General features: G+C 44.3%; 95 protein-coding genes and 1 tRNA gene (1 of these 96 running past the window's edge). 87 read left to right on the plus strand and 9 right to left on the minus strand.

The genetic code is table 11. The features are described from left to right. The 7 genes from NH462_RS07525 to purF form a co-directional block, all read left to right on the plus strand. Window positions 1-5,595 carry the 3' portion of a FimV/HubP family polar landmark protein gene (locus NH462_RS07525; protein ID WP_253105236.1) on the plus strand. It extends 261 nt beyond the left edge of the window, so 5,595 of the gene's 5,856 nt are visible here — the last part of the coding sequence; the start codon falls outside the window, past its left edge; the stop codon is at window positions 5,593-5,595. A gap of 142 nt (window positions 5,596-5,737) precedes the next feature. After that, on the plus strand, window positions 5,738-6,532 hold the full coding sequence (truA, locus tag NH462_RS07530; protein ID WP_253105237.1) for a tRNA pseudouridine(38-40) synthase TruA: 795 nt from the start codon (window positions 5,738-5,740) through the stop codon (window positions 6,530-6,532). Between the two features lie 134 nt (window positions 6,533-6,666). Then, window positions 6,667-7,542, plus strand: coding sequence for an acetyl-CoA carboxylase, carboxyltransferase subunit beta (accD, locus tag NH462_RS07535; protein ID WP_017218111.1), 876 nt, complete (start codon window positions 6,667-6,669; stop codon window positions 7,540-7,542). Window positions 7,543-7,568: 26 nt separating this feature from the next. Continuing rightward, window positions 7,569-8,825 (plus strand): bifunctional tetrahydrofolate synthase/dihydrofolate synthase, encoded by a 1,257-nt coding sequence (gene folC, locus NH462_RS07540; protein WP_253105239.1) that lies wholly within the window; start codon window positions 7,569-7,571, stop codon window positions 8,823-8,825. A 36-nt stretch (window positions 8,826-8,861) separates the two neighbouring features. After that, complete coding sequence (locus NH462_RS07545) at window positions 8,862-9,488, plus strand: SPOR domain-containing protein (protein ID WP_017218109.1); 627 nt, start codon at window positions 8,862-8,864, stop codon at window positions 9,486-9,488. A 61-nt stretch (window positions 9,489-9,549) separates the two neighbouring features. Beyond that, window positions 9,550-10,044, plus strand: a complete 495-nt coding sequence (locus NH462_RS07550) for a CvpA family protein (RefSeq protein WP_010369359.1) — start codon at window positions 9,550-9,552, stop codon at window positions 10,042-10,044. A gap of 18 nt (window positions 10,045-10,062) precedes the next feature. Beyond that, window positions 10,063-11,595 carry an amidophosphoribosyltransferase gene (purF, locus tag NH462_RS07555; RefSeq protein ID WP_253105241.1) on the plus strand — a complete coding sequence of 511 codons (1,533 nt, stop codon included), beginning with the start codon at window positions 10,063-10,065 and terminating at the stop codon, window positions 11,593-11,595. 85 nt (window positions 11,596-11,680) lie between these two features. On the opposite strand, the gene NH462_RS07560 is transcribed toward purF, so the two are convergent. Then, window positions 11,681-12,466, minus strand: a complete 786-nt coding sequence (locus NH462_RS07560) for a MipA/OmpV family protein (protein WP_010369355.1) — start codon at window positions 12,464-12,466, stop codon at window positions 11,681-11,683. 207 nt (window positions 12,467-12,673) lie between these two features. Then, window positions 12,674-15,439, minus strand: coding sequence for a two-component sensor histidine kinase BarA (gene barA, locus NH462_RS07565; protein ID WP_253105242.1), 2,766 nt, complete (start codon window positions 15,437-15,439; stop codon window positions 12,674-12,676). 78 nt (window positions 15,440-15,517) lie between these two features. Between barA and rlmD the strand changes: the two genes are divergently transcribed. The 5 genes from rlmD to eno all read left to right on the plus strand — a co-directional run bounded on the left by rlmD (window position 15,518) and on the right by eno (window position 23,218). Next, window positions 15,518-16,837 (plus strand): 23S rRNA (uracil(1939)-C(5))-methyltransferase RlmD, encoded by a 1,320-nt coding sequence (gene rlmD, locus NH462_RS07570; protein WP_010369351.1) that lies wholly within the window; start codon window positions 15,518-15,520, stop codon window positions 16,835-16,837. Between the two features lie 92 nt (window positions 16,838-16,929). Further along, the gene (relA, locus tag NH462_RS07575; protein ID WP_253105244.1) at window positions 16,930-19,083 is read left to right on the plus strand and encodes a GTP diphosphokinase; all 2,154 of its coding nucleotides are present in this window, start codon (window positions 16,930-16,932) and stop codon (window positions 19,081-19,083) included. Next, a complete protein-coding gene (mazG, locus tag NH462_RS07580; RefSeq protein ID WP_253105246.1) occupies window positions 19,067-19,891 on the plus strand; it encodes a nucleoside triphosphate pyrophosphohydrolase in 825 nt (274 codons plus the stop codon). Before relA ends, mazG begins: the two co-directional genes overlap by 17 nt. A gap of 157 nt (window positions 19,892-20,048) precedes the next feature. After that, complete coding sequence (locus NH462_RS07585) at window positions 20,049-21,683, plus strand: CTP synthase (protein WP_010369341.1); 1,635 nt, start codon at window positions 20,049-20,051, stop codon at window positions 21,681-21,683. A 242-nt stretch (window positions 21,684-21,925) separates the two neighbouring features. Further along, window positions 21,926-23,218: a phosphopyruvate hydratase gene (gene eno / locus NH462_RS07590; protein WP_010606280.1), complete on the plus strand. Its 1,293-nt coding sequence runs from the start codon at window positions 21,926-21,928 to the stop codon at window positions 23,216-23,218. Between the two features lie 57 nt (window positions 23,219-23,275). Here eno and NH462_RS07595 read toward each other — a convergent pair whose 3' ends face one another. Then, window positions 23,276-23,467: a hypothetical protein gene (locus tag NH462_RS07595; RefSeq protein WP_253105248.1), complete on the minus strand. Its 192-nt coding sequence runs from the start codon at window positions 23,465-23,467 to the stop codon at window positions 23,276-23,278. Window positions 23,468-23,568: 101 nt separating this feature from the next. After that, window positions 23,569-24,243: a DNA mismatch repair endonuclease MutH gene (mutH, locus tag NH462_RS07600; RefSeq protein WP_290442377.1), complete on the minus strand. Its 675-nt coding sequence runs from the start codon at window positions 24,241-24,243 to the stop codon at window positions 23,569-23,571. Window positions 24,244-24,682: 439 nt separating this feature from the next. Here mutH and rppH point away from each other — a divergent pair, with 439 nt between their 5' ends. The 16 genes from rppH to NH462_RS07680 all read left to right on the plus strand — a co-directional run bounded on the left by rppH (window position 24,683) and on the right by NH462_RS07680 (window position 39,700). Then, complete coding sequence (rppH, locus tag NH462_RS07605; RefSeq protein ID WP_010369331.1) at window positions 24,683-25,207, plus strand: RNA pyrophosphohydrolase; 525 nt, start codon at window positions 24,683-24,685, stop codon at window positions 25,205-25,207. Window positions 25,208-25,222: 15 nt separating this feature from the next. After that, window positions 25,223-27,511, plus strand: a complete 2,289-nt coding sequence (ptsP, locus tag NH462_RS07610; protein WP_017218101.1) for a phosphoenolpyruvate--protein phosphotransferase — start codon at window positions 25,223-25,225, stop codon at window positions 27,509-27,511. Window positions 27,512-27,558: 47 nt separating this feature from the next. Then, complete coding sequence (locus tag NH462_RS07615) at window positions 27,559-28,368, plus strand: sulfite exporter TauE/SafE family protein (RefSeq protein WP_253105249.1); 810 nt, start codon at window positions 27,559-27,561, stop codon at window positions 28,366-28,368. 9 nt (window positions 28,369-28,377) lie between these two features. Beyond that, window positions 28,378-29,190 (plus strand): prolipoprotein diacylglyceryl transferase, encoded by an 813-nt coding sequence (gene lgt, locus NH462_RS07620; RefSeq protein WP_017218100.1) that lies wholly within the window; start codon window positions 28,378-28,380, stop codon window positions 29,188-29,190. Window positions 29,191-29,203: 13 nt separating this feature from the next. Continuing rightward, window positions 29,204-30,037 (plus strand): thymidylate synthase, encoded by an 834-nt coding sequence (locus NH462_RS07625; RefSeq protein WP_010369327.1) that lies wholly within the window; start codon window positions 29,204-29,206, stop codon window positions 30,035-30,037. A gap of 8 nt (window positions 30,038-30,045) precedes the next feature. Then, the gene (gene galU / locus NH462_RS07630) at window positions 30,046-30,930 is read left to right on the plus strand and encodes a UTP--glucose-1-phosphate uridylyltransferase GalU (protein ID WP_010369326.1); all 885 of its coding nucleotides are present in this window, start codon (window positions 30,046-30,048) and stop codon (window positions 30,928-30,930) included. 101 nt (window positions 30,931-31,031) lie between these two features. Then, window positions 31,032-31,541, plus strand: a complete 510-nt coding sequence (locus NH462_RS07635) for a hypothetical protein (RefSeq protein WP_253105251.1) — start codon at window positions 31,032-31,034, stop codon at window positions 31,539-31,541. A 98-nt stretch (window positions 31,542-31,639) separates the two neighbouring features. After that, complete coding sequence (locus NH462_RS07640) at window positions 31,640-32,221, plus strand: DUF4402 domain-containing protein (protein ID WP_253105253.1); 582 nt, start codon at window positions 31,640-31,642, stop codon at window positions 32,219-32,221. Window positions 32,222-32,236: 15 nt separating this feature from the next. After that, entirely contained in the window at window positions 32,237-32,683 is a 447-nt protein-coding gene (locus NH462_RS07645) for a DUF4402 domain-containing protein (protein ID WP_130164505.1), read from the plus strand. 318 nt (window positions 32,684-33,001) lie between these two features. Then, window positions 33,002-33,784: a fimbria/pilus periplasmic chaperone gene (locus NH462_RS07650; RefSeq protein WP_010369319.1), complete on the plus strand. Its 783-nt coding sequence runs from the start codon at window positions 33,002-33,004 to the stop codon at window positions 33,782-33,784. A gap of 19 nt (window positions 33,785-33,803) precedes the next feature. Continuing rightward, window positions 33,804-36,746, plus strand: a complete 2,943-nt coding sequence (locus tag NH462_RS07655; RefSeq protein WP_253105256.1) for a hypothetical protein — start codon at window positions 33,804-33,806, stop codon at window positions 36,744-36,746. Further along, window positions 36,733-37,338 (plus strand): SPOR domain-containing protein, encoded by a 606-nt coding sequence (locus tag NH462_RS07660; RefSeq protein ID WP_010369314.1) that lies wholly within the window; start codon window positions 36,733-36,735, stop codon window positions 37,336-37,338. Before NH462_RS07655 ends, NH462_RS07660 begins: the two co-directional genes overlap by 14 nt. Window positions 37,339-37,392: 54 nt before the next feature. Further along, window positions 37,393-37,974, plus strand: coding sequence for a FlgO family outer membrane protein (locus NH462_RS07665; protein WP_010369312.1), 582 nt, complete (start codon window positions 37,393-37,395; stop codon window positions 37,972-37,974). Window positions 37,975-37,988: 14 nt separating this feature from the next. After that, complete coding sequence (locus NH462_RS07670) at window positions 37,989-38,642, plus strand: FlgO family outer membrane protein (protein WP_010369309.1); 654 nt, start codon at window positions 37,989-37,991, stop codon at window positions 38,640-38,642. Between the two features lie 10 nt (window positions 38,643-38,652). Further along, window positions 38,653-39,294: a FlgO family outer membrane protein gene (locus NH462_RS07675; protein ID WP_232288070.1), complete on the plus strand. Its 642-nt coding sequence runs from the start codon at window positions 38,653-38,655 to the stop codon at window positions 39,292-39,294. A 331-nt stretch (window positions 39,295-39,625) separates the two neighbouring features. Further along, window positions 39,626-39,700 (plus strand) — tRNA-Arg (locus tag NH462_RS07680). Window positions 39,701-39,810: 110 nt separating this feature from the next. Here NH462_RS07680 and NH462_RS07685 read toward each other — a convergent pair. Further along, on the minus strand, window positions 39,811-41,007 hold the full coding sequence (locus NH462_RS07685) for a flagellar assembly protein T N-terminal domain-containing protein (protein WP_045989518.1): 1,197 nt from the start codon (window positions 41,005-41,007) through the stop codon (window positions 39,811-39,813). 204 nt (window positions 41,008-41,211) lie between these two features. Here NH462_RS07685 and NH462_RS07690 point away from each other — a divergent pair, with 204 nt between their 5' ends. Continuing rightward, entirely contained in the window at window positions 41,212-41,688 is a 477-nt protein-coding gene (locus NH462_RS07690; protein WP_253105258.1) for a flagellar biosynthesis protein FlgP, read from the plus strand. Between the two features lie 74 nt (window positions 41,689-41,762). Here the strand turns inward: NH462_RS07690 and NH462_RS07695 are convergent, their stop codons facing one another. The 3 genes from NH462_RS07695 to flgA form a co-directional block, all read right to left on the minus strand. Further along, window positions 41,763-42,191, minus strand: coding sequence for a flagellar protein FlgN (locus NH462_RS07695; protein WP_010369300.1), 429 nt, complete (start codon window positions 42,189-42,191; stop codon window positions 41,763-41,765). Further along, complete coding sequence (gene flgM, locus NH462_RS07700) at window positions 42,184-42,507, minus strand: flagellar biosynthesis anti-sigma factor FlgM (protein ID WP_010369298.1); 324 nt, start codon at window positions 42,505-42,507, stop codon at window positions 42,184-42,186. The genes NH462_RS07695 and flgM overlap by 8 nt, the downstream gene beginning before the upstream one ends. A 72-nt stretch (window positions 42,508-42,579) precedes the next feature. Then, complete coding sequence (flgA, locus tag NH462_RS07705) at window positions 42,580-43,287, minus strand: flagellar basal body P-ring formation chaperone FlgA (protein WP_010369295.1); 708 nt, start codon at window positions 43,285-43,287, stop codon at window positions 42,580-42,582. 140 nt (window positions 43,288-43,427) lie between these two features. Between flgA and NH462_RS07710 the strand changes: the two genes are divergently transcribed. The 34 genes from NH462_RS07710 (at window position 43,428) to NH462_RS07875 (ending at window position 79,099) form a co-directional block, all read left to right on the plus strand. Further along, window positions 43,428-44,360: a chemotaxis protein CheV gene (locus tag NH462_RS07710; protein ID WP_010369293.1), complete on the plus strand. Its 933-nt coding sequence runs from the start codon at window positions 43,428-43,430 to the stop codon at window positions 44,358-44,360. Window positions 44,361-44,375: 15 nt separating this feature from the next. Continuing rightward, window positions 44,376-45,209, plus strand: coding sequence for a protein-glutamate O-methyltransferase CheR (locus NH462_RS07715; RefSeq protein WP_010369291.1), 834 nt, complete (start codon window positions 44,376-44,378; stop codon window positions 45,207-45,209). Window positions 45,210-45,489: 280 nt separating this feature from the next. Further along, window positions 45,490-45,900 carry a flagellar basal body rod protein FlgB gene (gene flgB, locus NH462_RS07720; RefSeq protein WP_045961732.1) on the plus strand — a complete coding sequence of 137 codons (411 nt, stop codon included), beginning with the start codon at window positions 45,490-45,492 and terminating at the stop codon, window positions 45,898-45,900. Between the two features lie 2 nt (window positions 45,901-45,902). After that, window positions 45,903-46,334, plus strand: a complete 432-nt coding sequence (flgC, locus tag NH462_RS07725) for a flagellar basal body rod protein FlgC (protein ID WP_010369286.1) — start codon at window positions 45,903-45,905, stop codon at window positions 46,332-46,334. A gap of 17 nt (window positions 46,335-46,351) precedes the next feature. Beyond that, complete coding sequence (locus NH462_RS07730; RefSeq protein ID WP_010369284.1) at window positions 46,352-47,035, plus strand: flagellar hook assembly protein FlgD; 684 nt, start codon at window positions 46,352-46,354, stop codon at window positions 47,033-47,035. A 41-nt stretch (window positions 47,036-47,076) separates the two neighbouring features. Beyond that, a complete protein-coding gene (flgE, locus tag NH462_RS07735) occupies window positions 47,077-48,477 on the plus strand; it encodes a flagellar hook protein FlgE (protein ID WP_102056455.1) in 1,401 nt (466 codons plus the stop codon). 123 nt (window positions 48,478-48,600) lie between these two features. Then, the gene (locus NH462_RS07740; RefSeq protein ID WP_253105260.1) at window positions 48,601-49,365 is read left to right on the plus strand and encodes a flagellar basal body rod protein FlgF; all 765 of its coding nucleotides are present in this window, start codon (window positions 48,601-48,603) and stop codon (window positions 49,363-49,365) included. A gap of 16 nt (window positions 49,366-49,381) precedes the next feature. Further along, window positions 49,382-50,170 (plus strand): flagellar basal-body rod protein FlgG, encoded by a 789-nt coding sequence (gene flgG, locus NH462_RS07745; RefSeq protein ID WP_010606305.1) that lies wholly within the window; start codon window positions 49,382-49,384, stop codon window positions 50,168-50,170. A 16-nt stretch (window positions 50,171-50,186) separates the two neighbouring features. Continuing rightward, complete coding sequence (gene flgH / locus NH462_RS07750; protein ID WP_010369278.1) at window positions 50,187-50,870, plus strand: flagellar basal body L-ring protein FlgH; 684 nt, start codon at window positions 50,187-50,189, stop codon at window positions 50,868-50,870. A 19-nt stretch (window positions 50,871-50,889) separates the two neighbouring features. Continuing rightward, window positions 50,890-51,990, plus strand: a complete 1,101-nt coding sequence (locus NH462_RS07755; RefSeq protein WP_010369273.1) for a flagellar basal body P-ring protein FlgI — start codon at window positions 50,890-50,892, stop codon at window positions 51,988-51,990. Between the two features lie 108 nt (window positions 51,991-52,098). Further along, window positions 52,099-53,073 (plus strand): flagellar assembly peptidoglycan hydrolase FlgJ, encoded by a 975-nt coding sequence (flgJ, locus tag NH462_RS07760; protein WP_017218085.1) that lies wholly within the window; start codon window positions 52,099-52,101, stop codon window positions 53,071-53,073. A gap of 1 nt (window position 53,074) precedes the next feature. After that, the gene (flgK, locus tag NH462_RS07765; protein ID WP_253105262.1) at window positions 53,075-55,087 is read left to right on the plus strand and encodes a flagellar hook-associated protein FlgK; all 2,013 of its coding nucleotides are present in this window, start codon (window positions 53,075-53,077) and stop codon (window positions 55,085-55,087) included. Window positions 55,088-55,089: 2 nt separating this feature from the next. Continuing rightward, a complete protein-coding gene (gene flgL / locus NH462_RS07770; protein WP_253105264.1) occupies window positions 55,090-56,325 on the plus strand; it encodes a flagellar hook-associated protein FlgL in 1,236 nt (411 codons plus the stop codon). A gap of 316 nt (window positions 56,326-56,641) precedes the next feature. Further along, complete coding sequence (locus NH462_RS07775; protein ID WP_253105266.1) at window positions 56,642-57,640, plus strand: flagellin; 999 nt, start codon at window positions 56,642-56,644, stop codon at window positions 57,638-57,640. Window positions 57,641-58,119: 479 nt separating this feature from the next. Beyond that, the gene (locus NH462_RS07780) at window positions 58,120-59,121 is read left to right on the plus strand and encodes a flagellin (protein ID WP_253105267.1); all 1,002 of its coding nucleotides are present in this window, start codon (window positions 58,120-58,122) and stop codon (window positions 59,119-59,121) included. A gap of 161 nt (window positions 59,122-59,282) precedes the next feature. After that, entirely contained in the window at window positions 59,283-60,281 is a 999-nt protein-coding gene (locus NH462_RS07785) for a flagellin (protein ID WP_253105269.1), read from the plus strand. Window positions 60,282-60,360: 79 nt separating this feature from the next. Then, on the plus strand, window positions 60,361-60,792 hold the full coding sequence (locus NH462_RS07790; RefSeq protein WP_253105271.1) for a flagellar protein FlaG: 432 nt from the start codon (window positions 60,361-60,363) through the stop codon (window positions 60,790-60,792). 23 nt (window positions 60,793-60,815) lie between these two features. Further along, window positions 60,816-62,228, plus strand: a complete 1,413-nt coding sequence (gene fliD / locus NH462_RS07795; protein ID WP_253105273.1) for a flagellar filament capping protein FliD — start codon at window positions 60,816-60,818, stop codon at window positions 62,226-62,228. Window positions 62,229-62,243: 15 nt separating this feature from the next. Next, on the plus strand, window positions 62,244-62,672 hold the full coding sequence (fliS, locus tag NH462_RS07800) for a flagellar export chaperone FliS (protein WP_253105275.1): 429 nt from the start codon (window positions 62,244-62,246) through the stop codon (window positions 62,670-62,672). Further along, complete coding sequence (locus NH462_RS07805) at window positions 62,653-62,949, plus strand: hypothetical protein (RefSeq protein WP_253105277.1); 297 nt, start codon at window positions 62,653-62,655, stop codon at window positions 62,947-62,949. The genes fliS and NH462_RS07805 overlap by 20 nt, the downstream gene beginning before the upstream one ends. A gap of 84 nt (window positions 62,950-63,033) precedes the next feature. Next, window positions 63,034-65,142, plus strand: a complete 2,109-nt coding sequence (locus NH462_RS07810) for a 6-hydroxymethylpterin diphosphokinase MptE-like protein (protein ID WP_253105279.1) — start codon at window positions 63,034-63,036, stop codon at window positions 65,140-65,142. Next, window positions 65,143-66,330, plus strand: a complete 1,188-nt coding sequence (locus NH462_RS07815) for a UDP-N-acetylglucosamine 4,6-dehydratase (protein WP_253105280.1) — start codon at window positions 65,143-65,145, stop codon at window positions 66,328-66,330. A gap of 5 nt (window positions 66,331-66,335) precedes the next feature. Continuing rightward, window positions 66,336-67,478 (plus strand): LegC family aminotransferase, encoded by a 1,143-nt coding sequence (locus tag NH462_RS07820; RefSeq protein WP_125720904.1) that lies wholly within the window; start codon window positions 66,336-66,338, stop codon window positions 67,476-67,478. 207 nt (window positions 67,479-67,685) lie between these two features. Continuing rightward, window positions 67,686-69,032, plus strand: a complete 1,347-nt coding sequence (locus tag NH462_RS07825) for an NAD(P)-binding protein (RefSeq protein ID WP_253105283.1) — start codon at window positions 67,686-67,688, stop codon at window positions 69,030-69,032. 132 nt (window positions 69,033-69,164) lie between these two features. After that, entirely contained in the window at window positions 69,165-70,355 is a 1,191-nt protein-coding gene (gene neuC / locus NH462_RS07830) for a UDP-N-acetylglucosamine 2-epimerase (protein ID WP_253105285.1), read from the plus strand. Then, the gene (neuB, locus tag NH462_RS07835; RefSeq protein ID WP_253105287.1) at window positions 70,355-71,383 is read left to right on the plus strand and encodes an N-acetylneuraminate synthase; all 1,029 of its coding nucleotides are present in this window, start codon (window positions 70,355-70,357) and stop codon (window positions 71,381-71,383) included. Before neuC ends, neuB begins: the two co-directional genes overlap by 1 nt. A gap of 12 nt (window positions 71,384-71,395) precedes the next feature. Then, window positions 71,396-72,385 carry a GNAT family N-acetyltransferase gene (locus NH462_RS07840; RefSeq protein WP_253105288.1) on the plus strand — a complete coding sequence of 330 codons (990 nt, stop codon included), beginning with the start codon at window positions 71,396-71,398 and terminating at the stop codon, window positions 72,383-72,385. 6 nt (window positions 72,386-72,391) lie between these two features. Then, complete coding sequence (locus NH462_RS07845; protein WP_253105289.1) at window positions 72,392-73,051, plus strand: class I SAM-dependent methyltransferase; 660 nt, start codon at window positions 72,392-72,394, stop codon at window positions 73,049-73,051. Between the two features lie 13 nt (window positions 73,052-73,064). Further along, the gene (locus NH462_RS07850; protein ID WP_253105290.1) at window positions 73,065-74,108 is read left to right on the plus strand and encodes a nucleotidyltransferase family protein; all 1,044 of its coding nucleotides are present in this window, start codon (window positions 73,065-73,067) and stop codon (window positions 74,106-74,108) included. Between the two features lie 8 nt (window positions 74,109-74,116). Further along, window positions 74,117-75,106: a Gfo/Idh/MocA family oxidoreductase gene (locus NH462_RS07855; protein ID WP_253105291.1), complete on the plus strand. Its 990-nt coding sequence runs from the start codon at window positions 74,117-74,119 to the stop codon at window positions 75,104-75,106. Then, complete coding sequence (locus NH462_RS07860) at window positions 75,099-75,800, plus strand: acylneuraminate cytidylyltransferase family protein (protein WP_253105292.1); 702 nt, start codon at window positions 75,099-75,101, stop codon at window positions 75,798-75,800. Before NH462_RS07855 ends, NH462_RS07860 begins: the two co-directional genes overlap by 8 nt. A 23-nt stretch (window positions 75,801-75,823) precedes the next feature. Then, on the plus strand, window positions 75,824-76,615 hold the full coding sequence (locus NH462_RS07865) for an SDR family oxidoreductase (protein WP_253105308.1): 792 nt from the start codon (window positions 75,824-75,826) through the stop codon (window positions 76,613-76,615). A 111-nt stretch (window positions 76,616-76,726) separates the two neighbouring features. Further along, entirely contained in the window at window positions 76,727-77,512 is a 786-nt protein-coding gene (locus NH462_RS07870) for a flagellin (protein ID WP_253105293.1), read from the plus strand. A 147-nt stretch (window positions 77,513-77,659) separates the two neighbouring features. Then, window positions 77,660-79,099 (plus strand): sigma-54 dependent transcriptional regulator, encoded by a 1,440-nt coding sequence (locus NH462_RS07875; RefSeq protein WP_253105294.1) that lies wholly within the window; start codon window positions 77,660-77,662, stop codon window positions 79,097-79,099. Between the two features lie 67 nt (window positions 79,100-79,166). Here NH462_RS07875 and NH462_RS07880 read toward each other — a convergent pair whose 3' ends face one another. Beyond that, window positions 79,167-79,766, minus strand: coding sequence for a DNA-3-methyladenine glycosylase I (locus tag NH462_RS07880; protein ID WP_253105296.1), 600 nt, complete (start codon window positions 79,764-79,766; stop codon window positions 79,167-79,169). Window positions 79,767-80,002: 236 nt separating this feature from the next. Here NH462_RS07880 and NH462_RS07885 point away from each other — a divergent pair, with 236 nt between their 5' ends. From NH462_RS07885 to NH462_RS08000, 24 genes are all read left to right on the plus strand, one after another. Then, the gene (locus tag NH462_RS07885; protein WP_095728221.1) at window positions 80,003-81,103 is read left to right on the plus strand and encodes an ATP-binding protein; all 1,101 of its coding nucleotides are present in this window, start codon (window positions 80,003-80,005) and stop codon (window positions 81,101-81,103) included. Further along, on the plus strand, window positions 81,100-82,479 hold the full coding sequence (locus tag NH462_RS07890; protein ID WP_253105298.1) for a sigma-54 dependent transcriptional regulator: 1,380 nt from the start codon (window positions 81,100-81,102) through the stop codon (window positions 82,477-82,479). Before NH462_RS07885 ends, NH462_RS07890 begins: the two co-directional genes overlap by 4 nt. A gap of 257 nt (window positions 82,480-82,736) precedes the next feature. Further along, complete coding sequence (gene fliE / locus NH462_RS07895; protein WP_010369155.1) at window positions 82,737-83,069, plus strand: flagellar hook-basal body complex protein FliE; 333 nt, start codon at window positions 82,737-82,739, stop codon at window positions 83,067-83,069. Between the two features lie 20 nt (window positions 83,070-83,089). Continuing rightward, the gene (fliF, locus tag NH462_RS07900) at window positions 83,090-84,808 is read left to right on the plus strand and encodes a flagellar basal-body MS-ring/collar protein FliF (protein WP_096040862.1); all 1,719 of its coding nucleotides are present in this window, start codon (window positions 83,090-83,092) and stop codon (window positions 84,806-84,808) included. Continuing rightward, window positions 84,801-85,841 carry a flagellar motor switch protein FliG gene (fliG, locus tag NH462_RS07905; RefSeq protein WP_010369151.1) on the plus strand — a complete coding sequence of 347 codons (1,041 nt, stop codon included), beginning with the start codon at window positions 84,801-84,803 and terminating at the stop codon, window positions 85,839-85,841. Before fliF ends, fliG begins: the two co-directional genes overlap by 8 nt. Window positions 85,842-85,844: 3 nt before the next feature. After that, the gene (gene fliH / locus NH462_RS07910; protein ID WP_010369149.1) at window positions 85,845-86,660 is read left to right on the plus strand and encodes a flagellar assembly protein FliH; all 816 of its coding nucleotides are present in this window, start codon (window positions 85,845-85,847) and stop codon (window positions 86,658-86,660) included. Window positions 86,661-86,732: 72 nt separating this feature from the next. After that, window positions 86,733-88,064: a flagellar protein export ATPase FliI gene (fliI, locus tag NH462_RS07915; RefSeq protein ID WP_010369147.1), complete on the plus strand. Its 1,332-nt coding sequence runs from the start codon at window positions 86,733-86,735 to the stop codon at window positions 88,062-88,064. Then, window positions 88,064-88,510, plus strand: coding sequence for a flagellar export protein FliJ (gene fliJ, locus NH462_RS07920; RefSeq protein ID WP_010369144.1), 447 nt, complete (start codon window positions 88,064-88,066; stop codon window positions 88,508-88,510). Before fliI ends, fliJ begins: the two co-directional genes overlap by 1 nt. A 142-nt stretch (window positions 88,511-88,652) precedes the next feature. Next, window positions 88,653-90,740 carry a flagellar hook-length control protein FliK gene (locus tag NH462_RS07925; RefSeq protein WP_253105299.1) on the plus strand — a complete coding sequence of 696 codons (2,088 nt, stop codon included), beginning with the start codon at window positions 88,653-88,655 and terminating at the stop codon, window positions 90,738-90,740. 43 nt (window positions 90,741-90,783) lie between these two features. Beyond that, window positions 90,784-91,308, plus strand: coding sequence for a flagellar basal body-associated protein FliL (gene fliL, locus NH462_RS07930; RefSeq protein ID WP_010369126.1), 525 nt, complete (start codon window positions 90,784-90,786; stop codon window positions 91,306-91,308). Window positions 91,309-91,318: 10 nt separating this feature from the next. Further along, the gene (gene fliM, locus NH462_RS07935; protein WP_010369125.1) at window positions 91,319-92,413 is read left to right on the plus strand and encodes a flagellar motor switch protein FliM; all 1,095 of its coding nucleotides are present in this window, start codon (window positions 91,319-91,321) and stop codon (window positions 92,411-92,413) included. A 72-nt stretch (window positions 92,414-92,485) separates the two neighbouring features. Continuing rightward, window positions 92,486-92,884: a flagellar motor switch protein FliN gene (gene fliN, locus NH462_RS07940; protein WP_010369124.1), complete on the plus strand. Its 399-nt coding sequence runs from the start codon at window positions 92,486-92,488 to the stop codon at window positions 92,882-92,884. Next, a complete protein-coding gene (fliO, locus tag NH462_RS07945; protein ID WP_253105301.1) occupies window positions 92,884-93,342 on the plus strand; it encodes a flagellar biosynthetic protein FliO in 459 nt (152 codons plus the stop codon). The genes fliN and fliO overlap by 1 nt, the downstream gene beginning before the upstream one ends. Then, window positions 93,335-94,072 (plus strand): flagellar type III secretion system pore protein FliP, encoded by a 738-nt coding sequence (fliP, locus tag NH462_RS07950; protein ID WP_010369122.1) that lies wholly within the window; start codon window positions 93,335-93,337, stop codon window positions 94,070-94,072. Before fliO ends, fliP begins: the two co-directional genes overlap by 8 nt. A 1-nt stretch (window position 94,073) precedes the next feature. Next, window positions 94,074-94,343 carry a flagellar biosynthesis protein FliQ gene (fliQ, locus tag NH462_RS07955; protein WP_039492511.1) on the plus strand — a complete coding sequence of 90 codons (270 nt, stop codon included), beginning with the start codon at window positions 94,074-94,076 and terminating at the stop codon, window positions 94,341-94,343. Between the two features lie 2 nt (window positions 94,344-94,345). Further along, window positions 94,346-95,125 carry a flagellar biosynthetic protein FliR gene (fliR, locus tag NH462_RS07960; protein ID WP_045989540.1) on the plus strand — a complete coding sequence of 260 codons (780 nt, stop codon included), beginning with the start codon at window positions 94,346-94,348 and terminating at the stop codon, window positions 95,123-95,125. Between the two features lie 9 nt (window positions 95,126-95,134). Continuing rightward, complete coding sequence (flhB, locus tag NH462_RS07965) at window positions 95,135-96,265, plus strand: flagellar biosynthesis protein FlhB (RefSeq protein ID WP_253105303.1); 1,131 nt, start codon at window positions 95,135-95,137, stop codon at window positions 96,263-96,265. Between the two features lie 83 nt (window positions 96,266-96,348). After that, a complete protein-coding gene (gene flhA / locus NH462_RS07970) occupies window positions 96,349-98,451 on the plus strand; it encodes a flagellar biosynthesis protein FlhA (RefSeq protein WP_010369109.1) in 2,103 nt (700 codons plus the stop codon). Window positions 98,452-98,470: 19 nt separating this feature from the next. Beyond that, window positions 98,471-99,946 (plus strand): flagellar biosynthesis protein FlhF, encoded by a 1,476-nt coding sequence (gene flhF / locus NH462_RS07975; protein WP_253105304.1) that lies wholly within the window; start codon window positions 98,471-98,473, stop codon window positions 99,944-99,946. Continuing rightward, window positions 99,939-100,799: a MinD/ParA family protein gene (locus NH462_RS07980; protein ID WP_010369106.1), complete on the plus strand. Its 861-nt coding sequence runs from the start codon at window positions 99,939-99,941 to the stop codon at window positions 100,797-100,799. The genes flhF and NH462_RS07980 overlap by 8 nt, the downstream gene beginning before the upstream one ends. Window positions 100,800-100,801: 2 nt before the next feature. After that, a complete protein-coding gene (locus tag NH462_RS07985) occupies window positions 100,802-101,536 on the plus strand; it encodes an RNA polymerase sigma factor FliA (RefSeq protein ID WP_010369105.1) in 735 nt (244 codons plus the stop codon). Between the two features lie 42 nt (window positions 101,537-101,578). Continuing rightward, on the plus strand, window positions 101,579-101,962 hold the full coding sequence (gene cheY / locus NH462_RS07990; RefSeq protein WP_010369104.1) for a chemotaxis response regulator CheY: 384 nt from the start codon (window positions 101,579-101,581) through the stop codon (window positions 101,960-101,962). A gap of 19 nt (window positions 101,963-101,981) precedes the next feature. Next, complete coding sequence (locus tag NH462_RS07995; protein WP_010369103.1) at window positions 101,982-102,758, plus strand: protein phosphatase CheZ; 777 nt, start codon at window positions 101,982-101,984, stop codon at window positions 102,756-102,758. Between the two features lie 13 nt (window positions 102,759-102,771). After that, the coding region (locus NH462_RS08000; RefSeq protein ID WP_253105305.1) for a chemotaxis protein CheA at window positions 102,772-104,571 on the plus strand (1,800 nt) is incomplete at its 3' end.

A 104,571-nucleotide genomic window follows, 5' to 3' on the forward strand; every position in this document is an offset into this window, starting at 1 on the left:
CATATGCAGGATGGGGCGTATTTACGTATTCCTACCATCAATGAAATTCGCAGTGTTAACCCTGAGTTGGCAAAGCAAAAGTCGGATCAAGATGACAAACTTTGGGAAATGAAGCGTAAGGGATTATTGAATCCAAATGCAATAAACGAAGCCGAAAAAAAGGTTACACAAGCTCGTAAAGTCGATGTAGAAGAAGCAAAAGAAGACCTGACTAATCAACTGCGCTCTTTAAAAATGGAACAGGACATGCGCCTGATGGACTTACAAAAAGAGTTCAAATCCTCGGTGCGTAATGTTGAAGAAATCCTATCCGAAAACAATAAATTAAAACAGCAGCTCGGCGCTATTTCTACTGAACTTCAAACGGTTCGTACCCAACTTGGTAAAGACAGCGAAATCCAGCAACAGCTCAAGGCTGTTATTGACTTGCAAAATGAAATGATTGATCAGCAGGCAGCTCAGGCAAAAGCGCAAGAAAGTAGCGAGTTAAGCACATTCTTTAGCTCACCAGCTGGCATTGCGTTACTTGCCACATTACCGGCACTACTGGCAATTGCTGGATTCGTTATGTTTCTACGCCGAAGAAATCAATCTCAAGCGTCGACAGATGACGACGATTTTCTTCCGCAAACACCATCTGTGGCTGCAGGCGCTGCGGCGGCGGGAGCTGCAACCGCTGCGACTGCATTTGACCCTGAGCCAGACCCACTTGATATCGGAATGGGCGACGATGAAGACGCACTGGGCGCAAGCGTACAGTTAGATGACGATATCTTACCTGAAGACGATGAAATTACCTTTGACTCACTTGATGACGACTTCGATGAAGGAAGTGATACGTTAGACCAAGATGAATTAGATAGCTTACTAAATGAAGATATTTCGTTTGATGATGATCATGATGAAGACTTTATGCAACAGAGCTTTGACGAGACTGGTGATGAAGTTTCGCTTGATGTTGATGATGGCCAAGATATTTTAAGTGACAGCGATCTTGATGATTTGTTCAATGAGTCTCAAGATGAAGAAATTGATGTTAGTGATGATGCCCTTGCAGCCCTGAGCGAGGAACTCGCTGATGAGCAAGCTGGTGCTGTTGCAAACGATGATGATATCGATTCAATTCTTGACGGTGCGCTAGATGAAGAGCCCGAATTTAGCGGCAATTTTGATAGTGAGAGCTTAGTCGATGCCGATGATATCGATGCGCTACTTGATGCCTCTCAAGATGCTGACGATGATGCATTGCCTGATTTTGAGGAACCAAGCACTGAGCTTGCGGGTGATGATATTGATGCCCTGTTAAATGAAGTGCAAGACGATACGTTAGCTGAAATTAACGAAGAGTCAGATATGCTCGACGGTGATGATATCGATGCTTTATTGGATGAAGCGCAGGAAGATACGTTGCCGGAATTAGAGGAAGAATCCGGTGATCTTGCTGGTGATGATATTGATGCTTTATTAGATGAAGCGCAGGAAGATACGTTACCGGAATTAGAAGAAGAGCCTAGTGATCTTGCTGATGACGATATTGATGCTTTATTGGATGAAGCACAGGACGATACGTTGCCGGAATTAGAAGACGAGTCCGATGATCTAGCTGGTGATGATATCGATGCTTTATTGGATGAAGCGCAAGAAGATACGTTGCCGGAACCGGAAGAAGAGTCCGATGATCTAGCTGGTGATGATATTGATGCTTTATTGGATGAAGCGCAAGAAGATACGTTGCCGGAACCGGAAGAAGAGTCCGATGATCTAGCTGGCGATGATATTGATGCTTTATTGGATGAAGCACAGGACGATACGTTGCCGGAATTAGAAGACGAGTCCGATGATCTAGCTGGTGATGATATCGATGCTTTATTGGATGAAGCGCAAGAAGATACGTTGCCGGAACCGGAAGAAGAGTCCGATGATCTAGCTGGCGATGATATTGATGCTTTATTGGATGAAGCGCAAGAAGATACGTTGCCGGAACCGGAAGAAGAGTCCGATGATCTAGCTGGCGATGATATTGATGCTTTATTAAGTGAAGCGCAGGAAGATAAGTGGCCGGATCTTGAAGAGGAAGGTAGTGAGTCTACAGAGGACGAGCTCGATGCATTAGTAGACGAAGTACCAGAAGACGCATTAGCAGAACTTGAAGAAGAAGTTGGTGAGCCTGCAGATGACAATCTAGATGAGTTACTAGACGAATCTGCAGAAGATACGTTGCCGGAGCTGGAAGAAGAATCTGATGAACTTGCCGATGACGAACTCGATGCATTAGTTGACGAAATACCAGAAGATGTTTTGCCAGAGCTGGAAGAAGAATCTGATGAACTTGCCGATGACGAACTCGATGCATTAGTTGACGAAACACCAGAAGATGTTTTGCCAGAGCTAGAAGAATCTGATGAATTGGCCGATGACGAGCTCGATGCATTAGTTAACGAAACACCAGAAGGTGTGTTGCCAGAGCTGGAAGAAGAATCTGATGAACTGGCCAATGACGAACTAGATGCATTAGTTGACGAAACACCCGAAGATGTTTTGTCAGAGCTGGAAGAAGAATCTGATGAACTTGCAAATGACGAACTAGATGCATTAGTTGACGAAACACCAGAAGATGTTTTGCCAGAGCTAGAAGAATCTGATGAACTGGAAAATGACGAACTAGATGCATTAGTTGACGAAATACCAGAAGATGTTTTGCCAGAGCTTGAAGAAGAATCTGATGAACTGGAAAATGACGAACTCGATACATTAGTTGACGAAACACCAGAAGATGTTTTGCCAGAGCTGGAAGAAGAATCTGATGAACTGGCCGATGACGATCTTGATGCATTACTAGACGAAGCGCCAGAAGGTGATTTGCCAGAGCTGGAAGAAGAATCTGACGAGCCTGAACTGGGGTCTGAACAGCATTTAGCAGAGTCTGAGCAAACGGAGTCAGGACACTTGTCTGGTATGTTGGATGAAGAGGATGCTATTCCTGAATCATCTGAAGAACCGGTGGAAGATACATTACAGTCCGATCTAGCCAATGAAGCAGATTTTAGTGATGAGAATGTTCAAGCTGACGACGACAGTGAATTTGAAGATCCTGATTTAAAAAGTGTTGATGAGCTATTACAGGAGCTTCAAGCCGAAGAACAGTTTGAGTTGGATGCTGAACTTGAAGACGACTTTTCGGATGAAGAAGTTGAAATTGAGCTGGGAGATGATCCACTTAATGACGAAGTGGATTTACTGGCAGAAGAAGAGTTTCTTGACGAAGAAGATCTGCAACCAAGCGCAGAGCTAGATAGTTACCCTGAGCTGGAACTTGGCGAAAAGCTTGAAACTACTGACTCGCAAAGCGAAACTGAAAAAGCACTATCAGAAGCATTATCCAATGACGCTCAATTTGATATAGAGGATGGGCTTGATGACGATCTTCTCGACGATGAAATCTCTGGCTTTGATGAAGATAATTTACCTGAATTTAGTGCGGATTTCGACGAAGATACCTTGCTTGAAGACGAGCCTGAAGCGCCGGTCGAAGCAGCAGAAAGTGATACACTTGAGTCTGAGCCTGAGCTTGCTGATGAGCCTCAAGCACCAGTCGAAGAAGCAGAAAGTGATACGTTTGAGTCTGAACCTGAGCTTGAAATCGAAGACGAGCTGCCAGAGATAACTGCAGATTTCGATGAAGAGGCTTTGCTTGAAGACGAATCTGAAGCGCCGGTCGAAGCAGCAGAAAGTGATACACTTGAGTCTGAGCCTGAGCTTGAAATCGAAGACGAGCTACCAGAGTTAACTGCGGATTTCGACGAAGAGACTTTGCTTGCTGATGAGCCTCAAGCACCAGTCGAAGAAGCAGAAAGTGATACGTTTGAGTCTGAACCTGAGCTTGAAATCGAAGACGAGCTGCCAGAGATAACTGCAGATTTCGATGAAGAGGCTTTGCTTGAAGACGAATCTGAAGCGCCGCTCGACAAAGCTGAAAGTGATGCGCTTGAGTCTGAACCTGAGCTTGAAATCGAAGATGAAGAGACTTTGCTTGCTGATGAGCCTGAAGCGCTAGTCGAAGAAGCAGAAAGGGATACGTTTGAGTCTGAACCTGCACTTGAAATCGAAGACGAGCTGCCAGAGTTAGCTGCAGATTTCGATGAAGAAACCTTGCTTGAAGACGAACCTGATGCGCCAGCCGAAGAAGCTGAGAGTGAAACGCTAGAGTCCGAGCCAGATCTGGAAATCGAAGACGAGCTGCCAGAATTAACTGCAGATTTTGATGAAGAGGCTTTGCTTGAAGACGAGCCTGAAGCGCAGGTCGAAGAAGCAGAAAGTGACACGTTTGAGTCTGAACCTGGGCTTGAAATCGAAGACGAGCTACCAGAGTTAACTGCGGATTTCGACGAAGAGACTTTGCTTGCTGATGAGCCTGAAGCGCCGCTCGACGAAGCTAAAAGCGATGCGCTTGAGTCTGAACCTGAACTGGAAGTTGAAGACGAGCTACCAGAGTTAACTGCGGATTTCGACGAAGAGACTTTGCTTGAAGACGAGCCTGAAGCGCCGGTCAAAGCAGCAGAAAGTGATACGTTTGAGTCTGAACCTGAACTGGAAGTTGAAGACGAGCTACCAGAGTTAACAGCAGACTTTGATGAAGAGACTTTGCTTGCTGATGAGCCTGAAGCACCAGTCGAAGAAGCTGAAAGTGATACGCTTGAGTCTGAACCTGCACTGGAAGTTGAAGACGAGTTACCAGAGTTAACAGCAGACTTTGATGAAGAGACTTTGCTTGCTGATGAGCCTGAAGCACCAGTCGAAGAAGCTGAGAGTGACACGCTAGAGTCCGAGCCAGATCTGGAAATCGAAGACGAGCTGCCAGAGTTAACTGCAGATTTTGATGAAGAGGCTTTGCTTGAAGACGAGCCTGAAGCGCAGGTTGAAGAAGCAGAAAGTGACACGTTTGAGTCTGAACCTGGGCTTGAAATCGAAGACGAGCTGCCTGAATTAAATGCAGATTTTGGCGAAGAGACTCTGTCTGAATTCAACGATGAAGATGACTTGAAAACTCTACTTTCTGAGCCACAAACAGAATCTGAATTACCAGAGGTCAATGAAGCCGAAATTGAAAAAGAATTTATGGCTGACTTCACCCAAGCAGACTTCGATGCTCTACTCAGCGAACTGGATGATCCCAGTGACTTTGACGCCGGAAATGCAGAAGATTTCGAAGTAGATTTCGATAGCTTGTTACAAGACGAATTGGTCGCAGGGGAAGCCCAAGCGCTACCAACGGATGCCGAAGGTACAGAAGATTACTTAGAAATTGAAGACTTACTTGAACAAAGCGACGACCTTGATGGCGATGTTGAACCTTACGTTGGCGCAAATATGGACGTTGGGCTTGGCGATTTTGAAGAGCTATTAGCGGGTGAAAATACCACGGATGTTGATTTAGAGGATGAAGGATTTGCCGCTAAATTAGATTTAGCGAAAGCTTACATCGAAATTCAAGATTATGATTCGGCGATATCAACGCTCAACGATGTTATTGAGAACGGCCCAGATTCAGTGCAAGCTGAGGCAAAGTCGCTTAAATCCAGTCTTACAGAGCCTTAATACTCACTTCAACGATACCAACCAAACAAAGTAATTGCCTTGTTTGGTCAGTATCATCATCTACTTCTTAGCTTAAGCGCTTTAATTCACATCGCCAATCGCATAAAATGTCGTTTTTGTTATGGGTTGCGATAGAAAAAGTATGCGAGTAGCGTTAGGCATTGAATATAATGGTGCAAATTATAGTGGTTGGCAGAGGCAAAATCATGTCAGCAGTGTCCAAGAAGAAATAGAAAAAGCGCTATCGAATATCTGTAATCATCCCGTTGAGATAACTTGCGCGGGGCGCACTGATGCGGGCGTTCATGCAACGGGTCAACTCGTGCATTTTGACACGGATTCTGCTCGCGATATGAGTGCCTTTACATTAGGAATGAACTCTCAGCTTCCTGACGACATTGCGGTACGATTTGCTAAAGAAGTCGACCCTGAGTTCCATGCTCGTTTTTCTGCGACAGCTCGTCGATACCGCTACGTTATTTATAATCACACCTACAGGCCGGGTATTTTACGCAGTGGCGTAACGCATTTTCACCACGAGCTTAATGTTGAAAGAATGAAAGCAGCATGCCCTGTGATGATAGGGGAGCAAGATTTTACGTCTTTCAGGGCAGTACATTGTCAGTCTAATACGCCGTTTCGTAATATCCATCACTTAGAGGTGAAACGCATTGGCAAATATATCGTCATTGATATTAAAGCAAACGCGTTTTTGCACCATATGGTGCGCAATATTACAGGTTGTTTACTTGATATTGGTGTCGGCAAGCAAGAGCCTGAGTGGATGGCGGAGCTGCTTGTTGCCAAAGACCGCACCTTAGCAAGTGCTACGGCAAAACCTAACGGATTGTATTTAGTTGATGTGGACTACCCTGAACAATGGCAAATAGAAAAGATGCCGCTTGGGCCATTATTTTTGCCTGAGGAATTAGTGTAACGGTCATATTTATGTAGTACCTTATACTCTTAAGACCAGTTTTTTATATCACCTATAGCTAAATCATGATTTAATTGGGAAAAGATGTCTGTCTTTGCTGACGGAACAGAATAAAGCACGATAGAGAGTTGCAAATGAGTTGGTTAGAAAAGATCTTACCTAAAACCACTAAATCTTCTGGTAAAAAAGAGATCCCAGAAGGGGTTTGGGCAAAGTGTACAGATTGTGATTCAATCCTATACAAAGCGGAATTAGAAAAGTCGTTAAACGTATGTCCGAAGTGTGATCATCACATGCGTATTACGGCACGTAAACGTCTTGAAAGTTTCTTAGATGATGCAGATCGTCAAGAGCTTGGCACAGAGCATGAGCCACAAGACGTATTAAAGTTTAAAGACTCTAAAAAATACTCGGATCGTATCGTTCAAGCACAAAAGGCAAGCGGTGAGAAAGACGCTTTAGTTGCAATGAAAGGTCGTGTAAAGGGTATTCCTGTTGCTGCTGTTGCTTTTGAATTCTCCTTTATGGGTGGCTCAATGGCGTCAGTTGTTGGTGCGAGATTTGTTGATGCAGTTAACGTTTGTTTAGAACATAACATGCCATTAATCTGTTTCTCTGCATCTGGTGGTGCACGTATGCAAGAAGCACTTATGTCATTGATGCAAATGGCAAAAACAAGTGCTGCATTGGCAAAAATGAGTGACAAAGGCTTGCCATTTATCTCAGTATTGACCGACCCAACAATGGGTGGTGTTTCAGCATCATTAGCGATGTTAGGTGATATCAACGTTGCAGAGCCAAAAGCACTTATCGGTTTTGCGGGTCCACGTGTTATCGAACAAACTGTACGTGAAACCTTACCAGATGGTTTCCAGCGCAGTGAGTTCTTATTAGAGCACGGTGCGATTGACATGATCGTCGACCGTCGTGAAATGCGTGATACGTTAGCGCGTATTTTGGCGAAGTTTATGGACTTGCCTTCCACTGAACAAGAGCATAGAGTAGCGTAAATTTTTCAAATTGAGCTACTCAACTTATGACGGTTAACCAGCCTAGCCAATCATCAAGCCTTGATGATTGGCTTTGTTATTTAGAAGCAATTCATCCAGCCACCATTGAAATGGGACTTGAGCGTGTAGCACAAGTTGCCGAGCAAGCCGGATTACTTGAGCCTTTCAGTAAAATTATTCTAATTGGTGGAACCAATGGTAAAGGCACAACAGCCAGGTGCTTGGAGTCGTTGTTGCTCGCACAAGGGTTTTCTGTTGGCACCTACGCTTCACCACATTTAGTACGCTACAACGAGCGTGTCCGAGTGAATGGGGCAGAGCTTGAAGATCAGTATCATATCGATGCATTTAAATTCCTCGATGACACCCGCAAAGACACTCAGCTGACCTATTTTGAGTTTGGTACGCTTGGCGCGTTAAGTATTTTCAAGCGCTGTAAGGTTGATTATATTTTGCTTGAGGTGGGTTTAGGCGGGCGGTTTGATGCGACAAATATAGTCTCGCCATTTGCCTCTGTTATCACGACTGTCGATTTAGATCATAAAGAGTATCTGGGTGATACCCGAGATCTGGTAGGCTATGACAAAGCTGGCATTTTCCGCAGTGGTAAGCCTGCAATCGTTGGTGATTTAAATATTCCACATACGGTTATAGACTATGGCGATGAAATTGCCGCAGATATGGTGTTATCAAAGCGCGATTTTTATTTTACCCCGCTAGGTTCTCAGTTTAGATGGCAATATCTTGATTTTGATTGGCACTTCGACAAACCAGCTATTCCAGCACAAAATGCTGCGACAGCGTTAACGGTATTAGCTAAACTAGAGTTGCTACCTAGCTATGATGTAGTGAAGACTTGTTTGGCAAATTTGCAAGTAGAAGGCCGCTTTCAGCAACTCAATAGCACGCCGCTGGTGTATACCGATGTTGCTCATAATCCAGAATCTGCAAGATATTTAGCAACTAAGTTACAAGAACTCAAGCAAAAAGGGTTTAAAATTCATGCCTTAGTCGCTATGCTTGCGGATAAAGACAAAGCCAGTGTGCTGAAAGAAGTCAGCCGATATGTAGATAGCTGGAGTTTAGCTTCACTTTCAGGGCCTCGTGGAGAGCGTGCGGAAAACCTTAAGCCATTGCTTGACTCTAGTTGCAATGTCACCTTATTCGATAGCGTTACAGCAGCACTTGATACTCAGCTCGATACATTTGCGAGCGAGCAGGTACTAGTGATATTTGGTTCGTTCTTTACCGTTGCTGAGGCAATGGAGTACTGGCGAAAATAGTTATAGATGATTTAATGTAAAGTAGAGAGTAAAGTTGTGAACTCAGTATTTATAAATCGCCTTGTTGGAACAAGTATCGTCGTCGTAGCTGCGGTGATCTTTATTCCTAATATCCTTGATGGTGAAAAGGTCCACTACAAGGAAGGATTTCAAGCGATCCCTGAAAGACCTGAGTTCAAAACCATTGATCTGCAAGAAAAAGTAGATGCGCAAGCCAAGCTTGCGCCTGAGTTGCCCTCAGAACCGCTGGAAGATATTGACGCCGATGATGCTAAGCTGGAAGGCACAGAAGAGGCAACGCTAGCCAATACGCAGCAATTAGATACGTCACCTACACAAGTTGAGGCGAAACCCGTCGTAACGACCGACAAAGTTGAGGTGGCAAAATTAACGCGTCCTGAGACTGCTAACTTTTCAAAAATGGCTTACGTTATTCAGCTTGGTAGCTTTTCACATAAGTCGAACGTCGATGCGCTGACGAAGAAGCTTGCAGATAATGGCTTTAAAACCTTTACTAAACCCGTTAAAACGCCCAATGGTACACTGACAAAAGTGTTTGTCGGACCAGATTTAAATAAAGCTGAACTTGAAGCTAAGTTACCAGAATTAAAGAAATTAACTAAGTTAAATGGTCGTTTGACGCAATTTGAAGTGACAAAATGATCTGGCATTTAGATGCCAAACCTTTTAGAATGCGCCCCACATTAACGACTTATTGGTTACTATGATCTGGGTTGATTACGCCATTCTTGGTATTGTTGGTTTATCGACTATCTTTGGCTTGCTTCGAGGCTTTGTCAAAGAAGCGATGTCACTTGTCGTATGGATCGGCGCTTTTTTCATCTCTAGTATTTTTTACCAATATCTCGCAACCTTCCTAACATTCATTTCAGAACCCCTTTTAAGAAATGCAGCCGCAATAGCCATACTCTTTTTTGCGACCTTGATGTTAGGTGGGCTTGTTAATTATGTCTTGAGTGAACTGGTTCAAAGAACTGGGCTCTCAGGCACCGATAGGATCTTTGGGATTGTATTCGGTGGACTTCGAGGTGTGTTGGTCGTTAGCGCCTTACTCTTTTTCCTTGATGCGTTTACCAGTGCACCAGACACGCAGTGGTGGAAAACATCAAACTTAATTCCTGAATTTGGCTTTGTGATAGAGTGGTTTTTCTCCTATCTTGAACATAACTCGAGCTTTTTAGATTCAGTAAACCGTTAATCGGCGAGGAAATTTTTAATGTGTGGTATCGTTGGGATAGTCGGAACATCTCCTGTTAATCAGGCGATTTATGACGGCTTAACTGTTTTGCAACACCGCGGCCAAGATGCGGCTGGCATTATTACCATTGACAACAATACGTTTAGCTTACGAAAAGCAAACGGCCTAGTGAAAGACGTATTTCATACAAGACACATGAAACGCCTACAGGGCAACATTGGTCTTGGTCATGTACGTTATCCTACTGCTGGTTCTTCAAGCTCAGCAGAAGCTCAACCTTTCTACGTAAACTCTCCATTTGGTATTGCCCTTGCGCACAACGGCAACTTAACCAATGCAGAAAAATTAAAAGAGCGTTTGTTTACTCAAGCGCGTCGCCACGTTAATACTACGTCTGATTCTGAGATCCTGCTGAACATCTTAGCTCACGAGCTTGGCAAAACAGACAAGATGAAATTAGACGCGGAAGACATGTTTACGGCAGTAACTGAGGTTGTGTCTATTGTTTCTGGTGGTTACGCGAGTATCGCGATGATCATCGGCCATGGTATTTTGGCATTTAGAGACCCTCACGGTATTCGTCCGCTTGTTTTCGGTAAGAAAGAAACTGAGCGTGGCATGGAATACATGTTCGCTTCAGAGAGTGTTGCATTGGCAACCGATGGCTTTGAGTTTGTGCGAGATGTTGCACCTGGTGAAGCTATTTACGTAACCGAAAAAGGTGAGTTTTTCTCTCAGATCTGTGCAGCTAAAACGATGCTTGCACCTTGTATCTTCGAGTTTGTATATTTTGCCCGTCCAGATTCAAACATTGATAAAATGTCTGTTTATGCAACTCGCGTGAATATGGGTACCAAGCTCGGTGAGAAAATCGCAACTGAGTGGGGCGATAAAGATATCGACGTGGTTATCCCAATTCCTGAAACATCATGTGATATCGCACTTGAAATTGCTTCCGTGCTAGGGCTTCCTTATCGCCAAGGGTTTGTTAAGAACCGTTATATTGGCCGTACTTTTATTATGCCAGGCCAAGAGCTGCGTAAGAAGTCTGTACGTCGTAAACTTAACGCAATTGACAGAGAGTTTGCTGGTAAGAACGTGCTACTTGTCGACGATTCGATTGTACGAGGCACTACATCAGCGCAAATCGTTGAGATGGCGCGTGAAGCGGGTGCGAAAAATGTGTACTTTGCATCAGCAGCACCAGAGGTAAGATTCCCGAACGTATATGGTATCGATATGCCTTCTGCATCAGAGCTAATCGCTCATGGTCGTGAAGTGGAAGATATCAATGCGAGTATTGGCTCGGACGGTTTGGTCTACCAATCACTAAGTGATTTGATTGCAGCCGTTGGTCAAGAAAACCCAGAGATAGGTCGCTTTGAGACTTCGGTATTTGATGGTCAATACATCACAGGTGATGTTGACCAAAACTACCTCAATCACATTGATGAATTGCGAAACGATTCGGCAAAGTCTAATCGTGAAGCTGCGATGTCTGCAAGCCTTGAGTTACATAATCAAGAAGCAGAAAGCGCCGAAAGCGATTAAGCTAGTTGATGATGTGAATAAGCATTATGATAAAAACCCAAGTTTAACTTGGGTTTTTTTATTTAATTTTAACTCAGGCAACAGCCTAAAATTGATAGACTAGGCCAACATAAGCGAGGTCACTGGTGTCTCTGTCTAGCAAAGGACTATTGGCGATAGCATCATCGAGCTTAGTTCGTGTTATCCCACCAACCAAACTGAGTTGTGTTTTTAACTGATAATGTGCGGTAAACCCTGCCGAATAATTCACGGCGTCATCAGCAGTTAAATAGCCCACTCGACCACGGCTTATATCGATGTTTTTCCCGCTTACCCCGTAAATATAATTGACGTAATCAGATTGCTGCCACTCTACGTTACCTACTGCCGAGATTTTAAATCCTCGACCATCGTTGTACAGTGGGATTGATACCGAAAAAGTAGCCGTGGTTGAATCTGAATTATCGGAAATATCACTGTGACCAGCGAGCGTAAACCACAAATAGGTGACGCCATAGTTAACGGTAACATCGCCATCCGGTGCGTCATACCCTTCAAAAACCTCGTCCTCAGATTTCGCATCTCGGAACACGCCGTCATAGCCGTCTTGACGATAGCCCAATCCGGAGTAGACAGATAAATCCTCGGTAATAGGGAAGCGATAGCCAATTAAGCTGTCTTTGTTGATAAACCAGTTTCCTTTTTGGATATCGATAATGGGAATTGAGATCAGCTCACTTTCAATGCCTTTCCATGGCAAATCTGCAGCGGCAGCTCCTCCTCCTAGACGAACTTGCCATTCGTCAGATGACGTTTCAATGGCGTGGCTACAAGAAGCAAAAGCGAGAGTGAAGATGGCAGCAGAGGTAAGTGCTGACTTGATGAGATACATACAGAATTCCTTTCGTAAGTTAAAGGTTGCGAGAATTTAGAATGTAAGAAGTTTGTTACAAGACTTGGAAAAGTGCTGTTAGAAAGTGTAATAAATTGTCGGGAAGCGTTGTCTGGTGTGCTAGGAGTCATTTGCCACACTCTTCTATTCGCTATTTCTATGGTTGTTTGCATAAAAGTAGCGAATAGAAGAGTGTGAACATAAAGGTCAGTTGGATTGTGTGGGCTCGGAATCAGAAAGCAATAAAGTGAGTCCATCAACCAGCTCAAATAGCTCAGGCTCGATATCACTGAGTGGTTTTTCTTGTTTTAATCCTGTTTCAATGGTTTCGGCCAATTTCTTCAGGGTTGGCACGCCAGTGTAACAACATGCCCCGTGAAACTTATGCACTACTTTGAGCAACGTTGGGAGATCCTCTGCGTCTTGTGCAGACTCCAACTGCTGCAACGTTTCGGGCACGCTAGAAAGCAGCATGTTAAGCATCTCCAATGCTAAATCAGGTTTATTACCCGCGCGCTGTAACGCTAATCCCCAATCTAACATTTGGCTATTAAATGGCGGCACACTGTGCTGATGACTCTCGATATTTTTTTGTCTCGCGACTGGTGAAGATGCGCTATGGTCGCAAATAATTTGTTTGAGCATATCTTCATCTATGGGTTTAGTCATATAGTTACTAAAACCATCTTTAAGCAATTGCTCTTTTTCGCCCGCAAGCGCATGTGCGGTGACGGCGATGATAGGGGTATCCTCATTTAAGGACGAATCTCTTATGCTTCTACAGGCGCTTATACCATCCATTATGGGCATTTGAATATCCATAAATATCAGGTCGTATTTCCTTGATTTACATAAACTGACTGCTTGAGCGCCGTTATGTGCGGTATCTATTGCCTCTACCTGCTCATCTAACAAAGTACAGATCAACTTCAAGTTAGCATCGTTATCGTCTGCAACGAGCACTTTAAGTGGTAAACTGGTAGCTTCGATTTCATTGGCACTCATGTCTGGGTGGTCTAAACGATAAGGTGCTGCAAGCATTTCGCAGAGTTTTCTGTGATTAAGCGGTTTGCTTAAACAAGCGTCAGCACCACTGCCAATAAGCGCCTCACGCATATTATGAGACACTGTATTAACCATCAAGTATAAGTAGTCTGCGGAGCCGCGAGCTTGCTTGATGTAACTCTTAACCGTCTGCATTTGATCGACGCTTGCCATAGAGCCGATTAGACAGATATCGTAATTAAAATCCTGCGCCAAGGCTGTATCAAACTCTTCTTCGGTGAGGCAGCGTGTTACTTGCATGTCCCATGCTTGTAGCTGAGCCATAACAGCATGATGAGTATGCTCTTGCGGTTCAAAGTAAAGCACGCGCTTATTTTCCAGCGGCTTGCTTGGTAAATCGTCGTTGTAGAGACGGTTTGGCAGGGCAAAGACGGCATTAAATGAGAAACATGTACCATTTCCAGGTGCTGAGTTCAGAGTGATACGGCCATTCATCGCCTCAACAATGTGCTTAGTGATGATAAGACCTAGGCCGGTGCCGCCAAATTTACGGGTGATACTGGTATCGGCTTGAGCAAACGGTGTAAATAGCGCGTCTTGTTTATCCTGCGCAATACCAACTCCTGTATCGCTGACAGACACTAACAAGGAGGACTGAGATTCATCCATCAAGCGATGGTTAATATCCACTTTGACTGAGCCTTTTTCCGTGAACTTGATGGCATTACTAATTAGATTGGTCAATACCTGCTTAAATCGCGTTGGGTCGCCAATTAAGTTGTCGGGCACCTGGCGATTAACAGAAATCGAAAATTCTAGCTGTTTGTCGTGGGCGCTTGGCGCTAATAAGGTCATGACCTCATTAACGGCGTCGCGTAATTCAAACTGGATATTCTCCAGCTCCATAGCACCGGCTTCTAGTTTTGAGAAATCCAAGATGTCACTAATGATGGTAAGCAGGCTATTTGCAGATAGCTCTATGGTATCTAAATAATCTTTTTGGTGTTTATTTAATGGTGTTTTATAAAGTTGACGAGTAAAGCCTATGACCCCATTGAGCGGCGTTCTAAGTTCATGACTCATTTTAGCCAAGAAATCCGATTTTACGCGGTTAGCGTCTTGTGCTTCTTTTTTGGCAATATTGAGCTGAATATTCTGCGTTTCATACTGCTCTAGGGTTTCGCGATAATCACTAGTTGCCTGATCAATGTGCTTTTGCATTTCGTCTTTTTGATTGGCCATCTTTCTGCCAATAACAATCAAGCCTTGGCGCAACAGCTCAAACTCACCCCGCATCGGCTCATTGATAGCGATGTCTTGTTTACCTTCGTTGAGCTTGTCTGTGGCTAAAATCAAACTGGCAATCGGTTTGGTCAGCATACGTGATAATCGCATGGCCAACATAACACTAAGTAAAAAGGAGAAAATAATAACAATAGCACTCAAGATCAGCGCGCGCTGCTGCGATATCAACGCTTGGTCTTTACTGATCTCTACAACTAAAATCGCGAGCGTAGCTGGTTCTGCACTGTGCCAATCGGTTTTTTTGGCTAAATGGTTTTTAACTGGTGAATAAAACACAAAGGTATTTTTTAGTGCAGTAACTTCGGTGGTTTGTAGCTTTTGCACTTCACCAAAATAATGTAATTTGTCGAATTCACTATGATAATTACTGGTAAGAATAAGCTGATTTTGGTTATCAAACAGCGCGATACTTTTTACCAGTGGTGCGTGTTTATTGTGTGCTTGGCTTAAAATGCGGTGTAAATGCGCTTTATCTTGTTTTTCTATTGGGTATTCTACTGACATGGCCAGAGAATCTGCAATGCGATTTCCCTGACTTATCAGAATTTCCTCAAGCTCTACGTAGCGATTTATAGTAAAATAACCACCAAGTAGCAAGCCAACCAAAAGAGTTGGCAAAAGAGTGAGTAGTAAAATACTGTCACGCAGGTTTAATTTTGTCATAGGGTCAAAAAAGTGCAGAGAAATCTGTAACTAAGATTATCTTTTACCGACGTGATAAGCAAACAAATGAGGAACCCAATGGCACAGATTTTTCGTGCTAAGAAAGCTGCTAAGCCGTCAAAGCAAATAGAATTAAACATAGAGTCAATGGATCATCAGGGGCGAGGTGTTGCTCGTCACGAAGGTAAGGTCTGTTTTGTGGCAGGTGCCTTGACTGGCGAGCGAGTGAGAGCACAGGTTGTACAGGCCAAGTCTAAACTGTTGGAAGCGAAGATGACCAAAGTACTTAATACCTCTAAAGAGCGTGTTAAGCCGTTTTGCCCGCATTACCAGCAGTGTGGTGGTTGTAGCTTGCAGCATCAAAGTGTTGATGGTCAGCTCAATGAAAAGCAACATGCAGTTGAAAAACTTTTTGCGCGTTTTGCTAACATTAAACACTTACCTTGGCAAGCACCGATCACTTCTATGCCGCTTCATTATCGCCGAGCAGCTCGTTTGGCATGTATTTATGATAAACAAAGCAAAAGCGTGAAGTTAGGCTTTAGAGCTAGTCAGTCGAAGCAGATTATCGAAATAGCGCAGTGTGACGTATTGGTGTCGCCTTTTGATCGTATTGTTAATACGCTAAATGCGCTTGCACAGTCGCTAAGTGAGTTTAGGCTGATCAGTCATATTCAGCTTTGTCAGGCCGACAACCATAATTATGTGTTGTGTCGTCATACAAAGCCACTGTCCGCTTCGACTCGCGAAACGTTACAAAACGAGCTAGAAAATTGCCAGGTCCTGTTTGACGATGGCGAGACGCCAGTTGTGTATTCCCCGATGCCGTACTATCACCTTGGTGAATTTGGTTTAACACTTGAATTTAAATTGAACAACTTTATTCAAGTGAATCAATCAGTAAATGAAGCAATGCTGCGCCAAGCGACAGACTGGCTACAGCTGAGTAACGATGAAAGTGTCCTCGATCTTTTCTGTGGGGTGGGAAATTTCTCATTGGTGCTCGCAAAACAAGCAAAAAATGTGATTGGGGTAGAAGGTGAAGCGCAATCGGTTGCAATGGCTCAGCAAAATGCGCAAACTAATCAAATCAGTAATGTTCAGTTTCACTGTTTTGATCTAACCCAGTCGATTACAGAGGCTGCTTGGTTCGACGCAAATCTGGATGTGTTGGTACTGGACCCATCAAGGCCTGGTGCACTTGAGGTTCTGCAGCAATTACCGTTGACGCAGTTTACCCGTATTTTATACGTGTCATGCGATCCTGTGACACTGGCGCGCGATGCTTTGGTAATAGCGCAGGCAGGCTTTGAATTAGAAAAGCTTGGCTTAATGAATATGTTTGTTCACACGGGACATATCGAAACCATGGCGCTGTTTAAAAAACAGTGTAAATAACCTGAGCTTTGAGGCCGTTATTGCCCGAGCATTAGGTTAAATAATTTACCCGAAAATGAGGCGGGTAAGTAATTTTAAGGAGGTATCAAAACATGGTTGCTACTCGGCAGTCGCATCAAACCACTTTGCCACTAGAGTTTGATGCGCGACTCACTATCTTAAACTTGTCTGAGGATCAAAGAGAATGGCTGCAAAAGGCCTATGAACTTTGTCCCGTGGATGAGTCAACGGAACATCTCAATAATGCCATCGAAATGGTAGAGATCCTTGCAGACTTAAATTTTGATAGCGAATCCTTAGCAACCGCGTTTTTAACTCCTTATTTTGTCGCTGGAAAGTTGTCCCTTGAGCAAGTAGAGGAAGCGCTTGGCAAAAACATCTCGCTGCTTTTAAGAGGGGTGGAAAACATGGACACCATTAGCACTTTGGCACACCAAAGCTCGGGTAAGGTACAAGTCGATAATATCCGCCGTATGTTACTCGCTATGGTGGAAGATGTGCGTGCTGTAGTGATTAAACTTGCTGAGCAAATCTGCCATTTGCGTGCGGTTAAGAAAGCATCGGAAGAAGAAAGAGTTGTTGCTGCAAAAGCCGCAGCAAATATTTTTGCGCCACTTGCGAATCGGTTGGGGATTGGTCAATTAAAATGGGAACTTGAAGATCTCTCGTTCCGTTATTTACATCCGGATACGTATAAGTCTATTGCCAAGAAGCTTTCTGATAAACGCCTAGACCGCGAAGCTTATATGGAAAATATGGTTAATTCGGTGGCACAAAAACTTGCGGATGCAGGCATTAAAGCGCAGGTCTACGGTCGCCCTAAACATATTTACAGCATTTATAAAAAAATGGCGCAGAAAAGCTATGAATTCGAACAGTTGTTCGACATTCGCGCGATGCGAGTGGTGGTAGATGAAATTCAAGATTGCTACGCCGCTTTGGGTATTGTGCACACCAGTTGGCGACATTTAAACAAAGAGTTTGACGACTATATTGCTACGCCTAAGCAAAACGGCTATCAGTCTATCCACACCGTGGTATTTGGTCCTGAGGGCAAAACGGTAGAAATCCAAATTCGCACCGAGGCCATGCATCGAGATGCAGAGCTTGGAGTAGCGGCACATTGGATGTACAAAGAAGGTGCATTGCCGGGCAGAAACTCAGGATACGAGCAAAAAATTAGCTGGCTACGCAAACTGTTGCAGTGGCAAGAAGAAGTGGTAGATGGTAGTGAAATAGCTGATGAGCTAAAGAATCAGGTTGTCGAGGACCGCGTTTATGTATTCACGCCCAAGGGCGATATCTTTGATTTGCCGTTAGGCTCGACGCCGCTCGACTTTGCATACTACATTCATTCCAATGTTGGACATCGCTGCATTGGTGCAAAAGTGTTTGGTAAAATAGTGCCTTTCACTTACACATTGCGCACCGGCGATCAGGTAGAAATTCTTACCCAGAAAAATGCTTCGCCAAGTCGAGATTGGTTAAACCCGTCGCTGGGATATATTCATTCTTCAAGAGCGCGCAGTAAGATCCATCACTGGTTTAAGCAGCAAGATAGAGACAAAAATCTTCAAGCGGGTAAGGAAATTTTAGATAGTCATCTGCAAAAACTAGATATTACCTATAAAGATTTAGAACCCGCGATTGACCGCTTTAACTTTAAAGAGCTCGACGATTTAATGGTGGCGATTGGTGCCGGTGATATTCGTATCAACCAATTCCTGAACTACGTTCAAGATAAACCTGAGGATACACCTAAGTTAAAAATCTCCTCGCCAAAACACACTAAAGGCGACAAAAACGCAGTGGTGGTTGATGGGGTTGGCAGCTTGATGAGTCATATGGCGAAATGCTGTGAGCCTGTACCGGGCGATGAAATTGTGGGTTACATCACGCAAGGGCGAGGTATTGCTGTGCATCGCTCTGATTGTGAGTCATTTGCTCATATTACGGATGTACATCCAGAGCGTGAGATTGCGGTCAGTTGGTCAGATGATGTTAAAGCGTCGTACGCCATTACATTAAAAATTGAAGCGCACGACCGTCAAGGGCTGATCCGAGACATTAGCTCTGTGCTTGCCAATGAAAAAGTCAATGTGCTCAATATGAACGTACAAACACAAGACGATAAAAACGTAGCAGTATTTATGATGAAGGTAGAGGTGGATGACCTTTCTGCTATGCATCGTTTGCTGACTAAATTGATGCAAATCGAAGGTGTTTTTGATGCTAAACGACTCTAAGCCTTCTACAGCAATTGGGATAGAGCAGCTGCTAGAGATTATGTCGCAGCTGCGCGACCCAAGCACTGGATGCGACTGGGATAAGAAGCAAACCTTTAAAACCGTTGTCCCTCATACGTTAGAAGAAGCACACGAAGTTGCCGATGCTATCGAGCAAGGCGACTTTGCTCACTTAAAAGAAGAGTTGGGAGACTTGCTGTTCCAAGTGATTTTTTATGCTCAGCTTGGAAAAGAGCAGGGGTTGTTTGATTTTGCTGACATAGTGCAAACTCTCAATGACAAATTAGTGAGACGTCACCCTCATGTATTTGAAAAGCAGGAAAGTTTAAGCGAAGCAGAGCTTGAGCAGCAATGGCACGCCATTAAACAGCAAGAAAAACAGGCACAAAAACAAGGGGCGTTCGCGGCGGATATTCCAAGCAGCTTGCCTGCATTATCAAAAGCCTACAAAATTCAAAAGCAAGCAGCCAAACTCGGATTTGACTGGCCAAGTTACCACGGCGCGTGGGATAAAGTACAAGAGGAAGTCGCAGAGGTGAGCGAGGCGCTGCAAGTTGATCCACTCTCTGAACATACGGCGGAAGAGGTGGGCGACTTGTTGTTTGCAACTGTAAATGTGAGCCGACATATAAAACGAGATCCGGAGCAGCTGCTACGTCAAGCCAACGAGAAATTTAGAAATCGCTTTGTGCAAGTCGAAGCCGTTTTGAATGAGTCCTCACTATCACTTAAAGATGCGAGCTTGGAGGAGATGGATGGTGCTTGGGAGACAGTGAAACGTCGTCACCGCAGTAAAAACAGAGACTGATTTTACGGTTTGTTCGTTACTTAAAACGACCTCCTGATAAAATATATTACCGTGCTAAGTCATTTTTAGCTGGAATGACTTAGGTGCTTTTGCTATACTATCGCCCCGTCTTGATTCTTATTTAAATTCCAATTTTCCTGAAATTTCTAGGGTTCGCATGAGTACAAAATTTATCTTCGTAACGGGCGGAGTAGTATCCTCCTTGGGTAAAGGTATTGCAGCTGCTTCTTTAGCCGCTATTTTAGAAGCACGTGGCTTGAAAGTAACGATTCTAAAGCTGGATCCTTACATCAATGTTGACCCTGGGACCATGAGCCCTATCCAACACGGTGAAGTATTCGTAACCGAAGACGGCGCGGAAACCGACCTTGATCTTGGTCACTACGAGCGTTTTATTCGCACTAAAATGACCAAGCGTAACAACTTTACACAAGGCCGTGTATTTGAAGACGTGTTGCGCAAAGAGCGCAGAGGTGAGTACTTAGGTGCCACTATTCAGGTTATTCCTCACATCACAAATGACATCAAGCGTCGCGTGCTTGAAGGCGCGGAAGGCCATGATGTTGCTATCGTAGAGATTGGTGGCACGGTTGGTGATATCGAGTCACAACCTTTCCTAGAAGCAATTCGTCAGCTAGGCACAGAGCTTGGTCGTGAGAGCGCTTTGTTTATGCATTTGACGCTAGTGCCTTTCTTAGGCCCTGCGGGTGAAGTGAAAACTAAGCCAACTCAGCACTCAGTGAAAGAGCTTCGTTCAATCGGTATTCAACCTGATATTTTGATCTGTCGTTCAGATCGTAAACTACCAGCGAACGAGCGCGCAAAGATTGCACTATTCACTAACGTGGAAGAAAAAGCAGTTATCTCACTACAAGACGTAGACAGTATTTATAAGATCCCTGCGCTATTGAAGTCGCAAGAGCTTGATAACATCATTTGTCGTCGTTTCTACCTTGAACGTCCGGAAGCGGATTTATCTGAGTGGGAACAAGTACTTTATCAAGAGTCAAATCCTACTGGTGAAGTGACAATTGGTATGGTTGGTAAATACATCGAATTACCGGACGCATATAAATCAGTTAACGAAGCATTGAAGCATGCTGGTTTGAAAAACCGTTTAACGGTGAATATTGAATATGTTGACTCTCAAGATATCGAGAGCAAAGGCACTGAGTTACTTGAGCACCTTGATGCTATCTTAGTACCTGGTGGCTTTGGTAACCGTGGCGTTGAAGGTAAGATTTTAGCTGCAAAGTATGCACGTGAAAACAAAGTACCATACCTAGGTATTTGTTTAGGGATGCAAGTTGCGCTAATCGAGTATGCACGTAACGTTGCAGGTCTTACTGGTGCTAACTCAACTGAATTTGATCTTGAAAGCCCACACCCAGTGGTTGGTCTGATCACTGAGTGGTTAGATGCAGATGGTAAGATTGAAGTACGTGACCACGATTCTGATCTTGGTGGCACAATGCGTCTTGGTGCACAGCTTTGCCACTTAAAAGAGGGCTCTAAGGTGCGTGAAGTATACGGTAATGCCGAAATCGTTGAGCGTCACCGTCACCGCTATGAAGTAAACAACAACTATGTTGCTGAGCTTGAAAAAGCGGGTCTGCAATTTACTGGTCTGTCAGAAGACAAGAAACTAGTTGAGATTATCGAGAATAAAGATCACCCTTGGTTTATCGCGGCTCAGTTCCACCCTGAGTTCACGTCAACGCCTCGTGATGGTCACCCATTATTTGAAGGTTTTGTTGCGGCGGCATACAGCCACCAAAAAGCATCTTCGTAATAAGAAAAAGCCGTGCTCTTGCACGGCTTTTTTGTTGCAGAAGGTTTTGCAATAGGCGCTAAGTGTAGTGTTTATCGCCAAACTTTTTCTTATCTGCCGGCGCGTCAATGTGATACGTGTAAATTCTTCACTTTGCGAAGCAACAGAGATAAGGCAAACTTTAAAGCGGGTTTATTGACCCTGAATTCGCCTGCGACAGAAGCAGTGCAACACACACCACTTTGGGAATAAGAGGAATCAAGATGTCAAAAATCGTTAGAGTGATTGGCCGTGAAGTTATGGACTCACGCGGTAACCCAACAGTAGAAGCGGACGTACACCTAGAGTCTGGTGCATGGGGCCGTGCATGTGCGCCATCAGGTGCATCTACGGGTACCCGTGAAGCACTAGAGCTACGTGACGGTGATAAGTCTCGTTACTTAGGTAAAGGTGTATTAACAGCGGTAAACTACGTAAATAACGAAATCGCGGCAGCACTTGAAGGTCAAAACGCGCTAGAGCAACGTGCAATCGACCAAATCATGTTGGACTTAGACGGCACTGAAAACAAAGAAAAACTAGGTGCGAATGCCATCCTTGCGGTATCTCTAGCAACAGCAAAAGCAGCTGCACAAGACAAAGGCGTGGCGCTATACGAGCATATCGCAGACATCAACGGTACAGCAGGTCAGTACTCAATGCCAGTTCCGATGATGAACATTATCAATGGTGGTGAGCACGCGGATAACAACGTTGATATTCAAGAGTTTATGGTTCAGCCTGTTGGCGCAAAGAGCTTCCGTGAAGCACTACGTATGGGTGCTGAAATCTTCCATAGCCTGAAAAACGTACTTAAGTCACGTGGCCTGAACACTGCAGTTGGTGATGAAGGTGGTTTTGCTCCAGACCTTAAATCAAATGAAGAAGCGCTAGAAGTAATTGTTGAAGCAGTTGCAGCTGCTGGCTACGAAATGAACAAAGACGTAACACTAGCACTTGACTGTGCAGCGTCTGAGTTTTATGTCGATGGCAAGTATGACCTAAAGGGCGAAGGTAAAACATTTGACTCGGAAGGTTTTGCAGGCTTCTTGGCCGATCTTGCCGCACGTTACCCAATTGTATCAATCGAAGATGGCTTAGACGAAAGTGACTGGGCTGGCTGGAAAGTCCTAACAGATAAAATCGGCGATAAAGTTCAGCTAGTGGGTGATGATCTTTTTGTTACTAACACTAAGATCTTAAAGCGTGGTATTGAAGAAAGCATTGGTAACTCAATCTTGATTAAATTTAACCAGATTGGTTCACTGTCTGAAACGCTTGATGCTATTAAAATGGCGCAAGATGCTGGCTTTACTGCCGTTATTTCACACCGCTCTGGTGAAACTGAAGACGCTACCATTGCTGATTTAGCAGTGGCGACAGCGGCAGGTCAAATTAAGACAGGTTCACTTTGTCGTTCGGATCGTGTAGCTAAGTACAACCAGTTACTACGTATTGAAGAAGCGCTAGGTGAAAAAGCGGTATACAAAGGCCGTAGTGAAATCAAAGGTCAGTAATTAGCATTACTTGATGTATTGTGAAAACGCCAGTTTAGTTACTGGCGTTTTTTATTGCTAGCGGTCGTCACCCCAAATTTCACAATTTGCTTGGCCATTTCTAAATGTCCAACAGACTTGAAGTGAATTACAAGCATCACCCATCGTTGCTGCTCCATTACCTCCAGCAACAGCTGGTGTCATCTTAGTCACAAGTATTTTGTTCACACTAAGTTCTTTAATCGATTTTTTGTTAAACTTTAATTTCATTGTCGTCTCCTTCTATAAAAAATATAAATGTTAACCAAATCCATACAAGATGTTGGTTGTGTTACATTTGTACTTTTTGTACAAAAAGTCAACAGGCGTTTTTAAGCACCAAACTCTTGCGCTAATATCGATTGAGTGAAATTGATTTTCAAATAAAAACCTCTTGGCAAAGTCTGCACTATTTTACCGTTAGGCCCTATGGCGTCGGTGAGCGCTTTGGCATTTGCCGCCTTTGGCCTTATCTGCATGACTTCTCCAAGATGCCCTGAGATTTGCTCTACATGACCCGTAGCGATTAACTCAATTTGTTCTTCCCAGTCCCTTCGTAACAACTGTTCTTGATGCGCGTCCGGCCGCCATAAGAAGCCGTGTCCAATAACCCTATCTATTAAAGGAATTTCTCGTTCGGCTAATATGGGTAGCCAAAGAACATGAGCTAATTTCTTTTTAACACTCGACGCTTCCCACGTTAATCCTGTTAACTGAGTCAGCGGTACGACAGAAACATAGGTGGTCTCTAGCGGTTTGCCTTGATAGCCTATTGGCAAAGTCTTGAGTTCAACGCCAATATGCTCAAAATCAGGCACAGGCTTTGAGCCCGCGGTAGCACCTAAGGCTGCTTCTATGAGTTGTCCTACCCAGCCTTTTTCTTTGAGCAAGTCTTGTGGTGTTTTAAACGAGAGCTGCTGAGCGAGTTCACCCAATGTTAAACCGGCTATGTTTTCAACACGCTGCATAAGCTCGCCCACAGAGCGTGGTGGTGTAACTGATGGCAAGCGATACTCCTGAGTCTATCTCCTAAAAACACGATTATAAAAGAAATCATGTGGTGAAGTAAGTTGGTTATTTTGCACTCAACTTAAGTGTGGTTTGTTATTTCAACATATGGTTAAAGTAATAACTTTATTATCTATATGATAAATATGAAGTTATTTTTATTTTGCTACAGTCAGAGCGGCTTGGAAATCTTATGGCTTTGGATAAATACAAGACTATAAACATAATTATCCACAGAATATGTGGAAAACCTGAGGTTTGAAGTGTGTAATTGTGGATTTGTTCGTAATTTGAACTGAAAAACACTTAGTTATGCACAAGTTGTGGGTAACTTGAGAGTATGCTGAGATAATTTAGGTATAGAATGGAATTAAATTTGCCGTGGCGCGGGAGTTGTGGAACAATCATTAAAAATCGACTTATAAATGAGGCACTAAGGTGATTGATGCCGAAGGGTTTCGTGCCAATGTCGGAATAGTGATTTGTAATAATCAGGGGCAGGTTTTTTGGGCCCGTCGTTACGGACAACACTCTTGGCAATTTCCTCAAGGCGGAATAGATCAAGGGGAAACACCTGAGCAAACGATGTATCGTGAACTTCATGAAGAAGTTGGACTTAGGCCAGAAGATGTTGAAATAGTAGCAAGTTCTAAACATTGGTTACGTTACAAACTACCAAAAAGGTTAATTAGACGAGATTCAAGCCCAGTTTGTATCGGGCAAAAGCAGAAATGGTTTTTATTGAAACTTAGGTGTAAAGATGAAGATGTAGACTTATTACGTACGCATCACCCTGAGTTCGATGATTGGCGCTGGGTCAGCTATTGGTATCCAGTACGTCAAGTTGTATCGTTTAAACGTGATGTCTATCGTCGAGTGATGAAGGAATTCGCTCCGTTTGCGATGCCATTTGGTAAACGTGAACAGCAAGGGCAGAAGGATTTCTGGCGCACAAAACGATAAAAATAGGAGCAGCAGGTGTTAGCAACGTTGAGATCGATTGCTGAGTCAGTGGCGCAGCAAAGTGACCTACAAAGCGCGTTAAATTGCTTTGTTACTATGGTCAAAGATGCCATGCACACTGAATGCTGCTCAGTTTATTTTGCCGATTACAGTCAAGATAACTTTATCCTGATGGCAACGGATGGCTTAAACCCTGAAGCAATCGGAAAATTCCGAATGGGATTTACCGAAGGCCTTGTCGGTCTTGTTGCCCAGCGTGAAGAGCCAATTAACGTTGCCCACGCCCAATCACACCCAAGATTCAAACTGTCACCTGAGGTCAATGAAGAAGGCTACAATGCTTTCTTATCAGTGCCCGTTGTACACCAGCGTAAAGTGCTTGGAGTTATTGTGGTGCAGCAAAAGATTGCTCGTGTATTTAGCCATGATGAAGAGTCCTTTCTTATTACGCTTTCAGCGCAATTGGCTTCACAGCTTGCCAACACCGAGATCCAAACTTTACTTCAACAAGATGCAAGCAGTCACAGAACCTCAGTGTTAAAAGGGGTATCGAGTGCACCAGGTATTGCCTTAGGCGATGGTTATGTGGTGTTACCCCATATTGATTTTGCGAGTATTGAACCGCAGCATAGTGACAATATTCAGCAGCAAATTCAGCTGTTTCATCAAGCGGTGGCCGCGACTCGGCAAGAGTTCCATATTTTAGCCAAAACCCTGAGTGATGATATTCCAAAAGAAGCGGTAGCTGTGTTTGAGGTTTACCAACAACTTTTGGATGCCAAGAGTTTAGGTAAACAAGTGGAGTCTGAAATACAACAAGGCTGGAACGCAAAAACCGCGCTAAAACTTGTTATCGAAAAGCTAGTGGCTCAGTTTGATATGATGAGCGACCCTTATATCAAAGAGCGTGCGATTGATGTTAATGATATTGGCCTGCGCGTGCTCCAGCATTTAGTCTCAACTGAGCAAGCTGTTAAACACTATCCAGATAATACGATTCTAATCGCCCATACATTGACCCCAACTATGTTAGCGCAAGTACCAAAAGAAAAGCTCAAAGGGGTAGTCAGTGTGCATGGCTCGGCCAACTCTCATGCTTCCATTCTCACTCGCGCGATGGGCGTCCCCGCTATTTGGGGCATAGAAGACATTCCATTATTACAGTTTGATGGTAAGTCTATGATCATGGATGCGTATTCTGGACGGCTTTATATTTCGCCCTCGCAAATGTTGGTCAATGAGTACGTTGAAATTAAACGTAAAGACAACATTCTGCATGATAAGTTTGAGGCGGAACATGATTTGCCGCCCATTACACTCGATGGTGAGCGTATAAATTTACTCTTAAATGCTGGGCTTGATCTATCGACCGAGACATTAAGCGCCAGTTATTGTGATGGCGTTGGTCTTTATCGTACTGAGTCTTGGTTTATGCAAAAAGGCCAATTCCCAACACAATCGGAGCAAGAAGTCTGGTATCGTGAGGTGCTATCACGTTATCACCCTGAGCCTGTAGTAATGCGGACTTTAGATATCGGTGGCGACAAAATTCTAGATTATTTTGATATCAAAGAAGAAAACCCATTTTTAGGGTGGCGAGGCATTCGTGTATCGTTGGATCATCCCGAGCTTTTTTTGGATCAAATCAAAGCGATGATCAAAGCAAACGCGGGTCTTGGCAACTTACAGATCATGTTGCCTATGGTGGGCCATAGTGAGGAAATAGATGAAGCGATGGCACTCATTGAGCAGGCTTGTTTTGAGCTGCAAGATGAATGGGCTGATCCTTTTTATACCATCGACCGGCCAGAAATCGGCGTAATGCTTGAAGTACCGTCTAGCGTGTACTTGTTACCTGAGTGGTCGAAAAAAATCGATTTTTGCTCTGTGGGCAGTAACGATTTGACGCAGTATTTATTAGCAGTGGATAGAACCAACGCACAAGTGGCGGATCTTTTTGACCCTTATCATCCCAGTGTATTGCGAGTGTTAAACCAGATTGCACAGCAGTGTGAATTACACGAGCTGCCTTTTAGCCTGTGTGGAGAATTAGGCGGTGAGCCTGAGGGAGCAATCTTGCTTATTGCAATGGGGTATCGCCGTTTGAGCATGAATATTTCATCACTGAACAAAGTAAAATGGGTGTTACGTAGACTGAGAGTAACGGATATGGAAGCTTTACTTGAAAATTGTTTAGCACAGCCGTCATCCAAGCAAGTGCGCCGAATTATTAAAGAATTTATGATAGAACATCATTTTGCAGAATTACTCTATACCAGCCACCAAGCAAAGGGTGCTTCTTAAAGCTATTTACGCTACCATTACGGCGCTATAAGAATAAGAGCTTGTTGATGGAAACTATTATACTCATCGTTGTACTTTGCGCTTTGCTTGGCTGTGCAGTTGGCTTTTTGGCAGGTCTGCTTGGTATCGGCGGCGGGCTGCTGATAGTCCCTATTTTATCTGTTATCTTGACCAAATTTAATGTTATACCCACAGATCAAGTGGTGTTGGTTGCCATTGCGACGTCTCTCGCCTCCATTATTTTCACTTCGACATCTTCAGCTAAAGCGCATCATAAAAATGACAATGTTCCATGGCACATTGCTCCATGGGTGATGTTAGGTGTGGCAGTCGGCGCGTTGGGCAGTGGTTTTGCCGCAGTGATGTTGCCTGAAAAACTCGTCAGAATTATTTTTGTGGTTAGTGTTGTGGGCATTGCATTGAAAATGGCGTGGAGCTCCAGAAGACCGCCACAATCAACCAGAGTTATACCACAAGGACCGATACTTGCGATGCTAACCTCGGTAACGGGGGCGCTGTCTGCAATGATTGGTATCGGCGGGGGAGCATTAATCGTCCCACTCCTGACATTTTTCTCTGTTGATATGAAAAAAGCGATAGGATGTGCGTCTGCCAGTGGTATCGTTATCGCTATCTTTGGCTCCTTTGGCTATATCGCCTCTGGCAGCCAACATGTGGATATTGAACATGGATTTTTAGGTTTTGTCTATTTACCGGCTTTGTTTGGTATAGTGGCAACTTCATGGTTTATGGCGCCTATTGGTGCTAAAGCTACGCACCACTTACCAGTCACAACGATTAAGAAAGTGTTTGCGGCGTTACTCATTATTATCGCTGGCAATATGTTAATGAATTAAGGAAAGGCTATGGCTTTGCAGTTTCCACAGATAGACCCTGTGATTTTCTCCATCGGACCGTTAAGTGTTCGTTGGTATGGATTAATGTATTTGATCGGCTTTATGTTCGCCATGTGGTGGGCAGGGAAAGAAGCAAAAAAACCAAACTCTGGTTGGAATAAAGACCAAGTTGGCGACCTAGTTTTTTACTGTATGCTCGGCGTGATCTTGGGCGGGCGAATTGGTTACGTGTTGTTTTATCAATTCTCTCATTTTATTGAAAACCCGCTTTATTTATTTAGGGTGGACCAAGGCGGTATGTCTTTCCATGGCGGTGCATTGGGCGTTATCACGGCGATTATCGTGTATGCGCTTAAAAACAAACGTTCGATTTTATCGGTAGGCGACTTTGTCGTTCCTATGGTGCCTGTTGGGCTTTTTGCCGGTCGTATCGGTAACTTCATTAATGGCGAATTATGGGGTCGCGTAACGGATGTTCCTTGGGCATTTATTTTCCCAACGGGCGGACCACAGCCGCGCCACCCATCACAACTTTATGAAGCGTTTTTTGAAGGGTTGGTATTGTTTGTGATGTTGGTATGGTTTAGGAAAAAACCGCGCCCAGCGGGCAGTGTAGCTGGTCTATTTTTAGCCGGTTACGGTGTGTTCCGCTTCTCAATCGAGTATTTCCGTGAACCAGATGCACATATTGGCTTATATGGTGGCTTTATTTCTCAAGGTCAGATCTTATCCCTCCCTATGGTGATTGCAGGCGCTATCCTTATGGTGTGGGCATATAAGCGAGAAGGTAGCAACCCATCTACCGGGCAAGTTAAAAGTTAAAGAGTAGCGAACAATGAAGCAATATTTAGAACTGATGCGCCATGTGCGTGATAATGGCACAAAAAAAGAAGACCGCACGGGCACTGGCACTGTGAGTGTTTTTGGATACCAGATGCGCTTCAACTTGCAAGAAGGCTTCCCACTTGTAACGACGAAAAAGTGTCATCTACGCTCGATTATTCACGAGCTACTTTGGTTCTTGCAAGGCGATACTAACATCAAATACTTAAAGGAAAATGGCGTTAGCATTTGGGATGGCTGGGCAACGGATGAAGGGGACTTAGGGCCAGTTTATGGCAGCCAGTGGCGCTCTTGGACTGGGCCAAATGGTGAAGTGATAGATCAAATCAAAGATGTTGTAGAGCAAATCAAAACCAACCCTGACTCTCGCCGTCTGATTGTGAGTGCTTGGAACCCTGCGCTTTTGCCTGATACTAACTATTCACCCAAAGAAAACGCAGCGATGGGCAAACAAGCGTTGCCACCTTGCCACACGTTATTCCAATTTTATGTACTAGATGGCAAGCTTTCTTGTCAGCTTTATCAGCGCAGTGCGGATATTTTCTTAGGTGTGCCCTTTAATATCGCAAGTTATGCGCTGTTAACGATGATGATTGCACAAGTTTGTGACTTAGAAGTGGGGGATTTCGTACATACTTTCGGCGATGCCCATTTATACCTAAACCATATGGAACAAGTTGAAGAGCAGCTAAGCCGAGCGCCGTTTGCGAAGCCACAAATGCAGATCAACCCTCAAGTAAAAGACATATTTGGTTTTAAGTTTGAGGACTTTGAGTTGGTGAACTACGAATGTCACCCGCATATAAAGGCACCGGTCGCGATTTAGGAGCATTTATGAAAGCCGTTATTCCAGTGGCGGGTCTTGGCACTCGCATGTTACCCGCGACGAAGGCCATTCCCAAAGAAATGCTGCCAATTGTCGATAAACCTTTGATCCAGTATGTAGTAGATGAAGCAGCTGCGGCTGGCGTCAAAGAAATTGTACTGGTAACTCATTCAAGTAAAAACTCAATTGAAAATCACTTCGATAAGAGCTTTGAGCTGGAAGCGACACTGGAAAAGCGGGTTAAGCGTCAACTGCTAGAAGAAGTACAATCTATATGCCCCAAAGGTGTTACGCTGATCCATGTGCGTCAAGGTGAGGCTCGTGGCCTTGGTCATGCCATCAACTGCGCTGCACCTGTGATTGGCGATGAGCCCTTTGTTGTTATGCTGCCCGATGTATTGGTTGATGACGCTGCATGCGATCTAACAAAAGATAATCTTGCTGATATGATCGCGCGTTTTAAAACGTCAGGTAATAGCCAAGTGATGGTAGAAGCGGTAGCGCCTGAACTCGTCTCTCAGTTTGGTATTGTGGACTTGGGAGGAGCAGCACTCGCGCAAGGAGAGTCAGGCGCCATGCAGTCTATTGTCGAAAAGCCTGAACTGCAAAGTGCACCTTCAAACTTAGCCGTTGTTGGTCGTTACGTACTTAACAAATCTATTTGGCCACTTTTGGCAAAAACACCGCTAGGCGCTGGTGGCGAAATTCAACTGACTGATGCTATTGCTATGTTGATGGAGCAAGAGCAAGTCGATGCATACTCGTTACGAGGAAAGAGTCATGATTGCGGGAGTAAAATCGGCTATTTAAAAGCGATAGTTGAGCATGCGATGAGAAGAGACGAGTATTCAACTGAGCTTGCTTCTCTTATCGATTCAATTGCTAAAAGGTAATTACATAAAGTTAAATGTACCGATATTTGCGGTAAAAGCATTTGGTTATTTACCGCGATTTATGTACCATAGGTGAAAATGGATTTTTGTTATAACTTATTGTGTATATTCGTTTTTTTAAATTTTTACTACTCGGCTCTTTAATCACCTTAGGTGGCTGTAGTCATTCATCTAAAGAGCCTTCGCTGTTAAGTGAGCAGCAGCTCAAAAGTATTGAGCGATTGAGCTCATTAGAGCAGGATCTCTCAAACCTGCTGACTTTGTTAGAGTCTCAAGCTAGCGTCGATAATATCCAAGCAACATCGAATCCTGACGTAGAGATTAAGCGTTATTCCGCGAGTAAACAAAAGGCGAATCAAACGACTGGAATTCAACTTAAGTTGTTTCCCCTATCTATCAATTCCATGCCTCAAGTTGAGCAGCATCAAGCGCTATTAGCGGCAGTAAAGCGAAAGTTTCCAAGTATATTCTCTGAGGCAGAATTGCAAATTCAAGCGTTTGAAATGCGAAATTGGGCAACAGTTTCTGGATTAAGAACAACTCAAGAAGCAAAAGTCTACTGTAGACTATTTTCTATCCAAAGCATTGATTGTAGAAGATTAATGCTTTAATTTTTACTAAAGTTTTCCCATTTGGGAACGATAAACAATAAGTCACCAAAAAACGGTATTGCGGTGATGATAAAAATGACCTCTAAAGGAATTTAAAGATGAAAACACTGATTAAATCTGCGCTTATTGCAAGCTCTATTTCCGCTGCTTTACTTACTTCTTCAGCAATTGCTAAGGATACTGCTCGTCTTGAAGTTAAAGTAGAAGTTAAAAACTTATTTTCAGCTGAAGCCGGTGATCCGCTTGATTTCGGTATCATTCGAGTGCAGGGCGATGCAGCGGATGTCGCCACTATAAAGATTGAGGCGGATCCAACATTGACCGATCCTGAAATCAAGAATACTGGTGATGCAATAATAAACCTTATTAGTACAGGTGGAGCTGGCTCTATCAATATCACCGATGCCGCGCCAAATACTGAGTTAACGATTACGGTTCCAGCCGCAACTACGGTTGATAGCGTAGGTAATGCCTCTTTTGATTTAAAGGATTTTGAGTTTTATGTGGTGAGCGGTGCTCAGCCTAACAGTGAAGTGACAAACAACAAGTTTAGGGTTGATGAAAATGGTGCCGCAACGCTTTCCGTTGGTGCGACATTAAGTACGAAAGCACTTTCTGGAACAGATACGTATGGCGGTGGTGTATACACCAGTAAAGTTGATATCGAAATCGCTTACTAAAACATGTGGCGTTACATGGTACTGGCATTGCTTTTTGCCAGTCACTTGGCCAAAGCTCAAGATATATCGGTCGTTAAGAAATTGAGCTTTGGCACTATTGCGATTATTGACCAAAATAGCGCAGGCACAGTGACGATAGAACCTAATGTTAGACCACAAACCTCAAGCAATATTCTATTCGTAGAGTTTGGTCATGCGGCAGAAATCCTCTTGACCGATTTTCCTCATAATCGCCAAATTAGCGTCCAATCTACCGTTTACAACGACTGGTTTGGCTATTGGAATCTTGGTGCATCCGATGCCTTCCAATTGACTGAGTTGTATCACGAGAAGGCTATTTACACTGATAGTGTTGGGTCTGGTGAGTTTAAGGTCGGGGGGCAATTGCGCTTTGCTGGCAACGGTAAATCGCTATCGGATGGGGTGCAAACCTTGAACGTTGAAATAACTTTGTCTTACTAGGGCCTGTTGACCTTTGCTGTTTGATTTTTGTTCCCCTGAGTGGGTTTTGGTCGCGGCGCTCGACTTGCCGCCTAGTAATCTAAGCAAAAGTTGAGCAACAATGAACAAAGCGCACTCAGGGGAACCCAAAGGGCAGCGCTTGATTGGCATTTCTTCTGTGTTGCCCCACAAGGATGTGGGGTAAGGTGACTTTGCAGGAGCACAAAGTCTTTATCGCCAGACTTACATAGAATAACTATGCTACGCAGGCTCCGCCTTGTATAAATGGCAATTAAACTGCTGCAAAAACAAACTTGAAAGATAAACAGGCCCTACATTATGAATAAATTAATATTAACGCTGCTTTTGTTTTGTTGCTGTAAAGTAAGCGCCAATCTAATGATCACCCCAACACGGGTTGCTTTCGAAGAGCGTCAGAGAATTGAGAGGGTTACAATCATTAATAATGGTGATGTGACCAAATCTTATCGACTTGAATTTCAAGAGAAGCTAGCACTTAAAGAAGGTGGTTATGCCAACTTTTCCGAGCAAAAAATGAACCCTATGGCTGCAAGCCATTTCATCCGTATTTCACCTAGGCAAGTAACACTGGGACCTGGTGAGCGTCAGGTAATAAAGCTGGCTGTGCGCAGAAAGGCGAATATGGAACAAGGAGAGTATCGCTCACATTTGCTTTTTAGGGAGCTGCCGAATAATAAAGGCAAGCTGCAAGAAGGTATCAATATTGACGTGCTGATGAGCTATAGCATTCCGGTGATGCTACGAGTTGGCGATGCGAACCCGCAAGTACAGCTTGAGGATGTCATTGTAAGCAACGCAAAAAATGGTCGTCAGGCAATTACGGTACTACTTAATCGAACTGGGAAATATAGTAGCTTTGGCGAATTATCCGCTTATTGGCAGGGGAAAAATGACGTTAAACCTGTGCGGATCGGAGTATTAAATAAGTTTGCCGTATATCCAGAGCTTAATCAAAGGAGTGTAGAATTCTCGATAGACCCTGCAATCAAGCTCGGGCCATCAGGCAAGGTCTTAATCAAGTATGTGGGTGATGAGGAGTACACTGACCGCACCTTTGTAGATGATTCGGTATCTTTGTAGTTTAGGGTAAGCGAACGTAATGAGAGCCCCCGCTATTTGGCGCACGTTACTAATAGGCATACTATGCTATCAACCTGCTATGGCATCGCAGGTTGATACTTTGCAACAGCTATTTGAACGGGTTGAACGAGTGAAAGCAAAACTTGCGATACAGCAAAGTGAGCGGGTGGTCTCTCGGGTTGATGTTGGTACGGAACTGTTTTTATCCGCCTATAAAGGGAATTTATATTTAGGTGAAGTGATCGCGGTGACGTCGGAACAAGGCGTCAATGTGGAACTCTTGAGCTTGTTTTCAGCTTTGGGGTTTGTGGTATCAGAAGATGTGTCAGGAACTTTTGATGGCTGGTTCTTCACACCTGAAAACACTTTTAGTCTTAATGCCAAAGCGCTTTTAGTTGAGAGCAAAGGACAGCGAACGCAATTGAGTAATAGGGAGATCCAGGTTATCAATGGTGAGGTATTTCTCGCCGATTATATCGTTGCGACCTTATTCGATGTGAGCCTGTTTACCGATATACAGGATTTATCTCTTACGGTTAAAAGTAGGCAAGTTCTGCCAATAGAAGCGCAGCAACAGCGATTAGGAAGAGAGGTTGTTAGCTTTGACCGCAATGCCAGCGCAACATTACCGTGGCGGTCAAGTCCTTATCAAAGCATCGGTAAACCAGTGTTGGATGCTCAGATAAATGCGCAGCTGACTGAAGACATTAGCCAGATGTCTTATTCCCTTATTGGCTCGCAAGACATCGCCTATTGGCAAGCTCAGTACTTTATTGCTGGTAGAGAAGGGGATGTGATTAATCGTTCGCGATTATCCCTCAACCGTGCTTCTAAAAAAGCCGATGTTTTACCGTTTGGCAACTTTACCAAGGTATCGCTCGGTGATGTCCAGAGTGTTCAAGTTGGAGTTGATGCGCTAAATGAAGAAGGGCGAGGAGTGAGCTTCAGTAACGCGCCGTTAGATAGGCGTACGAACCGTCAGCGCATTGTCATCTCAGGTCCTGTTCAGGTAGGGTGGGACGTAGAGCTTTATCGAAATGGATTGCTAATAGGACAAGAAAATAATGTCCAATCTGGGCGCTATGAGTTTGAAAATATTGATTTACTATTTGGTGAAAATACCTTTGAACTGGTGATGTATGGAGGCCAAGGTCAAGTATCAAAAGAAGTGCAGACCTATTATGTTGAACAGAGCACCGTAAATGAAGGTGAAGGCTTTTTTGCCGTATCAATTACTGAGACGGGCAAAAGTATACTGGGCGACAAGACTGCGGAATCAGGAGCATCAAGCTGGCAAGTAAATGGTCGATTTGACTACGGTCTTACTAAAAACTTTGCGGTGTATGCAGGTGTGCAGCATCGTCAAGGTGTGAAAAATAGCGCCTCGGAACAGTACTTTTCTACAGGGTTTAACACCAATATTAATAAACGACTATTACTGGATGTTGACTATAGTAAGAGCGAAGCGAACCAACGTCTATCTGCAAATACTCGAACCCGTCTATTTGGCCAGCAGGTAGGTGCTAAATTTGAGCTAAAGGAAGATTTAGAACGGGATGAAAATGCGACCGAGATAAAATTAACGGCGGCGGGAGATGGGCCTCTTTTTGATGCCGCTAAGATTTACTATCGTGCTGAATACTTTCAGCTTAATAGAGCTAATATAGATACCACCGAGCAAGCGTCGCTACTGTTTAGTACGGGTAATTATTGGGGCACTTTCAGTAACCAATTTGTGTGGCAAGAGCAGACAAATCAAGCCAGCGATGTGAGTGGCTACTTGCGCTGGCAGCGCAGGGTGTTTGGGATATATAGTCGCTTTACTACTTGGTATGACATAAAACCTTCTAATGAAATTACATCCGCAGAGCTAGAGTTGAGCAAAGAACTAAGTCCTGAGCTTGATCTTGGCATTACCTTATACAAAGACTTTGCTGCCGATTACTATAAAACCGAACTTGGATTGAGCTGGAGCCATGAGAAGTTTAGGTTGTTAACAGACTTGCAATACGATAACGATGATAACTGGCAAGTAGGCCTCTCTGGACAAGTAAGTATCGGAGCGGGCGAATCCATAGATCAGGTTTTTTTAACTGGCAAACGCTTGTCGCAGTTTGGCTCTTTGATGGTTCGTGCTTTTATCGACCAAAATAATAACGGCTATCTTGACGATGGGGAGTTACCGCTGAAGGGGGTAACTATAAAAGCATTACAAAACTTTGCACAAGGTAAAACTGACGACGATGGTGTGGCTCTATTACCCGCAATGGTTAATTACAAACGAACAGATATTATTGTTGACAAAGAAACGATCCCCGAACCCTTTTTAATTCCCGCTAACGATGGCTTTTCATTCACTCCAAGACCCGGTCATATTGAATATGTTGAAATACCATTTGTAAACTCGTCGGAAGTTGAAGGTATTGTTGAAATCAATGAGGGTACTGAGCGCCGACCTGCAGGGTTCACCACCGTGAGTTTACTTGATGAAACGGGTAACGAAGTCGCGCGCACTCAGACGGCATATGACGGCTACTATGTATTTACTGGTTTGAAGCCTGGGACTTACCGTACAGCGATAAGTGATGCGAAAAGGCTCGCGGTAGCCAGTACTCAACAGATAGAAGTGGAGTTAAGTGCAGAGGGAGACTTACTGCTTGATGTAAATCACGAACTACAACGACAGCGCGCAACCACGCAAGAGTTTGCTGTAGCTGGACGCTTCAAGACATTAACGATATTAAAAGTGTATGCGGCGATTTTGGCTAAGCGTTATCCCGCGTTATTAAGCGGTGGTTTTGGGTATGCGCAAAAAGAAGGCGACGCCACTTATTTACTTATATTAAGAGATGACGCCACACAAAATGCGGCAAATATTTGCCAAAATCTACTTCCCTTCAAAGTTTCTTGCACAGTGGAAGCCTTAACTATTTATGAAAGAGAAAACAATGCAATCAATTAAGTGGCACCTCATTATGCTCAGTTTCGTTGCGTTAAGTGGTTGCCAAGCAACTGCGAGCAAGAGTCAACTTGACTCATTACAAATGAAGAAGCAGATATCTTTATTGGAACAGCAGGTAAGCACCTTACAACAAGAAGTAGAGCAGCTCAGAGCGCTAAAACAGCAGGTTGCTAGGTTTGAAGAAGTGCAGGAAGATTTAGATGTTATTGCGATGCAGCTATCAAATTCGCTTGCAAAGCAAAAGGATGCTGAGCTTTTAGCAGAGCAACCCGAGCAAGTGATAGAGCAAAAAACAAAGCCCACCGAGAAACAAGAACAGCCTGTAGAGATAGCTGAATTTGCAATTCAATTGGCCTCTACAACGGAATATACCAAGCTTAGGCAAACCTACGAGCAACTCAAGGATAAGTTACCGCAAGACTTTGCAACAAGCGAAGTGAATATCGAGCAAATAGATATTCAAAATACCAAATATTATCGACTCAAATTAGGTGCATTTACAGATAAGGCCTCTGCATACAAAGGTTGTCAGCAGCTTAAGCGTGCAGGTTTAAGCTGTTTGGTTAGCCATTACACCAGTCATCGACTTTAAAACTTGGTGCGTATTTTGCATTTTATCCAATAAGTTTATCGTGGGCTTGGTGAAATGAAATATCTAGCACTCATAGTGATTATGTTGTTGGCGGGGTGTACAAACAGCCAACAGGTCGGCAAAAGAGAAGCGACCCAGCAGCAAGAAATCTTACCTGACTTAGATGGGTTTGGCGCTCAGTTAGCCGCGGAACTTGGGCAGTATGTACGGCCGTTCAAGCCGAATTCAACGCTTGCTGTGACGAGTTTTTTTAAGGCTAATCAGCTGGATGATACCGTTGCTGGGCAAGGTTCAGGCTTGAGCGTGGCCTTGCAAGAATCCCTCATGACCCATTTAAGTCAAATGGGGGCAGATGTCGTGGAATATCGACTCAGAAACGCTTTATCTTTACAAAGTTCTGCCGATAGTATGTTAAGTCGAGAATTGAATGTGCTGAATCAGCGCCAGAAAATTGACCTCGTGGTGGTTGGGACAATCGTAGAAAGTCGAGATACCTATTTGGTCAATGCGCGGCTGGTTGATACGTTACATAATCGAGCCGTCTCAGCCGCATCAATCAGCATACCTAAAGCTGTGATGTGGGGTACGGAGCGTGTCACAAATCGTGACGGTCAGATTATACGAAGCCAATATTAGTGGAGATGAAAGTAATGAAAAAAGTATTAAGTTTGGTTTTGCCGCTTTCATTGATGGTTGGCTGTGCTCAGAGTCACTTTTTTGCGGTGGATAATGCTCAGGCTGAGCCCGTGCGTAATGGCTTTGAAAAATCTTCGATGTATCAAAGTAACCCAAACGGTATGAAGCAATTTTCTGTTTCTCAGCAAATGGCTGGTAAAAATGTCACTCACTATGTCCAGTCTATAATGCAAGACATGGTTGCAAACTTGAAACACGTGAATGAGAAAACACCGGTAGCAGTGACAAGCTTTGTATTTTTAGATAAAGAATTTGATAAAGGTTCCTTGCTGGGTAACCAGTTGGCTGAAAGCTTTATCCATGAGCTTCATGCATTTGGGATCCCTGTTGTGGACTTTAAAACAACAGACTATATCCGGGTGACACCTGAAGGCGATTTTATTTTTAGTCGTGACTTTTTAGAGCTATCTGACGACCACCCTTTTTTGTACGTGCTAGGTGGTACTTTGGTGAATCATCAGGGCGGAGTTATGGTTAATGCCAGAGTGGTTGGGCTTAGAAGTAAAAGTGTCGTGGGTTCTGCTCAAGGGTTTTTACCGCAAAACGTAGTTAACGCCCTACAAGATGGTGCGGCATACGATGGCATTCGTATAGAGCGTGCGAACTAATTCGGAGGCGATGATGAAAAATGTAGTGCTATTCGCGACGACACTCGCATTACTCGGTGGTTGCGAAGTGACAAATCAGGCGACTCCTGAATCTACAGAAACGCAGCAATCCGATATGGAAATATTATATGCCATGATGGAAGAGCAAGAGCGTAATGAAGATTCACAAGCGGCGATATCGCAAGATATTGGCTTCGTTAGCTATCGTCATCGCAAAGAAATTGCTAACTACGCCAATCAAATTGCGTTGGAGCTGTCAGATACGGTGTTAGGGCAAAAGCCCGAGTCGATAGCGGTAGCTAGTTTTGTTAACTTTAATGAATCATTAAGGGATACAAACCAGCTAGGAAACCAATTGGCTGAGTCTTTAATGCATCAAATGCAAAAGCTGGGTTATCAAGCATTAGACTTTAAAGCATTGGGGAAAATTGAAGTGACATCTAGTGGTGATTTGACTTTTTCGCGTAATGCAAGTCGCTTGAAAAACACTCAATCTCCCAGTCATTTGCTCACAGGCACTATGGTTTACCGTCCACGAGGCGTGGAGGTGAACGCAAGGTTGTTAGAGTTTAATACTAACTTAGTGATCGCAAGCACGGTGGTGACTATCCCGTATTTTATCCTTGATGATCAGGCAACCGCTTCAAGGTAGTACTTCAAATAGCGTTTTTTAGAAGAAAATACCGTTTAGGTTTTATTAAACGAAGAACTATCCTACTTCTTATTCACACCTCAAGCGAAGTAACTGATAGCGCAGTAGTGGGTCTTAACTGCTGCGTATTCACCTACTGAACCACCTCATTTATTAGCGCGAATAAATTGACTATTAATCTTTAAAAGTTCATTAAGATCAGTATACTAAAGCGAAGTCACTGAGATGCAGTACAACAGAGAATCGACAACTCTCGACTTCATTGGTATTAAGTACCGCAGATCCCGCTAGTGAAGGTCAAAAAAGCGATTGTTATCTGACTTTAGAGATTGTCCCCATAGTTTAATGGATAAAACAAGGCCCTCCTAAGGCTTAGATGTAGGTTCGATTCCTACTGGGGACGCCATTGGTATTCATTTCTGCGTGGAATGACCAAAGTAAATGGGTGGTGGAAGCATGATGCAGAGGGTATAAAGTCATCGAAAATCTTGCCTTTTGCTACAGGAATGCTCTGCCTTACAATTCAAACTCATTTTCATTTTCTATTTGAATTTCAACCAAATCGTTAATTTGCACATTGTGAAGTGGGCGATTGCTGATATTTACCGCAATGGCGTTTTGCGCATTCACTTGGATAACTTGCAGTTTATTGATGGTTTTAATTTGATGCATAAACACTTTACCATCGACATTAGTCAGCGGATTGCTATGCGCTACGTTAAGGATCTGGCCATTCTCTAAGCCATGCATGCGGCCCAAATTAATAACGACTTGTTCATCATCGATATGTAGGATTTTGCCATTGGTAGGTAAGCAGGCGACCGCTGCGTTTAAATCAGTTGCGATTTGTGTCAGCGTGGTTTGGATCTCATCAGCATAATCTGTCTGCCAAAAGCGCTCACTGTACACATCAATTAATTTGGTTTTCTTAAACGGCCACACGCCTTGAGTGGCATATTGTTTTTGCCACACCCTTTCATGAGAAAGTGCATCAAACAGCGCAAAGTCTACCTTGAAGCTTCTTAAGTATTTATCACTTTGCCAAAATGCGAGGTCACTATTAAGTTTATCGACACTAGCAACATCAGTAATTTGACTCAGCAGTACAAATTGGCTGTTGGTATTTGCTGTAATGGTCTCGATTAGCTGTTCATTATAATCAAAACGCTGACTGAAAAAGCGGCTAACATCTATGGTCTGTGCAAAATAGGGAACGGGTTCTAAGCTCGACTTTTGTTCGGTCATTGTTTGATATAGGCGCTCGCTCACGGCTTTATTTATGTCAAAAATTTGACCTAAAGTTGCTTGATGTTTATTTTTTAGCTGGCTTTGTGTGACTGCAACCTGTTTATTGTAAGCACTCGTTGGGCACTGAGCACTCTGTGGGGTAATATCGATATGCAATGTTACTTGCCATGAGTCACCGACTTTTGCTTCAGCAATCACGTTGGCGCTCTGGATTTCAGCATTTGAGCGGATCTTAAGTTGATCTTGGGTGAGCACACCATCGGTGACGGTTTGTACACTACTCACCGAAGCGCCAGAAAACAGCAATGCTTGTGTAATGGCGTCATTTACGGCCTTTCTTTTTGCTTTTTGATGATCGCCATTTTTAACGTCAGCCATGCCGGTAACTTCAAACCATTCGGCATAAGCAGGATTAGTTAAGGTGATACACAACAATGATAGACTGGTCGCGAATTGCTTTTTCATGTTTAAATGCCCAGATCAAAAACTACCCTTTAACTCAGCAATACCTGTGCCAAATTTTGGCAAGGTTCGTGCATAATCATATTTTATGAAAGTTAATTTTATTTATTGCCAATACTCGATGAAACCACAACAACCCTTGCAAGACCAAGATGCTGGGGAAGCGTTAAATTTTGATTGGTATTAATTGTAGCGGAGTGTAGTGAAATGCGTATCACTAATTCTATCAGTGCAGTTGTTATGGTTTGTTTGCTAGCGGGACTCAGTGGCTGTTCAAGCCTCGTTGACAAGCACATTGAATATGAAACGGTGCAACCGGAAACTTTTCCTGTTTTACGTGCTGTGGGGTACGCGCCTTTGAGTGCTCAGCCGGGTAAAACTGCGGGTGAGAAGCAGCTAATGGCTATTAAAGTCTCAAAATTAGAAGCGTATCGTGAATTGGCCGAGCAACTGTATGGCCAGAATTTGACATCTACTATTACGGTAAAAGGGGCGGTTGCGCAAAACGACGGCCTTAAGAGCCAAGTAAATGGACTCGTTCGAGGGGCTAAGGTGCTGAAAAGTTACGCTGTTGGTGATACTTACACGACGGAATTAGAGCTTGATATGAAACGCGTTTATGATTTGTATATTACTCAAGTCAAGCCGCAGAAAATTAAGAAGATATCTTATAGTTTTAAGTAAGCACTCATCACATGTCGCTTACTTAATATGCTGCATTTCGGTTGTTCTTCAATACTGAAATATGATTGGCGTGGCTACGCCTTTAGGTTACGTACTAACTCACTGTCGCTACTTTTAACACTACCATCCTGACCATATGTAATCGAAGTTGGTGCGCCAATTAAGATCCCTTTTAATTCACGTGTGCTTACATTCGCCTGATGAGCAGTTTTAGCATTGATTTCATTTTTGGTTTGGCATTCACTGAGTAGTGCTCGCACTTTAGTAACGAGCGGGGCTACTTCATTGTGTTCAAAGACGTGAGACTCTGTTTTTGACAATTCATTGTCGAGCTTTTGCAGTTTTGAAATGAGAGTTAGCTTTTCACGAGCGATTTCTTTTAAGTTGTCGCCACGCCGAGATGCAAGCTCGTCAAGCTCACGCGCCAGAAGCTGGGTCATCGCTTCTAGCGTTGAGATTTGTTCAGAAAGTTTGTGGTGGCAAAGCCGAACCAAATCATCCATATATTTCGAACTCAAATGCAGCTATGTTTTTGGCGAGTTTTTCCGCGTCAACTTGGTACTTGCCTTCTGCAATCGCTTTTTTCAATTCTTCGACTTTCTTGTCGTCAAAGCCTGATGATTGCTGCGCTTTTTCGTTGACTGTTTTCAGCTGTTGCGCTTGTGGAGTCAGACTGACTGAATCCGCAGCTGCTTTTGGTGTAGCTGGTGATTTAACTGATGCGCTGTTGGCATCATTTCTTTGCAATTCAGCTTTCTGTTGCTTAACATTATTAGCAACGGATGTAGACTGATTCTGACCGTTAACTTGATTAACCATGATTGTAGACCCAATAAAATTATACTCTCAGCCTTGTTATCGGCGTTTAATAGTATTACTTTAGCAAATTTTTTATAAATTCACCTCTACTGTTTCCACTTCTATTACTCTAGCACGTAAGGTTTTGCCAGAGCGAGAGTTTTTAATATTAATCAGTTCACCACGGTTGCCATCTTGCTGCGCTTCTCCTTGAGTTTTGATCACGAGTCCACCTGATTTAGCAATAATCGTCACAGTATCGCCTTTGCAGACCATGCAGATATGGGCTTGAGTAAAGGCTTGGCCTTCTCTTATATTACGTTTGCTGCGACTACCTATTAGTATCGACTTATCTTCAACATAAGAAACTCTGCGAAAACGTTTTGGCTGATACTCTATTTTTACATCTTCATCTTGAATAACACGGCCTTTTTCTAACATGGTTGCGCTAACTAATATGGGGAAGAGGTGATCGATACGTACGTGGACGTATTGAGTCCAGCTGAGGGTATCGTTGCATCTAATTTGAACTGTCACTTGAGTATCAAAAGGCGGAGCCATCGCTGTACTATATTGCAACGGCGATTGACAATCCCGTGCTGGAATTCTTGAATCAAGTGGTATCGCAGTCAGTGACAGCTGACTATCGGGATCCTGCTCTACATTCGGTTCAACAAATTCTATAGCGCTTTGTTCTAAAGTTTTGTTGTCATATTGCTGACAATAACCATAATCAACGCCTATAAAATAAGCGAACAAACAAAAAAACTGAATGTAATGGGTTTTTTTTAACAAACTCATGATGTTTCGACTATGCTTATGGGGTGAAACAAGGTATAAAGATTCTGCTTTAATAACTGCACCTAATCAAGGGTGGTAAACCATATCAGAGTCGAAGCAAAGATCGTTCCGATTAGCGGTTTATACAGTAGGAGATTGAAATGGCAGGTATTTTAGACTCGGTTAACCAACGTACACAGCTGGTTGGACAAAACCGTCTCGAGCTATTACTTTTTCGACTTCAAGGTCGACAGCGCTTCGGCATTAATGTTTTCAAAGTCCGAGAAGTGCTTCAATGTCCAGCATTGACAAGCATGCCCAAGTCAAACCCGCTTATCCGAGGGGTTGCTCATATTCGAGGCCAAACTATATCCGTAATTGATATGTCACTTGCGGTAGGTGGACCTCCTATTCAAGATATTCGTAACTGTTTTATTGTGATTGCAGAATACAACCGTTCAGTCCAAGGTTTTCTAGTCAGTGCAGTAGAACGCATTGTGAATATGAACTGGGAAAAAATAATGCCCCCACCATCTGGGGCAGGTCGTTATTCCTATTTGACAGCGGTTACAGAAATTGAAAACGAGCTAGTTGAAATATTAGACGTAGAAAAGATCCTCAATGAAATTTGCCCAATCAACACAGAAGTCAGTGCTGATATTGTCTCTGATGGTGAAATGCAAAAAGATTTAGGCGAACGTATTGTATTTATCGCTGATGACTCCGCGGTTGCTCGTAATCAGGTCAAACGTGCATTGGAGCCATTAGGTGTTCAGACTGAGCTGGCAAAGAACGGCAAAGAAGCACTTATCAGGCTTCGCGAAATTGCGGAAATGGACTGTCAAAATAATGTCACCGAGCGAGTTGGGCTATTGATTTCTGACGTTGAAATGCCAGAAATGGATGGTTATACGCTAACGGCTGAAATAAAAGCTGATCCAAAATTAGCGCCATTGCATGTGATACTCCATACTTCACTGAGTGGTGTATTTAATCAGGCCATGATTCAGAAAGTGGGCGCTGATGATTTTATTGCTAAGTTTAACCCAGATGAATTAGCTTCAGCGGTTAAAAAATGGGTTCATTGTGATTAAAGCTGGTGGTAGCACTTGGAAAATAAGCATTTAGAGCAAAAAGAGTACGATCAATTTAGAACCTTTTTGGAGCAACAGTGCGGTATTGTACTGGGTGACAATAAATTGTACTTGGTCAAAAGCCGACTCGCTCCTCTGATGGCTCGCTTTGGTGTGGAAACACTTTCGTCCTTAGTAGCTAAAACACTCAGTCCCCATGAGCGGCAATTGCGTGCCGCTGTGGTGGATGCGATGACAACGAATGAAACACTTTGGTTTAGGGATACTTATCCGTTCGAGCTAATTAAATCGAAAATCTTACCAGAGTTTAAAGACTTGAGACGTCCAGTTAAGATTTGGTCGGCGGCAAGCTCATCAGGACAAGAGCCATATTCAATCGCGATGTCTGCGAGTGAGTATGTGAGTAAAAGCCCAGGTGCGCTGAAAATGGGTGTGCAGATCGTCGGTACCGACATTTCTAACACCATGCTGGATATGTGTAAGAATGCGGAATATGACGCGCTAGCGTTGGCGCGAGGATTGTCGCCTGAGCGCAGAAAGAAGTTTTTTATGGATAGCGGTAATGGAATGGCTAAGGTAGTTGAACCTATCCGTAAAATGGTCAGCTTTAGGCATTTAAACTTGCTAGATTCTTACGCGTTGATGGGGAAGTTTGATGTTATTTTCTGCCGTAACGTCCTGATCTATTTTTCACCTGAAGTGAAAGCCAAAATCATTTCGCAATTTGCTCAGTCGTTAAATCCCAATGGTTATTTGTTTTTAGGTGCGTCGGAATCGATGGCGGGGTTGAGTGACGACTTTAATATGATCCGTTGTAATCCTGGGATTATCTATCAGAAAAAGACTTAATACTCACATATAGCGGCAGGGACGTTCGCTATAATTAGGTATTGAATATTTGTACTCAGTCGCAGTTCCAGTGTCTATACTAATTAACCTTGGGTTTTCTAAGTTCAACCGCTGACTCTTCAGACGCTTCCTCTTATTTATTTCACTCCTCAATATTGGCTCAAGTTTAATTATTCCAAAAATACAATGTAACACATTGAAAATTAATGAATAAATTTGACTTTAAAACTGGCCTAAAGATTGCTTTATCATACCTGAGTCAATTTTTTGGAGTCAGATAATGGCAATTAGTTTCGATAAAGCGTTGGGTATACATCAGCATACGATGCTGCTGCGCTCACAGCGCGCTGAAATTCTAGCAAGCAATATCGCAAACGCAGACACTCCAGGATACAAAGCTAAAGATATTGACTTTGCTAGTGCTTTAAAAGCGGCAAAGACAATGCAAAGAAGCGGCAATGATATGGTTAGAACAGATGCAAAACACCTCACTGGTGGTACCAAAATGAGTAATTCATCTGAGCTATATCGTTCGCCAAATCAAGCAGATACAGGTGATGGTAACTCAGTTGATATACAAGTGGAACGAAACTTGTATGTACAGAATGCATTAGAGTACCAAGCCAGTTTGCAATTTCTTGGTGGTAAGTTCAGTGGTCTTAAGAAGGCACTCGGCGGACAAGGGGCATAATTATGAGTTTATATAACGTTTTCGATATTGCGGGTTCAGGAATGAGCGCACAGAATGTGCGACTTAACACCACCGCAAGTAATATCTCGAACGCAAACTCAGTGAGCTCTAGTCAGGATACTGTGTATCGCGCTAGACACCCTGTATTTGCCGCTGAACTTTCCAAAGCTGCAGCTTCCCAGAATAATGTTGCGGGATCTTCAGTTGGAGTAAAAGTCTTAGGTGTGGTTGAGAGCGACAAGCCGCTTCAAGTTGAGTACAACCCAAACCACCCAAGTGCTGACGCAAATGGCTACATTTATAAACCGAATGTGAATGTGGTAGAGGAGATGGCAAACATGATTTCTGCTTCTCGCTCTTACCAAACCAATGTTCAAGTTGCAGACGCTGCAAAGCAAATGCTTAGTAAAACATTGCAACTAGGCCAGCGCTAAATTGGGAGTAACAGCTGATGAGTAATAATGTAAATGCCACTTCTTCAACGGGTGTAGATTCACTCTACTGGGATAGGCAAAAACAGGCCGAGGAGAAAAAGCCCAGAGATGAGCTATCGCAAGAAGATTTCTTCTCGCTGCTTACTCAACAGCTCTCTTTCCAAGATCCAAGTAAGCCTGCGGACAACGATCAAATGATCGCGCAGATGACAAGTTTTACTATGGCCGAGGGGATCTCAAAGTTAAATGAAAACTTTGACTCGTTGGCTGCATCAATGACTTCTAACTCGGCGCTTCAAGCATCAACGCTGATTGGTAAAAAAGCATTACTCGAATCAACGACGTTAGAACATGGCGACGATGCACTTACCAAAGGCTCGGTGATTGTACAGGAACCAGTTCAGAATCTATCAGTGGGTATCTATGATGAATCTGGAGCGCTTGTTAAGACGCTTGAGTTTGGCGAACAAAGTGTGGGCGCAGTGCGATTCGATTGGGATGGTAAGAATAAAGATGGCGAGATGATGCCCCCTGGTGAATACACTATAAAAGCGGAAGGCATGATTGAAGGTGAATATCAGACTTTACCTTCGGCCACATTTAGAAATATAGACAGTGTTAATGTTAATGGTGCTAACGGCATCGTCATTAATACCAAAGAAGGCGCGGTGCGCTTAACTGATATTGCTGAAATAGCATAGTAGTTTTAAAGAATTAACCTTAAGAACTTAGAGGTGAGAGTATGAGTTTCAATATAGCACTGACAGGTATTGCCGCCGCGCAAAAAGACTTGGACGTAACAGCAAATAACATTGCTAACGTGAATACGACGGGTTTTAAAGAATCTCGCGCAGAATTTGCTGATGTTTACGCGTCTTCGGTTTTTAGCTCTGGCAAAACGAAAAATGGTGATGGTGTACAAACTACCATGGTAGCGCAGCAGTTTCACCAAGGTTCATTAAAGTTCACGCAGAATTCGCTAGACTTGGCGATTGAGGGCGAAGGCTATTTTGCCATGTCAAACTCGCTTCAGTCACAAGATTTCACCTATTCTCGAGCGGGTGCATTTAAGCTCAACAAAGACAACTTTATCGTGAATGCTAAGGGTGATTACTTGCAAGGCTTTCCAGTCGATCCATCTACAGGTGATACCACGTCTTTGAGTTTAAGCACAACATCACCCGTTCAAATTCCAGATGCATCAGGTTCTCCTCGTGCAACATCGCAAATCTATACCTCGTTTAACCTAGATGCGACTGCGCAACCACCTACGATTGCTTTTGATCCTGAGCAACGTGCCTCATATAATTCAAGAACAGCAATTACGGTATATGACTCGTTGGGTGAATCACATACATTGCAGTTATTCTTCAGAAAAACAGCGGATAATGAGTGGTCTACTTACGCAACAATGGACGATAAGCCTTTTAACCATAATGCGCAGCAAATTGATCCAGCAGCAACACCACCTGTTCCTTATACGCCAGTTAGTGTGTTCCGTTTCGATGCTAGCGGTATTCCATCTCAGACGGCTGCCGATCCTTCAGCTACGCCGCTTGTTTTTAACAACAATACTGGCTCGACATTTAACCCCTTAAGTCTTGCAGGACCTCAAGATGCAGTTGACCCAACTATCGGTATGTCAAACTTGCTTGATAACGGTGCAACTTTTCCGAATGATATTGTTGTTAACTGGCGTGATGAAGCAAATACTGCTCAAAAGCTACCAACGCAATATTCATCAGGTCGATTTGAAGTCAAAGCATTGGAACAAGATGGTGCGACCGTTGGCCGTTTAGCAGGTATTGATATTGGTACTGATGGTAAAGTTGTGGCTTCATATACTAACGGCGACTCAACGTTCTTAGGGCAAGTCGCGCTAGTACGCTTCCCGAATTCTCAAGGCCTTCAGGCGATTGGTAATACTGAGTGGAAGAAGAGCCTATCTTCTGGTGAGCCACTTGCAGGCGAGCCAAACACAGGTACTCTCGGTGGTATTAGTTCATCTGCGTTAGAGCAATCGAACGTCAACCTCACAAACGAGTTAGTTGACCTTATCAGCGCCCAACGTAACTTCCAAGCGAACTCTCGAGCGCTTGAGGTTAACTCAACATTACAACAAAATATATTACAGATCCGATAATATATTATGCCCTCCAAAGGCTGCTACAAAGGCAGCCTTTTTTATGTCCGTCAAAAACATCTCCTCACTTTGGCACTGTGCTTGCATTAACTAGACTAAGTTTGAATTTTATAGGTCATCGTCATGGATAAAATGGTGTATATCGCAATGTCAGGCGCTAAGCAAAGCTTACGTGGTGTGGCACTTAAGGCGAACAACCTTGCTAATGCCAATACGACTGGCTTCAAAGCTGATTTTGCTCAAGCGCGCTCAATGCAGGCGTTTGGTGAAGGGCTACCTACACGGGTTTTTGCTATGCAAGAACGCCCAGGGACCAATATGACCGGTGGCGCAATCGTTGAAACTGGCCGTGAGCTTGATATTGCAGTAGATGATAAGTCGTGGATCAGCGTCGTTGACGCCTCGGGCGAAGAAGCTTACACCAAAGTCGGCACGCTTAACATTCGTAATGACGGTGCGTTAGTCACAGCTCACGGGCGTCAACTTATTGGCGAAGGTGGGCCTATTGTCTTACCTATTCCCGTTGATAAAGTGGTATTTAGTGACGATGGCTCAATTCAAGTGCGTCCACAAGGTGCCCCCGCTAACTTTCTTGAGGTGGTTGATAGGCTGAAAATTATTGAAGCAGATAATAGTAAGCTACAAAAAGGCAATGACGGCCTGTATAGACCAAAAGAAGATAAGCTAGAAGATGGGATCTGTGGCTTTTGTGAAATATCTCCAACTGTAAAAGTAATGAGTGGCTTCTTAGAGATGTCCAACGTCAATCCCGTTCATGAGATGGTGGATATGATCAACCATCAAAGACAATTTGAAATGCAAATTAAGCTGATGAAAACAGCTGAAGAAATAGATGAGCGACACACTTCGCTCCTACGCATAGTTTAAGAGTGAGGTAGAGATTATGAATCCGGCATTATGGATAAGTAAAACAGGCTTAGATGCTCAGCAAACTGATATTTCAGTTATTTCGAACAACTTGGCGAACGCCAGTACCGTCGGCTACAAAAAGAGTCGGGCGATATTCGAAGACTTGCTGTATCAAAACATCAATCAACCAGGTGGCCGCAGCTCTCAAGATACAGAACTACCATCAGGCCTAATGCTTGGTGCAGGTGCCAAAGTGGTCGCTAACCAAAAGAATTTTTCTCAAGGTAATATGTTAAGTACCGAAAACTCTTTGGATTGGATGATTCAAGGTCCGGGCTTTTTTGAGATTCAGATGCCAGATGGCACAACCGCGTATTCAAGAAACGGTCAATTCACGACGGATGAAGAGGGGCGGATAGTTACCTCTGGTGCGGGTTTTCCTGTGTTACCTGAGATGAATGTGCCCGACGATGCACAGTCAATCACTATCTCTCAAGATGGCGAAGTATCAGTGCGCGTTGCTGGACAAGCTGAAAACGTTGTCATTGGGCAATTGACGATCAGTGACTTTATTAACCCATCAGGTCTTGAACCGATTGGACAAAACTTGTACACGGAAACTGCGGTAAGTGGTGCACCAGTGCAAGGTAATCCAAGTGTTGAAGGGCTAGGTAAGATTGTGCAAGGCGCACTTGAGACGTCAAACGTTAATGTGACCGAAGAGCTTGTAAATCTAATCGAAACACAGCGCGTGTATGAGATGAACTCAAAAGTGATTTCAACGGTAGATCAGATGCTGAGCTACATTAATCAACAGTTGTAATTGGGTAGGGGGTATTATGCGTGCATTATATTTAGCCATCGTAACGGTCGCTGCATTATCTGGATGTAGTACAACACAAAATAAAAATGTGGTGCGTGACGATCCGTATTATGCACCTATCTATCCCGAGGATAATCAAGCCCAAATGGTAGCAACAGGATCATTGTTTAATACGCAGTTTTCCAATGATCTTTATGCTGACAAAAAGGCGTTAAGAGTCGGTGATATTATTACCATCGTACTCAGAGAAACGACTCAGGCTACCAAAGCTGCGAATTCTCAACTTGATAAATCTAGTGATGCTAGTCTCGATCCGATTATTGGTCTTGGTGGCAATGCCATCAATATTGGTAAGGAAGCGATACAATTTGGAGCAAGTTCAAGCTCTTCATTCTCTGGTGATTCTCAAGCCAATCAGTCAAACAGCCTATTTGGTAATATTTCAGTAAACGTCACCCGAGTACTTCCAAACGGCAATTTAGTGATCCGCGGCGAAAAGTGGTTAACTCTCAATACTGGCGAGGAATTTATTCGCTTAGAAGGATTAGTAAGACCTCAGGATGTAACGGCAGATAACACTGTTGAGTCCAATCGAGTGGCAAACGCTAGAATTCAATACTCAGGTAAAGGCGACCAACAAGAAGTGCAAAGTGCAGGTTGGTTAACGAGTTTCTTTATGAGCGCGCTGATGCCGTTTTAAGGTGCTGAAAATGAACAATATGCTTAAGAATATTTTGCTTATCGGTGCGGCCATTACGTTGGTTAGTTTTTCTTCTTTGGCTTCTGCTGAGCGAGTTAAAGACGTCAGTATGGTTGAAGGTGTTCGTTCAAACCAACTGGTTGGCTACGGCCTAGTTGTAGGCTTGCCTGGTACCGGTGAGCAAACCAGATTTACCGAGCAAAGCTTTAAAGCGATGTTGAATAGCTTTGGGATCACGATGCCCGCAAGCTTAAAGCCAAAAATTAAAAATGTTGCAGCTGTTGCGGTTCATGCTGACTTACCACCTTTTGTTAAACCCGGTCAAACCATTGACGTTACTGTTTCATCTATTGGTAGTGCTGGTAGTTTACGAGGTGGTACTTTACTTCAGACCTTTCTAAAAGGGGTCGATGGTAACGTATATGCAATCGCGCAAGGTAGCTTGATTGTTGGTGGTTTGGGCGCTGATGGTGCCGACGGGAGTCGAGTTGTGATCAACACCCCGACAGTAGGTCGGGTGGCAAACGGCGCGACAGTGGAGCGAGCAGTTCCAAGCCCGTTTACTCAGGGTGATTACATTACCTTTAACTTGAATAGACCAGATTTTACTACCGCAAAACGCTTGGCCGATACTATCAATGGCCTTGTTGGACCAAATAGTGCAAAACCTATGGATGCAGCATCAGTTCGAGTAATTGCACCAAGAGATCCGTCTCAGCGCGTTGCATATTTATCTACGCTAGAGAATCTTGAATTCAAACCAGCGGATACCGCTGCGAAGATCATCGTTAACTCGCGCACTGGCACTATCGTTATCGGCAAAAATGTCAAGTTGCAGCCTGCGGCAATTACTCATGGCGGCCTTACCGTAACAATTGCTGAGCAGCAAAATGTGTCACAACCTAATGCGCTGGCGAATGGCGAAACAACAGTGACGCAACAAAGTATTATTGATGTAAACCAGGATGATTCTCGAGCGTTTGTGTTTGACCCCGGCGTGAGCCTTGATGACTTGGTTAGGGCAATCAACCAAGTTGGCGCAGCACCTGGCGATTTAATGGCGATCCTTGAAGCGCTAAAAGAAGCGGGCGCAATAAATGGTCAATTAGTCGTCATTTGATGTTCCATTATTAATCAACTAGTTAGCCCTACAATTGTGGGGCTTTTTTTTGGCTCGGATTTTGCATTTCTATTTGTATAGTTATTAACGTCAAACAGTGCTGAGTGTATGAACACCGACCAATTGAAAAATCAAAGCTTTTTTGACCTAGGAAACCTTGATTCGATCCGTAAAGAGGCGCTTAAAGGTGCTGGCGATCAAGGTGCCTCAGATCAGGCATTGAAGAAGGCGGCACAACAGTTTGAGTCTATTTTTACGCAAATGTTGTTACAAAGCATGCGTAAAGCGAATGAGGCGCTAGAGGATAAAGACAGTCCATTTAACTCTAGCGGTGTCAAATTTTTTGAAGAAATGCATGATCAGCAACTTTCGATGCACTTATCTGAGCAGGGCAGCTTAGGACTTGCAGATCTGATTGTGCAGCAATTGTCTCCTAATTCTGAAAAGTATAAGCCTGCCTCAGTAATGAGAGCTGACGGCGATATTTCCTTTAAAAGACAGGCGACAACGAGTGAAAGTATGAATAAGCCTGAACCGCAGGCTGTCAATGTGAAGGCAGATACCTCAAGCGATGAACAAACAGGCTTTGGTTCTCCGGAGGAATTCGTCGACAGAATTTGGGAATACGCTCAAACAGCTGCGAAAAAGTTAGGCTTGAACCCTGCGGTAATGGTTGCACAGGCTGCACTGGAAACCGGTTGGGGTAAACACATCATCAGCAAAAAAGATGGTAGTAGCAGTTTTAATCTATTCAATATCAAAGCGGATAGCCGCTGGAGTGGTGAAAGCGCCAGAAAATCGACACTTGAATTTGAGCAAGGGTTACCGGTGCAAAAGCAAGCCGATTTCCGTGCTTATAAGTCGCTTGAACAAAGCTTTGATGATTATGTCAGTTTCCTAAAAGGCAATCCGAGATACGAGCAAGCCTTAAATAAGGCTGGTGATAGTCATGCTTATTTAAGTGAGCTTCAAAATGCAGGCTACGCGACCGATCCGAATTATGCCAACAAAATTAAGTCAGTTCTAAAGCGTATTGATGTATCCGATTTCTTATCCGGTGCGCTAACAAAGGGAGTCAGATGAGATGTCATTTGATCTATTAAATATTGGTGCGGCAGGGGTTAGGGCTAACTCTGAGTTACTACAAACCACCAGTAAAAACATCGCTAACCTAAATACCAAAGGGTATATCCGTGAACGGACTGAACACGGAACTATGATAGGTGGGATGGTTGGCCGCGGTGAAACCGTGCGTTTACTCAACCAATTTGCGCAGCAGCAGTTAAATCGTGATATTTCTAATCAGTCTTACTATGAGCAGTTTGTCACTGAGGCAAGCCGCGTTGACACGTTGTTTGCACAAGACTCAAACAGTCTGAGCAAGAGCATCAACTCGATGTTTAATAATTTACAAAGCGCGATTAACTTGCCTTCATCGACAACTAACCGCTCTTTATTTATGACAGGCGCTCAAGGCCTAGTCGATCAAATGGATAGATTGTCAGGTATTGTTGTTGATCAAAACAGTATTGTGAACGAGCAATTGGATATTTTCTCAGAAGAAGCTAACAACCTTGTTCAAAAAATCAGCGAGTTAAATAAACAAGTAGCGAGTAAATCAGCACTCAATTTGAACAATGTCGATCACAGTGTACTTAACGAGCGAGATCAAGCTATCAAGGAACTCGCTGAACTTGTAGATATAGAAACACTCGATGGTGAAAATGGCGAGAAGCTCGTATTTTTAGGCACTGGGGATGCACTTGTGATGCAAGGTGGAGCCTTCAATTTATTCGCGATGAAAGGCAACCCAGATCCTAACCATAAAGAACTAATCCTAGATATTAAAGATAAAAATGTTGTGCAGCTCGAGTTAGATAGCGGCAGCTTGAAAGGCAAAATCGGTGGGTTACTGGCGTTTAGAGATGAAGTGTTGATCCCGGCACAAAACCAACTAGGTCAAATTGGCCTCGCATTGGCAGATGCTTTTAATCAGCAAAATAGATTGGGAATGGACTTAGATGGCAACATAGGTGGAGATATATTTAAAATACCTACCGTGGGTGGCTTTGCTTACAGCGAAAATACAGGCACCGCAGCGCTTACGGCAACACTTGAGCCTGGGCGCGGCAATGAGTTGCCAGCTACCGATTTCCAAGTTACTTATACCAGTGCAACAACCGTTGAAATAACAGCTGTAGATGCCAAAGGCAATCCTATCGGTACTCCGACGACTGGTAATATTGCAGGTGGAGTCATCACGGGAACGGGCGATTATTTTGGCTTACAAATGAACGTAACGGGTAGTGGTGCAACAGGTGATAGATTTCTTGTGAAATTAAATCAACAGGCTGCAACTGGGTTGGAGCTTGCAACTCAAAGACCAGAAGCACTCGCATTAGCGTCGCCAATTCGTACTGAAAAATCAGCAGACAATAATGGTACGGCAACCATTTCAGCGGGAGTCGTCACTGATACCGATCCAGCGACTAGTGCGTTTACTGCAGGAACGCCGCCAACGTTGAATGATGGTCCTTATACTTTGACTAAAACAGCAAATGCTAACGAATATACGTTAACCAGTAATTCAGGTACAACGCATACCTTTACGGCTCCTGCCGATGGTAAAGATATTCTTTCTGGGGTGGGAGCCGCGCCTGTACCTTTTGATAATCTTGGCTTCACTTTCGATATCGAGGGTACACCGAATACCGGTGATAGTTTTGAGATTAGTTTTAACACTGGTGGCTTTGATGACAATCGTAATGGTGCTGCGCTCGATGGTCTGAAATCATCGGATTTAGTTAGACAAAATGTAGAGTCTACAGGTAGTACCGAAAGCCATAAAACCTTTAATGAAGCATATGCTGATATTGTCACAGGTGTTGGGGTTATTACCAATCAAGCGAAAACCAATGGCGCGGCATTTGAAGCGCTGGCTAATCAGTCAAGTGCATGGTTTGAGTCTCTATCGGGCGTAAACCTAGATGAAGAGGCGGCCAACTTGTTACGTTTTCAACAGTCTTACTCGGCTTCGGCGCAAGTCATTTCGGCAGCAAGAACTGTGTTCGATACCTTATTAAGTGCAGCGAGGTAATTATGCGTTTATCTCAAAATCAAATTTTTAATTCTAATCTTAATTCTATTTTGCGTAATCAGCAGGACGTGAATAAAGCAACACAGCAGCTGAACACGCAAAAGCGGGTATTGAGTGCTTCTGATGATGCTTCAGCGACTGCAAGAGCCATGCTTTTTGATGACAGGATCCAAGCAAACGATCAGTTTACCAAGAACCTGACTATGTTGTCTTCGAGATTAGATACTCAAGAATCAGTACTAGAAAATATTAAAACGGCCATTGATAGCGCTTATGCGAAGTCGATACAGGCAGGTAACGGTGGGTTATCTGACGTTGACCGTGAAGCGATTGCTGATGAGCTAGAGTCCATCCAAGATACTATTTTGGATTTAATGAACTCAAAAAGTGAGGATGGTAAGTTTATATTTTCCGGCTACCAAGATAATACTCAAACCTACAGCTTTGATTCTGCCACTGGAAAGTACGTATATAACGGTGACCAAGGACAGCATAAAATAAAAGTTTCTGAAGGGGTTGAAATACGCTCAAGTGATAACGGTTTTGATGTATTTGAAAGTGCAGAGAAGCGACTGAATATTACGTCAAATACAGGTGTGGTTTCTGGTGGAATTACTTCTGCATCGGTTTATGTAGATGAGCAAGCTGTGTTTGATAAGTTTCATAAAGCAAATTACAACGCCGATCCAAGTGCGCCTGCAGGTGCAAACACCTTTGACTTAGTAGTCACAGCGGGTACGCCAAATACTTACCAGCTTGAGCAGGGGGGTACGGTTATTTCAACTGGTACTGCAGAAGGCGGAACTATTAAAGTCGCAGGTATGGAGTTTGACTTCGCTGGTGCTGCGCCGGGCCAAATAAGCTTTGATTTAGAAAAGCCCCAGAAGGAAAATATTCTAAATACGTTAGAATCTATGATTACGTCATTGAGAGACCCCAGTATTACGGGCGATGATTACAAACAGGTACTGGCTGATGGCATTACTGGACTTGACAATGCCAAAATCAAGATATCGCAAGGACAAGCAGGGCTTGGTGGCAGGTTAAATGCTGCTAAGCTTGTGTCTGATGCAAATTCAGACTTGGACATTGATAATAAGGCAAATAAAGCGGCTCTGATTGAGGTCGACTTCTACTCTGCGATTTCAGAGCTAACCAAGCATGAAACTGCGCTGCAGGCATCTCAGGCAACATTTGGCCGCCTAACGAACCTTTCTCTATTAGAGTATATTCGTTAAAAGACGGCCTTTACGGGCCGTTTACTCTCACACCGCTCTAAACTCAATTCTTCCTCGTAACAATCTGAATAATAATAGATTTTCATTCACTTCTCTGATCGTAACCTAGGTGCGTCAAAACTTTGCCATATCTGTTAGAGCAATAATAAAAGCATATAGAAATCATGACGATAATTTTTTTAAAAAAAAATACTAAAGGAAATTTTTTGCCGACCGATAACTTAATTAACCAAGCCGGAGAGTGAAAAACATTCAAAGGTTGGAAAAGAATCTAAGTTTGAGAGTGAAAGACTCGATTTAAAGTGGGAGAACCATCATGGCACTTTATGTAAATACTAACGTAAGTTCATTGAACGCACAAAGACAATTAATGCAATCTGGTAATTCACTAGATACATCATTCAAACGTCTATCATCAGGTTTTCGTATCAACAGCGCTGCTGATGATGCTGCAGGCCTACAGATTTCTGACCGTTTGAGTTCACAAATCAATGGTCTAAACCAAGGTAACCGAAACGCGAACGACGGCATCTCTTTAGCACAAACTGCTGAAGGTGCAATGGAAGAAGTAACGTCTATGTTCCAGCGTGTCAGAACATTGGCACAACAGGCTTCTAACGGTTCTAACACAGATGAAGACCGTCTGGCAATTCAAGAAGAGATCCGTTCATTGATGGGTGAGGTGAATCGGGTTGCTTCTGATACTACTTTCGGTGGTCAGAATTTGCTGGATGGTACTTATGAAGCAAGCTTCCAGGTTGGTGCTGATGCGGTACAGACTATTGGATTCACAATGAAAGAGGTGGGCGGTACGGCTGCAGGAAACTCACTCACTGCTAACGGTGGCTTTACGCTTTCGGGTATCGCAGGAGCTGCTTCGACCGTAGTTGGTAAAGCGTTGCATGGAGCTCCATCTGTGGGTATTATCGGAACGGCGCAGCAGGCAACGCTGTCGGCGTTAGATTCAGCTTACACAGCTTCAAACACGTTTGCGTCGGTATTCACTGAAACAGGTATCAGTGTATCGACTCAGGTAGGTGCACAACAAGTTATGGCAGGTATGGATGCGCTGATTGCGGTTGTTGACAAAAAGCGTGCTGAGTTAGGTGCGGTCCAAAATCGCTTTCAGTCAACCATTCGTAACCAGTCTAATATTTCTGAAAATTTGTCAGCTGCGAAATCTCGGATTAAAGACACCGACTTTGCACAGGAAACTGCAAACTTAACTAAAATGCAAATCCTTCAACAGGCAAGTCAAACAATCCTAAGTCAGGCTAACCAACGTCCTCAAGCGGCTTTAAGTCTTCTTGGATAATTCTAGTGAGGTATAAAGTGGGTGCCTAGGCCGATTGGGGTACTTGCCTAGGCACCGAATCGGATGATAAAGCGGAGGAGCTTAAAATCCAATTGCGTTCACAAAACATATGAACATGTTTATCAAAGCACAATACGTGCCAGTATTGCGCTAGTAAAATGACACTCACTCTTAAACTTTATAAAAGAGGCGAAAGCCTCTTTTATATCTCCTATATCTCCATCCTTTCTTATCTATATAATATCCTCTTCGTTTTGAAAGATATTTGTATGAAGCTAGCTAAAGCTAGTTCTAGAATAAAATCCGAACATCTTTAAAAGTTGGAGCGGTAATTGCATCTACTTTGTCAGAGAACAAAATTTGGCGTCAAAGTGGCAATTGGTTGCCTTTAGTAGGTTTTAGACCCGATGCATAAGTGCCGCTTTGTCATTTAACTATCTATCAAATAGATATTTGATTTGGCAAATAGAGAGTGAATTATGGCTTTATATGTAAATACCAACGTGAGTTCATTAAATGCGCAACGTAACCTTATGAACTCAGGTAATGACTTAGATACATCGTTCAAACGTTTATCTTCAGGTCTACGTATCAATAGTGCGGCGGACGATGCTGCGGGATTGCAAATTTCGGACCGATTACAGTCACAGATATTGGGTTTGACACAAGGCAACCGTAACGCTAATGATGGAATATCATTAGCACAGACCGCAGAGGGAGCTATGGAAGAAATCACTTCTATGTTTCAGCGTGTCCGAACATTGGCACAACAAGCTGCTAACGGTTCTAATACAGACGAAGACCGCCTCGCGCTTCAAGAAGAGATTAGACAGCTGGGAGCGGAGGTAAATCGGGTCGCTAGCGATACCACATTTGGTGGCCAGAATCTACTGGACGGTACGTATGAGGCAAGTTTCCAAGTTGGTGCTGATGCCGTTCAGGCTATAGGCTTTACAATGAGAGAAGTCGGCGGGACAGCAGCTGGTAACTCACTCACTGCAAATGGTGGTTTTACACTCTCAGGTATTGCCGGGGTTGCGTCAACAGTAAGTGGAAAAGCACTGCATGGTGCACCATCAGTGGGTATTATCGGCACCGCACAGCAGGCAACGCTGTCGGCGTTAGATTCAGCTTACACGGCATCAAATACGTTTGCTTCGGTATTCACTGAAACAGGTATCAGTGTATCCACACAAGTTGGTGCACAGCAGGTAATGGCAGGTATGGACGCACTCATAGCGGTTGTGGACAAAAAGCGGGCTGAATTGGGTGCAGTGCAGAATCGTTTTCAATCAACTATCCGTAACCAATCGAACATTTCTGAAAACTTGAGTGCAGCAAAGTCGCGGATTAAGGATGCAGATTTTGCAATGGAAACAGCGAAGCTTACGAAAAACCAGATTTTACAACAGGCTAGCCAGACAATACTAGGTCAAGCTAACCAGAGGCCGCAGGCTGCACTGAGCTTACTACAGGGCTAAATTTAACCCTTTATGAAGTTTTTTGAAAATTAAGCTAAAGCTTTCTATTTATCAGTCGATAGGAGAGTTAGAGAACTATAATTTTAGGACTCTAACTCATCGAAGTGAGAGGGTAGGGGTACCCCGGAACTTCGAAAATAATTGATAAAGCGGAGGCTATTATGGCTTTATATGTAAATACTAATGCGAGCTCTTTGAACGCTCAAAGACAGTTGATGAATTCAGGCAACTCACTCGATACATCTTTCAAGAGGTTATCTTCAGGTTTTAGGATAAACAGCGCTTCTGATGATGCGGCTGGTATGCAGATATCAAATCGTTTGACTGGCCAAATAAATGGTCTGGATCAAGGTATTCGAAATGCTAATGACGGTATTTCACTTGCACAAACCGCAGAAGGTGCGCTGGATGAGGTAACCTCAATGTTTCAGCGGGTCAGGACCTTAGCTCAGCAAGCATCAAACGGAAGCAATACGGATGAAGACCGTCTAGCAATTCAGGAAGAAATCCGCTCTTTGGTGGGTGAAGTGAACAGAGTCGCATCCGATACTACCTTTGGTGGTCAAAACCTATTAGATGGTAGTTACGAGGCTAGTTTTCAGGTTGGTGCTGATGCTGCCCAAACGATTGGGTTTAGTATGAGAGAGGTGGGTGGAACAGCCGCAGGAAACTCACTTACTGCAAATGGTGGTTTTACACTCTCAGGTATTGCTGGAGCTGCATCAACAGTTACTGGTAAAGCGCTACATGGCGCACCATCAGTGGGTATTATTGGAACAGCTCAACAAGCAACGCTTTCAGCGCTAGACTCTGCTTACACGGCATCAAATACGTTTGCTTCGGTATTCACTGAAACAGGTATCAGTGTATCCACACAAGTTGGTGCACAGCAGGTATTGGCTGGTATGGACGCACTCATTGCAGTTGTGGACAAAAAGCGGGCTGAATTGGGTGCAGTGCAGAATCGTTTTCAATCAACTATCCGTAACCAATCGAACATCTCTGAGAACCTGAGTGCAGCACGTTCGCGTATCAAGGATACTGACTTCGCACAAGAAACCGCTAATCTGACCAAGATGCAAATCTTGCAACAGGCGAGTAGTTCTATTTTGAGTCAGGCTAATCAGCGTCCTCAGGTGGCTCTATCGCTACTGGGATAAGCCGGTAGGGTCAGGTCCAGACTTCTCGTCAGACTTGGCCTATACTAAAGGAAGTTAGATTTCAAGTGAGGTTTTTCGTATGAATGATCTAGCTTTATCACAGCAAAATGGTAGCTTCTCTTCTGCTTCTCGGACGGAACTGGTAAATAACACGGAAGGTCGCAAGTTTACAGACTCTCAGCGTCCTGTAGAACATGCGACTAAAGTGGAAGTGCAGGAACAGAAGCAAACGAGCGTAAACCAGCAGTTGGCTGAAGCGCAACAGGCACAAAGTGTTGATGTTAAAGCCAGTCTGGATAAGTTAAATGAAATTATTCCCGTCACTTCAACAAACTTGTCATTTGAGTTTGATGAATCGGGAGACCCGCCGTTTATTCGGGTTATTGACAAAGACAGTGACGAGGTGATCCGCGAGATCCCATCTGAAGACATCAGGGAAATTGCTAAAGCTCTGGATGACTTTGCCGATACCATAAAGGGTAAAGGGTTGATTTTTGATCACACTGCTTAATAAGCAGGTACTGGAGTATAGTTATGCCACTCATTACATCAGCAGGTATTGGTTCTGGCCTTGATCTGGAAAGCATTATTAGTGCGACCGTCAGCGCCGAAAGAAATCCAAAACTGCAGCGATTGCTGGAAAAAGAAGACTCTCTGAAAGTCGAACTTTCGTCTATTGGTGAAGTGAAGTCGGCGTTATCTAAATTACAGGATACGTTCGAAAAGCTGGCAGATATAAAGAACTTTGGTAAGCGTACTGCCAGCATTACTCAACCTAGTGGTGGGGACTTAATTTCAGCAACACCCACATCCAGTACTTCTACCGGCTCATTTAAGATAGAAGTACAGCAACTTGCACAGGGCAGTCGCGCCGTATCGGGCGACGGCCTGTTTACTTCTGCTGACGATGTCGTTTCTGCATCAGGCGGAACACTGACCTTTGAAGCTGGGGCTGACAAGTCCTTTACTCTGGATGTCACCGCAGGCATGACCTTGTCTGAGCTGCGTGATGCTATCAATGATGCTGATACAAATTTTGGTGTGACTGCCAATATTGTCAATACTGGTATTAATGGTGTGGGCAGTAAGTTGGTGCTTACATCGAATGTTACAGGTGCGGGCAATGATCTCAAGGTCACGAACGACAATGCTGAGCTGGATAATGTGTCTACCGATGCCAATGGTGGTGGCGGTGGTGGTATGGCCATCGACCCGGCTAATGATGCTGCTCAGGACGCCATTATTGTTGTTGATGGCATAACCATCAACAACAGCTCAAATACATTCAAAGATGCAGTAGAAGATTTGACGATTAAGGCGGTGCGTGAGAGCGAGGCTGGGGAAACAGCCAAACTTAACGTAGATGTTGACCGTGAAAGTGTCAACAAGTTAGTGGATGAGCTAATCACTAATTACAACAACTTGATCGGCCAGATCGGTTTGCAAACGCGGGTAGGTAAACCGCTCAATGGTGACGCCAGTATGCGTTCACTGAGTGCGCAACTAATTAATACATTGGGGGCAACCCTCACTGATGCTGGTCCGTTCGAAACGATTTTTGATATGGGGATCGGTGTTAAGAAAGATGGCTACCTGGAAAAGTCGTCACTGGTACGCAGCCTGAATGAAGCCATGGATGAAAATTTTGACGATATTGGCAAGGCTTTTGCTGGTGAAAATGGTATCGCAAAGCAGATGGAGTCCTTGCTCGAGGAGTATGTCAAGCCAAAGGGGCTGCTGAAAGAAAGAGAAAACAATCTTAATGAGCAGATAAAAGACATCGATGCAGACAAAATTGACTTAAATGAAAGAATGGTTGAACTGGAAGCAGGATTGAGAAAAAAGTACGCTGGGTTGGACGTGTTGCTTGCTCAAATGCAACAAACTCAGACTTATCTGGGATCTCAGCTGGCCAGTCTACCAGGCTTTACCAGTTCTAAATCGTAAATAGAGAGTGTTGCCATGTATAATGCAAAAGTAAAAAATTATCAAAAAGAGGCGCTAAAAACGCGCGTAGCAGGTGCTGACCGCTACGAAATTATTCAAATGCTGATGGCCGGAGCACTAGAAAAAATGGTGCTTGGAAAAGTTGCGATTGAGAAAAAGCATTTTGAAGCAAAAGCTGAACATATCTCGAAAGCGTCAGCTATCATTGAAGCCCTCCGAGCATCTTTGGACTTCGAAGTCGGTGGCGAAGTGACAGAAAACCTATATGCACTGTATAGCTACATGCTGGATCGCTTGGTAGATGCGGCCATGAAAAACGATGCATCGATTGTCGATGAAGTGTCGGGTTTGCTCAAAGAGATTAAATCGGCGTGGGATGCCATTCCTGTTGATGTTCGCATGGAAACACTGAATCAGCAGTCCAGTGAGTCAAGTTATGGTTGATATTGATGGCTTGTTTGTAAAGCTAGACGACGCAACAAAAGCTATTGAACAAGAAGAATATGGCAAGGCTCAGGAAGGGATTGTAGCAATTTCTGAGCTATTACACGCTATTGAGCAGCATGAATGGGTTGAGCACCAGGAAAATATGGTGCGTTTTGAACAAGCCTTTCGCACTGTGCTTACTCAAGTTGCACAAGCGAAAGAGCAGACCAAGGAGCAGTTAGGTACTTTTCGGCGTAATACCGGAAAGTTAAAAGCCTATAGGGCCAACCTTTAGAAAATTTTGTTTTCTATCATTTAGTTGGCATTTTACTTGCTGGCATGTATGCTAATTTAAGTAAGTAATAGACAGGCTCACAACATGACCTCAGATGATAACCTCGATCTTCAACAAATGTTGAAGGCTGCAGAAGAGAAGTTGCTCGCGACACAACAGCAAAAAGAGCGTGAGCAGATCTTTGCCGAACAGGCTAATCCCCGTTTCGAGCGCAATCTGGCCGCATTTCGTAAATATTACCCAGAAATTGCCAACAGTATAGAACGCTTTCAGACCCGCGAAGATTTTTGTATCCATGTCACGCAGTCCGGCCACGGCAACTTCTTTCCAAGTGGCAAGGAAGTGCCCTTGTATGGTGACGATCCCATTGCTCAGGCAAAAGAGCAGGTCGCACATTATACCGAGCATGCTAACTTTGGCAGGACAGATTACTTTGAGGCAACGCCCTGGCAAAGCACAGATAAACGTGTTCATGTACGTTATATGGTCAAACTGGTTGAAATACTCTCCAGTATTAAGCGCACCGGTGGCAAACGGCTAGATTCATTACCCGAGGTGTTTCCCAGCGCCATTGTGTTTGGCATAGGACTGGGGTATCACCTGACGGAGCTGCTGCAGCGTCATAAATTTGACTATCTTTTCATTTGTGAGCCAGACCTTGAACTCTTTTTTGCCAGTCTATTTTGTATTGACTGGGATGAAATCATTACCACCATTGATGAGCAAGGTGGGTGTTTGTTTTTGCATCTGGGTATAGATTATCAGGATTTTTTCAACGAAATTTTTAAAGTCGCTGAAGACATTGGTATTTTCTCTATCATTAACAGCTTTTGTTATCAGCATTATCCGTCTGATGAAATCACCAACCTGATTAAAGCCTTTTTTGATAATTATTATCAGTTACATCAAGGGTTTGGGTTCTACAATGATGCAATCACCGGCCTTGCACACGCTGTGCTCAATGCGGAGCAGGGCGCGAGCTTCTTGTTTCCACGTATCAAAGGAAAGGAGTTGGCTCAGCAAATTCCGGTATTTGTAGTTGGTAATGGTCCGTCATTAGATGAATCCATTGAACTACTCAGGGCACACCAGGATGATGCGATTATCATTGCGGGTGGCACCGCGTTTCAAAGTCTGATGAAAGCGGGCATTAAACCTGATTTTCATGTACTGGTAGAACGCACGCAGGCAACCTACGATGTCTTACTGCATATAGAACCTGAAGAGGGATATGGAGACACCAATTTACTGGCTGTCGATGTTATGCATCCGGATGTTCCTAAACTCTATAAATGGACGGGGATCGGCCTTAAAGGCCCTGAAGCTGCTTCCGCATTTTTAACCATGGAAACGCTTAAGCGCTACGGACTAAGCGTGACCTCATTGCCTGCCTGTGGCCCCTTGGTGTCAAACACCGCAGCGGCCTATGCCGTATCCATGGGCTTTGAAGATATCTATTTGATTGGTGTCGACAATGGCTATACGCAAAAAGGCAGTACGCACTCTAAACTCAGTATTTACAACGATGAGCAGCTGAAATCCAGTTTTAAGCCTATGGCTGGTGCGACCATAAAACTGGAGGGTAACTTTGGTGATGATGTGCTTGCAACACCCTTATTGGCGCTATCTAAAGCAATGTTAGACAGACTGGCCCACAGCGTGCCTGGGTGTCGTATTTATAATGTCGGAGAAGGTGCGAAGATCCGTAATGCTATTGCTCTGCGTGAAGAGCAAGTTTTAATCGCTAAGTCTTCTTTGGATAAACATCAGACTGTTGAAGCACTTAAGCAAGCACACTTTCAGCCGATCGACTTGCAGGATGCAGAGAAAAGCATGGCAATTGAAGAGTATCAAGAGCTGTGTGATTACCTCATTGAAATAGGCGAACGTCCGTTCTCAACAAAAGAAGAAGCCAATGAGCTGCTTAAAGCACAACAAAGAGTGGTGTACGCTTATCGTAAATCTGTACACCCTCACTTCTTTCACTTGATAAAAGGCACGTTGCTGTATTTCCACTGTCCGTTGATGACTATGATGTACTTTTTTGAAAACGAAAAGGAAACCATGGCGCACTTTAAACGCGGCTTTGCAATCTGGTTAGAGTTCCTCAAAGAGATCAGAGAGGACTTTGCCCTGAATTGGCATACCAAGTGTGATTTCACCTTGCCTAAGTACCGTAACGAAGATAAATAAATGGATACTTTACACCTGATTGGCCGCTCCAGCGGCCTGCTTGACGAAGATATATCGACACATCACGAAGCGCTCAGTAACCTGGTTCGCCAGTCAAGATTCTTGGTGCTGGGCGGAGCGGGCACAATTGGCCAGGCGGTGAGCAAAGAAATATTTAAACGCCAGCCAAAACTACTGCATATTGTTGATATTAGTGAAAACAACTTAGTGGAATTGGTGCGTGATATTCGTTCTTCGTTAGGGTATATCGAGGGTGAATTTAAAACCTTCACATTGGATATTGGTTCACTAGAGTTTGCGGCGTTTCTGTCTGCACAGTCAGATTACGACTATGTACTGAATCTCTCTGCATTAAAGCATGTACGTAGCGAGAAAGATCCTTTCACGCTTATGAGAATGATAGAGACCAATATCTTTAACTCGCAGAAGACCCATGCGCAGTCCATTCAAAAGAATGCGAAAAAGTATTTCAGCGTCTCTACTGATAAAGCGGCTAATCCTGTGAATATGATGGGGGCGAGTAAGCGGATTATGGAGCTGTTTTTGATGCGTGGCAGTGCGAAACTGCCAGTGTCGATGGCGCGCTTTGCCAATGTGGCTTTCAGTGACGGCTCCTTATTACATGGGTTTGACATGCGACTTAGGAAACGTCAGCCGATCGTCGCACCCGAAGACATTAAACGTTACTTTATAACACCGGAAGAATCGGGGCAGTTGTGCTTGTTATCTTGCTTGCTGGGTCACAACCTCGATATCTTTTTCCCAAAACTAAGGGATGAGCTACACCTGCAAACCTTTTCTGATATTGCCCAGCGCTATCTGGCATATTATGGCTATGAGCCTTACCTGTGTGACTCAGAGGAGCAAGCCAGAGCGCTGATGTCAGAGTTGCCAAAGGCGGGCAAGTGGCCATGTTTATTCAGTGAATCAAATACCTCTGGGGAGAAACCCCAGGAAGAATTTTTCACTGAGCAGGAAACCCTGGACTTAGCGCGCTTCACTAATCTTGGCGTGATAAAGCAACAAGCTTGCTTTGATGAGGCGAAATTAGATGCTTTTGCAACTGCAGTCAGCGATCTGCGACAATCCGGACGATGGACAAAAGCGCAACTGGTCACATTATTTGAACAATTATTGCCAGAATTTGCCCATCTGGAGTTAGGGCGCTCACTGGAAGATAAAATGTAATGTCGATTTCAAAAGAGCTGATAGCGCACATCCGCGCATACTATGAAACCAATGGCGTGATACCGCTACATCAACCTACCTTTGACCATCTCGAAAAGCAAAAGGTAATGGAGACAATTGAATCAAGCTTTGTTTCCAGTGTAGGGCAGTATGTCGATGCGTTTGAGCGGCAGCTTGCAGACTATTGTGGCGCCAGGCAGGCTATTGCGACGGTTAATGGTAGTGCAGCGCTGCATACAGCGCTTTATATGGCAGGCGTGCAACCAGGCGATCTGGTGATTACCCAGGCGCTTACCTTTGTGGCGACCTGTAACGTGATCCACCATCTGCAAGCTTCACCGTTATTCATAGATGTTAATCGTACCAGCCTGGGCTTATGCCCAGAGGCCATGGCAGACTATTTAACCCAGCATGCATTTTTGGATAGCGACGGCCACTGTCGTCATCGACAGACGAAACAGATCATTCGAGCTGTGGTGCCAATGCATACCTTTGGTCACCCCGTTCAGCTTAATGAGCTGGCGGCGCTGTGTGAACAGTGGAATCTGGTATTGGTTGAAGATGCGGCAGAGAGCCTCGGTTCCTGGTATAAAGGCCAACATACAGGCACCTTTGGTTGCCTTGCGGCGCTGAGTTTTAATGGCAACAAAATCATCACCACAGGTGGAGGCGGCGCTTTATTGTGTAATAGTGGTGAGATGGGGAGCCGCGCTAAACACCTGACCACGACTGCGAAGGTACCTCACCCATATGAGTATTATCACGATGAACCCGGATTCAACTTTCGGATGCCTAACCTCAATGCGGCGTTAGGATGTGCACAACTTAGCAAGTTGGATGCATTTCTAGCACAAAAAAGAGCATTGGCTGCGCGCTATGAAGCTTTTTTCCATGCGACTGATTATGAGTTTGTTACAGAGCCAAGCTATGCGCGCTCCAATTACTGGCTAAATGCTGTTATTTGTCCGTCCAGCGAGGAAAAAGAGGCGCTATTACGCTCGACCAACGCAGAGAAAGTATTAACTCGGCCTGTATGGCAATTGATGAATCGGTTGCCTATGTATCAAGGTTCATTAAGTGGTCCATTGACGGTGAGTGAGTGGTTGAGCGATCGCCTGGTCAACTTGCCGAGCACACCGGTACTGTAGAGCCGTTGTGTTTGGGAAGCGACTGTTTAAGTCTATTGTTATTCACAAGTCTTTGACAGGTATCAAGTTGCTTAAATGTGACTTAAGTTCTAATGGACTGGTTAAGATCATTACGAAAGGCTGTGAACAGTGATTTAAGGATTGGCTTGTGAAATGCATACCTTTGACATGACTTAGATGTGCTGTATTGCGACGTTAGGTGAACAGATGAAAGATAGTTACGACGATATTGTAGTAGGGGCTGGCATTGCCGGTATTGTGGCGGGCCTGGTAAAAGCGCAGCAGGGGCGTAAGGTACTGCTAGTCGACAATGCAACTGCGGCTGGTGGCCTGATGCGCTCGTTTCATACCCCACAAGGGCATACATTTGACTATGGCACCCACCTGCTGTGTGAATTGGGTGATGAAGCGCTGGACAACTTACTGTTTGCAGAAGTAAGAGAAGGCGCGTGGATTGAATTTGATGGGCTCCAGTGTGGACATTTTGTGCATGGTCAGTTAGGGGAGGTATCTCCCGTTGTCGATGCCGCAGTTTTGCCAGAGGCCGATTATTTTCGGGGTCTTTATGAACTTACTGAAGCCACAGCATCACGCAAAGCGCACTATGCCAGCCTGGCTGAGCAGTTGCATTGCCAGTTTGGCAAAACAATCAGTGAACAACTCATGATCCCCGCTGCAGAAAAGCTATTCTTCCAGTGCGCCAGTCATTTGACCCCAGATTCGCATCTGCTATTCGGGCTGGCGCGAGTGCAGGGATACAGTGCGCAAGCTGTACGAATGCTTAAACAGTTACCTTTGCTGGATGAGGTATTGGCATTTCGTTCTTTTCACGAGGGCAAAACGGGCCAGGCGCGGTTTTACCCCGAGTCAGGCGGTGTTGGTGCCTGGGTTGATATTCTGTTGGATAAGTTTGTTTCTTTGGGTGGTACTTTGTCTTTGGGAACTCAGATCTCAGACATTGAGTATCAGGAAGGGCAGATCTCCGCTTTGACCATTGGCGATCAACGCGTTGCCACACAGCTCGTGACCTGGACTGTCCCCTTGTTTGGTTTACTCAAGTTGCTACCGGTCACACTGAGCAAACCGGCCGAGCCGCTATTGTTTTTAGACTCTTATCTGATCCACCTGATAGTTGACCGTCCCCCATCGACGGCAATGCATTATTATTGCAACTATGATCCGCAATATAGTCATTTCAGGACGACGCTGTATTCAAATATGCAGGGCCATGGAGATGCGGATGGCTACAGGGCAACGGTTGAGTTGTTTAGAGCTGCGGGCTCGTCTCAATCGGCACCGGATGAACAGGCGATCTTAGATGAACTTAAGGCCTGCGGCGTTTTTCTATCGGATAGCGAATTACGTTTTGCCACCACAGATTTTATCCCAAACAGCTTTCCTGTTCCGACACATGCATTCCGTGCGCTGCAAAAAGAACAACTGGAGACAGTCAAGTCTGCGGTGAGCAACATTCAGCTTTTTGGTAAAGCGCGTGGCGACATCTTTTTTATGAACGACGTGATCCTGGATGTTTATAAGCATGCCCAGAGATAAAGACAAGGTGCTTTTAGGCGTGAATAGTCGCGGTTTGCTTAATTCACGCCTGATTCGGTTTGCATTTTTTTGGTCTTAGCACAAATCTGTTAGAATAGATAAATAACTAAAAAAATTGGATTTATGTAAGCCATGAAAATCAAGCCGCCAACGCAGCTTCCGACAATCATGCTGATCACCAGCTCCCGAGCCGAGTTTGGCGTACTTTACTGGTTGATAAAAGCGTTACACGCATCTGAACACTTCAATTTTGAGTTGGTTGTAACGGGTAATCACCTGGTGCCCGAGCAGGGTTATACGCTCAACGAAATTGAAGATGAGGCAATCGAGATCACTGAGTGTGTCGATATTATGCTTGCCGGCAGCAGTCGCTGTGCGAAGGCAAAATCATCGGCTCTGGGCATGATGAGCTTTGCAGATGTGTTCGCGCGTCGCGAACCGGATCTGGTAATGGTCATGGGTGACCGATATGAACTACTGGGCATAGTGTCGGCAGCTGCGCTGATGTCTATTCCGGTGTCTCACTTCTCCGGTGGTGAAATCACCGAAGGGGTTATTGATGACACTGTTCGCCATACCCTGACCAAAATGTCGCAACTACACTTTGTTTCGAACGAATCGCACCGCAACCGGGTGATCCAGTTAGGCGAGCCGCCCTCAACGGTGTTTAATGTTGGTGAGCCGGGGTTAGAAAATATACGCCGTTGCAGTACTTTGTCACAAACAGAGCTGGCAGAAAGCCTTGATTTTTCATTAGACAGCCCCTTCATTCTCTTTACTTTTCACCCAGTGCCTAAAGATGGTGCGCTGACAGGTGAACAGCAATTGACCGAGGTCTTATCTGCGCTCGATGCGCTGATGGCGACTTACAAGGTCATCATTACATTTCCAAACAATGATGAGGCCGGAGCAGCCTTTATTCCTTTGCTCAGTGCGTTCAGGCAACAACATAGCGAGCGCGTATGTTTAATTGCATCACTAGGGTTTAAACGTTATCTGTCAGCACTTAAACATTGTGCGATGGTGTTCGGAAATTCTTCAAGTGGGCTGATAGAGGCGCCATCATTTGGTAAACCCACCATCAATATTGGTAACCGGCAAGCGGGCCGCACACGCGGTGTTAATGTTATTGACGTTGAGGTCGATAAAAAAGCCATACTAAATGCAGTAGATAAGGCATCAGATCCACAGTTTCTGACGCAACTGAGCCGTGAGGTGAACCCTTATGGGGATGGTCACACGGTCGATAAAGTCCTTGAAGTATTGAAAAAAGTACAGTGGCCGATTAACTGCCGAAAAAAATTTTATGATATAGGTGCATAATGCAATACGAGTCCGTTTTTATCATCGCCGAGGTGGGCGTCAATCACAATGGCAGCCTTGAATTAGCAAAAAAGCTGATCGACGTGGCTGTTGAAGCCGGCGCTGATGCTGTCAAATTCCAGACTTTTATTACCGAAGAAGAGCTGGTGAAAAGCACGCCCAAAGCGGCTTATCAGCAACAAACCACCTGTGCTGAAGAAACACAGTTCGAGATGGTTAAAAAGCTTGAGCTGAATAAACAGCAGCACATTGAACTGATCCAATATTGCCAACAGCACGATATTGAGTTTATGTCTTCTCCGTTTGACTTGGTTAGCGTCAATTTATTGAATGAGCTGGATGTGAAGCGGATCAAGATCCCTTCGGGAGAGATCACCAATGTTCCGTTCCTCAGAGCAATAGCCGCTCTAAACAAGCCGGTCATTTTATCTACCGGAATGGCCTATCTGGCAGAGGTTGAATTTGCGCTCTCTCACCTTAAAGCTGGTGGACTGGATGAGCAGCAAATTGCGATATTGCATTGTACGTCCGAATACCCGGCAGCAATGGAACTGGTCAACCTTAATGCAATGACAACATTAAAACAACAGTTTGGTCTGCCAGTGGGGTATTCAGATCATACGCTCGGCGCTGAAGTCGCGCTGGCCAGTGTGGCACTGGGGGGGAAGATAATTGAAAAACACATCACTTTAGATAAGTCCATGCCCGGACCGGATCATGCTGCATCATCTGAGCCTGCACAGTTTAAAGAAATGGTCAGGCAAATCCGAAATGTTGAGGTGGCACTTGGCAGCGACATAAAACAGCCGACGGCGCCAGAGCTGGCGACAAAGGATGTGGTGAGAAAAAAAATCGTCGCGAGACACAGCATTCGACAAGGTGAGCAACTCACTGCTGAAAACCTAACAACCAAACGCTCGCCAGAGGGGGTGGGGGCAGAGCATTGGTTTGAGGTAATAGGCGGTATTGCAAGCCAGGATTATGACCCTGATATGCCGGTCGAGATCGGCTCACATAACCTGAGCTGAGCCGCTGCCGTCATGTTTGTTGATTTAAGCACCGCACAAGCCTGGTTTGATACGCTAGATCAGGATAAGCAATATCCAACAGCCTCACCCGAGTATATTCAGCTAGAGGCGATGCAATCCCGCGCTCGTACTGCGGTGTTTTACTTATGTATTGGGCAGGCTGAGTTTTACTATCTGGCCGGGTATCTCACACAGAGTGAGCAAGGCTTGATTGACTTTGAAACGCCCCGGGGATACGGCGGTGCGATCACCAATGTCACGGATCCTAAAAAACTGGCTCACTTGAACCAGGCGTGCATCAGTGCCTTTGCAAAGCGGGGCGCACTATGTGGCTTTATCCGCACAATTCCGGCATGGCAAAATCATCGACAGATGTCGGGAGACAGTTGGTTTGACAGGCGCACTGTGGCGATTGACTTAACCGTACCAGATCTTTTGGCCAGCTATCAGACCAGATCAAGAACGGCTATCCGTAAGTCACGCAAGGAGCATGTTTGTGTAAAACAAGCCACGTCTTTGCAGGAGTGGTTAGCGTTTTTTGAACTTTACCAAAGGCGTATGTCAGAGCTAAATGCTACACAGGAGTACCTATATGACAGGGATTACTTTACAGCCTTGTCAGGTTCAGCGCTGGCGAAACTGTATTTGGCATACCGGGATGACCAGGTACTGGCGGGATGTATTGTATTGCAGGCTGGATCTTTTGCGGAATATCACTTATCGGCATCCACAAAAGATGGTATGAAATATGCCTGTACTCAGGCATGTGTTCATTTTGCGGCACAAGCCTGTCGGGCGCAGGGGGTTAAGGTGATGCACTTGGGTGGTGGTCTGAGTAATGATGAAAAAGATCCCCTGTTCTTTTTTAAAGCGGGTTTTTCTGCTCTTCATCTGGACTTCAATATCTGTCGATGGATCTTTAACTCTGCTGCATATGAAGCGCTGAGGGCACAGTATCAAGCTGCGGGAAAACCCGTTAACAGAGTAATATTTTATAGGTGAATGGCTATGGCATGGGATGATGTATGGGAACGCGTTTTTACTTCACAACAATGGGGTAAGTACCCCGGAGAAGATGTGATCCGCTTTATTGCGAGAAATTTCTACCAGCTTGAAGATAGACGGTCCGTTAAAATTTTGGAAATTGGTAGTGGGCCTGGCGCAAACTTATGGTTTCTGGCACGCGAAGGGTTTGATGTTTATGCAATTGAAGGCTCCCCCTCGGGTGTTGAGCAGGCCAAGGCACGCCTTGATAAGGAGCTACCAGGCTGGCGTGGTGAAGTTTTGTGTGGTGACTTTAGCTCGTTGCCATACGATAGCGAGACATTTGATGCGGTAATTGATGTTGAGGCGGTGACCTGCAATCCATTTGCCGAGTCAGTGGCGATATATAAAGAAGTACACCGAGTGCTAAAGCCCGGTGGAAAGCTGTATTCAAGAACCTTTGCTAAAGGCACGCTCGGCGATGAAACCGGCGAGAAGATAAGCCATAACTGTTATCTGACGGATACCGGGCCGACGGCAGGTAAAGGGCCCACTCGGTTTACGGCTGAGGATGAAATCGCCCAGTTATTAGAACCGTTCTCCAGTTTCAGTTTCGGCGAATTGGCCCGTAGTGAAGATCAAGTGTTAATTACCAAAGAATGGTGTATGACTGCGGTAAAATAAAGAGGTACCCATTATGAACGAACCCTGGACCGATTCGCTGCTGCCATTGCCGGCAACGATGCAAGATGCGATCAAAACGCTTAATGAGTCGTCAATCAAACTCGTCTGCTTGACCAATGCACAGGCACAGCTGGTAGGAGTGATCACGGACGGGGACATTCGCCGCGCTATCGTGGCGGGTAAGGAGCTGAGTACACCCGTGACGGACTTTATGTGTACCACTCCGGTTACTTTTAGTCCACAAGACAGCCGCATCGCCCGCAAAAAAGCCTTTGAGCATCACAAATTGCTCTATATCCCTGTTTTGGGTGCGGAAAATAAAGTCATCAATATCGAGGTCTCTCAGTCATTATCTGTGTTGACACAAAGTAACACGGTATTTCTGATGGCGGGTGGTTATGGCACCCGGCTAAGGCCCTTAACGGAAGAGTGTCCCAAGCCATTACTTAAGGTAGGGACAAAACCTATTCTGGAAACTATCATAGAGAGTTTTGTGAATTACGGGTTTCAGGAGTTTAAGGTCTCGGTGCATTACCTTGCAGAGCAAATCAAAGACTACTTTAAGGATGGTAGCCAGTTTGGGGTCGATATTGGCTATGTAGAGGAGTCTAAACCGCTGGGAACAGCAGGTGCATTGAGCTTGTTACCTGCGCAGACCGATCCCCTGATTTTAATGAACGGCGACTTACTGACCAAAGTTGATTTCAAGGAGCTCCTGGCTTATCACCTTAGCGAGCAAGCGCAGATCACTATGTGCGTGCGGGAATATGAATATCAGGTTCCCTATGGTGTGATTAATGCGCAAGATAATCAGGTAAAAGAGATTGTCGAAAAGCCCATCGAGAAATATTTTGTCAATGCAGGGATCTACGTCATCTCGCCCGAAGTCGTCAATGCACTGGCCAAGGGCGGTCACAAAGATATGCCTGACCTCATCAATGAATGTCTCGCGAAACAAGAAAAAGTCGCGATGTTCCCAATTCATGAATACTGGCTCGATATTGGACGAATGGCTGATTTCGAGCGAGCTCAGATTGACTTTTTACATAACTTCTAGGCGTTATTTTGAAGGTACTTGTTTCTGGATATGGCAATATTGCAAAGCGCCATATCAATAACTTAATTTTGCTGGCTGACATCACACACTTGGTTGTGGTGCGTCGTTCAGCCGCACAACTGGACCAGCAGTACAGTTTTCCCGTGACAGTATATAGCGCTCTGGATGAGGCGCTGTCTGCTCATACGTTTGATATTGCATTTGTCTGCTCTCCGGCACCGCAGCATGCCCCTCAGGCCTTGCGGCTATTTGAACTTGGTATCCCCTGCTTTTTGGAAAAGCCGCTCTGCCAGACGCATCAGCAGGCGCAAGCTTTACTGGCACAGCACAAGCATCACCCTGTCCCAGTCATGCTGGGATATGATCTGCGCTTTACTCAGGGATATGCACAGTTAAAAAGCTTACTTCAGCAGCTTAATTTGGGCACAATCTGGCGTATTTCTGCCAGTGTCGGTCAGTATCTGCCCGAATGGCGACCGGGAAAACCCTACCAATCCTGCGTATCGGCACGCAAGTCCCTGGGTGGCGGTGTGCTCAGAGAGCTTAGCCACGAATTAGATTACTTGATTGGCTTGTTCGGGATTAAGCTCAATAAGGTTGGTGTATTGAAAACGGTTCATCCGAGTCTGGAGATGGACTGTGAGAACGAGGCTCAGATCCTGGCTATGGCGACGATTGCCGGCCAGCAGGAACAGGTTAGTACCCATGTCAGCCTGGATATGTTGTCAAGAAAAGCGTTCAGGACACTGAAAGTGAGTGGTACCGAAGGGGAACTGGTGTGGGATGCTATCGCACAAACGCTCCTTATTCATAATGGGGTTGAGGAACGTATTGTGGAGGTATTCGAAGAGGGCAATCAGCCCTACATCAGAATGATGCAAGTGTTTCTCGATAAAATTGCACACTGGCAATGCGATGATGCAGAGCTCCGTCAGGGGATTGCAGTGCAGTCACTGATCGAGCAAATCGAGCAGGAGGACGTACAAATTCATGGCTAAGATTTTTGCAGTTACATTCGCGCGAGCGGGATCCAAAGGCATTATTAAAAAAAATATTAAGCCATTAAATGGAAAACCCTTACTTGCTTATAGCATTGAATTGGCACACCAGCTTTCACAGGTAGAGGGCGTATATGTGTCAACGGACGGTGATGAGATTGCACAGGTTGCCGATAGCTATGGGGCTCAGGTGATCACACGCCCTGAAGCGCTTGCCAGCGACCAGGCCAATGAGTGGCTTGCCTGGCAGCATGCCGTGGAGTATCTGCAAGCCCATTGCAACATGCAAGATGATGACTTGTTTCTGAGTTTACCGTGCACTGCACCGCTGCGTGCCCGCGAGGATATCGAACGATTGGTAAGCCAGTTTAATGAGTCGACTTGCGATTTGGCACTGTGTGTGACTGAGTCAGCAAGAAACCCTTATTTTAATATGGTGCGTCTTGATGATGACGGACTGACATCGCTGGTGTGCGATGCAGGCCAGTTCCATCGCAGACAGGACGTGCCCTCAGTATATGACGTGACAACGGTCGGTTATTTGACGACGGCACGGTTTGTTTTAACAGCAACTGGGGTGTTATCAGGCAGCACATTAGGTGTGGTAATACCCAGATCGCATAGTATTGATATTGACGATCAATTAGATTTTGAATTTGCTGAACTATTAATAAAAAAACGGGAGCAAGCATGAGGACGATTGCACAGCTACAGGATATGCAGCACACCTGGACACTCATTACCGGCGGAGCAGGTCATGTTGGCAGAACGGCGGCTGAAACGATTCTGGAACTGGGGGGGAAGGTGATCCTGGCAGATCGCCACTCTGAGGCTCTGAACGCGGCAATAGAAGGGCAGTTCAAAGATGCGTATGCACAAAAGCGGATTATCATTCTGCGCGTAGATTTGGCGCAAAGCAGCGACATCAGTGAGATGATGCGTGAAGTAGAGACTATCACAGGAGGCACGCTGAATTGTTTGATCAACAACGCCGCGTTTGTTGGTACAGATAATCTCACCGGCTGGTGCGTGCCTTTTGCGCAGCAATCTTTGGAAACTTTTAAGGCATGTATTGATGTTAACCTAACGGCCCCATTCCAGATCAGCCAGCAAGCATGTCAGTTGATGGCGAGGTCGGAACATAAGGTAAAGTCCATCATTAATATTTCTTCGATATACGGCGTTGTCGGGCCACAAATGGACCTCTATGCCGGCACTGATATGGGTAACCCTGCAGCTTATGCTGCCAGTAAAGCGGGCCTAATGCAGCTTACCCGCTGGATGGCACCTGTTGTGGCGCCTCAGATCAGGGTTAACACTCTTTTACTGGGTGGTATTGAAAGAGGTCAGCCCGAATCGTTTAGCAAAAAATATAACAGTAAGGTGCCGCTTGATCGGATGGCGACAGAAGAAGATGTAAAAGGTGCCATCGCCTACCTTGCCAGCCAGCTGTCTAACTATATGACAGGGCAAACATTAAGTTTGGATGGAGGCTGGACCGCAGTATAAGGTGCATTCTATGTAAAGCTCGATCGTTTCGTAGCTTTTAGAAATACCTTTTAGACCTTCGTTTATCGGCCTATACTATAATATGTTTAAGACGTTATTAGAGGGCATGCTATGAAAATTGGAGGTTTGAATTCTCATTCAACTGTGCAGGCTGGGTTAGTTTCTAAAAAGCTCAACGAACAACTGGCTTCTGGTAAGAAGGTTAATTCTGCTGCAGACGATGCTGCGGCTTTGCAGATCATTAATCGTTTGACGTCTCAACAGGACGGCTACAGTCAATCTATTCGTAACGCATATGATGGTATCTCGTATTCGCAAACTGCTGACTCGGCATTATCTGGTGTGAATGATGCAGTTTCCCGGATTAGAGAATTATCGATTCAAGCCGGTAATGGGGCGTTGACAGATAGTGACCGTCAAGCATTGCAAGAGGAAGTATCGCAGCTGCAAACGCAAATCAGTGAAACGTTTGAAAATACCACGTTTGGCGGCGCACAAATTTTTGATGGTGAGTCTCGTAGTTTTCAGGTAGGTCCCGATGCTAATACTACTCAGTCGCTACAGCAGACTGATGGTGGTTTTGCCAGTGCAATATTGAGTGTGGACATATCGACGCAGGCGGGCGCACAAGCAGCCATCGATGCAGCAGATACCGTTTCTGAAGATTTAAACAGCCAACGTGCTGAGCTTGGTGCATTTGAAAATGCGGTATCTAGTACGATTCGCTCTGCGAGTAACCAACGTGAGAACATTGCGGCTAGCCAAAGTCGAATTCAAGACACCGATTACGCGCAAGCAGTGAGCGATCAAGTCGCCAACGATATTTTGTCGCAAGCTTCTATTGCTTTGCGTGGCCAAGCTAATCAGTCTGCATCATCGGTACTAGGTTTATTATAAATTAATACCAAAGTATTGATATAGAACAGCTCTAGTGGCGATTTTTTGGCGTTAATGTCAAAAAGTTGCCACTTAGGTATTGCATCCCCCTTAATCTCTCTTACAATCTAACTATTGAAAAAATTTAAGTAGATTGGTTCTCAAGCAATGGTCTTGATCTTAGATAACAACAACAAAAGAGCGATCGGATTAGGTGCGGCACTTAGTTTTGTCGGTCAAGCAAACGATGTGCTGGCCGAAGAGCATTATGAGCCCAAGATCCTTGATAACAACCAAGAACCAATTTTTGTGCTAGGCGCTTTGCAAAGCTTAACACACGAAGCACTAATAAAATCTCATCCAGCCGTCCCATTTTTATTAATAGGTGAAACGCTCAGACCACTACTTGCGTTGCCGAATGTGATAGGGCTCATCACCGAACCCTTTGGGCAAGAAGTCACGATGCAATTGCTACATGACTGTCAGCAATATTTACGTATGCTTCCAAACAAAGAGAACAAGCTACTAAATAAGAGCTTTGATGGTTTAGTTGGGGAAACCGAAGCGGTTAAAAACGTTCGTTTCTTGATTTCTCAAGTGGCTAAAACCGACGCCAATGTCCTTATTTTGGGGGAATCGGGAACCGGTAAGGAAGTGGTTGCACGTAACGTACACTTATTGTCTAAACGTGCGCAGGGACCATTTGTGCCAGTTAACTGTGGTGCTATCCCTGGGGAATTGTTAGAAAGCGAGCTTTTTGGTCATGAAAAAGGCGCGTTTACTGGCGCGATTTCAGCCAGAAAAGGGCGCTTTGAACTTGCGCAAGGCGGTACGCTTTTTCTCGATGAAATCGGTGATATGCCACTGCAAATGCAGGTGAAGTTGTTACGAGTTTTGCAAGAACGCACCTATGAACGAGTAGGGGGCACAAAGCCTATTCAGGCCGATGTTCGTGTGATTGCCGCAACGCACCGTAATCTTGAAACCATGATTGAAGACGGCAAGTTTCGCGAAGACTTATTTTATAGACTCAATGTATTCCCCATTGAAAACCCCTCTTTAAACGAGCGTGCGGAAGATATTGCGCTACTGCTAAAAGAACTAACACGTAGAGTAAATGAACAAACGGGTAATTCGGTTAAGTTTACGGATAGAGCCGTAGACAGCTTAAAGTCGCACGCTTGGCCTGGGAATATTCGAGAGCTTGCAAACCTTGTGGAACGAATGGTGATTATGTTCCCAGACAAGGTTGTCGATGTGACGGATTTACCACAAAAATACCGCTATATAGAAGTTGAAGCGTTTGAGCCTGAATATCCAGAGGAACTATTAGAAAAAGATGCGTTCAATGAACTATTTAGCGATGGTTTTAGTGACGACGAAGAGGACATGGTCGCGGAAGATTTTGCGCCGCAAGCAGAGAATGTTGGCTTACTGCCGGACGAGGGGATAGAGTTAAAAGAATATTTAGCAGAGCTTGAAATTGATTTGATCACTCAAGCTTTAGAGCGCTACGACTATGTGGTTGCTCGCGCGGCTGAAATCTTGGGCGTTCGCCGAACAACATTAGTTGAGAAGATGAAAAAGTATAATCTCAATCGTGACTGATAGTTCATCAATTACTACCGAATCAACTCAGCAAGGCCGCTTAATACGCGGCCTTGTGTTTTATTGTTTAAAGTCGAGTAAAATCCAAGTCTTGATAACTGGCAATAATGGTTTGTTTGCAAAAACAGTTATCGGCATGGTCGTTAACCATGCCGCAAGCTTGCATATGCGCATACACGGTGGTTGAACCTAAAAACTTAAACCCACGTTTTTTTAAGTCCTTGGCAAATTTGTCGCTGAGTTCACTGGTGGCAACGGCATCGTGTTTGTCACGCATGGGATTGATAACAGGCTTGTAATTAACAAATTGCCACTGGTATTTTGCAAAGCTGCCAAACTCTTGCTGAATTTCAATAAATCGCTTAGCGTTGTTTATCGTGGCTGCGATTTTTGCTCGGTTTCTGATAATTCCGTCAAATGCTAATAGCTGCTCGACATCTTGCTCTGTCATCTGGCTCACTTTGTGTACATCAAAATCGTGGAATGCTTTTCTATAGCCTTCACGTTTTTTCAAAATGGTATACCAGCTTAAGCCAGCTTGTGCAGATTCCAATGTGATAAACTCAAACAAGCTCTGGTCATCCAGTACAGGTCTTCCCCATTCTTTATCATGGTATTCAACATAATCGGGTTTGCTCTCATCCACCCAGCCGCATCGTATTGTCATTGTTGGCTCTCTTCTATCTAATTTGTGAATATGAATAAGCTAAATGATTTACTACGCCAACTACTCATTGCGGCATCACATTTGGCTTTCAAAACTCTAGCATAATGCTGTATATAAAAACAGTGTCAATAAATTGATATTGTTAGGTGTTATGTAACTCTATGTTTTAAATGAAATATAAAGTTGGATCGTTTTTTGCTTTTGTCCATTGAGTTTATTTTTAAGAGAGCGGAAAAATGGCATTAGCACATGTTATTAATCCACAATTTGTACCAACGACGAATCGCTACAATCCCTGTTTGCTGCAAGAAGCCTACGTCGGTGAGCTAAGCGACCTTAGGCAGCAGGCGAGTTGGTTAAGCCATCTTGTTGATACTATGCCTGCGGGTGTCGTGGTACTTGACGGTCAAGGTATGATTGCCAAGGCAAATCAAATCGCGATGGATATGTTGGGAGAACCACTCGAAGGTGAAAAGTGGTTTAGCGTTATTCAGCGTTCATTTCGACCACAGCAGGACGATGGCCATGAAGTCTCTCTTAAAGATGGCAGAAGAATTAAGTTAGATATAACCGCACTAACACCGGAACCTGGGCAACTCATTTTGATGACAGATCTCACCGAGACGCGCCGGCTCCAAAGCCGTGTTGCGCATATGCAAAGGTTAAGTGCGTTAGGAAAAATGGTTGCTTCATTGGCGCATCAAGTGCGTACGCCGTTATCGGCTGCGATGTTATATGGTGCAAATCTAGGTGCAGCTAACCTTCCTTCGGCTTCTCGAGAAAAGTTTCACGATAAGTTGATGTCTCGGTTAAAAGACTTAGAAAGCCAAGTTAATGACATGCTGCTGTTTGCTAAAAGCGGTGAACAACAAGTGGTTGAGCGAGTGTCAATGCAACAGTTATTGAGTGAAGTCAAAGCGGGTGCTGACGCTATGGTTGAGCTTAACCAAGCAAAGTTGGAAGCATTTTTACCTGAGCCAGATATCGAAATATTAGGTAATCGTACGGCGCTTGCAAGTGCGATCCAAAATCTGATCCACAACAGTATTCAAATAATTGGCAGTGCGGCACACATTGAACTTAATGCAGAGCGCGAGCCGTGTGGCGAGTATGTACGTATCTCAGTTGTTGATAATGGTCCTGGCATTGATGAAACCTTAGTAGACAAGTTGTTTGAACCATTTTTTACCACTAAGTCGCAGGGGACTGGGCTAGGACTTGCTGTGGTTAATTCAGTCGCTAACGCACACAAAGGGTTTGCGCAGGCAGACAATGTTGAAGGTAAGGGCGCGCGTTTTAGCTTGGTACTACCACTAATTGAGGCGGAGGAGCTATGAGTAACAGAGTTTTAGTTGTTGAAGATGATGCTGGTTTAAGAGAAGCACTCATAGATACATTGCAGCTTTCAAATATCGAGTGCGTAGAAGCAAGTTGTGCGGAACAAGCCGTTTTATTGCTAAAGCAGGAAACCTTTTCTTTGGTGGTGAGTGATGTGCAAATGGGTGCCATGAGTGGGCTTGACTTGTTAAAGACCATTAAACTCAACTATCCCGAATTACCGGTATTGATGATGACAGCATACGCGACCATTGATGATGCGGTTGAGGCGATGAGATTGGGTGCTATCGACTATATGGCGAAGCCATTTGCGCCAGAAGTATTGCTTAATATGGTTGGACGTTATTTACCTGAGAAGGAAAAAGAGACAGACGGCCCCATTGTTGCCGATCCAAAGAGTATTAAACTACTTGAACTGGCCGCAAAAGTAGCTAAGTCGGATGCTAGCGTTATGGTACTTGGGCCAAGCGGTTCAGGTAAAGAAGTGTTGGCTCGTTATATTCACGATAAATCTGACAGAGCAGACGAGCCTTTTATCGCAATTAACTGCGCTGCAATCCCGGAAAATATGCTCGAAGCGACCCTATTTGGTTACGAAAAGGGGGCGTTTACAGGTGCCATTCAAGCGTGCCCTGGAAAATTTGAGCAAGCACAAAAGGGAACGATTTTGCTTGATGAGATCACAGAGATGGATTTGGGATTACAAGCAAAATTACTTCGCGTGTTACAAGAGCGCGAGGTTGAGCGTCTAGGCAGCAGAAAAACCATTTCACTGGATGTCAGAGTGTTGGCAACCAGTAACCGCGATTTAAAAGAAGCGGTGGATGATGGGGTATTTAGAGAAGATTTATATTATCGCCTCAATGTTTTCCCGCTAGAGTGGTTGCCATTGAAGGACAGAGCAGGTGATATCGCTGTGTTAGCCGAGCATTTGTTGGTAAGACATACGCAAAAAGCAGGCAAGCCAACACCTATATTAAGCAGCGGTGCAAAGCGCAAGCTCAGTTCGCACAGTTGGCCTGGAAACGTAAGGGAATTAGACAACGTTATTCAACGTGCCCTGATTTTGTTCCAAGGTAATGAAATTCAAGAAGATGATATTTTTATCGAAAATTTCTCACCGATGGCTTTGATTGAGTCTGCACCACTTCTAAATCATGAAGCATCAGCTTTAATGGAGCGCTCTCTAGGTGAGGATGAAATCATTAGCTATAAAGATGAGTTACAGGATAAAGAACACCAAATTATTTTAGATACGCTGGCAAAGTTTAATGGTAAACGTAAAGAGGTGGCGGAGGTATTGGGTATGAGTCCTCGCACACTTCGCTATAAGCTGGCAAAAATGCGAGATTTAGGGATTGCGTTACCCGCTTAACCTAAGATACCTAAGCTTAAAAGGAGTGAGTTAGCTCATTGCTTTTCCAAACCTCAGGTTAAGCTTTATATGTCAATTAAAATTTAATTAGGTGCCTATAAAGATCAGCAGATCTTAGGCGCCTAGTTTTTACTTCTATGCACTGCCAATTTTTCGACATACTAAAAATGTTTCAAGATACTGAAAATTAACGATTTTAAGTTGGCACGTTTTCTGCTTTATTACAGGTAACTAAGAGTTATTTTGAGTAAAGCATCATGAAAGTACAATCATCAGCGCTATTTCAAGAAATGCAGGCAATGGCTGCAGAAGCGACGAGAAACACACAGCCATCAGTGCAGCCGGTTAAGACGGCGGCATCTTCATCGGCTCAGTTTGGCGATTTACTCTCAGACGCACTTAATACGGTTCATGGCTTACAACAAGAAGCGAAACAAAAAGTCACCGCTGTTGAAATGGGTGACAGAAGCGTTTCTCTTGCAGAAGCCATGATAGCGAAACAAAAATCGTCGGTCGCTTTTGAGGCAACAGTGCAAGTTCGTAATAAACTTGTTGAGGCCTATAAAGAAATCATGAGCATGCCAGTTTAATTGAGTGACTGTGGAGAGTAATCGTGGCTACTAATCAATCAACAGATCTTACGCTTTCCGATGCAGCGCTGAATAATGACAGCGGATCGGATGAGCAACAAGAGCAAAAATCAGGCTACTTCAGTGCGCTAAGCGGTGTTGATATGTTGCGCCAGGTTACTCTGGTTATTGCCCTTGCTATTTGTTTAGCAATCGCAATCTTTATTATCATTTGGGCGCGCCAGCCAGATATGCGTCCGCTTGGTAAATACCCAACAGAAGAACTCGTCGAAACGTTAGACTTTTTAGACCAACAGAAAATTGAATACCAATTAGATGGTAATACCATTTTAGTTGCTGAGTCGGACTATCAAGACATAAAACTACGCATGGCGCGTGACGGTTTTACCCAGTCTCCGAGTTCTGGCACTGATATTCTGATGCAGGATATGGGTTTTGGTGTTAGCCAACGTCTTGAAAGAGAGCGCTTAAAACATAGTCGTGAGCAACAACTTGCGAGAACAATTGAAGAGTTACAAGACGTAAACCGTGCAAAAGTGTTGCTTGCAATTCCAAAAGAAAACGTCTTTGCACGTCGCGAGAAAAAGCCCTCTGCAACCGTAGTTATTACCCTTAAACGTGGCAAAACGCTTGGCGGCGAAGAAGTTGATTCAATCGTAGACATTGTGGCATCAGCGGTACAAGGCCTGGAACCTTCACGCGTGACCGTCACCGATCAAAACGGTCGTCTACTCAACTCTGGTTCTCAAGACTCTTTAGCTGCACGCTCGAGAAAAGAGTACGAAATCGAACGTAAGCGTGAACAAGAATATCTAGAAAAAATTGATAGCATCCTGATCCCAACTGTAGGTCTTGGTAACTTTACCGCGCAGGTTGACTTAACGATGGACTTCAGTGCAGTTGAAGAAACGCAAAAACGTTATAACCCAGATTTACCTGCGGTTCGTAGCGAAACGACGTATGAAGAAAATAATATTGGTGGTTTAGCAGTAGGTATTCCGGGTGCGCTGACTAATCAACCTCCTATAAACTCAAATATCCCAGAGGTTGCAGGGCAAGGCGGTAATGGTCAAAGTGCGACACCAAGCAGTAATCAAAAAGAAGCAACCCGTAACTATGAATTAGATACTACTATTAGCCATAAACGTCAGCAAACTGGGGTTATTCGCCGGATCAGTGTGAGTGTGGCCGTTGACTACCTCGCAAAACCTGATGCTGAAGGTAACATGGCAATGGCGCCGCGTACGCAAGAAGAGTTAAATAACATCCGTCGTTTGCTACAAGGTGGTGTGGGCTTTGATATGCAGCGAGGTGATGCACTAGAGGTAGTGACGGTACCATTCGTTCGTGAAGACCTCACTGAAATGCAAGAGATACCGCTTTGGGAGCAAGATTGGTTTCAAAAGACAATCCGTCTTGCAGCAGGTACCTTAGTGATCATTGTGCTAATCTTAGCGGTAGTAAGACCTATGCTTAAGCGTCTAATTTACCCAGATGATACGCTTGAAGATTTTGATGAAGATGCGTTGACCAGTGGTGTAGATTTAGGTGACAGTACACTCGATATGCTAAATAACGAATTCGATGAGTCTGCGGTTGGCTTCTCTTCTGACGGTAGATTACAATTGCCAGACTTACATGGCGACGAGGACTTACTCAAAGCAGTACGTGCCCTAGTTGCTAACGAACCAGAACTCTCATCACAAGTTGTGAAAGCGTGGTTGACAGAAGATGACTGATCAAGAACAAAAACAATTGCCCGCAGCCTTTGACGTTGACAAGCTAGATGGCGTCGACAAGGCTGCCATCTTACTGCTTAGTTTGACTGAAGAAGATGCGGCTCAGATTTTGAAACACTTAGAGCCGAAGCAAGTGCAAAAGGTCGGTATGGCAATGGCCTCCATGGATGACCTATCTCAGGCTAAAATAGCAGCTGTGCACAATTTGTTTATCGAACAAATTCAAAGTTTTAGTACGATAGGTTTCCAATCGGAAGATTTCATTAAGAAGGCGCTAACCGCAGCACTTGGTGAAGACAAAGCGGCAAGTCTTATTGACCAAATAGTTATGGGCTCTGGTGCAAAAGGGTTGGATTCGTTGAAGTGGATGGACTCGAAGCAGGTTGCCAATATTATCCGCAACGAGCACCCGCAGATCCAAACGATTGTATTGTCTTATTTAGAGCCTGAGCAATCCGCCGAGATTTTGTCTCAGTTTCCTGAGAAAGTACGCTTAGATTTAACAATGCGTATTGCAAACTTAGAAGAAGTGCAACCTGCGGCACTACAAGAACTAAACGAGATCATGGAGAAGCAGTTCGCTGGTCAAGCTGGTGCACAAGCAGCGAAAATGGGTGGCTTAAAAGCCGCTGCAGATATCATGAATTACTTGGATACCAATATTGAAGGTCAGTTGATGGATTCAATCCGAGAACATGACGAAGAAATGTCGCAACAAATTCAAGACCTCATGTTCGTGTTTGAAAACTTGATGGATGTAGAAGACAGAGGTATTCAGGCTATTCTGCGTGAAGTACAGCAAGACGTACTGATGAAAGCAATAAAAGGTGCAGACGAATCTTTGAAAGAAAAGATTATGAAGAATATGTCCAAGCGTGCTGCTGAGATGATGCAAGATGACCTTGAGGCTATGCCTCCAGTACGGATCAGTGAAGTGGAAGCAGCACAAAAAGAAATTTTGGCAACGGCTAGACGTTTGGCTGACTCAGGCGAAATTATGCTTGGTGGCGGTGGTGGTGAGGAGTTCCTATAAACCATGGTCGATAAAAAGTTGTATAAAGGCCGCCCAGTCAGCACCGAAGCGCTGGATGAGTTATTAGAAAACTGGCCCATTCCAGATGTTACGGATAAGCCCGAAAAATTCCGCGGTCGTTCGACCGCATTCGGTACACCGCTTGAAGAGCTGTATACGAAAAAGCAGGCACACTCCGAACCTGAGCCACAAGAGCCTGAATTTCCTACTTTGACCATTGAAGAATTAGAGCAGATCCGTCAGGACGCCTACGACGAAGGAATAAAGCAAGGCCATGAACAGGGCTATATTGAAGGCTTTGACAAAGGGGTTTCTGAAGGTAAAGAAGCCGGTTATAAAGAAGGCGTAGAAATAGGTAAAGAAAAGGGACTTGAGGAAGCACAACCGCTTATTGAAGAAAGGATGAAAGCGCTATCCGCTATTCTAGATAGCATGCAAACGCCACTGAATAAGGTTGATGATGAGTGTGAAAAGCAGCTGGTAGTACTCGTCAATTTATTGGCAGAGCAGGTTATTTTTAAAGAACTCAAAACCTCGCCTGAACTCATTTTAAACGCGTTGAAAAAAGCAATGGACGCGCTGCCTGTCAAAGATCAAACAGTACGCATCCATCTGCATCCAGAAGATTTAGCCTTAGTGCAAGCCATGTACGGCGAAGAACATATACAATCACAGCATTGGCAGTTACTTCCAGAGCCGACGTTGGACAGAGGTGGCTGCGAGGTGAAGACGCCACAGTCATCCATTGATATGACGCTTAAGAACCGTATTAGCGAAGTGTTGGAATCATTTTTGCAAGATAGCGGTATAAACCAATAATACTGCACTGTTATCTAGATAAGCGAAGCAATCAAAACAGGATAACGATGCCTTCCTAAGGTAATTGCGAACATGTCGACATCTGCTGCTATGAGCGAGCGCATCAGTAAGTATCAGAAATTTATCAAACCATACGGGGTTGCGGTTGCAGGCAGCCTCACCCGTGTGGTTGGCCTCACCCTTGAAGCTAGGGGGCTAAGTGCTCCCGTCGGCAGTCAATGTAAAATCGAGACGCTGGGCGGTTTTATTGATGCAGAAGTCATCGGTTTCAATCAAGAAACGCTTTACCTTATGCCAAACGATCATATTACAGGCGTCCTTCCTGGAGCGCGAGTGATCCCAAAAGTCAAGGATGCTGGATTGCCTGTCGGAATGGGTCTACTTGGCCGCGTGGTTGACGGACTTGGTAGACCACTAGATGGCCTCGGTGCCATTGACGCTGAGAAACATCTGAAATTTGCCGCAGCGCCCATTAACCCACTTGCAAGGCGTCCAATCGACTCACCAATGGATGTAGGTGTACGCGCGATAAATTCGATCGTGACAGTGGGTCAAGGTCAACGTATGGGTCTGTTTGCAGGGAGTGGTGTGGGTAAATCGGTACTGCTTGGCATGATGACACGAGGCAGTGAAGCGGATGTTATTGTCGTAGGCTTGGTCGGTGAACGTGGTCGTGAGGTGAAAGAATTTATTGATGAGATTTTGGGCGCCGAGGGTAGAAGCCGCTCCGTAGTGGTTGCCGCTCCCGCCGATGCCTCACCGCTGATGCGTTTAAAAGGCTGTGAAAGTGCTGTGACTATTGCGGAGTATTTTCGCGATCAAGGGTTAAATGTACTGTTGTTATTGGATTCAGTGACGCGCTATGCCATGGCACAGCGTGAGATAGCGCTTGCGGTAGGCGAGCCGCCAGCCACAAAAGGGTATCCGCCTTCCGTGTTTGCAAAGCTCCCAGCATTGGTTGAGCGCGCAGGTAATGGTGGTGAAGGACAAGGCTCAATTACCGCATTTTTTACGGTATTGAGTGAAGGTGATGATATGCAAGACCCCATTGCCGATGCTGCCCGAGCTATTTTGGATGGTCATATTGTATTATCACGAGAGCTTGCCGATAGTGGTCATTATCCAGCGATAGATATTGAAAAGTCCATTAGTCGAGTGATGCCTCAAGTGGTATCAGAGGCACACATGCAACAAGCCAGAGTGCTCAAACAAGTCTATTCAATGTACCAGCAAAATAAAGACATGATCACCTTAGGTGCTTATCAACGTGGCAGTGATCAGATGCTAGATCAGGCGATAAATATGATGCCTGCGGTGAATAACTTCCTTCAGCAAGGCATGAAAGACGTGATCAATTACGACGAGTGTTTACAAGGCCTCGCTAAGCTACTAGGACAAGCATAATGGCAAATAACAAACTGACTTTATTGCTTAAGCTAGAAAAAGACAAAGAAGATAACCTTCGAGCGAATTTTGTTCAAGCGCAGCAGCACTTAGCAACAAACCAACAACGGTTATCGGGACTAAACGATTTCCGTCTGGAATACAGCATGCAGCTTCATAGTAAAGCACAAGTTGGTCTGTCTAGTGGCGGTTTCAATCAATACCATAACTTTATTAATAAGATTGAGCAGGCTATTGATCAGCAAGCAAAAACGGTCAACACCGCGAAGCAGGTGGTTGAACAACGCCGCAAGCTATGGCTAGCACAGCAGGCTAAAACGAAGGCAATTGAAAAGCTTATCGAGAAGCAAGCCCTTGCGAAGCAAACTCGTCTTGCCAAAGCAGAGCAAAAGATGCTTGATGAGTTTGCAACGAATCAGTTTGTACGAAGAGAGCGTGCTTGGTAAGTTGGCTCGAAATATGCTTCGTAATAATCAGCGTTTTATTATTTAGGTAGTTCACTCGTAAAAGTCACTAATATTCATAGTGTTGGTTTTTAATGGTGTATTACAACGGCAGGACATTGCCACTTTATGAGGTAGCTTTAAGATGAATCTAATGCTTGCATCCATGCTGCAACGAGGCAGTAACGAGGTTGATATTAAAGAAAAATCCCAAGATATGGATGCTGAGGGTTCTGAGGGCGGCTCTGGGTTTAGTGCTTTAATGGCAGAGTTAGCTGAACAAGAGAGTGCAAACAAGCAGGTAAAAGAGTCTGCAGATCCTGTAACCTCAGATCTGGATGTGCCAATAGATAGCGAAGTAGCATTAGATGATGCTCCGCAGTCTGATAGTAAAGCACAAGCCTCTTCTTCTAAGCAGCAAGGGGAAGTACCAACTTCTACTGTTAGCTACACTGACAAAGGTCAGGTAGTTGTGGACAAACCACTCCCAGATTCCCCTGATAATGACTTGTATGCTCAGATCAACGCTGCAAAACAGCAGAGCACTTCATTAAGTCAAATCCCAACAGCAATTGCGCAATCAGTCAAAGAAGCATTGGGCAATGCTTCTTCGGCTGATGAAGAGGTTGTAGCTAGCGATAGTGCACTGTCTCAGGAGCAACTACAAGACGAAGCAAGTCAACTCAGTCGAGGGGGGAAAGGCCAAACTGAAAACGCCGGTACTAAGCCAACCTCGTTATTACAGCAGGCAGCTTTTTTGGACAGCCAAGACTCAGAAGGTGAGGTTGCTAAACCTTCGTTATTGAATGACAGTTCAGAAACTGAAGAGCAAATATTACAGCCTAAGTTACAAAAGGATACTAGCACTCAAGCCTTGGTTACCAATACAAACATAGAAAAACGGGAGACAAGCGCTAATAAGTCAATCGGGTCTCAAGTTGAAAGTGAGTCTGAAACCGCGCAACTGAAAGAACTCTTAGCTGCTAAGAAATCAGAACTTGCTCAATCGGTTTCCTCATCTGAAGCTAAGCAATCAGAGGCAAAGCAAACCGTCTCTGAGGCTAGTGCACAAACTGCAAAAGACAAAAACGCAGTAAGTACTAAAAGCACTACAGATGTGCAAACTATGGTAGAAAAGTTGACCGTACAGCAACAACAAGAATTAAAAGCCGTGATAGCTGGTAAGCTGGATATTTATGATGCATCACCAAGTGTACAAAAAGCCGTAGCTCAATTAATTGGTAAAGGTGTTGATATCGCAAATGCACAGCAATTTAAAGCATTTGTGCCATCCTCTGTCGTAACACAAACTACAACAAACACGCCGCAAGAAGCTGCTACGGATGTTAAAAACACTACCCAAGCGTCTTTTAATGTAAATAGCGCGCAAGAAAAGTCTAACAATAGTGAGCAGCAGGCTGTGGCAGTTAAAGAGGATGAACGTGCTGAAAAAAATATAGCTGTAAATAAATTGACTAGCGATGAAAAGTTGGCAGCAGAGAAGCAAAGTTCAGAAAAACAGAACTTAGAAAAACAAATAAGTGAAAAGATAGTTGATAAAGAAAATAGTAAGCTGATGCAAGCGGAAGCAAGCATCGCGAAAGAGACGGTTAAAAATGAGCGTCAATCGGCTAATGCTGCAACAGCGATACCAACTCCAGTCAAGCCTGAAGCAAGTCCTTTAAGCGCATCGCAAGACACTAGCTCACTAAACCAAACATTGAAAGAAGTTCAGCAAATTCAACAGTCTCAGCCAACAAACCAAAGCACAACACAGACAAAGCAAGCAACAGATGCTAATCTTCAACAGGCGATTAACATAGCACGTCAAGATGCCGCTAAAGAGCTGCATCAACGGGTAGGACTGATGCTAAACCTTAACAATAAGGAAGCTGAGATTCGCTTAGACCCGCCAGAGCTTGGGGCGATGCAAATTCGGATAAAAAGCGATGCAGAGCAGGCCCAAGTGAATATTGTGGTGCAAAATCAGCAAGCTAAAGAATTGTTAGAGCAATCACTTCCAAGACTAAGAGAAATGTTAGCTGAGCAGGGTATTGAGCTGGGTGAGAGCCAAATATCACATCAGCAAGGTGGAAATACTGAATCAGAGTCGCAAACTGCTGGTGGCAATACGAGTGGACAGCAAACTCTAGGTGATGAATCGGGGATTTCTGATAATTCGCAATCGCCGCAAAAGAGAAATACTGATTCTGCAATAGATTACTATGCCTAACACCTGCTATTATTATAATTAATAAAGATCATAAGGGCTTGCTATGGCTGAAGAAACCGACTTAGAAATAGAAGAAACGGGTGGTTCTAAGAAAAAGCTGATTATCATTATTGCCGCTGCGGTATTGATACTCGGCGGTGTCGCAGGGTTTTTCTTATTTTCAGGCTCAGACGCACCAGAAGAATCCTTAGCAGAAGAGACGACAGCAAGCGAAGTTAAAGCGGAGCAAGGTAGCGCTGCGCAAATGGGGAGCGCACTGTACGTTGCTATGCCTCGCCCGTTTGTTTTTAATGTACCAGGTGCTAGTCGCGATAGAATTGTGCAAATTAAAGTTCAGCTGCTGGTTCGCGGTGATGTTAATGAAGAAGTAGCAAAGAAGCATATTCCCTTGATTGAAGGTACTTTACTGAGCGTGTTTTCAACGACTACTGCTGATGAGTTAAGCACAAGTGCAGGTAAAGAAACGTTGCGCTTAACGGCGCTAGATAAAGTCCAAGCTGCGATGGAAGGGGTTGAAGGTAGCAAAGTAATCGAGCGTGTGTTGTTTACTGGCTTTGTGATGCAATAAGGTAGTATTTGTGAGCGATTTATTATCCCAAGACGAAATTGATGCGCTACTCCATGGTGTAGATGAAGTCGAAGAAGACGAAATCGGTGATGGTGGTGACGGCGAAGGTGCTGGTGCCTTACAGTATGACTTTTCGTCTCAAGATAGAATTGTGCGTGGGCGAATGCCGACGCTTGAAATCGTAAATGAACGATTTGCCCGCCATATGCGGATCAGCCTTTTCAACATGATGCGCCGCACCGCTGAGGTCTCTATCAACGGCGTACAAATGCTGAAATTTGGCGAATATATCCATACTCTATTCGTTCCTACCAGCTTGAATATGGTGCGCTTTAGACCGCTAAAAGGTACTGGCCTGATAACCATGGAAGCGCGTCTGGTCTTTATTCTTGTAGACAACTTTTTTGGTGGGGATGGTCGTTATCATGCCAAGATCGAGGGGCGTGAGTTTACACCAACGGAACGTCGTATCGTGCAGATGCTCCTTAAGATCATCTTTGAAGATTACAAAGAAGCCTGGGCGCCGGTGATGGATGTGTCGTTTGAATACCTCGACTCAGAGGTGAACCCAGCGATGGCTAATATTGTGTCACCTACAGAAGTGGTGGTGATTAGCTCTTTTCACATCGAGTTAGACGGTGGAGGGGGCGATTTCCATATTTCACTGCCTTACTCTATGTTAGAACCTATTCGAGAATTGCTCGATGCCGGTGTTCAATCAGATACTGAAGATACCGATCTACGTTGGAGTAAGGCGCTTCGTGATGAGATTATGGATGTAGAAGTTGAGATTTCTTCCCAGTTACTGGAAGTTGACTTATCGCTTGAGCAAATAATGAAGCTTCAAGCTGGTGATGTTATTCCTGTGGAAATGCCAGAGCATGTAACGGTTTTTATTGAAGAATTGCCAACGTTTAGAGCAAAAATGGGCCGTTCTCGTGACAATGTCGCGTTGCAGATCAGTGAAAAAATTAAACGTCCAGAATCAGTTAAGTCTGAGCTTCATGTATTTACCAAAGGTGGTAAAAAGCTCGACTCTGATGCTGAACTGGCAGAATTAGAAGAAGATCTACATCTTTCTGAAGGTGTAGATTTAGATTGGTAGTCGCGGACTTGTATACGCAAAATCGTGAGACTAATTATGGACAACAAATTAACTTAATCAGGTAGTAATCCAATGAGCGATGATCAAGATACTATGGACGAATGGGCAGCAGCACTCGCTGAAGCCGAAGGTGCCGAAGGTGGCAGTGAGCCAGAAGTTGCAGAGTTAGATGAACTCAAAGATTCAGCGCCTGCATTATCGTCAGATGAAAAACGAAAACTCGATACCATTTTAGACATTCCAGTTACCATTTCTATGGAAGTTGGCCGCTCTAAAATTAATATTCGTAACTTATTACAGCTAAATCAGGGCTCTGTTGTTGAGCTGGATCGAGTAGCTGGTGAACCGCTGGACGTACTTGTTAACGGTACGTTGATCGCACACGGTGAAGTGGTTGTAGTAAACGACAAGTTTGGTATTCGCTTAACGGACGTCATTAGTCAGGTTGAGCGTATTAAAAAGCTACGTTAATGCGCTGGGGTTGGTCTTTAGCAGTGTTTGGCATCGCTTTTTATACACGGGCTGTCACTGCAACAACCTCAGAGACAGTACCTAAATCTTCTGTAGGGGCTGGTACCGCGGGGTTAAGCTCAGAGCTACTTTCCATGGGATTGTCTCTGATGTTGGTGATCCTACTTATTTTAGGCTTAGCGTTCGTTTTAAAACGTTTAAATCCCAATATTGTAAACCAGAAAGACTTTAAGGTGATCCGAAGTATATCGCTCGGTACTAAAGAACGTTTGCTGGTTATCGAGTTGGATGAAAAGCAGCACTTGCTTGGAGTAACACCAAGTAATATCAACTACTTATACCAGTTGGAAACACCGTTAGATGATGTTAGCCGAACGCCATTTGCAAATGAGTTACAAAAGTTTTTTGCGGGCAAAGGGCAAGTAGCCAATAACCATAATAAGAAAAGTCATGATTAGATTGCTGATACTCTGTTTATTACTGTTTTCTGGGGTAGCTTCTGCAGAAGGGATAGAAGCAATAAACGTTACAACAAACCCTGATGGCTCTCAAGAGTACTCAGTGACACTTCAAGTACTCGCCATTATGACAGCGCTGAGTTTTATTCCAGCAGCTGTTATCATGATGACTTCGTTTACTCGAATAATTGTTGTGCTTGCGATTTTGAGACAGGCGATTGGTCTGCAGCAGTCGCCATCGAATCAAATTTTACTCGGTTTATCGTTGTTTTTGACGTTGTTTATAATGGCACCCATATTTTCGCAGATAAATGATGAAGCGGTGCAGCCGTACATAAAGGAAGAAATCACGTCAATCCAAGCACTTGAACGTGCTAAAGAACCGATGAAAGCCTTTATGCTGTCACAAACTCGAATTAAAGACCTTGAAACCTTTGCCAAGATAGCGGGTTATGACAAGCTTGATAGCCCTGAAGACACGCCGTTTATCGTTATTATTCCGGCTTTCGTTACATCTGAGCTGCAAACGGCTTTTATTATCGGCTTTATGTTCTTTATTCCATTTTTGATAGTCGACTTAGTCGTAGCCAGTGTCTTGATGGCCATGGGTATGATGATGTTATCTCCAATGATAGTTTCCTTGCCGTTTAAGATTATGCTTTTTGTGCTCGTCGATGGTTGGAGTTTGGTCATGGGTACACTGGCCAGAAGCTTCGGATTGGGGGTGTAATGTGGAACCAGAAGTCTTTGTCGATATCTTAAGTGATGCATTGTTTTTAGTCATCAAGCTGGTGGCGGCGATTGTAGTACCTGGGCTTCTAGTTGGTTTAGTTGTTGCTGTGTTTCAAGCAGCAACATCGATTAATGAACAAACATTAAGCTTTTTACCTCGTCTCATTATTACTATCCTTGCGCTGATCATTGGCGGCCATTGGCTCACTCAAGAACTAATGGACTATTTTACCTCTTTGGTGATGCGCATCCCTGAAATTGCAGGCTAATCATGGAGTTCACCTTTGCGGTAATCATGCAGTGGCTAAGTGATTTTTTACTTCCACTGGTGCGGATAAGTTCAATGATGATGGTAATGGCGGGGCTTGGGGCACAGAGTGTACCTGCCCGAATTAAGTTTGCACTCGCCGTGGTCGTTACTTTTGCCGTGGTCCCCGTTTTGCCCAAATCAGAATTTACCGATTTGTTCTCCTTTTCGATGATTTTAGTTGTTATTCAAGAAATGGTCACTGGGGTAGCTATTGGGTTTGGTTCATTGCTACTTCTGAATACTTTTATCATTGCGGGTCAAATCCTTGCTATGCAAACCGGTCTTGGTTTCGCATCTGTTGTAGATCCGGCCAATGGGTTGAGTGTACCTGCTGTCGGTCAGTTCTATTTAATATTAGCGACATTACTGTTTTTTGTTTATAACGGCCATCTGATGATGATCCAAATGGTTGTGTATAGTTTTGAAAGCTTTCCCATTGCAGGGAACTGGTGGGCGGTAGACAATTTTTGGCGAATAGTTAATTGGGGGGGATGGATGTTCTCTACGGCTCTTGCACTTGCATTAGCTCCGTTAACTGCAATGTTGATTATCAATATCTCATTTGGGATTATGACTCGAGCCGCGCCTCAAATGAACATTTTCTCTGTGGGGTTTGCTTTTACCTTAGTTGCAGGGCTTACCATTATTTGGGCGACATTGGGTAATTTTTTAGCACAATTTGAATTTCAATGGCTCAAAATGACAGAGCTGATGTGCGATCTAATTGGTTGCACGGTATAGGAGTCTGAAATGGCAGAAGATTCCGGTCAAGAACGCACCGAAGAACCCACCTCCAAGAAAATAGACGATGCTAGGAAGAAGGGCCAAATAGCCCGTTCAAAAGAGCTCGGCACGACGTTTGTGTTATTGTTTTCTGCAATAGCTCTACTTTTGTATGGGCCTGGAATTGGGAAGGCGCTCTACAATGTTATGGGGCGAATGTTGTCGCTCAATCGCAATGAAACCTACGATACAACCAAAATGTTTGCTGTGTGGGGAGATATTGCTGCTGAACTGCTATTTCCAATGGCCATGTTTGTTTTTATAATCGCAATTGCAGGAATAGTGGGGAATACGTTACTCGGGGGCTTTAACTTTTCTTGGCAGGCAGCCGCTCCAAAAGCAAGTAAAATGTCCCCATTGAAGGGATTTAAGCGAATGTTAGGCCCGCAAGCGGCCATAGAGTTATTGAAGTCAGTTCTTAAGTTTGTATTAGTAGCTGGCTTTGCAATCTTGCTTATCAATATGTATTTTAACGAAATATTACACTTGAGTATTGAGCAAATCCCATCGAGTATAGAGCATGCGTTAGAAATCATTGCGTGGATGTTTTTAGCACTTAGTTGCACCATGATCATTATTTCAGCGATTGATGCCCCTTATCAAAGTTATAACCACCATAAACAGCTTAAAATGACGCTACAAGAAGTCAAGGATGAATACAAAAACTCAGAAGGTGACCCTCAGATAAAAGCGCGGATCCGTCGAACACAAAGAGAAATGTCGCAACGACGTATGATGCAAGATGTACCAGATGCAGATGTTGTTGTGACCAACCCTACTCACTATGCGGTTGCGCTTAAATACGACACTGAACGAGCGGGAGCGCCTATTGTAATTGCAAAAGGAGTTGATGAACTTGCGATGCAAATTAGAAAAATAGCCAAAGGGAATGAAGTGCCGATAGTGGAATCACCTGTATTGACTCGTTCGCTTTACCACACGACCGAAGTAGGTGATCAAATCCCTGAACAATTGTTTACCGCGGTTGCACAGGTACTTGCATATGTATTTCAGCTAAATCGTTTTCAAAAGGGCAAAGGGAAAAGACCCGTTGCACTTACTCGAGATTTACCAATCCCAGACGATTTGAAGCATTAAAATTGCTCTCATAAAAATAAGCTATTAATTGGAACGCATATTGCATTTGTTGCTATGTGTCAATTTTTTGCTTGTGTTAAGTTATGGAATTTAAAGCAGTTTTACAACAACTCAATCGAGATAAAAAAGAATATGCTAAAGGTGTGGGTACTCCATTGTTGGTGCTTGCAGCACTTGGCATGGTTATTCTACCGTTACCTCCTTTTTTGCTTGATATTCTATTTTCCTTCAACATTGCATTGGCACTAGTGGTGCTATTGGTGACTGTTTATACCTTGAAGCCACTCGAATTTGGTATGTTTCCGGCGGTACTACTGATCGCGACTATCATGCGATTGGCATTAAACGTAGCGAGTACTCGCGTCGTATTACTTGAAGGTCATAATGGTGGTGATGCGGCAGGTAAGGTGATCGAAGCCTTTGGTAGTGTTGTTATTGGTGGCAACTACGCCGTCGGTTTAGTTGTATTCCTTATCCTTATTATTATTAACTTTGTCGTAATTACCAAAGGTGCGGGTCGTATTTCAGAGGTGTCTGCGCGTTTCACCCTTGATGCTATGCCGGGTAAGCAAATGGCCATTGATGCGGACTTAAATGCCGGTTTTATCTCTGCAGATGACGCCCGGGCTCGTCGTGAAGAAGTGACTCGAGAAGCCGACTTTTATGGGTCAATGGACGGTGCAAGTAAATTCGTTAAAGGTGATGCTATTGCAGGTATCGTGATCCTCGCCATTAATATAATAGGTGGCCTTTTCGTTGGGATGATCCAGCATGATTTAAGCTTTGGCCACGCGATGGAAGTATATACCATGCTGACAATCGGTGACGGTCTGGTCGCGCAAATTCCATCTCTTTTACTCTCAATTGGCACTGCAATTGTCGTAACGCGTCAAAATGAATCGCACAACATGGGCGATCAGTTTAAAAGCCAACTGGGTAATGAAAAATCGCTAGCTATTGCTTCAGGTATTTTGATCACCATGGGACTCGTTCCAGGCATGCCACATGTTGCCTTCCTAGGTTTAGGTGTATTACTTGGCTATATAGCCTATTACACAAGCCAGCAAAAGAAAAAGGCGGAAATCGAAAAGGCAGAACAAGCTGCCAAAGGACCTGCTGCCAAAGGAGGCCATCAACAAGATCAAAAAGAGCTTGGTTGGGATGATGTACAACCTGTTGATGTGATTGGTTTAGAGGTTGGTTATCGCCTAATTCCTCTAGTTGACCAAGCCCAAGGCGGGGAGCTTCTCAGTCGTATTAAAGGGGTGCGTAAAAAGCTATCTCAGGAACTGGGCTTTTTAGTACCGCCGGTACATATTCGCGATAACCTAGAACTAGATCCAAATGCATACAATATTACTTTAATGGGAGTTGGCTCAGGAACCGGTGAGTTGAAGCATGGCGACGAACTTGCAATTAATCCAGGGCAGGTGTTTGGGCCGATTAAAGGTATAGAAACTAAAGATCCTGCATTTGGCCTAGATGCGGTATGGATTAAGCCAGACCAAAAAGATGAGGCGCATTCGCTTGGCTATACAGTAGTAGATGCTGCAACTGTGGTGGCAACACATATCAGTCAATTATTGACGAATAATGCATCACTATTGCTTGGCCATGAAGAAGTACAAAACCTATTAGATATGCTTGCGAAAAGTCACCCTAGATTAGTTGAAGGCTTAGTGCCTGATATTTTACCACTCACTACCGTGGTAAAAGTGCTTCAAAATCTGCTTAATGAGGGCGTTGCGATTCGAGATATGCGCTCGATTGTACAAACCTTAGTTGAGTACGGCCCACGGAGCCAAGACCCTGATGTGTTAACGGCTGCGGTAAGAATTTCATTACGCAGATTGATTGTTCAAGATGCCGTTGGAAGCGAAGAAGAAATTCCTGTCATAACATTGGCGCCTGAGTTGGAACAGATGTTGCATCAGTCACTTCAGAACGCAGGTGATGAGGGGGCGGGTATTGAACCTGGCTTGGCTGAGAGGCTTCAAGAATCATTAAGAGAAGCACATCACAACCAAGAAATGCTAGGGGAACCTTCCATCTTATTAACCTCAGGTATGTTAAGAAGTGTGCTGTCTCGATTTGTTAAACATACGATTCCAGGTCTTAGAGTGATGTCATATCAAGAAGTGCCGGAAGAAAGACAAATTAAGATAGTGAGCTCGGTTGGACAATAGAGGATAAAGGGGCTGTAACATGAAAATTAAACGTTTCTTCGCAAAAGATATGCGTACGGCTTTAAATGAAGTAAAAGAAGAGCTTGGTGCAGATGCTGTCATTATGTCTAACAAAAAGTTAGCAGATGGTGTTGAAATCGTCGCAGCAGTTGATAATGACCGTGCTGCAGCACCTGTTAAGCAAGCTCCAGCTGCCCGTGCGACTGCCTCAAACGAGGCTCCGACCCGCTTTGTCCGTCCAGAGCCTCGCCAAGCACAGCCAGCAAAACAAGCGCAAGTTGCCGATAGCTTAGCGGCATTGCTAGAGCGTCAGGCACCGCGCCCACGCTCACCAGAACTTGCTTCTATGTTCTCCCAATCGGGGATTGATACAGAGCAAATGTTAAGCAGCCAACGTAAAACACAAACTGCTGCGCCGGCGCACCAAGCGAAGCCACAGCAAGCTCGTCGCCAATCTTTTGACTTTGATGATGATGCATTTGAGCAGCCACAGCATTGGGGCGAGTCGGATGAGTTAGACAACGGTTTTGGTGATGATTTACCTGAGTTAAATGCCAAGCCTGACGAAATGAGTGCAATGCGCGAAGAAATGAACGCTATTCGTCAATTACTTGAACATCAAGTATCTGGTCTAATGAAACAAGAAATGGCTCGTCGTGATCCAACCCGTGCGTGTCTTGTTGACCGTCTGGAAGGAATGGGAATAGACAAAGATGTCGCTGAGCAAATGGCATGCTTTATCCCTGATGATGTGTCTCGTAAAGAAGCCTGGAATGCATTGTTAAACATGGTGATCAACCAAATGCACACCACTAACAATGATATTCTTCGTCAAGGTGGAGTATTTGCGATGGTGGGTCCAACTGGTGTTGGTAAAACCACAACGGTTGCAAAATTAGCGGCATTAGGTGCACAAAAATACGGTGCAGATAAAGTGGCGTTAATAACGACAGATACCTACAGAATTGGCGCTTACGAGCAGTTAGCTACCTATGGTAGAATCATTGGTTGTCCGGTTAAGCAAGTTAAAGATGCAAATGAACTTGCAGAAGTGCTTTATCATTTACGCAATAAGCGTCTAGTATTAATAGATACAGCGGGAATGAGTCAAAGAGATTTGCGCTTAACTGAACAGTTAAATACACTTATGCGTAGCGCGAGAGTAGATATTCGCAGCTATTTAGTATTAAGTGCGACAGCACAAATGAATGTGTTACAAGAAACAGTAAGACACTTCAAAAAAGTAAATTTAAGTGGCTGTATTTTCACAAAACTTGATGAAAGTCTAAGTTTAGGTGAGATAATTAGCATAGCGATTCAAAATCGCTTGCCAATAGGGTATCTTACCAACGGTCAGCGAGTGCCAGAAGACATTCGCGTAGCAAATGCTCAAAAGCTAGTAAAAAAGGCTGAGCAATTGTATTTAAAAAGAATAAAAGCACAGCACTCTCGACGTGTACCTGTAGCGTCAGAGTCAGTAGGAATGTATGATTAACACAGTTTTAGATCAAGCAAGTGGCCTGCGTAGAATGAGTCAAAATAGCAACCAGGGTGTAAAAGTAATAGCCGTGACCGGTGGAAAAGGTGGGGTGGGTAAAACCAACGTCTCGCTCAATACTGCCATCGCTATGGGCCAACAAGGACAGCGAGTTCTCGTTTTAGATGCGGACTTGGGCTTGGCAAACTGTGATGTGATGTTAGGTCTAAGGGTAGAAAAGAATCTGTCACACGTGTTGTCGGGTGAATGTGAACTAGATGAGATTCTCGTAGAAGGTCCCGCTGGAATTAAAATTGTACCGGCGACTTCAGGCTCTCAAAGTATGGTAGAGCTGACTCCCGCAGAGCATGCAGGACTTATTCGTGCATTTAGCGAGCTTAACACGCAATTTGATGTATTAATTGTTGATACCGCAGCTGGTATCTCAGATATGGTTCTGAGCTTCTCTCGAGCTGCACAAGATGTGATGGTTGTGGTGTGTGATGAACCGACTTCCATTACAGATGCTTACGCGTTGATCAAAGTTTTGAGCAGAGAGCATGGTGTCTATCGTTTTAAAATTGTTGCCAATATGGTCCGCAGTATGCGTGAAGGGCAAGAATTATTTGCTAAACTTTCAAAAGTTACAGACCGTTTTCTTGATGTAGCACTGGAATTAGTGGCCACCGTACCGTTTGACGAAAACATGCGTAAATCTTCTCGCAGACAAAGAGCTATCGTGGATTTATTTCCGAGTTCTCCTGCGGCGATTGCGATTAAGGGACTTGCCGCTAAGGCAGTGAAATGGCCAATTCCGCATCAACCTTCCGGTCATCTAGAATTTTTCATTGAACAACTTGTAAACGGGTGATTATGGCTTCTCCGGTCAATAGAGCTGCGGGATATCAAACTTCAGACCACATTCATAAGGTGGTTGAACGGCATGCTCCACTTGTCAAAAAAGTGGCGTGCCACCTGATTGCTCGACTTCCGGCAAGTGTGCAACTCGACGATCTGATCCAGTCAGGTATGATTGGGTTGATTGAAGCATCTAAAAATTTCGATGCAACTAAAGGCGCTAGTTTCGAGACCTTTGCCGGGATCCGTATTCGAGGCGCAATGCTGGATGAAATCCGTCGTGGTGATTGGGCGCCTCGTTCTGTTCACAAAAATAGCAGAATGGTTGCAGAAGCTATATCTGAGCTCGAATCTCTCCTTGGTCGAGAACCAAAAGACACTGAAATCGCTGAAAAACTTGATATATCTCTAGATGAGTACCATCATATTTTACATGATGTAAATGCAAGTAAAGTCATCGGTATTGAGGATCTTGGGGTTGATGAAGACGTGATAACCCCAGCAAACAGCGATTTTGCGCTAGACAAACCGTTTAATAACGTTAAAAATGAACGTTTTAACGAGTCTTTAGTAAATGCTATCAAAGCGTTACCCGAAAGGGATGCTCTGGTTTTATCACTTTACTATAACGACGAAATGAATTTAAAAGAGATTGGTGCCATCCTTGATGTCAGTGAATCTCGAGTAAGCCAAATTCACGGTCAGGCAATGATAAAGCTTAAAGCTAAAATCAATGACTGGATAAATTAGAGTACATAAAATAGTTGGGTTCGAACCTCACTGGAGGAAGTTTTGGATAAGAACATGAAGATTCTCGTGGTTGATGATTTCTCTACTATGAGAAGAATAATCAAAAACCTATTAAGAGATTTAGGCTTTACCAATGTTCAAGAAGCTGATGATGGTAGTACAGCACTTCCGATGCTACAAAATCAGGAGTTTGACTTTGTAGTAACTGATTGGAATATGCCGGGCATGCAAGGTATTGATTTGCTTCGTGCAATACGCGCAGATGAAAAGCTTAAGCACATTCCAGTGTTGATGGTTACCGCAGAAGCGAAAAAAGAACAAATTGTTGCAGCAGCGCAAGCAGGGGTGAACGGATATATTGTTAAGCCGTTTACTGCGGGTACGCTCAAAACTAAGCTTGAAAAAGTATTTGAGCGACTAGGCTAACAGCAAGGGGATATGGCCTATGTCTGTAAATGCTGCGCCTCAAATTACACTTGAACAAGCTAAGCAACTTGTTGAGCTTCTAGAACAAGGTGAACAAGAAAAAGCTGACCAGCTGATTTTAGAAGCTGCTAACAAAGAGCAATCGGAGTTATTTGCAGAAGTTGGAAAGCTAACTCGCCAATTACACGAGTCCTTGAAGAACTTTGAGCTCGATACTCGACTCTCAGATCTCACGACAGAGGCTATACCTGACGCCAAGCAGCGTCTTAATTATGTTATGGAAATGACAGAAAGCGCTGCTAATAAAACGATGGACGCGGTCGAAGAAAGCTTACCTCTTGCGCAGAATCTAGCGGATGAGTTAGCGCAAATAAAGCCCACTTGGGATCGATTGATGAGCAGAGACATTCAACTCGGTGAGTTTAAATCTCTGTGTCATGATCTCGACAGCTTTATGCAGACTTCAAAGACACGTACAGACGAATTACAAGGTTTAATGACTAATGTGCTGATGGCTCAGGACTATCAGGATTTGACTGGGCAGGTTATTCGGCGCGTCATTGAGCTTGTGAGAGAAGTAGAAGATAGTCTCATTCACCTCCTGACTGTTTTTGGTACTTCAGATGAAGCGCCTTCAACTGCTGTGAAAGCGAATGAAAACGAAATAAAAACAACTGAGACTATCAGTGATGAATTGTCTGGACCTGAAGGTCCAATTATTGACGCTGAATCGCGAGATGACGTGGTTTCTGGTCAAGACGAAGTCGATGACTTGCTATCTAGTTTAGGCTTCTAGTTGGAGAGTGTGTATGAGCTTTGAAGTCGATGAAGATATCTTGCAGGACTTTCTTGTTGAAGCAGGCGAAATATTAGAACTGTTATCTGAACAGCTTGTTGAACTAGAAAATAATCCTGAAGATAAAGAACTTCTCAATGCGATTTTCCGTGGCTTCCATACCGTAAAAGGTGGGGCTGGCTTCCTAGGTATGACCGAACTGGTCGATGCCTGTCACGGTGCGGAGAACGTGTTTGATGTACTACGACAAGGGCAACGAAAAGTAACTTCCGAACTGATGGATGTTATTTTGCAATCTTTGGATACGATCAACGAAATGTTCGCTTGTATTCAAAACCGTGAGGAACCAGAAGCGGCCGACCCTGTGTTGCTTGAAACACTCCACAAACTTAGCCAGCCTGCATCTGAAGACGAAGTCAGTGAAGTGATTGACGAACCTACTTCTGAGCCAGAACCTGTGGTGCCAGATTTAAGTGCTGATGATATTTTATTCGACGCCGATGTTGGCTCAGGCGATGATAGCGGCTCCAGCATCGATGAGATAACAGAAGAAGAATTTGAAAATCTTTTAGATGAATTACACGGTTCGGGTAATGCGCCTGCTGTTGCTCCGGCAACTAAACCTGAAGCTGTATCAACCGCAGATGATGGTGATATCACCGATGACGAATTCGATAACCTCTTAGATGAACTTCATGGTGTTGGTAAATTCGGTGGAGCACCAAATGCAGAAGATGCTGTTGCCCCAGAAGCGAGTGAACCTAAGGCTAAATCAACCTCACCAGCAGCCCCAAGTGGGTCTACTGGCGACGAAGAAATTACCGACGATGAGTTTGAAGCTTTGTTGGACGAGCTTCATGGTAAAGGCAGTGCACCTAAAGCGGTCGATGAATCGCCAGTAGAGGTTTCAGAGACTAAACCTGCGCAACCAGAGCCTGTTAAAGCCGCGCCAGCGCCGAAACCTGCACCAAAGCCTGCGCCCAAAGTTGAAGCTAAGCCTGCGACTCCAGCACCAGCACCGCAAAAAGAGCCCGAGCCTGCAAAAGCTTCCACACCAGCCGCTGCGAAGAAACCTGCGGCACAAGCTGAGACCACGGTCCGAGTTGATACTAAACGTCTTGATGAAATCATGAATATGGTTGGCGAATTAGTATTGGTTCGTAACCGTTTGGTTAGCTTAGCGAATAACACCAACAGTGAAAGCATGGGTAAAGCTATTTCGAACCTTGATGTGGTCACTGCTGATTTGCAGGGTGCCGTGATGAAAACACGGATGCAGCCAATCAAAAAGGTATTTGGTCGCTTTCCTCGAGTAGTGAGAGACCTTGCTCGCAGCTTGAAAAAAGAAATCAACCTAGTTTTACAAGGCGAAGAAACGGATTTAGATAAAAACTTGGTTGAAGCGCTTGCAGATCCATTGGTCCACTTAGTGAGAAACTCAGTAGATCACGGCATTGAAATGCCTGACGTACGCGAAGCGTCGGGCAAACCAAGAATGGGTACGGTCACATTATCAGCATCTCAGGAGGGAGATCATATTCTTCTCACGATTCGAGATGATGGCGCCGGTATGGATCCTGAAAAGCTCAAAAAAATTGCTATAAATAAAGGCGTGATTGACTCCGATCAAGCAAGCCGACTGTCCGATACCGAAGCCTATAATTTGATCTTTGCACCAGGGTTTTCAACAAAAGAACAAATCTCAGACATTTCTGGTCGTGGTGTTGGGATGGACGTTGTTAAAACGAAGATCACTCAATTGAATGGCTCGGTAAATATCCAATCAGAGTTGGGGGTTGGTACCGTATTAGAG

The sequence above is a fragment of the Pseudoalteromonas sp. OANN1 genome (genome assembly GCF_024124685.1).
Lineage (GTDB): Bacteria > Pseudomonadota > Gammaproteobacteria > Enterobacterales > Alteromonadaceae > Pseudoalteromonas > Pseudoalteromonas piscicida.

Excerpts from the sequence above, each read along its gene's own strand:
- truA (WP_253105237.1), top strand. The coding sequence starts at position 5,738 with ATGCGAGTAGCGTTAGGCATTGAATATAATGGTGCAAATTATAGTGGT.
- accD (WP_017218111.1), top strand. The coding sequence starts at position 6,667 with ATGAGTTGGTTAGAAAAGATCTTACCTAAAACCACTAAATCTTCTGGT.
- folC (WP_253105239.1), top strand. The coding sequence starts at position 7,569 with ATGACGGTTAACCAGCCTAGCCAATCATCAAGCCTTGATGATTGGCTT.
- NH462_RS07550 (WP_010369359.1), top strand. The coding sequence starts at position 9,550 with ATGATCTGGGTTGATTACGCCATTCTTGGTATTGTTGGTTTATCGACT.
- purF (WP_253105241.1), top strand. The coding sequence starts at position 10,063 with ATGTGTGGTATCGTTGGGATAGTCGGAACATCTCCTGTTAATCAGGCG.
- NH462_RS07560 (WP_010369355.1), bottom strand. The coding sequence starts at position 12,466 with ATGTATCTCATCAAGTCAGCACTTACCTCTGCTGCCATCTTCACTCTC.
- barA (WP_253105242.1), bottom strand. The coding sequence starts at position 15,439 with ATGACAAAATTAAACCTGCGTGACAGTATTTTACTACTCACTCTTTTG.
- rlmD (WP_010369351.1), top strand. The coding sequence starts at position 15,518 with ATGGCACAGATTTTTCGTGCTAAGAAAGCTGCTAAGCCGTCAAAGCAA.
- relA (WP_253105244.1), top strand. The coding sequence starts at position 16,930 with ATGGTTGCTACTCGGCAGTCGCATCAAACCACTTTGCCACTAGAGTTT.
- mazG (WP_253105246.1), top strand. The coding sequence starts at position 19,067 with ATGCTAAACGACTCTAAGCCTTCTACAGCAATTGGGATAGAGCAGCTG.
- NH462_RS07585 (WP_010369341.1), top strand. The coding sequence starts at position 20,049 with ATGAGTACAAAATTTATCTTCGTAACGGGCGGAGTAGTATCCTCCTTG.
- eno (WP_010606280.1), top strand. The coding sequence starts at position 21,926 with ATGTCAAAAATCGTTAGAGTGATTGGCCGTGAAGTTATGGACTCACGC.
- NH462_RS07595 (WP_253105248.1), bottom strand. The coding sequence starts at position 23,467 with ATGAAATTAAAGTTTAACAAAAAATCGATTAAAGAACTTAGTGTGAAC.
- NH462_RS07615 (WP_253105249.1), top strand. The coding sequence starts at position 27,559 with ATGGAAACTATTATACTCATCGTTGTACTTTGCGCTTTGCTTGGCTGT.
- lgt (WP_017218100.1), top strand. The coding sequence starts at position 28,378 with ATGGCTTTGCAGTTTCCACAGATAGACCCTGTGATTTTCTCCATCGGA.
- NH462_RS07625 (WP_010369327.1), top strand. The coding sequence starts at position 29,204 with ATGAAGCAATATTTAGAACTGATGCGCCATGTGCGTGATAATGGCACA.
- galU (WP_010369326.1), top strand. The coding sequence starts at position 30,046 with ATGAAAGCCGTTATTCCAGTGGCGGGTCTTGGCACTCGCATGTTACCC.
- NH462_RS07640 (WP_253105253.1), top strand. The coding sequence starts at position 31,640 with ATGAAAACACTGATTAAATCTGCGCTTATTGCAAGCTCTATTTCCGCT.
- NH462_RS07645 (WP_130164505.1), top strand. The coding sequence starts at position 32,237 with ATGGTACTGGCATTGCTTTTTGCCAGTCACTTGGCCAAAGCTCAAGAT.
- NH462_RS07650 (WP_010369319.1), top strand. The coding sequence starts at position 33,002 with ATGAATAAATTAATATTAACGCTGCTTTTGTTTTGTTGCTGTAAAGTA.
- NH462_RS07655 (WP_253105256.1), top strand. The coding sequence starts at position 33,804 with ATGAGAGCCCCCGCTATTTGGCGCACGTTACTAATAGGCATACTATGC.
- NH462_RS07660 (WP_010369314.1), top strand. The coding sequence starts at position 36,733 with ATGCAATCAATTAAGTGGCACCTCATTATGCTCAGTTTCGTTGCGTTA.
- NH462_RS07665 (WP_010369312.1), top strand. The coding sequence starts at position 37,393 with ATGAAATATCTAGCACTCATAGTGATTATGTTGTTGGCGGGGTGTACA.
- NH462_RS07670 (WP_010369309.1), top strand. The coding sequence starts at position 37,989 with ATGAAAAAAGTATTAAGTTTGGTTTTGCCGCTTTCATTGATGGTTGGC.
- NH462_RS07675 (WP_232288070.1), top strand. The coding sequence starts at position 38,653 with ATGATGAAAAATGTAGTGCTATTCGCGACGACACTCGCATTACTCGGT.
- NH462_RS07685 (WP_045989518.1), bottom strand. The coding sequence starts at position 41,007 with ATGAAAAAGCAATTCGCGACCAGTCTATCATTGTTGTGTATCACCTTA.
- NH462_RS07690 (WP_253105258.1), top strand. The coding sequence starts at position 41,212 with ATGCGTATCACTAATTCTATCAGTGCAGTTGTTATGGTTTGTTTGCTA.
- NH462_RS07695 (WP_010369300.1), bottom strand. The coding sequence starts at position 42,191 with ATGGATGATTTGGTTCGGCTTTGCCACCACAAACTTTCTGAACAAATC.
- flgM (WP_010369298.1), bottom strand. The coding sequence starts at position 42,507 with ATGGTTAATCAAGTTAACGGTCAGAATCAGTCTACATCCGTTGCTAAT.
- flgA (WP_010369295.1), bottom strand. The coding sequence starts at position 43,287 with ATGAGTTTGTTAAAAAAAACCCATTACATTCAGTTTTTTTGTTTGTTC.
- NH462_RS07710 (WP_010369293.1), top strand. The coding sequence starts at position 43,428 with ATGGCAGGTATTTTAGACTCGGTTAACCAACGTACACAGCTGGTTGGA.
- flgB (WP_045961732.1), top strand. The coding sequence starts at position 45,490 with ATGGCAATTAGTTTCGATAAAGCGTTGGGTATACATCAGCATACGATG.
- flgC (WP_010369286.1), top strand. The coding sequence starts at position 45,903 with ATGAGTTTATATAACGTTTTCGATATTGCGGGTTCAGGAATGAGCGCA.
- NH462_RS07730 (WP_010369284.1), top strand. The coding sequence starts at position 46,352 with ATGAGTAATAATGTAAATGCCACTTCTTCAACGGGTGTAGATTCACTC.
- flgE (WP_102056455.1), top strand. The coding sequence starts at position 47,077 with ATGAGTTTCAATATAGCACTGACAGGTATTGCCGCCGCGCAAAAAGAC.
- NH462_RS07740 (WP_253105260.1), top strand. The coding sequence starts at position 48,601 with ATGGATAAAATGGTGTATATCGCAATGTCAGGCGCTAAGCAAAGCTTA.
- flgG (WP_010606305.1), top strand. The coding sequence starts at position 49,382 with ATGAATCCGGCATTATGGATAAGTAAAACAGGCTTAGATGCTCAGCAA.
- flgH (WP_010369278.1), top strand. The coding sequence starts at position 50,187 with ATGCGTGCATTATATTTAGCCATCGTAACGGTCGCTGCATTATCTGGA.
- NH462_RS07755 (WP_010369273.1), top strand. The coding sequence starts at position 50,890 with ATGCTTAAGAATATTTTGCTTATCGGTGCGGCCATTACGTTGGTTAGT.
- flgJ (WP_017218085.1), top strand. The coding sequence starts at position 52,099 with ATGAACACCGACCAATTGAAAAATCAAAGCTTTTTTGACCTAGGAAAC.
- flgK (WP_253105262.1), top strand. The coding sequence starts at position 53,075 with ATGTCATTTGATCTATTAAATATTGGTGCGGCAGGGGTTAGGGCTAAC.
- flgL (WP_253105264.1), top strand. The coding sequence starts at position 55,090 with ATGCGTTTATCTCAAAATCAAATTTTTAATTCTAATCTTAATTCTATT.
- NH462_RS07775 (WP_253105266.1), top strand. The coding sequence starts at position 56,642 with ATGGCACTTTATGTAAATACTAACGTAAGTTCATTGAACGCACAAAGA.
- NH462_RS07780 (WP_253105267.1), top strand. The coding sequence starts at position 58,120 with ATGGCTTTATATGTAAATACCAACGTGAGTTCATTAAATGCGCAACGT.
- NH462_RS07785 (WP_253105269.1), top strand. The coding sequence starts at position 59,283 with ATGGCTTTATATGTAAATACTAATGCGAGCTCTTTGAACGCTCAAAGA.
- NH462_RS07790 (WP_253105271.1), top strand. The coding sequence starts at position 60,361 with ATGAATGATCTAGCTTTATCACAGCAAAATGGTAGCTTCTCTTCTGCT.
- fliD (WP_253105273.1), top strand. The coding sequence starts at position 60,816 with ATGCCACTCATTACATCAGCAGGTATTGGTTCTGGCCTTGATCTGGAA.
- fliS (WP_253105275.1), top strand. The coding sequence starts at position 62,244 with ATGTATAATGCAAAAGTAAAAAATTATCAAAAAGAGGCGCTAAAAACG.
- NH462_RS07810 (WP_253105279.1), top strand. The coding sequence starts at position 63,034 with ATGACCTCAGATGATAACCTCGATCTTCAACAAATGTTGAAGGCTGCA.
- NH462_RS07815 (WP_253105280.1), top strand. The coding sequence starts at position 65,143 with ATGGATACTTTACACCTGATTGGCCGCTCCAGCGGCCTGCTTGACGAA.
- NH462_RS07825 (WP_253105283.1), top strand. The coding sequence starts at position 67,686 with ATGAAAGATAGTTACGACGATATTGTAGTAGGGGCTGGCATTGCCGGT.
- neuC (WP_253105285.1), top strand. The coding sequence starts at position 69,165 with ATGAAAATCAAGCCGCCAACGCAGCTTCCGACAATCATGCTGATCACC.
- neuB (WP_253105287.1), top strand. The coding sequence starts at position 70,355 with ATGCAATACGAGTCCGTTTTTATCATCGCCGAGGTGGGCGTCAATCAC.
- NH462_RS07840 (WP_253105288.1), top strand. The coding sequence starts at position 71,396 with ATGTTTGTTGATTTAAGCACCGCACAAGCCTGGTTTGATACGCTAGAT.
- NH462_RS07845 (WP_253105289.1), top strand. The coding sequence starts at position 72,392 with ATGGCATGGGATGATGTATGGGAACGCGTTTTTACTTCACAACAATGG.
- NH462_RS07850 (WP_253105290.1), top strand. The coding sequence starts at position 73,065 with ATGAACGAACCCTGGACCGATTCGCTGCTGCCATTGCCGGCAACGATG.
- NH462_RS07860 (WP_253105292.1), top strand. The coding sequence starts at position 75,099 with ATGGCTAAGATTTTTGCAGTTACATTCGCGCGAGCGGGATCCAAAGGC.
- NH462_RS07865 (WP_253105308.1), top strand. The coding sequence starts at position 75,824 with ATGCAGCACACCTGGACACTCATTACCGGCGGAGCAGGTCATGTTGGC.
- NH462_RS07870 (WP_253105293.1), top strand. The coding sequence starts at position 76,727 with ATGAAAATTGGAGGTTTGAATTCTCATTCAACTGTGCAGGCTGGGTTA.
- NH462_RS07875 (WP_253105294.1), top strand. The coding sequence starts at position 77,660 with ATGGTCTTGATCTTAGATAACAACAACAAAAGAGCGATCGGATTAGGT.
- NH462_RS07880 (WP_253105296.1), bottom strand. The coding sequence starts at position 79,766 with ATGACAATACGATGCGGCTGGGTGGATGAGAGCAAACCCGATTATGTT.
- NH462_RS07885 (WP_095728221.1), top strand. The coding sequence starts at position 80,003 with ATGGCATTAGCACATGTTATTAATCCACAATTTGTACCAACGACGAAT.
- NH462_RS07890 (WP_253105298.1), top strand. The coding sequence starts at position 81,100 with ATGAGTAACAGAGTTTTAGTTGTTGAAGATGATGCTGGTTTAAGAGAA.
- fliE (WP_010369155.1), top strand. The coding sequence starts at position 82,737 with ATGAAAGTACAATCATCAGCGCTATTTCAAGAAATGCAGGCAATGGCT.
- fliG (WP_010369151.1), top strand. The coding sequence starts at position 84,801 with ATGACTGATCAAGAACAAAAACAATTGCCCGCAGCCTTTGACGTTGAC.
- fliH (WP_010369149.1), top strand. The coding sequence starts at position 85,845 with ATGGTCGATAAAAAGTTGTATAAAGGCCGCCCAGTCAGCACCGAAGCG.
- fliI (WP_010369147.1), top strand. The coding sequence starts at position 86,733 with ATGTCGACATCTGCTGCTATGAGCGAGCGCATCAGTAAGTATCAGAAA.
- fliJ (WP_010369144.1), top strand. The coding sequence starts at position 88,064 with ATGGCAAATAACAAACTGACTTTATTGCTTAAGCTAGAAAAAGACAAA.
- NH462_RS07925 (WP_253105299.1), top strand. The coding sequence starts at position 88,653 with ATGAATCTAATGCTTGCATCCATGCTGCAACGAGGCAGTAACGAGGTT.
- fliL (WP_010369126.1), top strand. The coding sequence starts at position 90,784 with ATGGCTGAAGAAACCGACTTAGAAATAGAAGAAACGGGTGGTTCTAAG.
- fliN (WP_010369124.1), top strand. The coding sequence starts at position 92,486 with ATGAGCGATGATCAAGATACTATGGACGAATGGGCAGCAGCACTCGCT.
- fliO (WP_253105301.1), top strand. The coding sequence starts at position 92,884 with ATGCGCTGGGGTTGGTCTTTAGCAGTGTTTGGCATCGCTTTTTATACA.
- fliP (WP_010369122.1), top strand. The coding sequence starts at position 93,335 with ATGATTAGATTGCTGATACTCTGTTTATTACTGTTTTCTGGGGTAGCT.
- fliR (WP_045989540.1), top strand. The coding sequence starts at position 94,346 with ATGGAGTTCACCTTTGCGGTAATCATGCAGTGGCTAAGTGATTTTTTA.
- flhB (WP_253105303.1), top strand. The coding sequence starts at position 95,135 with ATGGCAGAAGATTCCGGTCAAGAACGCACCGAAGAACCCACCTCCAAG.
- flhA (WP_010369109.1), top strand. The coding sequence starts at position 96,349 with ATGGAATTTAAAGCAGTTTTACAACAACTCAATCGAGATAAAAAAGAA.
- flhF (WP_253105304.1), top strand. The coding sequence starts at position 98,471 with ATGAAAATTAAACGTTTCTTCGCAAAAGATATGCGTACGGCTTTAAAT.
- NH462_RS07980 (WP_010369106.1), top strand. The coding sequence starts at position 99,939 with ATGATTAACACAGTTTTAGATCAAGCAAGTGGCCTGCGTAGAATGAGT.
- NH462_RS07985 (WP_010369105.1), top strand. The coding sequence starts at position 100,802 with ATGGCTTCTCCGGTCAATAGAGCTGCGGGATATCAAACTTCAGACCAC.
- NH462_RS07995 (WP_010369103.1), top strand. The coding sequence starts at position 101,982 with ATGTCTGTAAATGCTGCGCCTCAAATTACACTTGAACAAGCTAAGCAA.